Source organism: Bacillus sp. Hm123 (genome assembly GCF_051842975.2).
Taxonomy (GTDB): Bacteria; Bacillota; Bacilli; order Bacillales; family Domibacillaceae; genus Bacillus_CE.
On the sequence record NZ_CM200277.1, the window covers coordinates 2,382,913 to 2,498,255 of the forward strand.

Annotated in this window: 113 protein-coding genes, 1 tRNA gene, 2 other RNA genes and 3 other annotated features (1 of these 119 running past the window's edge); of the genes, 17 read left to right on the forward strand and 99 right to left on the reverse strand. The window is 41.0% G+C overall.

What is annotated here, in order from left to right; translation table 11 throughout:
* The first annotated feature begins 6 nt into the window (after positions 1-6).
* Positions 7-1,407 carry a YcdB/YcdC domain-containing protein gene (locus tag ACSVDJ_RS12470; RefSeq protein ID WP_439170016.1) on the forward strand — a complete coding sequence of 467 codons (1,401 nt, stop codon included), beginning with the start codon at positions 7-9 and terminating at the stop codon, positions 1,405-1,407.
* A gap of 44 nt (positions 1,408-1,451) precedes the next feature.
* On the opposite strand, the gene ACSVDJ_RS12475 is transcribed toward ACSVDJ_RS12470, so the two are convergent.
* From ACSVDJ_RS12475 to ACSVDJ_RS12580, 22 genes are all read right to left on the reverse strand, one after another.
* A complete protein-coding gene (locus tag ACSVDJ_RS12475) occupies positions 1,452-3,008 on the reverse strand; it encodes a YndJ family protein (protein WP_439170049.1) in 1,557 nt (518 codons plus the stop codon).
* Positions 3,009-3,085: 77 nt separating this feature from the next.
* On the reverse strand, positions 3,086-3,709 hold the full coding sequence (locus ACSVDJ_RS12480) for a DUF4166 domain-containing protein (protein ID WP_439170015.1): 624 nt from the start codon (positions 3,707-3,709) through the stop codon (positions 3,086-3,088).
* 1 nt (position 3,710) lies between these two features.
* Positions 3,711-4,625: a DoxX-like family protein gene (locus tag ACSVDJ_RS12485; protein WP_439170014.1), complete on the reverse strand. Its 915-nt coding sequence runs from the start codon at positions 4,623-4,625 to the stop codon at positions 3,711-3,713.
* A 113-nt stretch (positions 4,626-4,738) separates the two neighbouring features.
* Positions 4,739-5,689, reverse strand: coding sequence for an ABC transporter permease (locus ACSVDJ_RS12490; RefSeq protein WP_439170013.1), 951 nt, complete (start codon positions 5,687-5,689; stop codon positions 4,739-4,741).
* A complete protein-coding gene (locus ACSVDJ_RS12495) occupies positions 5,689-6,609 on the reverse strand; it encodes an ABC transporter ATP-binding protein (protein WP_439170048.1) in 921 nt (306 codons plus the stop codon). The genes ACSVDJ_RS12490 and ACSVDJ_RS12495 overlap by 1 nt, the downstream gene beginning before the upstream one ends.
* The gene (locus ACSVDJ_RS12500; protein ID WP_439170012.1) at positions 6,609-7,310 is read right to left on the reverse strand and encodes an ABC transporter ATP-binding protein; all 702 of its coding nucleotides are present in this window, start codon (positions 7,308-7,310) and stop codon (positions 6,609-6,611) included. Before ACSVDJ_RS12500 ends, ACSVDJ_RS12495 begins: the two co-directional genes overlap by 1 nt.
* A complete protein-coding gene (locus ACSVDJ_RS12505) occupies positions 7,303-7,683 on the reverse strand; it encodes a GntR family transcriptional regulator (protein WP_439170011.1) in 381 nt (126 codons plus the stop codon). The genes ACSVDJ_RS12500 and ACSVDJ_RS12505 overlap by 8 nt, the downstream gene beginning before the upstream one ends.
* 3 nt (positions 7,684-7,686) lie before the next feature.
* The gene (locus tag ACSVDJ_RS12510; protein ID WP_439170010.1) at positions 7,687-8,457 is read right to left on the reverse strand and encodes a hypothetical protein; all 771 of its coding nucleotides are present in this window, start codon (positions 8,455-8,457) and stop codon (positions 7,687-7,689) included.
* A 209-nt stretch (positions 8,458-8,666) separates the two neighbouring features.
* Complete coding sequence (locus ACSVDJ_RS12515; RefSeq protein WP_439170009.1) at positions 8,667-8,954, reverse strand: hypothetical protein; 288 nt, start codon at positions 8,952-8,954, stop codon at positions 8,667-8,669.
* Positions 8,954-9,253 (reverse strand): DUF2089 family protein, encoded by a 300-nt coding sequence (locus ACSVDJ_RS12520; RefSeq protein ID WP_439170008.1) that lies wholly within the window; start codon positions 9,251-9,253, stop codon positions 8,954-8,956. Before ACSVDJ_RS12520 ends, ACSVDJ_RS12515 begins: the two co-directional genes overlap by 1 nt.
* Positions 9,254-9,379: 126 nt before the next feature.
* A complete protein-coding gene (locus ACSVDJ_RS12525; protein ID WP_439170007.1) occupies positions 9,380-10,141 on the reverse strand; it encodes a tRNA threonylcarbamoyladenosine dehydratase in 762 nt (253 codons plus the stop codon).
* A 201-nt stretch (positions 10,142-10,342) separates the two neighbouring features.
* Positions 10,343-10,532, reverse strand: a non-coding RNA gene (gene ssrS, locus ACSVDJ_RS12530) — 6S RNA.
* A gap of 67 nt (positions 10,533-10,599) precedes the next feature.
* The gene (gene aspS / locus ACSVDJ_RS12535; protein WP_439170006.1) at positions 10,600-12,375 is read right to left on the reverse strand and encodes an aspartate--tRNA ligase; all 1,776 of its coding nucleotides are present in this window, start codon (positions 12,373-12,375) and stop codon (positions 10,600-10,602) included.
* A gap of 1 nt (position 12,376) precedes the next feature.
* Positions 12,377-13,654 carry a histidine--tRNA ligase gene (gene hisS, locus ACSVDJ_RS12540; protein WP_439170005.1) on the reverse strand — a complete coding sequence of 426 codons (1,278 nt, stop codon included), beginning with the start codon at positions 13,652-13,654 and terminating at the stop codon, positions 12,377-12,379.
* A gap of 76 nt (positions 13,655-13,730) precedes the next feature.
* Positions 13,731-13,955, reverse strand: a binding site (T-box leader).
* A gap of 68 nt (positions 13,956-14,023) precedes the next feature.
* Positions 14,024-14,464 (reverse strand): D-aminoacyl-tRNA deacylase, encoded by a 441-nt coding sequence (gene dtd, locus ACSVDJ_RS12545; protein ID WP_439170004.1) that lies wholly within the window; start codon positions 14,462-14,464, stop codon positions 14,024-14,026.
* A gap of 12 nt (positions 14,465-14,476) precedes the next feature.
* The gene (locus ACSVDJ_RS12550; protein ID WP_439170047.1) at positions 14,477-16,666 is read right to left on the reverse strand and encodes a RelA/SpoT family protein; all 2,190 of its coding nucleotides are present in this window, start codon (positions 16,664-16,666) and stop codon (positions 14,477-14,479) included.
* Between the two features lie 166 nt (positions 16,667-16,832).
* A complete protein-coding gene (locus ACSVDJ_RS12555) occupies positions 16,833-17,348 on the reverse strand; it encodes an adenine phosphoribosyltransferase (RefSeq protein WP_439170003.1) in 516 nt (171 codons plus the stop codon).
* The gene (gene recJ, locus ACSVDJ_RS12560) at positions 17,339-19,453 is read right to left on the reverse strand and encodes a single-stranded-DNA-specific exonuclease RecJ (RefSeq protein WP_439170002.1); all 2,115 of its coding nucleotides are present in this window, start codon (positions 19,451-19,453) and stop codon (positions 17,339-17,341) included. The genes ACSVDJ_RS12555 and recJ overlap by 10 nt, the downstream gene beginning before the upstream one ends.
* Positions 19,454-20,229: 776 nt before the next feature.
* Complete coding sequence (locus ACSVDJ_RS12565) at positions 20,230-20,520, reverse strand: hypothetical protein (RefSeq protein ID WP_439170001.1); 291 nt, start codon at positions 20,518-20,520, stop codon at positions 20,230-20,232.
* A gap of 97 nt (positions 20,521-20,617) precedes the next feature.
* Positions 20,618-20,917, reverse strand: a complete 300-nt coding sequence (locus ACSVDJ_RS12570) for a LapA family protein (RefSeq protein WP_439170000.1) — start codon at positions 20,915-20,917, stop codon at positions 20,618-20,620.
* Between the two features lie 309 nt (positions 20,918-21,226).
* Positions 21,227-23,488 carry a protein translocase subunit SecDF gene (secDF, locus tag ACSVDJ_RS12575; RefSeq protein ID WP_439169999.1) on the reverse strand — a complete coding sequence of 754 codons (2,262 nt, stop codon included), beginning with the start codon at positions 23,486-23,488 and terminating at the stop codon, positions 21,227-21,229.
* 142 nt (positions 23,489-23,630) lie between these two features.
* Entirely contained in the window at positions 23,631-23,942 is a 312-nt protein-coding gene (locus tag ACSVDJ_RS12580) for a post-transcriptional regulator (protein WP_439169998.1), read from the reverse strand.
* Between the two features lie 115 nt (positions 23,943-24,057).
* On the opposite strand from ACSVDJ_RS12580, the gene spoVB reads away from it, so the two are divergent.
* The gene (gene spoVB, locus ACSVDJ_RS12585; RefSeq protein ID WP_439169997.1) at positions 24,058-25,593 is read left to right on the forward strand and encodes a stage V sporulation protein B; all 1,536 of its coding nucleotides are present in this window, start codon (positions 24,058-24,060) and stop codon (positions 25,591-25,593) included.
* Positions 25,594-25,595: 2 nt separating this feature from the next.
* Here spoVB and ACSVDJ_RS12590 read toward each other — a convergent pair whose 3' ends face one another.
* The gene (locus ACSVDJ_RS12590; RefSeq protein ID WP_439170046.1) at positions 25,596-26,237 is read right to left on the reverse strand and encodes a DUF421 domain-containing protein; all 642 of its coding nucleotides are present in this window, start codon (positions 26,235-26,237) and stop codon (positions 25,596-25,598) included.
* An 86-nt stretch (positions 26,238-26,323) separates the two neighbouring features.
* Between ACSVDJ_RS12590 and ACSVDJ_RS12595 the strand changes: the two genes are divergently transcribed.
* A complete protein-coding gene (locus tag ACSVDJ_RS12595; protein WP_439169996.1) occupies positions 26,324-26,701 on the forward strand; it encodes a TIGR04086 family membrane protein in 378 nt (125 codons plus the stop codon).
* A 60-nt stretch (positions 26,702-26,761) separates the two neighbouring features.
* On the opposite strand, the gene yajC is transcribed toward ACSVDJ_RS12595, so the two are convergent.
* Genes yajC through ruvA form a run of 6 tightly spaced genes read right to left on the reverse strand, consistent with a single transcriptional unit; the run spans position 26,762 to position 31,104 of the window.
* Positions 26,762-27,025: a preprotein translocase subunit YajC gene (gene yajC, locus ACSVDJ_RS12600; RefSeq protein WP_439169995.1), complete on the reverse strand. Its 264-nt coding sequence runs from the start codon at positions 27,023-27,025 to the stop codon at positions 26,762-26,764.
* A 30-nt stretch (positions 27,026-27,055) separates the two neighbouring features.
* On the reverse strand, positions 27,056-28,195 hold the full coding sequence (gene tgt, locus ACSVDJ_RS12605; RefSeq protein ID WP_439169994.1) for a tRNA guanosine(34) transglycosylase Tgt: 1,140 nt from the start codon (positions 28,193-28,195) through the stop codon (positions 27,056-27,058).
* A 21-nt stretch (positions 28,196-28,216) separates the two neighbouring features.
* Positions 28,217-29,245 (reverse strand): tRNA preQ1(34) S-adenosylmethionine ribosyltransferase-isomerase QueA, encoded by a 1,029-nt coding sequence (queA, locus tag ACSVDJ_RS12610; RefSeq protein ID WP_439170045.1) that lies wholly within the window; start codon positions 29,243-29,245, stop codon positions 28,217-28,219.
* Positions 29,246-29,263: 18 nt separating this feature from the next.
* Positions 29,264-29,470, reverse strand: coding sequence for a DUF2905 domain-containing protein (locus ACSVDJ_RS12615; protein ID WP_439169993.1), 207 nt, complete (start codon positions 29,468-29,470; stop codon positions 29,264-29,266).
* Positions 29,467-30,468 (reverse strand): Holliday junction branch migration DNA helicase RuvB, encoded by a 1,002-nt coding sequence (ruvB, locus tag ACSVDJ_RS12620; protein ID WP_439169992.1) that lies wholly within the window; start codon positions 30,466-30,468, stop codon positions 29,467-29,469. The genes ACSVDJ_RS12615 and ruvB overlap by 4 nt, the downstream gene beginning before the upstream one ends.
* 24 nt (positions 30,469-30,492) lie before the next feature.
* A complete protein-coding gene (gene ruvA / locus ACSVDJ_RS12625) occupies positions 30,493-31,104 on the reverse strand; it encodes a Holliday junction branch migration protein RuvA (RefSeq protein WP_439169991.1) in 612 nt (203 codons plus the stop codon).
* Between the two features lie 151 nt (positions 31,105-31,255).
* Between ruvA and ssrS (ACSVDJ_RS12630) the strand changes: the two genes are divergently transcribed.
* A non-coding RNA gene (gene ssrS, locus ACSVDJ_RS12630) (6S RNA) lies at positions 31,256-31,442 on the forward strand.
* A gap of 91 nt (positions 31,443-31,533) precedes the next feature.
* On the opposite strand, the gene ACSVDJ_RS12635 is transcribed toward ssrS (ACSVDJ_RS12630), so the two are convergent.
* From ACSVDJ_RS12635 to nadB, 6 genes are all read right to left on the reverse strand, one after another.
* Positions 31,534-32,028, reverse strand: a complete 495-nt coding sequence (locus tag ACSVDJ_RS12635) for a YhcN/YlaJ family sporulation lipoprotein (protein ID WP_439169990.1) — start codon at positions 32,026-32,028, stop codon at positions 31,534-31,536.
* A 67-nt stretch (positions 32,029-32,095) separates the two neighbouring features.
* Entirely contained in the window at positions 32,096-33,040 is a 945-nt protein-coding gene (locus ACSVDJ_RS12640) for a phosphotransferase (protein ID WP_518618978.1), read from the reverse strand.
* Positions 33,030-34,325, reverse strand: a complete 1,296-nt coding sequence (gene safA, locus ACSVDJ_RS12645; RefSeq protein ID WP_439169988.1) for a SafA/ExsA family spore coat assembly protein — start codon at positions 34,323-34,325, stop codon at positions 33,030-33,032. Before safA ends, ACSVDJ_RS12640 begins: the two co-directional genes overlap by 11 nt.
* Positions 34,326-34,526: 201 nt before the next feature.
* Positions 34,527-35,630, reverse strand: coding sequence for a quinolinate synthase NadA (nadA, locus tag ACSVDJ_RS12650; RefSeq protein ID WP_439169987.1), 1,104 nt, complete (start codon positions 35,628-35,630; stop codon positions 34,527-34,529).
* A complete protein-coding gene (gene nadC / locus ACSVDJ_RS12655; RefSeq protein ID WP_439169986.1) occupies positions 35,608-36,486 on the reverse strand; it encodes a carboxylating nicotinate-nucleotide diphosphorylase in 879 nt (292 codons plus the stop codon). Before nadC ends, nadA begins: the two co-directional genes overlap by 23 nt.
* Positions 36,455-38,047, reverse strand: a complete 1,593-nt coding sequence (gene nadB / locus ACSVDJ_RS12660) for an L-aspartate oxidase (RefSeq protein ID WP_439169985.1) — start codon at positions 38,045-38,047, stop codon at positions 36,455-36,457. The genes nadC and nadB overlap by 32 nt, the downstream gene beginning before the upstream one ends.
* A 91-nt stretch (positions 38,048-38,138) precedes the next feature.
* Here nadB and ACSVDJ_RS12665 point away from each other — a divergent pair, with 91 nt between their 5' ends.
* Both ACSVDJ_RS12665 and ACSVDJ_RS12670 read left to right on the forward strand, forming a co-directional pair.
* Positions 38,139-39,275 (forward strand): IscS subfamily cysteine desulfurase, encoded by a 1,137-nt coding sequence (locus ACSVDJ_RS12665; RefSeq protein ID WP_439169984.1) that lies wholly within the window; start codon positions 38,139-38,141, stop codon positions 39,273-39,275.
* Positions 39,276-39,290: 15 nt separating this feature from the next.
* Positions 39,291-39,833 carry a transcription repressor NadR gene (locus ACSVDJ_RS12670; protein ID WP_439169983.1) on the forward strand — a complete coding sequence of 181 codons (543 nt, stop codon included), beginning with the start codon at positions 39,291-39,293 and terminating at the stop codon, positions 39,831-39,833.
* Between the two features lie 37 nt (positions 39,834-39,870).
* Here the strand turns inward: ACSVDJ_RS12670 and ACSVDJ_RS12675 are convergent, their stop codons facing one another.
* The 18 genes from ACSVDJ_RS12675 to ACSVDJ_RS12760 form a co-directional block, all read right to left on the reverse strand.
* Positions 39,871-40,500, reverse strand: coding sequence for an NAD(P)-dependent oxidoreductase (locus ACSVDJ_RS12675; RefSeq protein ID WP_439169982.1), 630 nt, complete (start codon positions 40,498-40,500; stop codon positions 39,871-39,873).
* Between the two features lie 39 nt (positions 40,501-40,539).
* The gene (gene pheA / locus ACSVDJ_RS12680; protein ID WP_439169981.1) at positions 40,540-41,391 is read right to left on the reverse strand and encodes a prephenate dehydratase; all 852 of its coding nucleotides are present in this window, start codon (positions 41,389-41,391) and stop codon (positions 40,540-40,542) included.
* A 56-nt stretch (positions 41,392-41,447) separates the two neighbouring features.
* The gene (gene thrR, locus ACSVDJ_RS12685; protein WP_439169980.1) at positions 41,448-41,903 is read right to left on the reverse strand and encodes a transcriptional regulator ThrR; all 456 of its coding nucleotides are present in this window, start codon (positions 41,901-41,903) and stop codon (positions 41,448-41,450) included.
* Positions 41,904-41,931: 28 nt separating this feature from the next.
* Complete coding sequence (obgE, locus tag ACSVDJ_RS12690; RefSeq protein ID WP_439169979.1) at positions 41,932-43,224, reverse strand: GTPase ObgE; 1,293 nt, start codon at positions 43,222-43,224, stop codon at positions 41,932-41,934.
* Between the two features lie 84 nt (positions 43,225-43,308).
* On the reverse strand, positions 43,309-43,860 hold the full coding sequence (locus tag ACSVDJ_RS12695) for a Spo0B C-terminal domain-containing protein (RefSeq protein ID WP_518618983.1): 552 nt from the start codon (positions 43,858-43,860) through the stop codon (positions 43,309-43,311).
* A 234-nt stretch (positions 43,861-44,094) separates the two neighbouring features.
* Positions 44,095-44,379, reverse strand: coding sequence for a 50S ribosomal protein L27 (rpmA, locus tag ACSVDJ_RS12700; RefSeq protein ID WP_094835851.1), 285 nt, complete (start codon positions 44,377-44,379; stop codon positions 44,095-44,097).
* 15 nt (positions 44,380-44,394) lie between these two features.
* Positions 44,395-44,727 carry a ribosomal-processing cysteine protease Prp gene (locus ACSVDJ_RS12705; protein WP_439169977.1) on the reverse strand — a complete coding sequence of 111 codons (333 nt, stop codon included), beginning with the start codon at positions 44,725-44,727 and terminating at the stop codon, positions 44,395-44,397.
* 11 nt (positions 44,728-44,738) lie between these two features.
* Entirely contained in the window at positions 44,739-45,047 is a 309-nt protein-coding gene (gene rplU, locus ACSVDJ_RS12710; protein WP_439169976.1) for a 50S ribosomal protein L21, read from the reverse strand.
* 14 nt (positions 45,048-45,061) lie between these two features.
* Positions 45,062-45,145: a sequence feature (ribosomal protein L21 leader region), on the reverse strand.
* 64 nt (positions 45,146-45,209) lie between these two features.
* Positions 45,210-46,655, reverse strand: a complete 1,446-nt coding sequence (locus tag ACSVDJ_RS12715; protein ID WP_439169975.1) for an Rne/Rng family ribonuclease — start codon at positions 46,653-46,655, stop codon at positions 45,210-45,212.
* A 56-nt stretch (positions 46,656-46,711) separates the two neighbouring features.
* Positions 46,712-47,569 carry a M50 family metallopeptidase gene (locus ACSVDJ_RS12720; RefSeq protein ID WP_439169974.1) on the reverse strand — a complete coding sequence of 286 codons (858 nt, stop codon included), beginning with the start codon at positions 47,567-47,569 and terminating at the stop codon, positions 46,712-46,714.
* Positions 47,562-48,212 carry a peptidoglycan DD-metalloendopeptidase family protein gene (locus ACSVDJ_RS12725; RefSeq protein WP_439169973.1) on the reverse strand — a complete coding sequence of 217 codons (651 nt, stop codon included), beginning with the start codon at positions 48,210-48,212 and terminating at the stop codon, positions 47,562-47,564. The genes ACSVDJ_RS12720 and ACSVDJ_RS12725 overlap by 8 nt, the downstream gene beginning before the upstream one ends.
* Positions 48,213-48,348: 136 nt before the next feature.
* Entirely contained in the window at positions 48,349-49,155 is an 807-nt protein-coding gene (gene minD / locus ACSVDJ_RS12730) for a septum site-determining protein MinD (protein ID WP_439169972.1), read from the reverse strand.
* Entirely contained in the window at positions 49,148-49,834 is a 687-nt protein-coding gene (gene minC / locus ACSVDJ_RS12735) for a septum site-determining protein MinC (protein ID WP_439170044.1), read from the reverse strand. Before minC ends, minD begins: the two co-directional genes overlap by 8 nt.
* 70 nt (positions 49,835-49,904) lie before the next feature.
* Positions 49,905-50,420, reverse strand: coding sequence for a rod shape-determining protein MreD (gene mreD, locus ACSVDJ_RS12740; protein ID WP_439169971.1), 516 nt, complete (start codon positions 50,418-50,420; stop codon positions 49,905-49,907).
* On the reverse strand, positions 50,417-51,310 hold the full coding sequence (mreC, locus tag ACSVDJ_RS12745) for a rod shape-determining protein MreC (protein WP_439169970.1): 894 nt from the start codon (positions 51,308-51,310) through the stop codon (positions 50,417-50,419). The genes mreD and mreC overlap by 4 nt, the downstream gene beginning before the upstream one ends.
* A gap of 72 nt (positions 51,311-51,382) precedes the next feature.
* A complete protein-coding gene (locus ACSVDJ_RS12750) occupies positions 51,383-52,399 on the reverse strand; it encodes a rod shape-determining protein (protein ID WP_439169969.1) in 1,017 nt (338 codons plus the stop codon).
* 134 nt (positions 52,400-52,533) lie between these two features.
* Positions 52,534-53,223 (reverse strand): RadC family protein, encoded by a 690-nt coding sequence (gene radC / locus ACSVDJ_RS12755; RefSeq protein ID WP_439169968.1) that lies wholly within the window; start codon positions 53,221-53,223, stop codon positions 52,534-52,536.
* Between the two features lie 18 nt (positions 53,224-53,241).
* Entirely contained in the window at positions 53,242-53,838 is a 597-nt protein-coding gene (locus tag ACSVDJ_RS12760) for a Maf family protein (RefSeq protein ID WP_439169967.1), read from the reverse strand.
* Between the two features lie 216 nt (positions 53,839-54,054).
* Between ACSVDJ_RS12760 and ACSVDJ_RS12765 the strand changes: the two genes are divergently transcribed.
* Genes ACSVDJ_RS12765 through ACSVDJ_RS12775 form a run of 3 tightly spaced genes read left to right on the forward strand, consistent with a single transcriptional unit; the run spans position 54,055 to position 57,077 of the window.
* Entirely contained in the window at positions 54,055-55,107 is a 1,053-nt protein-coding gene (locus ACSVDJ_RS12765; protein WP_439170043.1) for a FecCD family ABC transporter permease, read from the forward strand.
* Positions 55,101-56,114, forward strand: a complete 1,014-nt coding sequence (locus ACSVDJ_RS12770) for a FecCD family ABC transporter permease (protein WP_439169966.1) — start codon at positions 55,101-55,103, stop codon at positions 56,112-56,114. The genes ACSVDJ_RS12765 and ACSVDJ_RS12770 overlap by 7 nt, the downstream gene beginning before the upstream one ends.
* An 18-nt stretch (positions 56,115-56,132) precedes the next feature.
* Complete coding sequence (locus ACSVDJ_RS12775) at positions 56,133-57,077, forward strand: ABC transporter substrate-binding protein (protein ID WP_439169965.1); 945 nt, start codon at positions 56,133-56,135, stop codon at positions 57,075-57,077.
* Positions 57,078-57,123: 46 nt separating this feature from the next.
* Here ACSVDJ_RS12775 and ACSVDJ_RS12780 read toward each other — a convergent pair whose 3' ends face one another.
* The 4 genes from ACSVDJ_RS12780 to ACSVDJ_RS12795 all read right to left on the reverse strand — a co-directional run bounded on the left by ACSVDJ_RS12780 (position 57,124) and on the right by ACSVDJ_RS12795 (position 63,032).
* A complete protein-coding gene (locus ACSVDJ_RS12780; RefSeq protein WP_439169964.1) occupies positions 57,124-58,044 on the reverse strand; it encodes a hypothetical protein in 921 nt (306 codons plus the stop codon).
* Between the two features lie 125 nt (positions 58,045-58,169).
* Positions 58,170-58,931 (reverse strand): prepilin peptidase, encoded by a 762-nt coding sequence (locus ACSVDJ_RS12785; protein ID WP_518618992.1) that lies wholly within the window; start codon positions 58,929-58,931, stop codon positions 58,170-58,172.
* Between the two features lie 84 nt (positions 58,932-59,015).
* Complete coding sequence (locus tag ACSVDJ_RS12790) at positions 59,016-60,302, reverse strand: bifunctional folylpolyglutamate synthase/dihydrofolate synthase (RefSeq protein WP_439170041.1); 1,287 nt, start codon at positions 60,300-60,302, stop codon at positions 59,016-59,018.
* A gap of 72 nt (positions 60,303-60,374) precedes the next feature.
* Entirely contained in the window at positions 60,375-63,032 is a 2,658-nt protein-coding gene (locus tag ACSVDJ_RS12795; protein WP_439169963.1) for a valine--tRNA ligase, read from the reverse strand.
* 58 nt (positions 63,033-63,090) lie between these two features.
* Positions 63,091-63,319, reverse strand: a binding site (T-box leader).
* A 130-nt stretch (positions 63,320-63,449) separates the two neighbouring features.
* Here ACSVDJ_RS12795 and ACSVDJ_RS12800 point away from each other — a divergent pair.
* Positions 63,450-63,641: a YszA family small membrane protein gene (locus tag ACSVDJ_RS12800; RefSeq protein WP_439170040.1), complete on the forward strand. Its 192-nt coding sequence runs from the start codon at positions 63,450-63,452 to the stop codon at positions 63,639-63,641.
* A gap of 22 nt (positions 63,642-63,663) precedes the next feature.
* On the opposite strand, the gene ysxE is transcribed toward ACSVDJ_RS12800, so the two are convergent.
* The 8 genes from ysxE to hemA all read right to left on the reverse strand — a co-directional run bounded on the left by ysxE (position 63,664) and on the right by hemA (position 72,187).
* On the reverse strand, positions 63,664-64,698 hold the full coding sequence (gene ysxE, locus ACSVDJ_RS12805) for a spore coat protein YsxE (RefSeq protein WP_518618995.1): 1,035 nt from the start codon (positions 64,696-64,698) through the stop codon (positions 63,664-63,666).
* 19 nt (positions 64,699-64,717) lie between these two features.
* On the reverse strand, positions 64,718-65,809 hold the full coding sequence (gene spoVID, locus ACSVDJ_RS12810) for a stage VI sporulation protein D (protein WP_439169961.1): 1,092 nt from the start codon (positions 65,807-65,809) through the stop codon (positions 64,718-64,720).
* A 179-nt stretch (positions 65,810-65,988) separates the two neighbouring features.
* On the reverse strand, positions 65,989-67,278 hold the full coding sequence (hemL, locus tag ACSVDJ_RS12815; RefSeq protein ID WP_439169960.1) for a glutamate-1-semialdehyde 2,1-aminomutase: 1,290 nt from the start codon (positions 67,276-67,278) through the stop codon (positions 65,989-65,991).
* A gap of 16 nt (positions 67,279-67,294) precedes the next feature.
* On the reverse strand, positions 67,295-68,269 hold the full coding sequence (gene hemB, locus ACSVDJ_RS12820) for a porphobilinogen synthase (RefSeq protein ID WP_439169959.1): 975 nt from the start codon (positions 68,267-68,269) through the stop codon (positions 67,295-67,297).
* Positions 68,269-69,048: a uroporphyrinogen-III synthase gene (locus ACSVDJ_RS12825; protein ID WP_439169958.1), complete on the reverse strand. Its 780-nt coding sequence runs from the start codon at positions 69,046-69,048 to the stop codon at positions 68,269-68,271. Before ACSVDJ_RS12825 ends, hemB begins: the two co-directional genes overlap by 1 nt.
* A complete protein-coding gene (hemC, locus tag ACSVDJ_RS12830) occupies positions 69,049-69,978 on the reverse strand; it encodes a hydroxymethylbilane synthase (protein WP_439169957.1) in 930 nt (309 codons plus the stop codon).
* 15 nt (positions 69,979-69,993) lie between these two features.
* Positions 69,994-70,830, reverse strand: coding sequence for a cytochrome c biogenesis protein CcsA (ccsA, locus tag ACSVDJ_RS12835; RefSeq protein WP_439169956.1), 837 nt, complete (start codon positions 70,828-70,830; stop codon positions 69,994-69,996).
* A gap of 13 nt (positions 70,831-70,843) precedes the next feature.
* Complete coding sequence (gene hemA, locus ACSVDJ_RS12840) at positions 70,844-72,187, reverse strand: glutamyl-tRNA reductase (RefSeq protein ID WP_439169955.1); 1,344 nt, start codon at positions 72,185-72,187, stop codon at positions 70,844-70,846.
* A 203-nt stretch (positions 72,188-72,390) separates the two neighbouring features.
* Here hemA and ACSVDJ_RS12845 point away from each other — a divergent pair, with 203 nt between their 5' ends.
* Both ACSVDJ_RS12845 and ACSVDJ_RS12850 read left to right on the forward strand, forming a co-directional pair.
* Positions 72,391-72,876 carry a LiaI-LiaF-like domain-containing protein gene (locus ACSVDJ_RS12845; RefSeq protein WP_439169954.1) on the forward strand — a complete coding sequence of 162 codons (486 nt, stop codon included), beginning with the start codon at positions 72,391-72,393 and terminating at the stop codon, positions 72,874-72,876.
* 11 nt (positions 72,877-72,887) lie between these two features.
* Positions 72,888-73,376 carry a DUF2062 domain-containing protein gene (locus ACSVDJ_RS12850; protein ID WP_439169953.1) on the forward strand — a complete coding sequence of 163 codons (489 nt, stop codon included), beginning with the start codon at positions 72,888-72,890 and terminating at the stop codon, positions 73,374-73,376.
* A gap of 63 nt (positions 73,377-73,439) precedes the next feature.
* Here the strand turns inward: ACSVDJ_RS12850 and yihA are convergent, their stop codons facing one another.
* From yihA to ACSVDJ_RS12880, 6 genes are all read right to left on the reverse strand, one after another.
* On the reverse strand, positions 73,440-74,027 hold the full coding sequence (yihA, locus tag ACSVDJ_RS12855; RefSeq protein ID WP_439169952.1) for a ribosome biogenesis GTP-binding protein YihA/YsxC: 588 nt from the start codon (positions 74,025-74,027) through the stop codon (positions 73,440-73,442).
* Positions 74,017-76,347, reverse strand: a complete 2,331-nt coding sequence (gene lon / locus ACSVDJ_RS12860; RefSeq protein ID WP_439169951.1) for an endopeptidase La — start codon at positions 76,345-76,347, stop codon at positions 74,017-74,019. The genes yihA and lon overlap by 11 nt, the downstream gene beginning before the upstream one ends.
* 236 nt (positions 76,348-76,583) lie before the next feature.
* Positions 76,584-78,230, reverse strand: coding sequence for an ATP-dependent protease LonB (lonB, locus tag ACSVDJ_RS12865; RefSeq protein WP_439169950.1), 1,647 nt, complete (start codon positions 78,228-78,230; stop codon positions 76,584-76,586).
* A 306-nt stretch (positions 78,231-78,536) separates the two neighbouring features.
* Positions 78,537-79,802, reverse strand: coding sequence for an ATP-dependent protease ATP-binding subunit ClpX (gene clpX, locus ACSVDJ_RS12870; RefSeq protein ID WP_439169949.1), 1,266 nt, complete (start codon positions 79,800-79,802; stop codon positions 78,537-78,539).
* A gap of 240 nt (positions 79,803-80,042) precedes the next feature.
* The gene (tig, locus tag ACSVDJ_RS12875; protein WP_439169948.1) at positions 80,043-81,329 is read right to left on the reverse strand and encodes a trigger factor; all 1,287 of its coding nucleotides are present in this window, start codon (positions 81,327-81,329) and stop codon (positions 80,043-80,045) included.
* Between the two features lie 149 nt (positions 81,330-81,478).
* Positions 81,479-82,453 (reverse strand): tetratricopeptide repeat protein, encoded by a 975-nt coding sequence (locus ACSVDJ_RS12880; protein WP_439169947.1) that lies wholly within the window; start codon positions 82,451-82,453, stop codon positions 81,479-81,481.
* A 576-nt stretch (positions 82,454-83,029) separates the two neighbouring features.
* On the opposite strand from ACSVDJ_RS12880, the gene ACSVDJ_RS12885 reads away from it, so the two are divergent.
* Positions 83,030-83,266 (forward strand): hypothetical protein, encoded by a 237-nt coding sequence (locus ACSVDJ_RS12885; protein WP_518619005.1) that lies wholly within the window; start codon positions 83,030-83,032, stop codon positions 83,264-83,266.
* Positions 83,267-83,849: 583 nt separating this feature from the next.
* On the forward strand, positions 83,850-85,022 hold the full coding sequence (locus ACSVDJ_RS12890; protein ID WP_518620660.1) for a reverse transcriptase domain-containing protein: 1,173 nt from the start codon (positions 83,850-83,852) through the stop codon (positions 85,020-85,022).
* Between the two features lie 317 nt (positions 85,023-85,339).
* Here the strand turns inward: ACSVDJ_RS12890 and ACSVDJ_RS12895 are convergent, their stop codons facing one another.
* From ACSVDJ_RS12895 to ACSVDJ_RS12915, 5 genes are all read right to left on the reverse strand, one after another.
* The gene (locus tag ACSVDJ_RS12895; RefSeq protein WP_439169945.1) at positions 85,340-85,549 is read right to left on the reverse strand and encodes a hypothetical protein; all 210 of its coding nucleotides are present in this window, start codon (positions 85,547-85,549) and stop codon (positions 85,340-85,342) included.
* 450 nt (positions 85,550-85,999) lie between these two features.
* Positions 86,000-86,521 (reverse strand): NUMOD4 domain-containing protein, encoded by a 522-nt coding sequence (locus ACSVDJ_RS12900; RefSeq protein ID WP_518619007.1) that lies wholly within the window; start codon positions 86,519-86,521, stop codon positions 86,000-86,002.
* Positions 86,522-86,660: 139 nt separating this feature from the next.
* Complete coding sequence (locus ACSVDJ_RS12905; protein ID WP_439170038.1) at positions 86,661-89,363, reverse strand: class I SAM-dependent DNA methyltransferase; 2,703 nt, start codon at positions 89,361-89,363, stop codon at positions 86,661-86,663.
* A gap of 702 nt (positions 89,364-90,065) precedes the next feature.
* Positions 90,066-90,920 (reverse strand): replication initiator protein A, encoded by an 855-nt coding sequence (locus ACSVDJ_RS12910; protein WP_439169943.1) that lies wholly within the window; start codon positions 90,918-90,920, stop codon positions 90,066-90,068.
* Between the two features lie 50 nt (positions 90,921-90,970).
* Positions 90,971-91,135 carry a DUF5659 domain-containing protein gene (locus ACSVDJ_RS12915; protein WP_518619008.1) on the reverse strand — a complete coding sequence of 55 codons (165 nt, stop codon included), beginning with the start codon at positions 91,133-91,135 and terminating at the stop codon, positions 90,971-90,973.
* 346 nt (positions 91,136-91,481) lie between these two features.
* On the opposite strand from ACSVDJ_RS12915, the gene ACSVDJ_RS12920 reads away from it, so the two are divergent.
* Both ACSVDJ_RS12920 and ACSVDJ_RS12925 read left to right on the forward strand, forming a co-directional pair.
* Positions 91,482-91,685: a hypothetical protein gene (locus ACSVDJ_RS12920; RefSeq protein WP_439169942.1), complete on the forward strand. Its 204-nt coding sequence runs from the start codon at positions 91,482-91,484 to the stop codon at positions 91,683-91,685.
* 1 nt (position 91,686) lies between these two features.
* A complete protein-coding gene (locus tag ACSVDJ_RS12925) occupies positions 91,687-91,896 on the forward strand; it encodes a hypothetical protein (protein ID WP_439169941.1) in 210 nt (69 codons plus the stop codon).
* Positions 91,897-92,754: 858 nt separating this feature from the next.
* Here the strand turns inward: ACSVDJ_RS12925 and ACSVDJ_RS12930 are convergent.
* The 14 genes from ACSVDJ_RS12930 to ACSVDJ_RS12995 all read right to left on the reverse strand — a co-directional run bounded on the left by ACSVDJ_RS12930 (position 92,755) and on the right by ACSVDJ_RS12995 (position 103,521).
* Positions 92,755-93,357: a recombinase family protein gene (locus tag ACSVDJ_RS12930; RefSeq protein WP_439169939.1), complete on the reverse strand. Its 603-nt coding sequence runs from the start codon at positions 93,355-93,357 to the stop codon at positions 92,755-92,757.
* A gap of 200 nt (positions 93,358-93,557) precedes the next feature.
* Entirely contained in the window at positions 93,558-94,517 is a 960-nt protein-coding gene (locus tag ACSVDJ_RS12935) for a tyrosine-type recombinase/integrase (protein WP_439169938.1), read from the reverse strand.
* Positions 94,518-94,656: 139 nt separating this feature from the next.
* Positions 94,657-94,733 (reverse strand) — tRNA-Arg (locus tag ACSVDJ_RS12940).
* Between the two features lie 145 nt (positions 94,734-94,878).
* Positions 94,879-95,385: a metallophosphoesterase gene (locus ACSVDJ_RS12945; RefSeq protein WP_439169937.1), complete on the reverse strand. Its 507-nt coding sequence runs from the start codon at positions 95,383-95,385 to the stop codon at positions 94,879-94,881.
* A complete protein-coding gene (locus tag ACSVDJ_RS12950; protein ID WP_439169936.1) occupies positions 95,382-95,990 on the reverse strand; it encodes an XTP/dITP diphosphatase in 609 nt (202 codons plus the stop codon). The genes ACSVDJ_RS12945 and ACSVDJ_RS12950 overlap by 4 nt, the downstream gene beginning before the upstream one ends.
* 14 nt (positions 95,991-96,004) lie before the next feature.
* The gene (gene rph / locus ACSVDJ_RS12955; protein ID WP_439169935.1) at positions 96,005-96,745 is read right to left on the reverse strand and encodes a ribonuclease PH; all 741 of its coding nucleotides are present in this window, start codon (positions 96,743-96,745) and stop codon (positions 96,005-96,007) included.
* 108 nt (positions 96,746-96,853) lie between these two features.
* Positions 96,854-97,900, reverse strand: coding sequence for a GerMN domain-containing protein (locus ACSVDJ_RS12960; protein ID WP_439169934.1), 1,047 nt, complete (start codon positions 97,898-97,900; stop codon positions 96,854-96,856).
* 101 nt (positions 97,901-98,001) lie between these two features.
* On the reverse strand, positions 98,002-98,799 hold the full coding sequence (racE, locus tag ACSVDJ_RS12965) for a glutamate racemase (protein ID WP_439169933.1): 798 nt from the start codon (positions 98,797-98,799) through the stop codon (positions 98,002-98,004).
* 10 nt (positions 98,800-98,809) lie between these two features.
* Positions 98,810-99,259 (reverse strand): MarR family winged helix-turn-helix transcriptional regulator, encoded by a 450-nt coding sequence (locus ACSVDJ_RS12970; protein WP_439169932.1) that lies wholly within the window; start codon positions 99,257-99,259, stop codon positions 98,810-98,812.
* A 141-nt stretch (positions 99,260-99,400) separates the two neighbouring features.
* Positions 99,401-99,625, reverse strand: coding sequence for a helix-turn-helix domain-containing protein (locus ACSVDJ_RS12975; protein WP_094835889.1), 225 nt, complete (start codon positions 99,623-99,625; stop codon positions 99,401-99,403).
* Between the two features lie 119 nt (positions 99,626-99,744).
* Positions 99,745-100,200 carry an acyl-CoA thioesterase gene (locus ACSVDJ_RS12980; protein WP_439169931.1) on the reverse strand — a complete coding sequence of 152 codons (456 nt, stop codon included), beginning with the start codon at positions 100,198-100,200 and terminating at the stop codon, positions 99,745-99,747.
* Between the two features lie 118 nt (positions 100,201-100,318).
* The gene (gene sdhB / locus ACSVDJ_RS12985) at positions 100,319-101,086 is read right to left on the reverse strand and encodes a succinate dehydrogenase iron-sulfur subunit (RefSeq protein ID WP_439169930.1); all 768 of its coding nucleotides are present in this window, start codon (positions 101,084-101,086) and stop codon (positions 100,319-100,321) included.
* 2 nt (positions 101,087-101,088) lie between these two features.
* Positions 101,089-102,849 (reverse strand): succinate dehydrogenase flavoprotein subunit, encoded by a 1,761-nt coding sequence (gene sdhA, locus ACSVDJ_RS12990; RefSeq protein ID WP_439169929.1) that lies wholly within the window; start codon positions 102,847-102,849, stop codon positions 101,089-101,091.
* Positions 102,850-102,912: 63 nt separating this feature from the next.
* Positions 102,913-103,521 (reverse strand): succinate dehydrogenase cytochrome b558 subunit, encoded by a 609-nt coding sequence (locus ACSVDJ_RS12995; RefSeq protein WP_439169928.1) that lies wholly within the window; start codon positions 103,519-103,521, stop codon positions 102,913-102,915.
* A gap of 288 nt (positions 103,522-103,809) precedes the next feature.
* Here ACSVDJ_RS12995 and ACSVDJ_RS13000 point away from each other — a divergent pair, with 288 nt between their 5' ends.
* Positions 103,810-104,235, forward strand: coding sequence for a DUF2507 domain-containing protein (locus tag ACSVDJ_RS13000; protein WP_518619018.1), 426 nt, complete (start codon positions 103,810-103,812; stop codon positions 104,233-104,235).
* Positions 104,236-104,356: 121 nt separating this feature from the next.
* On the opposite strand, the gene uvrC is transcribed toward ACSVDJ_RS13000, so the two are convergent.
* The 9 genes from uvrC to ACSVDJ_RS13045 all read right to left on the reverse strand — a co-directional run.
* Complete coding sequence (gene uvrC / locus ACSVDJ_RS13005; RefSeq protein ID WP_439169926.1) at positions 104,357-106,129, reverse strand: excinuclease ABC subunit UvrC; 1,773 nt, start codon at positions 106,127-106,129, stop codon at positions 104,357-104,359.
* Between the two features lie 91 nt (positions 106,130-106,220).
* The gene (gene trxA / locus ACSVDJ_RS13010; RefSeq protein WP_439169925.1) at positions 106,221-106,535 is read right to left on the reverse strand and encodes a thioredoxin; all 315 of its coding nucleotides are present in this window, start codon (positions 106,533-106,535) and stop codon (positions 106,221-106,223) included.
* 158 nt (positions 106,536-106,693) lie between these two features.
* Complete coding sequence (locus tag ACSVDJ_RS13015) at positions 106,694-107,674, reverse strand: electron transfer flavoprotein subunit alpha/FixB family protein (protein ID WP_439169924.1); 981 nt, start codon at positions 107,672-107,674, stop codon at positions 106,694-106,696.
* 18 nt (positions 107,675-107,692) lie between these two features.
* Positions 107,693-108,466 carry an electron transfer flavoprotein subunit beta/FixA family protein gene (locus tag ACSVDJ_RS13020; RefSeq protein ID WP_439169923.1) on the reverse strand — a complete coding sequence of 258 codons (774 nt, stop codon included), beginning with the start codon at positions 108,464-108,466 and terminating at the stop codon, positions 107,693-107,695.
* 67 nt (positions 108,467-108,533) lie between these two features.
* Complete coding sequence (locus ACSVDJ_RS13025) at positions 108,534-109,307, reverse strand: enoyl-CoA hydratase (protein ID WP_439169922.1); 774 nt, start codon at positions 109,305-109,307, stop codon at positions 108,534-108,536.
* Between the two features lie 27 nt (positions 109,308-109,334).
* Positions 109,335-109,919, reverse strand: coding sequence for a fatty acid metabolism transcriptional regulator FadR (gene fadR, locus ACSVDJ_RS13030; RefSeq protein WP_439169921.1), 585 nt, complete (start codon positions 109,917-109,919; stop codon positions 109,335-109,337).
* 95 nt (positions 109,920-110,014) lie between these two features.
* On the reverse strand, positions 110,015-111,703 hold the full coding sequence (locus ACSVDJ_RS13035) for a long-chain-fatty-acid--CoA ligase (RefSeq protein ID WP_439169920.1): 1,689 nt from the start codon (positions 111,701-111,703) through the stop codon (positions 110,015-110,017).
* 177 nt (positions 111,704-111,880) lie between these two features.
* Entirely contained in the window at positions 111,881-114,937 is a 3,057-nt protein-coding gene (locus ACSVDJ_RS13040; protein WP_439169919.1) for an efflux RND transporter permease subunit, read from the reverse strand.
* 95 nt (positions 114,938-115,032) lie between these two features.
* Positions 115,033-115,343, reverse strand: partial view of a sensor histidine kinase gene (locus ACSVDJ_RS13045; RefSeq protein ID WP_439169918.1) — the 3' end only. Its footprint extends 1,048 nt past the window's final position; only the last 311 of its 1,359 coding nucleotides appear in the window; its start codon lies beyond the right edge, outside the window; the stop codon is at positions 115,033-115,035.

Sequence of the window (115,343 nt, forward strand, 5' to 3'; positions counted from 1 at the left end):
GACCAATTGAAAGAAAAAGCAAAAACAATCGGACGCGTCCCAACTAACTATGAGCTTGAAATTGAAGATTATCGCGAACATGAAACAGACAGTCGTTCTGTATTTTTATGGAAAGACCCAAGTGATGATGACAAGGGGATCTGGATTGAATTAGATAAAGATAGTCATTTGATTAAATTGGCAAAGAATGCTATCTCAGACAACAAAGAAAGCTCTTTATCAAACGAACAGTTAAAAGAAATCGCCTTGCATTTTGCCCTCGAACATTATCCAGAAGCTCTGAAGCTTTTTACCTTTAAAAAAATAGATGAATTAAAAAATGGAGACTTACGATTTACTTTTAACCAAGAAAAATTAGAGCTACCGCTTCCTAACACAGGCTTTTCTGTTCGTATCACAAAGGCTGGAGAAATCGTCGGCTTTCGTTACGATGGCGTGGCTAAAAAAATCGTTTCCCCTGAAAAAATCATCAATAAAGAGGAAGCAAAAAGTACATTAGTAAATGAATTAGAAATGGAAGCAATGATCACCGTTCTTAGCAAAGAAATATATGAAAATGGGGATGATTTGCCCCATCTCGTATTTGAACCGAACTTGCGATTCCATCAACTACTAGCTAATGGTACAACCCCACAATTTGAACAAGAGGAAGACACCCCTAAACAGCTTGTCCCATTGGCCAAGCCATCCAAAACATCAACGAAGGACATCGATACTTTTATCGGCTTAGATCGATCAGCTTTCAAATTGATTCGTGAGCAAGATATGGGAGATGTGATCGGTACGGTTTGGCGGATGGACAAAGATGAGCCAGAAAAGGTCTCTAGTCGTAGTTTTGATGATTTCTTTCAGCAACGAAATGACCACACCATTAAATTGCAGGTGGATAAAAATAGTAAACAGCTAAAAGGGATGTTTTCTTTCTTGGAACGAGAAGGAGATTTACAATTAAGTCTTGCTGAGTGTGAAGATATCGCTCTGCAATTTTTATATCATCTTTACCCAAAAGCAGATCAGTATTTTCGGATGAAGTCAGACCCCCAAGCGGACGAAACAAACGCTTGGTTTCATTTTGAGCTATACCACGGAGGCGTTCACGTAAGGTTTGGGTTCGTCAGCATCACCGTTAATCGAACGACGGGACACATTGATCATTATCTCGGGCCGGAAATTCATCCTGAATTGATCACCTCGCTTCCGCTCGAACCAACTGTTTCTGAGGAAAAGGCAAAACAATTGTTCACTCGCTTTTTTGATGTCGAGCTACAGTGGGAGAAAGAATACGTGGAAGACTCCGAAGATTATTATCAACTTGTTTACAAACCAGTGTATCCAAACTTGACAGGTGAATTCGCGTTTATTGAAGCGGTAAACGGTGAGATCATCGTAGGGAAAGATTTATATTGATGAAGAAAGCCTGCTAAACGAAGCAGGCTTTTTGTATAGGAGATTTAGGCCCTTTCTGAAACGATCACCTTCTCAATCTCATAATTGATCTCAAGAAATTTCACCCCAAAGATCCACATTTGATGATGAGCCATTAATTGATCGGCTGATTTTTCCTTAATGATAAATGTTTCGGCAAGCGGTAAGCGAATGACAGCCAGCGGAGTGTGTAAATAAATTCCTTCGTCTCCGTTTCCTGTTGTTCTGCCTTTGCTCGAAAGAATTAAATCTTTCCCATCATTTTCAAAGCGCAAAATGCCCGTCATATTAGAGAATGGCAGCGGCAAAGCGATATTCATATAGGCTTCCTCTTCATAGGTATGCTGTGAATAAAGAGCAACAAAAATCGTTTCTCCTTTATCATTATTGCGAACCCAAGCACGAACACGCTCTCTGCCGTCGTTATTTGATTGAACAGCTACAATATCACCTGTCATCATCTCCCAGCGCCCACCAGCTGATAGATGAATTTGCTGTACGTGCCGACTGACTTTTTCATATAAAAAGGCTAGAGGTTTAAACCATGAAGCCCATTGAATGAACGCCTTTAACTGATAATTTTCTGTCTGTTCGTAAAACTGAGAGATCGATGGCGCTAGCTTTTGTTTATCAAAATGCTTGGAGCAAAAATGCCCCATATCGTCGACAAGCCCATGATATGTACGTTCATCTATTAATTTTTTCCTTGTAAGAAACCGCTCACTAATGATCGAATCGCCGAAAATTCGGCTCATTGGCTTGCCATAATAAGCACGTCCATTAGATGGCCCTTCTATAAGCCAGCCCATTAATGCGGGCAAAACAACTCCAAACGCGTTGACTGCACCATGAATAAAGATCATTTGTTTAATAGTCAACCCTCCTGAAAAGCCCAGTCTGCCGTACGCATAAAGAAAGGAAAAGAAAATCGTTACAAGCAACACAGCTGAAGAAAACGTTATAAGCAACTTGGCCCATTTGTTGCGAAAATCAGCTTTAACAACAAAGAAACCATACATATACAGAGCGATGGCATACACGACAACAGCAATGAATTCAATCCAACGTGAAAACGTGATACCTACAGCAATCGTCATGGGCGAGACGATGATGAGCATCAAGATGAACGAATAGAGTGAATTTTTTCCACTGATCTTTCTCCCGAGCAACCCGCTAATAATCGGAATAATAAAGGCGGAATAATGAAAATGAACGGCGGTTAACAAAATCGTTTCTCTAGAAAAATGCATGATCGGTAGTTCAGCCACATAAGCAAAAAACCAAAAGCCACCAAGCCCCAAATAGATCCAGCCACTGTCGATGGCGACTTCTGTAACCGGCCGTACACCTCTCTCCAACAGCCGAAGAACCCCAAACAAGGAAGCACCAATCGTATAAGCAAACCAAATACATGCAAGTATCGTAAAATGCCCAATGATAGCAAAATAGGCTGAGAGAACAGCCGGAACATAAAAGATAGAAAGAAGTTTCGCAAGCCGCATCCTCTGGCCATCTCTTTTGTACTGATCCGTCAATTCCCAAGTGATTGGTACGAATATCAACATCGATAATAATAACAACATCTCTGCTGGATGAATCGACTCCCATTGACTAATGATGTATAGCGAAAAGAGAATGAACCCTATGGTCACTTTGCTTCTCACAGCTGCTCACACTCCACTTCATGAAAATAGCCTTTATAATAAAATAAAGTACCAACTAGAGGATTACTAACATGGACCTCCACATGAAAACAGCCCTTATCCTCTTGAAATGATTCAATAATTGAGGCATTCCCATACAAAAATGTAGGTAAAGGGATGTTCTTTCCAAATAACTTCAACCACTGTTTATTAGATGAAATATGTAAACACCCCTCTGTATCAACCTGAAAATCGAGAGTGGATACTAAAAATGACGGAATTCCGAAATCATCGATAATCTTCCTTTTCTTTGAATCCAAATACATGACCGCATCAAAATGCCGTTCCTTTTTATCAAATGTAAAATAGCGGTTCCACCTCACATGCTCACGACCATTTCCTGCTTTATATGCCGTATTTTTAATAAAAAACGGAATGTCCCTTCCTCTTTCTGAAAAAAAGAGACGCCGTTTCACTCCCCATTGAAACAGCGGACGAATAAAGCGACTCCCTCCGGAAATCTCCTCCATCTTTCCTTGTCCATAAAAGCTTTTTTCTGTCGTAATCGTATAGCGATGCTGTAACATCGGATGTAGCTTAGTAAATGAATCGCCTAAAATAGTTTGATAAATCGATGGCATCTCACTTCATCCCCTTTCTCTTTCTAACCGTTTTACTTGGTTGTGGCAAATCGCTACTGTTGACATACCCAATGATTGAAATAAGGACGAGTGCCACATTAAGTGAAAGCGGGTTAAACGGATGCACAAAACTCGCCGGATTAGCGATCCAAACTAATAAAGTCATAAGTCCGATTAACATCGCATGGAATAGAAATAATTTTCTCTTTTGAAAAGGAAGTAGCCATACAAGGCCGAATGCTATTTCGATTCCGCCAACCAATCGAATCGCCGCCCCAGCATCAATCGGTAACGAAGCAAGTGAAAGTAACATTTTCACTTCTTCTGGATGAACAGCGATAATTTTCGGCACAAGCCCTTGATATATCCAAATAAAGCTCAGCAAAAAACAAACGAACGAATAGGTTAAAGCTTTGTGAAGAAGTAATTTTGGGTGATAGCCTTTTTCAAGCCAAAGCTTCAATGCCTCAAAGCTCCAAGCTGTCGCCCAACCAAGTAGCGGCCGAAACAGCCAAGCATCAATCACTTTGCCAACTTTACCGAAGTTCGTCTCATAGTTATATTGTGTTTCGAATTGGATGGCGTTTCCTACCGGCGTGTATTTCCAATACCCTCTCCCTAAACGAATTAAAGAAAGTGGATGATCCGTCCAAAATTTTAATGACGATACTCTCTCTCCTGTTTTTTGCTGAACTTCCCCTACCGTTTCTCCTTTTCCAGCAATCTCAAGACCAAAACCAATCTTTGTTTTATATAAAAACTGCTGGGGCTCGCCCTCTTTTTTATCGAGATATGAGATTTCCGTAAATCGTACGTCCCACTCTTTATGCAACTCTGGCTGTTGCGTATACTTCCATAATTCTTCCATGGATGCATTGATTTTTGTCTGTACATAAATGGGGGGTTGCTTGTTCATTTCTACACCTCCTATTGGTAATTATCAGGAAGGTGTTCTTATTTGTAAAGCTTTACTTTCATACCAGTTTTAACAAACAAAAAAACACCTCCAATCACTGGAGGTGCCAAACATTAAGCGGCCACATCTCTTTTCGAGAAGATAAAGAAAGCTAGCAAGTGAAAAATAACGAAGTAAACAGCAAGGACTACAAGGGAGAATTGCAATGTCATACCTTCTACCATCACTTGACCTGTTTCATATCCTAGTAAATTCGTATTAGCGAATAATGAATATTTTGCCCAATCATATTTCATGGCAATCATCATCGTCACATTAGAACCCATGAATAATAAGAATAAAGAAATCCCAATCGCTAACGAGCTATTACGGAAGACCGCTGAAATCATAAAGGCCATTGTAGCAATCATAAAGATGTCAACTGAGCTTAATAAATAATATTTGAATAGATACAAGATTAAGCTTTGTTCAACAACCTTTCCACCTTCATAAGCTAGATGAACGGTTTCACCATCTGTTCCGAACAAGATCGCTCCAACTAAAGAAGAGAATAGGAATAAAATACTAATCATTAACAATCCAAATAAAATAACGGTAACATATTTAGAAAAAAGAATTTTCGAACGACTTAGCGGGCGAATTAACAGCAACTTAATCGTGCCCCAACTGTATTCACTAGCGACAATTCCTGCCGCAATAATAATCATAAATAAACCAGCAAAACTAAGGAAGGCCGTACTATTATCTACAAATGACCACATCGTTGTTTTCGTATCTAATGGAACATTTTCTGCTAAGCGGTATTCATTAATTTTGATTTCTTCTTGGATTCGTTCTTTTCCTTCTTTATACATATTCGGGTTATCTTTTAACTGTTTTTGTGAAGCGGCTATATCAGCTTGAACCACTTCTTCCCATGCTGGCTGTTTCCCCGTTTGCTTGCTTTCATCGTATTTTAAATAAGCCGCAAAAGCGCTGACCATTAAAATTAACAGTCCGATCATGACGTACGTTCCTGGTCGTTTAAACATTTTAATCCATTCGTTTTGTATTAACCGAAACATTACACTAATACCTCCTGTTTCTCTGTAATTTCTAAGAAGCGTTCTTCTAGTGATTTCGATACTGGTTTCACTTCGTAAATACGAATGCCTCGTTCAGCGAGCAACGTCACGATATCTGGAATTTGCTCTTTATCACTTTCCATCACAAGCTGACCTTCAACAATTTTCACTTGCCCATTCGGGAAGAATTGCTTCACGTATTTCACTGCATCCTCGACATGATTCACCTCAAAGGAATACATTTCTAATTCATCTTCCATCCAATTGTGGACCGATTGTACATCAATTAGCTTCCCTTTTTGAATAATGGCGATTCGATCACACATCATTTCCATTTCCGCTAATAGATGACTCGATACGATAACCGCCAAGCCTCGCTTTTCTGCTAGCTCTCGCACGTGCTGACGAATTTCTTTAATTCCCGCTGGATCTAGCCCATTCGTCGGTTCATCCAAAATTAATACTTTCGGATCATGAAGCAGAGATTGAGCAATCCCAAGACGTTGGCGCATCCCGAGCGAGTACGTCTTCACTTTGTCATGGATACGCTCACTTAACCCGACAAACTTGACCACTTCATCAATCTTTTCTTTTGTGATTCCTTTATGCATGCGAGCATATTGTTGCAAGTTTTCATATCCCGATAAAAACTTATACATTTCCGGGTTTTCAACGATCGCTCCAATATTCTCAACCGCCTTTTCAAACTCTGTTTGAATGCTATGGCCACAAATCGCGATATCGCCTTCTGATAGCTTCATTAATCCAACAATCATACGAATCGTTGTCGTTTTCCCGGCTCCATTCGGTCCAAGAAACCCAAACACTTCTCCTTTTTGAATAGTAAAACTTAGCGAATCGATAATTTTTTTCCCTTTAATCGTTTTTGAGACGTTTTTCAATTCCACTACTGCGGTCATCATTGACCCTCCTTCACAAAATTACTTTTCAACCATTGTAAAACAGAAATTCCCTGTTCTTCACGCAAGCTTTCCACATGGCAATGTGCCTTAATGCTTCCTTCTTTGATTACTAACGCTTCATCCAAAATCGGTTCAATCTCAGTGATTTCATGAGTCGTAATAATCACCGTTTGCTCACCGAAATCGATGAATGAAACAAGCCCTTTCACAATCGTGTCACGCACCATCGGGTCGAGACCGATAAACGGTTCATCCAGCAAGAGAACAGGTGCTTGACGGGAAAGGACAAGCAGAAGCTTCAGACGGCCTTGTTGCCCCTTCGACAGCTTCGCGATTTTCTGATCGAGATCTAGTTCTAAAAATGCTAGTAATTCTTGCGACTTTTCAATTGAAAAATCCGGATATTGCGAGGAAAAATAATCGATCATCTGCCTTACTTTCAAACCAGGATAAACCATTCCTTCACTGGCAAGAAAGGCGACATCTGAAGCAATGCTTCGATCCACTCGACGACCGTTAATTAACACTTCTCCTGTTGTTGGAAACACAAGTCCGGCACCCATTTTCATCATCGTAGACTTTCCACTACCGTTGGGTCCAAGAATGCCGTACACTTTTCCTTTTTCAAAAGTGAAAGTCATGTCATCTAGTGCTTTTCTTTTGCCATATTGCTTAGAGACATGATTAAATTCAATCATTTCCTTCCTCCTCTCCGTTTAAAAACTGATCAATCGCTTCCGTAATTTCACTATCTTTCACACCAATGTCACGCATGTTTTGAATGAATTGGTGAATCATTTCTTGTTGGATGTTCACTCTTAGCTTTCGTTTCATCTCTGCTTGTTCCGTCATAAACGTTCCCTGCCCTCTTTTCGTTTCTACGACTCCCATGCGTTCCAACTCCCCATACGTTCTTTGAATGGTATTTGGATTGACTCCCGACTGAATCGCCATTTCTCGAACAGAAGGAAGTTTTTCTCCCGATTGAATGTCTCCTCGAACAAACTGTTGAATAATTCGATCGGCAATTTGACTATAAATCGGCTTCGATGTTTTGAATTCTTCAACCATTGATTACACCTCAACTTTCCGATCAAGCAACCAGCAAGATACAACATATAAACCAGCAATGTATAACAGAGAAAAGATGATCGGCCACACTGGAATACCTTCTATAGGTGTAGTAACCGTAAGTCCCATCATCATTGGTCCTAGCCAATCTGCCACTGGAATGATCCAACTATTAAATAGCTTTTGAATGACAGCTTGGTCGGCTATCCAAGTGATGATTGCGTTCATTACGATATAAAGAACGATCAAGAGAAGCCAACGAACTTTCTTTAACGCTGGAAATACATTGAGAGCATGATAAATCGACCAAAAGAACAAGCCTAAAAAAGTGAAATGAAACGACACTAGTAAGATCACCACATTAACTAGAAAACCCTCTGCATAAGGAATTTCTTGACTAGGGCTGTTCACAAACTCTACTGGGAATTCAATAAAGAAGGCGATCAGCGCCAACACATCGACTAACACTAAAGAAGCTAACGTTACGACTAAAGCAATCAGCAATTTAGAAAACATCAATTTAGATGCCCGAGCTGTTCCATGCAGCCAATATTGCCCCTTCTCCTCTTGCCTCAATAGCACCATTAGCGCAACCGGAAAAAGCGCGATATGGGCCATATAAGTTAAAGAGAGAAAAACAAAAATGTAATCAAAAATACCTTGAGAAGCAAAGAAGCTCGCTCCTCCGATAAAAAGCACGACTTCTGCTATTAACCCGATAAGCAGCAGATCTTTCACTAATAAAAAATCCTTTTTTAACAACCCGCCAAGCATGATGATCCCTCCGTGTATCACTGTACTAGTTACATAGTACACTAAGACAAAACGACCCGTCAACCCTTTTTTTCCAAAAGGACCATCAAAATGGAATGGCTGTGTCTATGTATGAAACGAAAAGCCCGTTTTGCTTCATCTGTTTTACAAAAACGGGCTCTTCATTTCTAACCATGTTAACTTTGTGATTCATTTCCTTTAAGCAAACATTACAGATTTTGAGCTTCGATTTTCTCCATTTCCTTTTTCCTCTTCCTTGCAATATATTCACGTCCTGTTAGCCAATACCCTAGTAAGAATACGACTCCTAATACCCCTGTTAATAGTAACGCCTTATCACTAACATCTATAAATAAGTTAGTCATTTTCCCATATATTAAAAACGCTATATACAATATTGGTAAAACCACTCCCCAATAGGCTTGCTCTCTTCTTGAAAGATAATGTTGGGCTGTAAAAATGACAACTGCTGCTATAAATGGAGTTAGATCACTCATTAAATGTCCTCTCTCTCTTTTTTATATTTATCAATAATGATTTTGGCAACTTCTAAACTTATCCGTTCATCGATGACTAAATTCTTTATAAGATTCACAAATTCAACATCGCCTTCTTTACTATGAAGTTCAATCTTTTTGATTAAACCGTCTAACTTTGCTCGAACCGTTGGATAAGATACATCATAATCTTTAGCCATCTCCTTTAAAGAACCAGAGTTCAAAACGAATTTTCTAATAAACTCTACGTTTTCTTTATCTAACGCCAACAGCCAAGATGGAATCTCATTTCTTTCCATAACATCCCTCCTTATTAATAATATTAAATTAAACTTTAATATTATTCAAGTTTTTTTAAATATTTTTTAAAATGATGTCTTTTTAAATTAAAAGAAGCCACCCTGCAACATGCAGGATGACTCTGATTAATCGTTCACACGAGTGATTTGGATATCTTTCAATTGCTCACGTACAACATAGCTTGCCATAATCAAGCCGCAAGTGGACGGCACAAAAGCATTAGAGGCAGGCGGCATTTTCGCTTTACGAATATCCGCATCTTCTTTCCCAACGACTTTACGTACATCTTCCCGAATGACAATCGGACTTTCATCGGAGAAGACAACCGGGATGCCTTTTCTAATCCCTTCTTTACGCAAGCGCGTACGAACGACTTTCGCAATTGGATCGGTATGTGTTTTAGAAATATCGGTAATTTGGAAGCGGGTCGGGTCGAGCTTGTTCGCCGCTCCCATACTTGAAATGATCGGAATGTTTCGGCTTAAACACTCTTTCATTAAATGAATTTTATACGAAATCGTGTCCGAGGCATCAACGACAAAGTCTAAGTCATAGCTAAAAAATTGCTCATATGTTTCTTCTGTATAAAACATTTTCAAGGCAATCACTTCACACTCTGGATTAATATCAGCAATTCGCTCTTTCATAACATCTACTTTCGACTCACCGACTGTTGATAACAAAGCAGGTAACTGACGGTTCACGTTCGTAATATCTATCGTATCTTTATCAACAAGTACAAGACGCCCGACACCGGAACGAGCCAGTGCTTCGGCCGAAAATGAACCGACACCGCCAATACCGAGGATCGCTACCGTTGTATTTTTTAATCGATCAAGCCCTTCTTTTCCAAAGGCTAGCTCATTACGAGAAAATTGATGTAACATTATAGACCACTCCATGTCTTTATATTCTCTTATTTCAGATAGGATTAATCATACTTGAAATTGATCGCTCATTCAATATCTTTCCCCTATTTCCCCATGAAAAAGCGGAGGACTTTTTACTGAAGCATACAGAAAAGGGACTGTCACAGAAGGTCAGTTTTCACTGACTTTCTGGACAGTCCCTGGTATTTAAGAAGAAGGGTAAGTCCCAATCGTGCCGTCCTATGGATCTATATGTTTTGAACCCGCTCTTCGCAGGTGGGTGTCCTGTAGTAAGTGTTATACGTCCTCAAGCCATGGAGGCGTGTATGCTGCTTACAAACCCGGACTCCCTAAACATATATTGTTCGGTCAAAACAGATAGTAAATGAAACGAACACATCAGGACTTACCGTTATTGAAGTAATGATAACATATCGATTTCTTCATTTCAACTAATTAACTATCTGAACATTCGATTATTTTTTCGCTGTTAATCGAACGGCTAAGTGTAATTCTTCTAGTTGGTTGCCGCTTACTTCGCTTGGTGCGTCCATTAGGACATCACTTGCGCTCGCTGTTTTCGGGAATGCGATCGTGTCACGAAGGTTTGTGCGGTCAGTTAATAGCATTACTAGTCGATCTAATCCAAGCGCAATTCCACCGTGTGGAGGTGTACCATATTCAAATGCTTCAAGTAAGAAGCCGAATTGCTCTTTCGCTTCCTCTTCTGTAAAACCAAGAAGCTTGAACATCTTTTCTTGAATGTCGCGCTCAAAAATACGGATCGATCCGCCACCTAGCTCATAGCCGTTTAAGACGATATCGTACGCTTGTGCTTTCACCGCACCCGGGTTTTCATCCATGATCGCTAAATCTTCGCGAGCTGGCATCGTAAATGGATGGTGAGCTGCATAATAACGGCCGTCTTCTTCATTGAACTCAAGCAATGGCCAATCTGTTACCCATAGGAAGTTAAACTGATTTTCATCGATTAAGCCGCGCTCTTTTCCAAGCTTCAAGCGAAGTGCGCCTAAAGCGTCCGCTACGACTGATTTTTTATCCGCTACAAACATAAGTAAGTCGCCAGCTGTCGCTTCTGCTGCCGCTGAAATTTGCGCTTGCTCTTCCTCAGTGAAGAATTTAATGATTGGGCCTTTTAAGCCATCTTCCTCTACCTTCATCCAAGCAAGACCTTTTGCTCCGTAAATCGCCGCAAATTCTGTTAAATGATCGATATCTTTACGAGAGTAGTCGATGCCGCCGCCTTTTACGTTGATCATTTTCACTTGACCACCGCTTGATGCTGTGCTTGCGAACACTTTAAAGCCTGAACCTTTGACGATCTCGGATACATCAATTAGCTCCATTCCAAAGCGAGTATCTGGCTTGTCTGAACCGAAACGGCTCATCGCTTCATCATAAGACATTCTCGGGAAGGCTTCTGTAATTTCTACAGCTTTCACGCGTTTCATAATACGCTTTAACATCTCTTCTGTCATCGCCATAATATCTTCTTGGCTCATAAAGCTTGCTTCGATGTCAATTTGCGTAAATTCCGGTTGACGATCCGCACGTAAATCTTCATCACGGAAGCAGCGAGCGATTTGATAATAACGGTCAAATCCAGATACCATTAATAATTGCTTGAAAATTTGTGGAGACTGTGGCAACGCATAAAACTCGCCTTCGTGCACACGGCTCGGTACTAAATAATCACGCGCGCCTTCTGGTGTACTTTTTGTTAAAATTGGCGTTTCCACATCAAGGAAGCCGTTCTCATCTAAATAATCACGCATCGTTTTTGTAATGTCACTACGCATTTTGAATGTTTCATACATCACCGGGCGACGAAGATCCATGTAACGATACTTTAAACGAATATCTTCTGACACTTCCATATCATCCTCAATCATAAATGGAGGTGTTTTTGCTTCGCTTAAAATTGTGACTTGTTCTACTTCAATTTCAATTTTTCCAGTCGCAATATTTTCATTTACTGTACTTTCATCACGCGCAATGACTGTTCCTTGAATATCAAGTACGTATTCATTACGAATCTTTTCAGCTAACGCCAAAGCTTCTGCCGACGTTTTTTGGTCAAATACGATTTGCACAATACCTGTGCGGTCGCGAAAATCGATGAAAATAACGCCACCTAAATCTCTTCGACGTTGTACCCACCCTTTTAACGTCACCTTTTCTCCAATTTGTTTCTCTGTTATTTCTCCACAATAATACGATCTTCCAAACATGTTATTTTGCCTCCATCATCGTTTTTAATACGTCTACTACTTGATCCAGCGCGACTTCTTGCTGTTCACCAGTTTGCATATCTTTTACGTTTATTTTATTAGCTTGTAGCTCATCTTCTCCAAGAATCGCTACAAAGCGAGCGTTTAAGCGATCCGCCGCTTTAAATTGGGCTTTCATTTTGCGGTCTTGATAATCTCTTTCCGCGCTAATACCTGCCTGGCGTAAATCATACAATAGCTTCACCGTGCAATCTTTCGCTTCCTCTCCAAGAGAAACGAGATAACAGTCCAAGCTATTTTCAACCGGCCAAGCAATGCCTTCTGCTTCAATCGCAGCAATCAATCGTTCGATGCTAAAAGCAAAGCCGATACCAGGTACATCTGGGCCTCCTAATTGACTTACCAATCCGTTGTAGCGGCCACCCCCACATAAAGTAGTAATGGCACCGAATCCCTCTGCATCGCTCATAATTTCAAATGCCGTATGATTATAATAATCTAGGCCGCGAACGAGCGTAGCATCAACAACGAAAGGAATTTGCAAGTCTGTTAAGTATTTTTGCACCTTTTCAAAATACGCACGGGAATGATCATTTAAGTAATCAAGAATCGAAGGAGCTGTCGCCATTAACTCATGCTCGCGATCTTTTTTACAATCAAGAATTCGCAACGGATTTTTTTCTAAACGGCTTTGACAGTCATCACAAAACTCTCCAATTCTCGGCTCGAAATGCTGAACTAGTGCTTCTCTATGTGCTGTCCGGCTTTCTGGGTCCCCTAAGGAATTGACGACTAGCTTTATTTGCTTTAATCCTGCCTCTTTGTAAATATCCATCACAAGCGCTAATACTTCCGCATCGATCGCTGGGTCTTCACTGCCAATCGCCTCAATCCCGAATTGAACAAACTGGCGATAGCGGCCAGACTGCGGACGCTCGTAACGGAACATCGGCCCATTGTAAAATAGCTTGATCGGTTGATTCGGATCGCCAAACATTTTATTTTCGACGAATGAACGGACAACCGCTGCCGTGCCTTCTGGGCGAAGCGTTAAGCTTCGATCACCACGATCCTTAAACGTGTACATTTCTTTTTGAACGATATCCGTCGTATCTCCTACACCCCGTTGAAATAATTCTGTGTGTTCAAAAATCGGTGTTCGAATTTCTTTATATTGATATTTGCGGCATACTTCTTTGGCAATTTGCTCAACATATTGCCATTTTTCTACCGTTCCCGGTAAAATATCCTGCGTGCCGCGCGGAATGTTTACACTCACAATCATTTCCTCCTTTGATTCAATCTTGTAATAAACAGGCGTTTTTTGCCAAAATAAAAAACTCTCATCCCTAAAGAAAAGGGACGAGAGTTTATTTCCCGTGGTACCACCCTAGTTAAAGCTAATCATCTAGCTTTCACTTTTCCAGTTAACGCCTGCTACACGTTTTCCTCTACTATTGTATTCAAGGAAAAACCTAAGGAGTGTTCGTTCATTAAGTCGCAACGGAAATGCTTTCAGCCAAGGCATTTCTTCTCTACAGAAGCGGTTCTTAACTACTTTTCTCCCTCAACGGTTGATTCATTTACTTTTCGTATTGCTCCTATTATAAAAAACTTTATATAGGCATTCAAGCTTCTTTTTCAACATTTACTTACTTTCTACAATTAACGTCACAGGTCCATCATTGACAAGGGACACGTCCATCATTGCCCCGAATGTGCCTGTCTCGACATGGATACCTTTTTCTCGCAATTTCTCATTAAACAGATCGTACATCTGCTTCGCTTGCTCTCCTTTTGCTGCCGCCATAAAGTTCGGTCGTCGTCCTTTGCGGCAATCGCCATAAAGAGTAAACTGAGAAACGGATAAAATCGAACCACCCACATCCAGCAAGGAATGATTCATTTTCCCTGCCTCATCTTCAAAAATTCGCAAATGAACAATTTTATCTGCTAAATAATTGACGTCTTCTTCACTGTCTTCATGCGTTACACCGACGAGCAACACGAGTCCGCTCTCGATTTGGCCCACGATTTCACCTTCGACTGTGACTGAAGCTTGCTTGCTTCGCTGCAAAACCACTTTCATTATCCAACACCCTTAATGTAAAATTCTGCGCACGGAATAAATATCCGGGATTTGTTTAATTCGCTCGACCACTTTATGAAGATGGCTAATATTATGAATATAAATCGTCATGTCGATCTTCGCCACTTTATTGCGATCTGACCTGCCAGAGACAGCGGAAATATTCGTTTTCGCTTCACTCACAGCCTGCAATACTTCATTCAACAAACCTTGACGATCATATCCAGAAATCTCAATATCGACCATATATTCTTTCTGTTGATCAATTCCGCCCTCCCATTCGACCGGAATGAGGCGATTAGCCGACTCTTCATCCATGACATTTAAGCAATCTGAACGGTGAACCGATACTCCACGCCCTTTTGTAATATAACCCACGATATCGTCACCAGGTACTGGATTACAGCAGCGCGATAGACGAATCAACAAATTGTCAATTCCTTTCACCGTCACACCCGAACTTTTCTTACTAGATGTTGTTTGCGGCTTCAATTCTTTCATCGATTCCTGAACTGCCGCTTCTTGATCACGCATTTTTCGTAGCTTATCTGTTAAACGGTTGACTACTTGAAGTGCCGTAATCCCGTTATACCCGACCGCAGCATACATGTCTTCTTCGTTCGAAAAATTGAACTTCTCTGCCACTCGCTTCACATTTTCTGGAGTGATCACTTCTTTGACGTCAAAGTCCATATTTTTAATTTCACGTTCGACTTGCTCACGGCCTTTTTCCACGTTTTCTTCGCGATTTTGCTTTTTGAAAAACTGTTTAATTTTATTTTTCGCCTGTGAAGTTTGAGCCATTTTCAGCCAATCTTTACTCGGGCCGTAAGAATGCTTCGACGTTAAAATTTCGATAATGTCGCCCGTTTTCAATTGATAATCGAGCGTCACCATTTTTCCGTTCACTTTTGCCCCAATCGTTTTATTGCCGATCTCTGAATGAATGCGATAAGCGAAGTCAAGCGGGACAGAACCTGCTGGTAGTTCGATCACATCTCCTTTAGGTGTGAATACAAACACCATGTCAGAAAACAAATCTAGCTTCAACGATTCCATAAATTCTTCAGCATCCGCTGAATCATTTTGATATTCTAAAATCTCGCGGAACCACGTCATTTTTTTATCAAAAGAAGCCTTCTCGTTAATCGTGCGTCCTTCTTTATACGCCCAGTGAGCAGCCACCCCATATTCAGCAATTTGATGCATGTCCGTCGTACGAATTTGCACTTCTAACGGATCACCTTTAGGCCCGATCACCGTCGTATGAAGCGACTGATACATATTCGTCTTCGGCATTGCGATATAATCTTTAAAGCGCCCCGGCATCGGCTTCCAGCACGTGTGGATAATGCCAAGCACCGCATAACAATCTTTAATACTACTAACAATGATTCGCACCGCTAACAAATCATAAATTTCGTTAAATTGCTTATATTGAAGCGCCATCTTTCTGTAAATGCTATAAATATGCTTCGGTCGACCAGATAAATCAGCTTTAATCTCTAAATCATCTAAACGATCTCTCACTTCATTGATGACTTCCTCTAAATACAACTCACGTTCCGCTCGTTTTCGTTTCATTAAATTGACAATCCGATAATACTGTTGCGGATTTAAATAACGAAGAGCGGTATCCTCAAGCTCCCACTTAATTTTGGAAATCCCTAAACGATGAGCTAACGGAGCAAAGATCTCTAACGTCTCGTTGGAAATTCGCCGTTGCTTTTCTTGAGGCAAATGCTTTAACGTTCGCATATTATGCAAACGGTCGGCTAATTTAATTAAAATTACGCGAATATCCTGCGCCATCGCCACAAACATTTTCCGATGATTCTCTGCCTGCTGCTCTTCCTTTGATTTATATTTAATTTTCCCGAGCTTGGTCACGCCGTCTACTAGCATCGCCACTTCTGCCCCAAACTCTTTCTCCATATCCTCAAGTGTCACTTCTGTATCTTCCACTACATCGTGCAAAAAGCCAGCGGCCACTGTAGCCGGGTCCATTTCTAAATCAGCTAGAATCCCTGCTACTTGAATCGGGTGAATGATATACGGTTCACCTGATTTGCGATACTGTTCTTTATGTGCTTCTTGCGCATACTCATAAGCTCTTCGCACAAACTCTACATGTTCTGGGTTTAAATACGCACTCGTTCGTTCAATCACTTGTTCGGCGGTTAGCACCCGATCATTCGCCATATATTTACTCACCTTTGCCATGTTTAAAATATTTTTCTTTTCAAAAAGAATCTAATTGTTCCTATTATCGAAAAAAAAAGAAGAGATGTAAAGCCATCTTACACATTTTCTAAAAAACATTAAATCTATATATAAAAAATGGACACATAAAGTGCCCATTTTCTTATTACTCATATGGAAGCAACGTTAATACATCGTAGCCGTCTAATTTGCTACGTCCATTTAAGTATTCAAGCTCAATTAAGAAAGCGATTCCCGCAACTACTCCGCCAAGCTGTTCTACTAGTTGAATTGTTGCTTCAATCGTTCCACCTGTCGCTAGTAAATCATCGGTAATTAACACACGTTGTCCCGGCTTCACCGCATCTTTATGAATCGTGAGTACATCTTTCCCGTACTCTAAGCCATATTCGACTTTCACGGTTTCACGAGGCAGCTTTCCATCTTTTCGAACTGGCGCAAAGCCAATGCCTAAAGAGTAAGCAACCGGACAGCCGACAATAAAGCCGCGCGCCTCAGGACCCACCACTAAATCAATTTGTTTTTCTTTCGCATACTCCACAATTTGATCCGTTGCATAACGAAATGCCTCACCACTCTCCATTAATGGGGTGATGTCTTTAAATTTAATTCCCGGCTTCGGCCAATCTGGAACAATTTTGATGAATTGTCTTAAATCCATGTCTCAATTTCCTCCTTATCATCGACAGACAAACGCTCTTCCAGCCAATCTTTTAGCTCTTGATAGGAAGAGTACAACAATTGATTCTCTAATTCCACTTGCATTTTTTTATGTTGATACGATGGCGATTCCGTTAAGTTCCGCTTCGCAGCCGTCTCGTGCAATGCCATCATTCCATTATTTATTGTAACAAATTCTAGCTCAGAAAACACTTGCGACATGAAATCAATCGTTTCTCTCGACCAGCCCTTATGTTTAGCTAGGTCATTTCCATAGCGATGTAAATCAAATGTTTGTCGCTTCATTAAAAAAGCGTAAAACCATTTAAAATGATCCCTCGTCGGCATCGTACTAAAGAAGTGGTTGTCCTTTTGATGAAAATGAACGTACATCCGCTCCGGTCGACCATTTGTCAGCAAAGCTTCTATAAGTTGACTAGAAGGTGGCATATCAATCAATACGATATTTTTTTGATGAGCCTCAACTTGTTTCGCTGCTTCTACGTCAGCGACTTCAATGATTTCCGTTTGCCAGCGGTCGAGCTTTAACTCCGCGATCGTTTCTTTGTTAAACACAATCAATACCCGATCTTGCGGCACTTGCCCCAACCATTTTTCGAATTGACGATGCCCACGCACATCAAATAATTGCCACGTATCGACTCGAAGGTCTTGCAAAAAAAGCTGTGGCTTACGAATATTGTTCCATTCGTTAACTGCCAACTCGCCAATGACAGAAATCTTTGATAGGGGCGCAATATGATCAGCATAATGCCCCATACCAAAACCAATGCTGTCAAGAGACGCTTGTTGATCGTCTAATTGAAGCTTTAAATGCGTTTTATCTGAGCCGATTTTACGCATAGAAGACAGCCCTATTTCTTCAATTAATACTTTAGGCTTCGGATTTGACACTCCATATGGCGCAAGCGCTTCAAGCTGTTCAACAACATCTAAATTAACTTCTGGCAGTGGCACAGCCACATCAATTTCAGTGACTGGAACGAAATCCTCTTCTGTTAGCTGTTCCTCCGCTAACTGACAAAGTCTCGAACGCAACTCATCCACATCGGACAGTTGCAGCGTCATCCCAGCTGCCATCGGATGTCCGCCAAAATGCGGCAACAGCTCGCGGCATGTCGATAAATTTTTAAATAAATCATAGCCAGCAATGCTTCGTGCTGACCCTTTAGCTGTATTAGCTTCTCGATCGAAGCTAAGTACAATCGTTGGTCGATAAAATTTTTCAACGAGCTTAGAAGCGACAATCCCGATAACACCTGGGTTCCAATTTTCTTTCCCAATGACGAGTACAGGATATTGCTCAATCGGATAATTTTCTTCTACCATCGCTAACGCTTCCGCTGTAATCTCGTTCACAATCGCTTGGCGTTCTTTGTTCATCGCATCAATTTCTTTCGCTAACTGTTCTGCCGTCCCTTTATCTGGCGTCAACAGTAATTCAACGGCCGGATCAGCATCAGCTAGCCTGCCTACTGCATTAATACGCGGAGCAATCATGAAGCCAATTGTTTCTTCGGTGATCGCTTCTTTTTTTGTTGCTGTCAGCTTACATAGCGCTTCAATCCCTGGTCGAGTTGTTTGTTGCAACTTCTTCAAACCGGCTTTTGCAATCGCACGATTCTCGCCAGTTAACGGAACAAGATCGGCAATCGTTCCAATCACTACTAGCTCAAGCAAGTGCTCTGGAACCTCTCCGTATAAAGCATGTGCAACTTTAAAAGCCACTCCTACTCCTGCTAAATAACCAAAAGGATAGTCTCCTTCTGGATGCTTCGGATGAATAATTGCCAACGCTTCCGGCAATTCTGGCCCTGGCTCATGGTGGTCGGTAATAATTAAATCAAGCCCTAGCTCCTTCGCTAATCTTGCTTCTTTAGTTGCAGCAATACCAGTATCCACGGTAATAATTAAACGGAAGCCGCTATCAGAAGCCCAACGAAAAGCCTCTTCATTCGGACCATACCCTTCCGTAAAGCGATTCGGAATGTAAAACTCCACATTCGCTCCTAAATCTTGCAAAACGGTCATCATGACAGATGTACTACTTACGCCGTATAGTGATAGGTAGGCCTTTGATATCATCTCTGGCTTTTCCCCCACTTCACACCGTGCGTGAGATTTTCACCTCACACGGCGTTCCATCGAAAAACATTCAAAACTTTTGTAATCTACATAACTTAACAGAATTCACTTCTGTGTCTGTTATGCATTTATAAGTCTTTGAAAGTTCCGACTAGAGCCTATCCCTCCACCGTTTATTATCACGGCTTCAAAGGTACCGTAGCTCCACTCTCACGGAAAGTTAATCAGTTTTAATAGGTTACCCCTTTATATACCAAACTGCTTCATAGGTAGGTTAATACCTCCACATCTTCCGCTTTCCACGTTCCGATTTCTCTATCCTTCCATGTATCCTTAGGTTCCTCCTATAGTCCTCTATGCTTGAACTTGCCTGTAACAAGCTATGGGCTTTCATAACGCCAGATTCTTACTTACCCACACATACGATGGCACTGCCACCTGTTACATTTCTGCAACATCTACGTCTAGACCCGTACATTCAGAGATTCGTCAGTGCTTATGCAGCACATTCTAACCATAGATACTTTATGGACTCCCGGCATATAGGATACACCATCCACCTCTGGACAGCTTTCGTGCAAGTTACTTCCTAGGTATTCACTTACTTACGGTATCTCTCTGCCGACTTCACCGAGCTTCATACCCTTCAATTTAACCTTTGAAAAGGCATGTCGGAGTATCAGAGTAGGCGTTTCAAGGCGTTACCCTATCATTCCACCTATCAAGAAATCAGTTCTCCCAGGTAACTAAATTAACCTGGTGCCTAAGCTTTTCACTTAGAAACGTGTCGCACCCGCGTCATAATCACCATAAATAAGAATCGGCTCTTCATTGCTGATCGCTGTTCGAATTCTTTCAACAGCTTCAGCCATTCCTTTTAATAAAAAGGGATCGTGAAAATCATTGCCTTTATCAAATAAAAAATGCCGGGCAGTCTCTTCATCAGTGATGCCACGGTTAATAAGTAACGAAGCCAATAATGGGCTTATCGCTAATTTTTCACATAATTGCTCTCGCATTTCCTCGTCCGTTTGTCGAACAATCCAACGGGTTTTTGGTTTTAACATATCGTCACCCCTCAACCTTCTTATTATACAAGAGGGAAAATCGGGTTTCAATGCGCAGAATTTGTTTCCTTCCTCTCATCCAGACGAAAAAAAGACCTTATTTCAGGTCTTTTTGATCCATTTTTTCACTTGTCGTGCTAGCTATTCTTTCTTTCAACTGTTCAACTTCATGGATTAATACTTTATTTTGTCTTTTTAGACCCATTGTTCGGAATACGCTTAATGAAGCAGAAATAACCCCACCCATCAAGACAGAAAAAAGAATGACGAGCACAAGTGGCCATTCCGCTTGCCCAAACAAATAATTAACCGTCACTGGGGCTACATTAATGACAGCAAAAATAGAAATAATAAGTGCGAAAACTACGCCTAACAATAAATTAAATTGCCCTTTCATACATCCCCCACCTTTCTGAAAAAGTAAAGACACATTGTATTTCAAATTATACTATACCCATATAATAAGGGGTACAATCTCATGTGTTAAGAGTTTATTTATCCATACATATAAAAAAACACGGTCAAAGATAAAAAAATCTTTGACCGTGTTTTTTATGTTTCAACTGAAGTCGGCTCCGCTTTTCTTTGTCCAGCTACAGCGGACAGGCTCTCGGTCATAAGCTGTCTCGCCTGTGTGGCAAAGAACGCCACTTCAGCGATCCATCTTATGACTGCCGAGCCTAAACGTCCGCTTCCGCTTTTCTTTTTACACTTGCGGTTCGTCGCTCCATTGTTTTTTCTCTTTGTATGTGACAAGTGTGCCTTTTTTCTTTAGTTCTTTTTTCTTCCATACGAGCCATAGTTGAGCTGCGATGAAGAGGGAAGAGTATGTTCCAGAAATAAGGCCGACTAGTAACGCAATCGAGAAGTTCAAGATCGAACTGCTTCCGAGAACGAGTAGGGCAATAACTGCGATGACAACAGTTAACACCGTGTTGATTGAACGCGTTAATGTTTGACGCAAGCTTTGGTTGACGATGTCTTCGAGCTCTTGTTCTGTTTTGATTTTACGCTTTTTCGCTAAGTTTTCACGCATTCGGTCAAATGTTACGATCGTATCGTTAATCGAGTAACCAATAATCGTTAACACGGCAGCAATAAACGTAATATCGACTTCTAAACGCGTTAAACTGAAAAAGGCGATAATGAAAAATGCATCATGCAGTAACGCGACAATCGCCGCTAACGCCATGTAGATTTCAAAGCGCAAAGTAACGTATAACACGATTCCTACAGACGCAATTGCTAAAGCTTTCATCGCATTTTTCGCTAATTCCTTCCCAACGACGGGGGAAACAGTACTAATATTTGGCTCAGCACCATATAGCTTGGCAAAGTGATCTTTCACTTTTGCAATTTCTTGTTGTGTCAGTGGTTCTTTAAAACGTGTCACTCCTAAGTCTTTCTTGTCTCCTGAAATGACGATATCGTCAGTCGTTAAACCAACTTTTTCTAACTCTGCTTTCACTGATGCTTCTGTGAGTGGTTTATTGGCCATCACTTCCATGCGTGTTCCGCTTGAGAAATCAATTCCAAGATTTAATCGGAATACACTAAGAACGATCATTCCCGCTACGATCGCTACCATTGAAGCAATAAAGAATTTACGATGATGCTTCACGAAATCAAAGCGATCAAATTTCGTTGGTAAGTCTAGCGTGTCATAGCTTTCACTAATGTCTTTAATCTCTTTTTTGCTGACACCGAACCAGCCTGGTTTATTGTTCAACATTCCACTTTGAACGAACAAGCCTAACAGTAGACGTGAGCCCCAAATCGCTGTTAAGAAGCTGACAATGATACTAATAATGAGCATTGTCGCAAAGCCTTTCACCGAGCTTGTTCCGAAATAGAATAGAACGGCACCGGCTAAAACGGTTGTCACATTCGCATCAAGAATCGTTAAGAAAGAGTTTTTGTTTCCTTCTTTAAACGCCGCCTTAATCGAACGACCTACTTTCATTTCCTCTTTAATTCGTTCATACGTAATGATGTTGGCATCGACAGCCATACCAACCCCAAGGATGAGGGCTGCAATACCAGGGAGCGTTAATACCCCATTCATCCAGTCGAAAATTAATAAAATTAAATAAATATAAACAGACAACGTCACCGTAGCAACTAAGCCTGGCAAACGGTAATAGAACAGCATAAATAGGAAAATAATCGCAATACCTACAATACCAGCTAGAACCGTCTGATCTAGGGCTTTTTCCCCAAATGAAGCGCCAACTGAAGTGGAATAAATCTCATTTAACTTAACAGGTAAAGCACCGGCCTTTAAGATCGACGCCAAGTTTTTCGCTTCTTCTAAAGTGAAATCCCCTGTAATACTAACTTCATTCGTATCAAATACTTCTCCAACAGTAGCTGCAGAAATAAACTTCGGATTTTTCTTTTGAATTTCCTTCACATAGGAATCTTTTCCTTCTTCAAAATCCAACCAAATGACCATCTGATTCATCGGTGCTAAGCTTAACACATGCTCTGTCACTTCTTTAAATTTCTTCTTATCCTTCAGCTTGACAGCGATGCTTGGTTTTCCTTTTTGATCAAATGATTGCTTCGTGCCACTAGCCACAATATCTTTTCCGTCCATCAAGAGCTTGTCATTAACATCACGGAAAGTCAGATTGGCTTGAGTGGACAATAACTCGCGCGCTTCATTTTGATCTTCTACACCCGCAAGCTGCACCCGAATACGATTGCCTTCTTCTACTTGAATATTCGGCTCACTAACACCTAGCACGTTAATCCGCTTATCTAGCGCATCGACGGTGTCTGTGACCATTTCTTTTGTGATCTTCTCACCTTTCATCGGCTCGACTTGATAAAGAACCTCAAACCCTCCTTGAAGGTCTAGCCCGAGCTTAATATCCTTCACGATGTCCTTCGCCGTAAGCCCAATCGTACTAGCTAATAACAGTACGATAAGAAAAAAGGCTACGATCCGGCTGCGTTTTACCATTATGTAGTTCCTCCTTAATCATATAAAACTCAAAAAATATGGAATATACCCGACAATATTTAAAAAATTCTGGTAAAAGGATACCAGAATTCCTCAACAAAACTATTATGAAACAGAAAATAACTCGTGTCAATTTTATGCATCACGGCTTTTTCGGACGGAATAATTCTTGCAGTTCCTCTCGATTAACTTCCTCTAGCCAATGGGGTGATCGATACGCCTCCACCGTGGCAAAATTCATATAATCGATCGCTTTCGTTGACACAATATCAGCGACTAGCTTATAAATATGTACTTCTTGTTCTGGCTTTCTCCACTTTTTTTGTATTAAGTACTGCCATAAAGACGGAATATCAATCGTCCCATAATTTAATAGACGAAACTCCTCTACTTTACTTTTCAACACCGGCAACAGTTGCTGATAATAAACTTCGTAAGGGTGTTTATCTGCCAAACGTCTCATCCCCTTTAACTAGAAGAACTGATGAACTTGTCATGCTTGCCCACCATGTAGGCATATATATCATATTGTAAAGCAATTCATCCTTTTTGAGAAGGCAGGGAGAAAGATGTCGAAGTTTTTAAAAGGAACCATGATTTTAATGGTCTCAATATTTATTACGAAAATTTTAGGATTTATTAATCGAATTGTTGTTGCCCGATTGATCGGAGAAGAAGGTGTAGGCTTGTACATGATGGTGTTTCCCACCTTCATCTTAGTAGTCACCATCACACAATTCGGTCTCCCTGTGGCCATTTCTAGAAGTGTCGCCGCCGCTTTAGCTAAAGGAGATCATGGCAAAGTCAAAAAAATTCTTGCTGTCTCGCTAGCGATCACACTCTCATTGTCTCTCATTTTCACACCACTTTTATTATTGATGGCGCCAACTTTATCAAAAGTGTTATTTACGGACCCGCGAACATATTATCCATTAGTAGCGATTACGCCGACTATCCCTATTATTGCCATCTCCTCTGTTCTCAGAGGCTATTTCCAAGGAAAACAAAATATGAAGCCTGCTGCTTATTCACAAATCATCGAACAGATTGCGCGCATTTTATTAATTGTCGTCTTAACGAAGAAATTTCTACCGTTAGGCATTGAATATGCAGCCGCAGGAGCGATGACAGCGGCCGCTATCGGTGAACTAGCTTCCCTCGTTTATTTGCTGACGATGTTTAAGATCAAAAAGAACTTTCGCTTACGGAAGCGTTTTTTTACCGCCGTTCATTCTGGAAAAGAAACAGCAAAAGAGCTATTAGAAGTAGCCATACCGACAACAGGTGGTCGCATGATTGGTTCACTTTCCTGGTTTTTTGAACCGATCGTCGTGACGCATAGCTTAGCGATTGCGGGAGTCGCCGCGATGACCGCGACAAAAGAATATGGAGTGTTAACGGGGTACGCCTTGCCTGTTATGTTTTTGCCATCATTTGTGACACTCGCTTTGTCTACCTCCCTCGTTCCAGCAATTAGCGAAGCTTATACGAAAAAACAACATCGCCTGCTCGAACATCGCATTCAAGAGGCACTTCGGTTTTGCTTAGTTTCCGGTGGCCTCGCCGTCTTGCTGTTATATTTATACGCCGAACCACTGATGCAATTTATGTATCATTCTACCAACGGCACCCGATTTATTCAGCTATTAGCGCCCTTCTTTTTATTTTATTATTATCAAGGTCCGCTGCAAGCGGTGCTACAAGCATTAAATTTAGCCAATACAGCGATGATTAACAGCTTAATTGGCGCCGTTGTAAAGCTTGCTGTCATTTATATCTTTGCTTCTCAGCCGCAATTTGGAATATATGGAGCCGCACTCGGTATGGCCGTCGGTATTTTACTAGTCACCCTGCTACATTTAGCGAGTGTCTTTAAACAAATATCGCTCTCACTTGATTTGCGGCAATTAGGCAAATTCCTAGTGGTCTTGATTACTATTTTCTTTTTGAGCGACTGGATGAATCATTTTCTAGCAGAAAAAGCTCACGGACTTTTTTATCTACTTGCAGGAGGAACGTTCACAGCCACTATCTATATGCTATTTGCCCTTCTATTAGGGCTGATTACGAAACAAGACATGGAAAAATTACGCTTTAAGAAATAAGCTCAATCTTTTTCGTCTATATAAAAGCGACCGTCGTGAAAGCTACAAAATGAGATGCTCGTTACTTCGTGATAACCTCTCTTATGTAACGCTTTCAATAGCCATTGTTCTGTTTGCTCGATTATTTGTAAATGCTCATGCTGAATCTCACCATCGAGTATGAGCGGTAAAGTAAATGTCCCGCTTTCTCGTTTATTTTCTTTTTGCAAAATCGATAAGCTGCCGGACGGCTCTAAAATGGCATATTCCACTTGGTCAATATGACGAATATCCTTCTCTCGCATTTGCAAAAGAAGGTCATGAAAATTGTAGCGATGCCTTCTCATCGCTTGCTCATTAATTTTCCCTTTATTAATAATGATTTCTGGTGTGCCATCGATCATCTCTCGAAATTTTTTACTTTTCAAAGAGGCGTAAGCAAAAAGAATTTGGACCACGACTAAAATAAAAATCGGCAAAAGTGCGTACATGAGCGGTTCCTTTGGTTCTGCAATCGCAATAACCGCCATTTCACCAATCATTAAAAAAACGACTAAATCGAGTATGCTAAGCTCGCCAATTTCCCTGCGCCCCATTAATCGAAACACAAATAAAATAACGATATACAGAAATATCGCTCGGAAACCAATTGTTAAGTAAATCATATACATCCCCTTCATGTTCAATCGTGTATACATACTAGTATGGTCACTAATTGAAAAAACATGAAGACTAAAAGGAGGTAAATAAAATGAAGTCATTTAGTTACGGTGTGATGTATGGAACAGCTGTCATCTTTATCATTGCCATCCTGTGCAGTTTCGTCTTCGCTTCTATTTTACGCTGGAGTTCGTTAACGGAGCCTTCCATACAATTGAGCCTTACCATCATCTCTTTTATCGCCTTGTTTATCGGAGGATTTATCTCTGGAAAATTAGCTGGAAGAAAGGGCTGGATGACTGGTGGGCTAACGGGGCTGTTATACAGTCTCATTATGTTTTCTTATCAATCCCTTGGCTATCAAGCTCCATTCCAGTGGGAGCAACTGATCTATCATCTCTGCTTTATCATTACTGCCATGATGGGCGGGGTTCTAGGAGTCAACTTATCCTCCAAACATAGAAGCTGATACATCGTCTTGAAGAGCAAATGAAAAGCGTCCTTCCTATTTGGAGGACGCTTTTTCAACTTATACAGTTGTTGATTGCTCTACTACTTCACGAATCGCATTACGATCGTATGTAAGACGGCTACCATCTCCACATTTAATCACGATAGTTCCTTCATCAATCGCATCGATGAAGCCGTGAAGACCACCGATTGTTACGATCTTGTCGCCTTTTTGCAAGTTGCTTTGCATCTGCACTACAGCTTTTTGACGCTTTTGCTGCGGACGGATAAGCAAAAAGTAAAACAAAACGAACATCAATAAAATCATGATAATTTGTTGCATAATCTCACCCCTTTCTAAGCACAATTGAAATTAGAAGTTTTTCGCATCTGGACGATTGAAGCCATACGCTTCAAAAAATTCATCGCGGAAATCACCTAAACGGTCTTCCCTAATCGCTTGTCTCACTTGATCCATTAATTTTATCAGAAAATAGAGGTTATGGTAAGTTGTAAGTCTAATACCGAATGTTTCATTTGTACGAATCAAATGACGGATGTACGCACGAGAGTAATTGCGGCAAGTATAGCAATCACAATTTTCATCGAGCGGACCGAAATCGCGAGCATATTTCGCGTTTTTCACGACTAAGCGACCTTCACTTGTCATTAACGTTCCATTTCTAGCAATTCGAGTTGGCAAGACGCAGTCAAACATATCGACTCCGCGAATCGCTCCATCAATTAAAGAATCTGGAGAGCCTACCCCCATCAAATAACGAGGCTTATTCGCTGGTAAAAATGGCGTCGTGAAATCAAGCACTCGATTCATTACATCTTTCGGCTCCCCTACCGATAATCCACCAATCGCATAGCCTGGGAAGTCCATCGACACTAAGTCATCAGCACTTTGACGACGTAAATCTTCATACTCTCCACCTTGAACAATTCCAAACAATCCTTGATCTTGTGGACGAGCATGTGCCTTTAAGCAACGCTCCGCCCAACGTGACGTTCTCTCAACTGATCGTTTCATATAATCGTATTCAGCCGGATAAGGCGGACACTCATCAAATGCCATCATAATATCAGAGCCGAGCGCATTTTGAATCTCCATCGCTTTTTCAGGAGATAAAAACAGCTTGTCTCCGTTTAAATGATTGCGGAAATGAACGCCTTCTTCTTCTATTTTACGAAACTCGCTTAAAGAAAAGACCTGAAAACCACCGGAATCCGTTAAAATTGGACGATCCCAGTTCATAAATTTATGAAGGCCACCCGCTTCTTGCACAATGTCATGACCTGGACGAAGCCATAGGTGATAGGTGTTACTTAAAATAATATTCGCACCCATTTCCTTTAAGTCCTCTGGTGACATCGTCTTTACCGTCGCCAATGTACCAACCGGCATAAAAATAGGCGTCTCAAAACTGCCGTGTGGTGTATGGACACGGCCAAGACGGGCACCTGTTTGTTTACAAGTTTTAATTAATTCATATTTAATAGCTGACAAATGATATTCGCCCCTTCCTTATTACTTAATTAACATCGCATCGCCAAAGCTGAAAAAGCGATATTCTTTTGCTACAGCCTCTTCATACGCCTTCATTACATGCTCTTTACCCGCAAGTGCACTTACAAGCATAATGAGCGTCGACATCGGCAAATGAAAATTCGTGATCATACCATCAATCGCTTGAAACTGAAAGCCTGGATAAATGAAAATATCCGTCCAGCCGCTCGCCGCTTCAATCTTCCCACCGTGATCACGAGCGACCGTTTCTAGTGTTCGAGTCGATGTCGTACCTACACTAATGATGCGGCCACCTCTCGCCTTTGCATCCTCAATTAAACGAGCCGTTTCTTCTGACACTTGATAAAACTCAGAATGCATTTCATGGTCTGCAATCGTATCTACCGAAACCGGGCGAAACGTACCGAGTCCGACATGAAGCGTAATAAAGGTAATATACACACCTTTCGCACGAATGTCATCTAATAGCTCTTCGGTAAAATGAAGCCCTGCTGTTGGAGCCGCTGCTGAACCCCGCTCTTTCGCAAACACCGTTTGATAGCGCTCTTGCTCATCTAACTGTTCTTTAATATAAGGCGGAAGTGGCATTTCACCGAGCTCTTCTAGCACCTCATAAAAAATACCCTCATACGAAAATTCAAGAATACGGCCACCATGATCTTTTTCCGCTACACAAGTGGCTGTCAATCGACCATCACCGAAGGAAATCACACTACCTTCTTTAATCCGCTTCGCTGGCTTCACGAGCGTTTCCCAACGATCTCCCTCTTCTTGTTTCAAAAGCAATACTTCGATTTTGGCACCGGTTTCTGCTTTCACGCCATACAAACGTGCCGGTAACACACGTGTATCATTAAGAACGAGGCAGTCCCCTGGCTCCAGAAAATCAGTAATTTGCTTAAATACTTGATGCTGAATATCTCCCGTTTCTTTATCCAATACCATTAATCGACTTTCGGCCCGCTCTTTTAACGGCGTCTGGGCAATTAACTCTTCCGGCAGATAAAAATCAAAATCTTCTACTTTCACGTTCTTCATCCCTATCTATCATTTCCATTTTCCAATCAGATAAAAGACCAATGATAAGACGACACTAACAAGGATCGACGTCATGATTGGAAAATAAAAAGTCGTATTTCCTTTTTTAATGAAAATATCACCCGGCAGGCGACCAATCTTCACAAATTGCATCACTAACCCAATGACGAAAATGACCACACCAAGCACCATCAACGTTTTTCCGATGCCGCTCATTCGTTCGGCACCTCCATTTGGAAGTGATGATACACGAGTTCACTCACGATTCGGCCTCTTGGGGTACGCTGCAAAAAGCCGATCTGTAATAAATACGGCTCATACACATCTTCAATCGTCACCGCTTCTTCTCCGATGCTTGCGGCAATCGTTTCAATTCCAACAGGCCCACCACGAAAACGTTCAATAATGGCCTTTAATAATTTATGATCAATATGGTCTAACCCTCTAGGATCGACTTGCAGCAATTCTAACGCTTCTTGAGCTATCTCAAACGTGATCGTTCCGTTTCCACGCACTTGAGCATAATCGCGTACACGTTTCAACAAACGGTTGGCAATCCTTGGTGTCCCTCGTGAACGACGAGCAATTTCGGCTGCGCCTTGAGCATCCATCTTCGTCTCAAAAATATCCGCCGTTCGCAACACGACTTGTTGTAGCTGCTGTTCATTATAATACTCTAACCGACTTAACACACCAAAGCGATCTCGTAACGGAGCTGACAAAGATCCGGCGCGTGTCGTCGCTCCAATTAACGTAAATGGCGGCAAGTCTAAGCGAACAGAGCGTGCACTTGGCCCTTTACCAATGACAATATCTAAACAAAAATCCTCCATTGCCGGGTAAAGTACTTCCTCAATCGCCCGCGGCAAACGATGAATCTCATCGATAAACAGCACATCACCTGGTTCAAGAGCAGTTAACACAGCCGCCAAGTCTCCAGGCCGCTCAATGGCTGGCCCTGCCGTCGTTCGCAGCTGTACGCCCATTTCATTGGCAATCACAGCCGCCAATGTTGTTTTTCCAAGTCCGGGTGGTCCGTATAATAACACATGATCTAACGTTTCTTCTCTCTGACGGGCGGCTTCAATGAAAATTTCCAGATTGTTCTTCACTTGATCCTGGCCGATATATTGCTTTAACGTTTGAGGTCGCAATGACTGCTCTTCATACATTTCAGCCGTTTCCGCCGTTCCAGAGACGATCCGGTCTTCCATTCTTTCACCCCTCCCTCATTCAGTTTAACCATTCAATAATAACTGCAATCCTTTACGAATATATTGATCGGTCGTCATTTCTTCCGCTTTCAATTTGGCGCTAATCTTTTTAATTTCTCGCTCAGAATAACCGAGTGCTTCAAGCGCCAACATCGCTTCATCCAGCTCAGCAGAAACCGAAGCTTTGCGTGCATCCTCTTCTGCTTGAAATAAATTTGGAAAATATTCTGGTACGACATCTGCTAATTTCCCTTTTAGATCAAGAATCATTTGCCTTGCGGTTTTCTTGCCGACACCAGGAAACTTCACTAAGAACGATTCATCTTCCTCTTCAATCGCGTGAATCACTTGTTGAGGCTCACCGCTCGCTAACACAGCGAGTGCTCCCTTTGGTCCAATTCCTGACACGCAAATGAGCTTTTCAAACATTCTCTTCTCTTCTAACGAAGTAAAGCCGTACAGTGCTAGTACATCTTCACGCACATGTTGATACACATAGATCGTCATCGCTTGCTTTTCAAATTTCGAAAATGCAAACGGATTGGGCGTTAATATTTTATAACCAATGCCGCCGTTCTCTACGACAACATACTCTGGTCCAATGAACTCCACGCTTCCTTTAATATATTCGTACAAATCGGTTCTCTCCTTCTATACAGTACACTTCATTGTATCATACCATGATTGAGCTGTGGATAAAATCAAAAAGAAACGTTTGTTCTTTATTTAAATGATGTTTGGATAACATTGGAGTTGCATTTCCTCTTCATTTTATGTAATATAATCATATCAGCTGCGTTGTGCGTAATCTTAATAAAGTTTTAACCTTTAAGCTGAAATAGGGAGTTTTATATTGAGACAGGAATATCATGCCCCATTTTGAATGAGGACGATAGGAGTGTTTCTGCAAACACCCACTTTATGGAGTGGTGGTTTTAAAACTCTATTAACTGTACGGCAACCGCGGCCTTTCCATTACATACTAAGCCAGTTTCCTTTTTCGGAAGCTGGCTTTTATTTATGCAAAGCAAACAAGCAGGAGCTAAAGAAACTCCCGCCTGTTGATTACCGACTATATCTTTCATGCGGCAAATCAATCGGCCCGCCATCACGTAAATCATTATCTAAATTGCGCAATTTCTGATACGATGCCCGATCCGTAGAGACGCGCACTTGATAGCCATCTGTATAAGGAGCTACCGCTTTTTCCACGTCTTTTTTAATTTTTGCTTCCGCTCTTCTTTCTTCCTTTAAATGAACAGCCACCTCAATCTTCTTCCCATTAATGAATGCTCTTGCATCAGTCACACCGCGAACCTTCGCTGCCTCTTTGGACAGCTTCTCTGCGAACTCACCAGGATAGTTCTCGTAGTAAGAGCTTTTCACTTTATATGGCTTTACCCCTCTATTTCCATGATAATTAATATCTGTACTCCGCTGATGCTCTCCCCCATAGCTTTCACCGGAATAAAAGTCTTGCTTTTCCTCACCAGCATTATTACAAGCAGCTAACCCAATCACTAAAAATGTCAGCGCTAAAGCTGTGACCATATCCTTCATACTTCCACCCCTGCAACTAAATTTCGGGCATTGATCACCCTTCTTAGTTTGAGGGGATTGCAGTAAGTTATGCTAGCTCATTTTTCCATTTCAAAAAAAAAGCCTCTCTTTTCTCAAAATTAGTCACCGTCAACTCGTAAGCATGCGGATAATTACCATTGATGGAACGGATCAAACGGCGACATTCACGAAAAACATCTGTAGGAAATAATAAATGCAAATAAAATTCTTCCTCACCCTTAAATTCTGTTAACACTTCATCTTCCATGATTTGATCAAGATCCCAATCGACCATTGGCAATACGCGATGGACAAACTGTAAATAATCATACATAGCAGGCGCTCTAGCCGCCAAATCGAAATCAATTAAAAATAACGGTCCATTGTTTGCTTGTAAAAAGTTATGAGCAACAACGTCACCGTGGATGATAACAGAATCTCTTTTCCGCTCACTTCTTTTCACCAACTGATGGAGAGACCATTCTCCCATCTCTATATAACGGATTAAACAGGACTTCGGAAAACAATGTTGTAATTGAGGAAGCGAGCCTTTAAAAAAATCCAATCGTTGTTGCCAGCGTGTCAACTGATCCAATGAAAACACCCGATCCAGCTTATCCACAAATTCCGCTGTTTGTACATGAAAAGAGCGCAATAGTCGCAAAGCCTTCGCTCTTTCCTCCTTCGTTTGAAATGTATATACGCGGCTAGCTGATGGAATAAATGGCATAAGAGCGAAGATGTTTCTTTCCACAATAAAGGGGGAGGATGGATGAAAAGGGATGATAGAATAAAACTTAGCTGCTAATAATTTTTCTGTGATCTCCCATTGTTTCCGAAATTGTTTCTCAGTAGTATATTGCTTTAGAAACCAGTAATTTTTGTCGGTACACACTCGCCATTTCCCGTTTTTTACCGGATGAATCGCTTCAATCCTTTCTTGTAAAGCTGTAGACAATTGAAAAAGGAGACGAGATAAAGGCACGTCTCCAAAAGTTATGTTACTGTTCATCTTCTTCATCAAATCTTGGCATGCCGTACGGTTGAGGCTGTCCATAGCCCCATCCCATCGGTGAATACATCGGCTGAGTAGGATATTGGCCAGACATATAAGGAGAGGTCATCATTTGTTGTGGGTAAGCTCCGGCTGGTTGTTGCCCGTATCCTCCCATGTCATATCCCATACCAGCAGGGTGCATACTGTGCGGAGCACCAAACCCTGTTCCTGGCATGAACGGAGTAACAGGAACGCATCCGGCTCCAGGCATTCCAGTTGGAAAGGTTTGCGCTGGGAAAGTTTGTGCTGGAAATGCTTGTGTAGGATACCCTTGCATCGGATACGCTTGTGGCTGCATAGCAGGCGCTTCTGTTGTCTGAACGCCTTGCACTTGGTCTCCCATCGCGTTTGGCATCATCATATTTGGCATAGCATTCGGCATGACATTTGGCATCATCATATTCGGCATCATGTTTGGCATCATGGCGGACTCATCAGAGGATTCCTCCATCATCGCCATATTGACATTTGGTTGAGTCGGCATCATCATCGGCATCGTCATTGGTTGCACTGGCATCATTGGCACATTCCACTGCGGCATCGTCGTTCCATCGCACCCACAGCTTTGAGTTGGCATGTGATACATAGGCATATATGGATTCATCGGTTGAAAACATCCTCCTTGTAATTGTGGTACCACCATTTCAGGCATGATTGGTGGTGTCATCGGTGCTTCTGTGCTTTCTACCTCTTCTTTTTCACTCAGCCCTGGGAAAATATTCTCCGGCTTTTTCGGCACTTGCGGAGCTGGTGGCTTCGCAGGTTGAACGGCCGCTGGTGCTTTCGGTACCGGTTGCTTCGCAGGTTGAACAGCTGGAGCCTCTTGCTTTATCGGCTGTTTTATAGGCGGAGCAACTGGTGGGGCGTGCTGCGTCTTTTGAATTTGAAAAATTTGATTAATTTCGACCTCCGGAATGATTGGTGGCATAGGAGGAGGCATAATGTTTGGCTTTTGAACGACCACCTTCTCCTTTTCCTTCACAGGAGGGGGTGGTGGCTTTACTTCGGCTACTGGTGCGATCGGTTGCTCCACTTTTTTTTCTTTCTGTACCGTTCCACTTTTCGGCATTTCTTTATTGGGCATGCCTGCCGATGTCGGGACTTTAATTTTCATTCCCGGCATAATTAAATCGGGGTTGGAGAGCTGGGCGTTCATTTTCTTCAACTCTTCAAAATTAACTCCGTATTTTTTAGCAATCGTCCAGAGTGTATCCCCTTTCTGCACAATATGGATTTTCATTTTCTCCCTCCTTAGGCATTCGTCGATATAGTGTATGTGGGCGATGCGAATTTGCGAACGAACTTACACAAAAATTTTATGCGTGAAGGAGAGAGAATATGAATGGTAACACTGGAGAGGGTTTCTGAAATTTTCTTGGACTTTTTGACCTTTCGTCATAAAAAAATCCCTCGCTAGCAAATAAGCGAAGGATCTTCCGTTTTATTGCCCAAGCATCCGATTTAACGCCAGCAACGCATCATTCGTTGTTTGTTCGTTCACTTCAATGACGTTGCTTTTGCCACCTTTAATAACGGTGTCTAATGACCAAAGCAAATGCGGCAAGTCGATGCGGTTCATCGTGAGACATGGGCACATATTTGGGTTGAGCGAAATGATTTTTTTATCGGGATGGTTCTGAATTAAACGATTCACAAGGTTCATTTCTGTACCAATCGCCCAAGCACTGCCGGGAGCGGATTGTTCAATCGTATCAATGATGTATTTCGTCGAACCGTTAACATCAGACAAGCCCACCACTTCTCGGCGACATTCTGGATGAACGATGATTTTCATATTTGGATTTTGTTTGCGAACCTCTGCAATATTTTTCACTGTGAAGTTTTCGTGGACGGAACAATGCCCTTTCCATAAAATAACCTTCACTCGACTAATGTCTCCGTCGTATTCGAGCTGATTGCTTATTGGATTCCACACGGCCATCTCATCTAAATCGATCCCTAAATCAAAAGCTGTGTTTCGACCTAAGTGTTGATCAGGCAGGAATAATATTCTTTCCTTTTGTGTGAACGCCCACTCCACTATTTTATGAGCATTCGATGAAGTGACCGTCGCTCCTCCATTGCGACCGACGAACGCTTTAATTGCGGCCGTCGAATTGACATACGTAAGAGGAAGCATCGTATCACCAAACAATGCTTGTAACTTCCCCCAAGCGATTTCGGTTTGATGAATATTCGCCATATCAGCCATCGAACAGCCGGCGCGCATATCTGGTAAAATGACCGTTTGTTCTTTTGTCGTTAACATATCAGCTGTTTCCGCCATAAAATGCACACCGCAAAACACGATATATTTAGCCTTTTTATTGCTAGCAGAAATTTGTGCTAGCTGCAGTGAATCACCGACGGCATCGGCAAATTGAATGACTTCATCCTTTTGATAATGATGACCAGGAATAAAAAGTGCGTCCCCTAGTTCTTTTTTTATCTCTCTTACACGCTCTTCCATTTGCGCTTTCGTCATTTGGCGGTAGCGATCCGCTAATGAAAAGGATGGTTGCTTAAGCATTTCTTGAATAGGCATCGTGACTCTCCTCCTTCTTCACATATGGTTGCACTTTTGCGCTAATATCAAGCGCTTTGACAGAATGAGTTAACGCACCGAGGGAAATATAGTCCACTCCGCTTTCGGCATATTCACGAATATTTCCTAAATGAATGCCTCCTGATGCTTCCGTTGTGATATGAGGAGGAACAAGCGTGAGCCATTCTTTAATCTCTTCCGGTGTTCGATTGTCAAACATAATGATATCTGCTTGGGCTTCAATCGCTTCTTCTAGCTGCGCTTTCGTTTCAATTTCCACTTCGACTTTAACCGTATGACCAACAAAGGCTTTTGCTTTCGCCACCGCTTGTTTAATTCCGCCAGCAAAAGCAATATGATTATCCTTGAGCATAATCGCATCATATAAGCCACGGCGATGATTCACACCGCCACCTGTTTGCACCGCGTATTTTTCAAGCATCCGTAAACCCGGTGTTGTTTTCCGAGTATCACACACTTCCGCTTTCGTTCCCTTTGTTCGAGTGACAACCTCATGTGTAAACGTAGCAATCCCAGACATACGTTGAATAAGATTTAACACAACTCGCTCCCCTTGAAGCAACCCGCGCATCGTCCCTTTCACTTCAGCGATCACCGCTCCAGCTGTTATCCAGTCGCCATCCTTTACCTTCATCTCAACCGAACTACCGGGATCAATTAAAGCAAATCCAACGTGGATGACTTCTTCACCACAAAACACACCACTTTGTTTAGCCAACAGATAAAATTGTCCCTGTTCCTTCGAGGAGAATACCGCTTCCCCACTCAAATCTCCGTCTCCGATGTCCTCCATAAAAAACTCTTTAAGCATGGACTCTAGTTTGATCCGATTCACAAAATCCTCTCCTTATCCATGTATGCTGTATCGTTTGTATAATTCGTTGTCCCATCCAGCTCTCTTCTTCAGCGGTAAAATCAGAGCGAATATGCGCCCCACGACTTTCTTCTCGCAATAAAGCCGGATAGCTAATTAAATAGCTATTCATAAATAAAAACAGCTTCTCTATTTCTTCACAGGAAAGGTCATCCATCCCTTGATTCATCCAATTCTGAATGCCACATTTTTGTAAATAGTGCAGATGCGTTTGCAGTTGTTCTCCTGAACGAATCATTCCAACTGCCTTCATCATTCGTTGCTGCAGTTCACTTTTAGATAACGGTGCGGTTTTTTCCGAATGGATTTGTTCCTCGTAACGAAAAATAGATCCTGCGTTTGAAACGTAAGGCTGTTTATTCAAATAGTTAGCTAGCCTGCGACCAAACACAATCCCCTCTAGCAAGGAATTACTCGCTAGCCGATTCGCTCCATGAACGCCACTACTGGCTGTTTCCCCGATGGCATACAATCCCGGAACCGTCGTCCGCCCAAACGTATCGACACAAATGCCTCCCATTAAAAAATGACTGCCAGGTGCGACTGGAAGCAAGCCATCGGCGACCGAAATCCCATGCTGTTTACAAAGGTCTGTAATCGTTGGAAAGCGCGTCTCGAAATTAGGAATCGAGCGAATATCGATATACACACCCTTCCCACTAGCTCGCGCTTTATAAATTTCATAAGCGGTAATATGTCTTGGAGCTAAATCCTTTAATGGATGCACATGTTCCATCAATCGATTTCCATTGTCATCCATGAGAACACCACCAGCACCTCTCACCGCTTCCGATACAAGCCCTTTAGTTTCTCCGTTTACATACAGTACCGTCGGGTGGAACTGTATAAATTCCATATCGGCAACCTCTGCGCCGGCACGAAAGGCCATCGCAACCCCGTCTCCAGTCAACGTTGTTTGATTCGTCGTAAACGGATAAATCGCTCCCACACCACCGGAAGCTAACACGACGTGGCGAGCACGATATATTTGAATAGAACCGTCTTTTCTTTTCGTTTTCACGCCGACACAAGTGGAACGGTCAGCTGACAATAATAACTCATACGCCATTTCTTGTTCAATAATATTGACATGATCCGCTAGCTGCTCCAGTAAAAATTCAATCGTATGCCGCCCTGTCGCATCACCACCCGCGTGAACAATTCGATTCGTTCGATGCGCTCCTTCTAACCCTAATGAAACTTGACCAAATTTATCTCGATCCACCGGCAAGCCTTCCGCTATTAGTTGTTGAACAGCGGTTGCTCCTTCTTCAACTAAACGCTCCACTTCACGATAAGAATGATGAAAACACCCGGCTATAATCGTATCTTCAGCATGGAGCCTCGGACGATCATTATGATCGACAACTGCAGCAATTCCTCCTTGCGCCCAATACGAGTTACTTTGTCGAAGCACTGATTTTGTGATAACACTCACATGCAACGACGAATGTAACAAACGAGCCAATTGCAAAGCAGCAATTCCACCACCAATGATCAATACATCGATTGGATTCTTCATATTTTCTCCTCCTGTTTAAACAGGTGTCTTGACACATATATTTACACACTTTTAAACTAAAGACAAGACTTTTTTATACAGGAGGATGATTATGCCGTATTTTGACTATGCAGCCACAACACCGATGTGCGAAGAAGCGCTCGATGTTTATATAGAAGCGAGTCGTCAGTTCTTTGGAAATAGTTCTAGTCTACATGACGATGGAGGGCGAGCTCGTTTCTTACTTGACAGTTGTCGTGAACGACTCGCTACGTTAATTGGAGGACAGCAGGAAGGAATTTATTTCACTTCTGGAGGGACGGAAAGTAATTTACTAGCGATTATTTCTTTAGCGAAACAAAGAAAGAACGAAGGGACACATATTATTACTACAATGGCGGAGCATTCCTCTGTTTATGCTGCGATGAGCTATTTAGAAAAGGAAGGCTTTCAAATCACTCGACTTCCGCTTAATTCACAAGGTGTATTGGAAATCCATACACTTAAAGCCGCCATTCGACCAGAGACCATTCTCGTTTGTTTACAATCGATCAATTCTGAGATTGGAACGATTCAACCGATCCTCGAGGTAGGTAAAATATTAAAAGAAAAAGGGGTTTTGTTGCATTGCGATTGTGTACAAGCCTTTGGAAAAATCGATGTACAACCGTTCCTCCCTTATGTTACTAGCTTATCGATCGCCTCTCATAAAATATACGGCCCTAAAGGAGTCGGTGCCGTCTACCTTTCTCCTACTATCCCTTGGCAGCCGCTTTTTCCGGGGACCCCTCATGAAAAAGGATTTCGTGGAGGAACGGTTGATGTGCCAGCCATCGCCGCCTTTATCGCGGCGGCTGAAAAGGTTTGCCAATCATACTCGCTTGATCAAGATTGGCGTTTGCGAGAACGACTAAAGGACCTCTTAACTCACTCCCGATATGAATGGATCGAAGCGAATCAAGAACAGCAGATTCCGTCAATCATCGGCATGAAATTAGCAAGAACCGAAGGACAACTGATCATGCTGCAATTAAATGAACACGGATTTTCGATTTCCACAGGAAGTGCTTGCCAGACATCGATTGAAGGTGGAACGAAAGCAGTGCAAGCGATGGGACTTTCCGAAGAGGAGACGAAACAGTTTTTTCGCATTTCTTTTGGTGAACAAACAACGTTAGCAGAAATCGACGCTTTAGCGAAGCGACTACTTGAGATCAATTATGCTACAATGAACAGTATAGAGATTTAGCATGGAGGGATTCCAATGGCTCCAGGGAAAAAGATTTTAGGAGAAGAACGACGATCACTAATTTTAACATGGCTTCAAGAGAGCAAAGAACCTTTAACCGGGAGCGAATTAGCCAACCGTACGAATGTTAGTCGGCAAGTGATCGTCAATGATATTACGCTATTAAAAGCGCGAAACGAACCGATTATAGCGACAAGCCAAGGATATGTTTATTTGGCTCAACAATCACCGGAGAAATGGTACGAGCGTTCCATTGCGTGTTTTCATTCCCCGGAACAAGCGGAAGATGAATTAAATCTGCTTGTCGATTTCGGTCTTCTTGTAAAGGATGTCAAAATCGAACATCCAATTTACGGTGACTTAACTGCTTCGATTATGGTATCCAACCGCAAAGAAGTGGCACAATTTATTCAAAAAGCCGCCGAAACGAATGCCGCTTATCTTTCTCAGCTGACGGATGGCGTGCATTTACATACGATTGCCGCCAAAGATGAGCGGACATTAGACGAAGCGGAAGCAGCGTTAGAAAAGGCTGGTTTTTTGCTAGTGGAGAATTAAGAAAAACATCCAGATGAGCGCTCATCTGGATGTTTTCTTAATTAGCTATAAAAGGCGTTTTATGAATATACTCCTTCTCTTTTATTTGCCGAATAATAAAAGAGGCAATGTCGGTATTATTTATTTTCACTCCAGGCATATCCGTTAAGCTTTCTTTTATGCCATAGCTAGTCGTTCCTTCGATGACAAAGGGCAAACGGATAAGAGTCCAATCTAGTATACTATTTTGTAAGGCTTCAAATTCTCTTTCCTTATCTTGCATCATTTTTGGAAAAAGTATTTGAAACATTCTTGCCCCCATTTTATTGCTTATACTTTTTTCGTCCCCTTGTACATCAAGAGACCCACCCGTTACTCCAATATATCTACTGATCCCCAAATCGCTCATCGTATCAAGAATCGATTTTGTCACCATACTGTAAATAGGAAACTCCTTTACAGGTTGTCCAAGAGTATTTATGACAACCTCACAACCTTCCAGCAAACTTTGAATCGTATGTGGATTTCGCGCGTCTCCTTTTACAAACTCAATGCGTTTATCAACCGTATGCAATTTATTCAAGTTCCTAGCCAGTAGCCGAACTTCATGGCCATTTTCTATTGCCTGTTTAGCAACAAATCGACCAACCTTCCCATTCCCACCAATAATCGCTACTTTGTGAGTCATTTCTTTCCCTCCTCCATTAAACATTTCTCTAAAGATGATTCATTCAATCGAATAGGCATGATAGCTTCCAAGCACTTGAACCGAACAACCAAGTGCTTCCATTTCGGCAAAAGCACCAGGAAGAAGCACTTCGTCTAGTTTTTGTCCAATATCAATAATGAAAAAATAATTCCCTAATCCCGTTTTTAACGGACGCGATTCAATTTTACTTAAACTAATATCTCTCCAAGAAAAAGCAGATAACACTTGATGTAAAGCTCCCGCACGATCAGACGGTAATGTCACAACGACCGTCGTTTTATCTAGCGGATTCGTTAATGGCAAGCTCAACTCCTGCTCTTCTTTTGCCAATACAATAAATCTTGTATGGTTATAGCTATAATCATGAATATTTTCTTGGGCGATCGCCAAGTCATATTGCTTCGCCGATAAAGAGTTGGCGATCGCGGCGTAGCGATGCTCACGATGTTCACTTATGTATTGAGCAGCGGCCGCCGTGGACGTCGTTTGCTCAAGAGAGGTTTCATGAAAATATGTATGTAAAAATTTATGACACTGGGCGATGGCATGCGGGTGTGACATAACCTTCTCCGCCTGTTGCCATTCAGCCGCGTGGTCCTTATGTACAAGCAAGTGCTGCTGAATCGGTGCTGTCATTTCCCCAATGATTTTTAAATTTGCTTCATGAAATAAATAATCGATCGTTAAATTAACTGTTCCTTCTAAAGCATTTTCAAGTGGCACGACCGCCAAATCGACTCCCCCTTCAATGACAGCATCCATACACGCTGGAATCGTTAAATATGGAATGCGTTCTTCTTGCGGAAACCCTTGGCGAACGGCTAAATCGGTGAACGTCGCTGCTGGACCTAAGTAAGCTATTTTCTTCAATTGACTCTCTCCCTCGTAAGAATATTACAAAAATTCTCTTTAGTAAAAGTCGGCTCTTACGCACCAGAGCCGAGAACTTCTACCGTATCTACAAATTCTAAACTTTTCAATTCAATAAGCATTTCTTCCAAATCAATCGTCATATCGGTTACATTTAACGACAAAGTCACATTCGCTCTCCCTTGAATCGGAATCGTTTGATGAATCGTTAAAATATTGCCATGATACTTCGCAACTAGCCGAAGCAATTCAGACAACGTCCCCGCACGATCTTCAAGATGAAAAAACAAGGTAATGATACGCTCTTTCACAATCTTATGGAAAGGAAAGACCGTATCGCGATATTTATAAAAAGCACTCCGACTTAAGTCGACTTTTTTGACAGCATCCCATACAGAATCGACTTTTCGTCGTTCAATAAGTTCTTTTGCGTCGAGAGTTTTTTTCATCGCTTCTGGCAAAACATCCTCTCGCACAAGATAAAACTTTTGGTTGAAATCCTTCTTTGCCAATATGCTTCCCCCACTTTACAGCGGCCGATTACTCGACAAATTCAAATTCATATTCTAATAATCGAACGATATCGCCATCTTCTGCTCCACGCTCACGTAATGCCTCATCGACACCCATAGAACGCAACTGGCGTGCAAAGCGGCGAACGGAATCTTCGCGTGAGAAATCAGTCATCTTAAATAATTTCTCCACTTTCGCTCCACTCACTACGAAGCAGCCGTCCGGGTCTCTCGTAATTTCAAATTCTGCCGCTTGATTTTCATGCTTGTACATGACGCGGTGAATGCCTTGTTCTTCTTCTTCAAAGTGTTCAAGTGGAAATTCTGGCGTTTGCTCAATCTTATCAGCAATCGCAAACAGCAATTCTTTCAATCCTGCTCGCGTCACCGCTGAAATTGGGATAATCGCTACATCACTACCAACTTTTTCTTTAAACACTCGAAGATTTTCTTCTGAATCTGGCATGTCCATTTTATTAGCGACCACAATTTGCGGACGCTCCGTTAAACGTAAATTATATTCTTGTAATTCTTTATTAATGGTCACATAATCTTCATACGGATCGCGACCTTCTAATCCAGACATATCAACGACATGAACAATGACACGTGTTCTTTCAATATGGCGTAAAAATTGGTGACCAAGTCCAACGCCTTCATGTGCTCCTTCAATCAGTCCTGGAAGATCAGCCAATACAAAGCTGCGACTATCATCTGTTTCTACCACGCCAAGGTTAGGAACGATCGTCGTGAAATGGTAAGCGGCAATTTTCGGACGAGCAGCCGATACAACCGACAATAAAGTCGATTTTCCGACACTCGGAAAGCCGACAAGTCCCGCATCTGCTAATAATTTCAGCTCTAACACTACATAACGCTCTGTTCCTGGCTCCCCGTTCTCTGAAAGCTCAGGTGCTGGGTTCGCTGGTGTGGCAAAACGAGAGTTTCCGCGACCACCGCGACCACCTTTGGCAATCACCGCTCGTTGCCCATGCTCCGTTAAATCCGCAATCACTTCTTTCGTATCTTCATCTGTAACGACTGTCCCGGGTGGCACTTTGACGATCATGTCAGCTGAATTTCTTCCGTGCTGATTTTTACTCATGCCGTGCTCTCCACGATCCGCTTTAAAATGTCGTTGGTAACGGAAGTCCATAAGCGTTCGTAAGCCTTCATCTACTTCAAAGACAACGTTCGCTCCTTTACCACCATCTCCACCAGCTGGGCCACCTTTAGGCACATATTTCTCTCGGCGAAACGCGACCATTCCATTTCCGCCGTCTCCGCCTTTTACATAAATTTTCACCTGATCTACAAACATAAAATCCTCCTGTTATCATTAAAGCATCTTGAGATAAAAATGAGCGAGTCAAACATTCTGGGCATCACAATCTGAATGAAGCAACTAAAGTACCACTTCAAATAAAAATTCCTGACTAGAATGCTCGTGAATCTTCCATTGTTGAACATACGATGCCTCTAATTGGCTTTGGATATCCTCCAACAACAACTGCTCATTTTGTATTATTCCACTGAATTCAAAAAAGAAACGAAGCCCCTTATCAGCTTTATCGATAGAAAGGCTGAGAAGATTATCTCCATATCGCTTAATATGTCGCTCAATTAAATGAAAAAGCGAATCGATCCATTCGCTAAGCCATTCATCCTGTATATTTACAGAGGTTTCATGATCTAGCACTTCGTATTCTAATTGAAAGGAGTGTTCTTCCCAGTTAAAAGTTAATAACTTCTCAGCAAAAGTCGGCAAGCGCAAATTGCATAAATGCGCTTCCTGTCTCGCCTGCAAAATCGCCGTTTCAATGACGCGTTCTGCATCCTCTAATTTACCGAGAGCCATAAAACCTTTTATGAGTTGAATTTGGTTCATCCAATCATGCCTTGCATGACGCATCGCCTGGATGATTGTCCAATTTTCATTTTTCATTATTAATCGCACAGGTCCTCCGTGAAGTCATCGAAGGGAAGGATAAGCTTAACACTTCCTGCACTTCCTCCTTTCCCGAACAAACATCTGCCGCTATTCATTAATCGTAATTAATTTTAGCTTTATGCTAGTATAACAGAAATCACTTCAAAATGGAGAGTGCATTCTCTTCTACCATCACATCATTTAAGAAAAAAATAAAGCTCTAACCGATGGGTTAGAGCTTTATTGCTATAGCCTTTACTCTTATTGAGCAGCTGGATATACGCTTACTTTCTTCTTGTCACGGCCTAGGCGTTCGAAACGAACGATTCCGTCAACTTTCGCGAATAAAGTATCGTCTCCACCACGACCAACGTTTTCACCTGGATAAATCTTTGTACCGCGTTGACGGTAAAGGATTGAACCACCAGTAACGAATTGACCGTCTGCACGTTTAGCGCCAAGGCGTTTCGAGATTGAATCACGACCGTTCTTCGTAGAACCTACACCTTTTTTAGATGCGAAAAACTGAAGATCTAATCTTAACATGAGTTTCACCTCCTGCTAGTGAAAGATGATTTTTAAATGTTTGCTATAATCACGTTCGATTGTTTGCAAGGAAACAACCATGCCTTCAAAAAGCAACTGAACTTTCTCCTGTTCGCTTTCCGAAAGATTTTCCGGTACGACACAACGGAGAAAACCGCCTTCTTCTCCTTGATCGATTTGGAGATCCGCCTCTGTCAAAGAAAGAATAGCGTTCAGCCCTCCGAAGGTTACAGCTGTTGCCGCTGCACAAACTAAATCTTTTCCGTATTCAGCAAATTCAGCATGACCTTCCATGAGGAAAGATGAGATCTTTCCGGAAGGATGCTTCGTTATGTTCACTTTAATCATAAGACATCGCCTTACGCGTTGATTTTTTCAATAACAACTTTAGTGTATGGTTGACGATGACCTTGTTTTCTACGGTATTTTTTCTTAGCTTTGAATTTGAAAACAGTAATCTTCTTTTGACGACCTTGTTTTTCAACTTTTGCTGTAACAGTAGCTCCCTCAACAAGTGGGCTTCCTACCTTTACAGTGTCGCCGCCAACGAATAATACTTGATCAAATGTAACAGAATCACCTTCTGCTACATCTACTTTTTCAATGTAGATCGCTTGACCTTCTTCTACCTTTAGTTGTTTACCGCCAGTTTCAATAATTGCGTACATTCTCTGCACCTCCTTAATAAACTCAGACTCGCCATTTTCAGGTGGAATGCTAAAGTTAGCAAACGCTTATAACCTGGAATGCGCGGTTGTAGCACGGGTGCTACAAACAATAACATTAGAATCTTATCATTTTACTAGCATAGTGTCAACGTTTTTTCGTGATTAATTCGTTGAAAGTTCAGCCACTGTCCCCGTTCGGATAATTTCACCTAAAGGCATCGAATGATCGACTAGGCGATAAATAATTTTCTTATGAAGGAGCTCTTCCAACTGATGATGAAACTGATGCTGCTCCCCAACAAAGACTTCCTTCACGTCTGGTGTGATTTTCACAGCAATCGCTTCTTGTTCATCCCTAGCATACTCCAGCAACTTTCTCTCTAATTCAAAAGCGATCGTTTCCGCACTTTTTACCCGACCCGTCCCGTGACAAGTAGGACAAGGAGCAGTAACGGTTTCTAAAATCGACGGCTTCGTTTTTTTCCTCGTCATTTGCATTAAACCGAGAGAAGTAAACTCACGAATCGAGACGGATTTCGGATCTTTTTTCACTTCTTGCTTTAACAGCTTTTCAATCGTTACGCGATCTCGATCGTGAAACATATCGATAAAATCAATGATGATGATGCCGCTAATATCGCGTAATCGCAGCTGGCGAGTTACTTCGATAGCCGCCTCTTTATTCGTCAGTAATACGGTTTGCGATTGATTGCTTTTGCCAGTAAACTTTCCGGTATTCACATCGATCACCGTCATCGCTTCCGTTCGCTCAATAACAAGAAAGCCTCCGCTTGGCAGCCATACGACTCGCTTCAACGCTTTTTCTAGCTGACTATCGATGCCGTTAGCTGAAAATAGATCTTCATCCATCGAGTGATAATGCGCTCGCCACTCGTTTTCATGATAGCGAGGACCTTTCTTTAAAGCCGACAGAAAATCAGCACTATCACAAATGATTTCTCCTGTTTGTAGCGATTGCATGCGGGCAAATAATTCTTCGATCAAGAGCGGCTTCTCTCGTAATAACACCGGAGCTTTTTTCATGGCCGCTGCTTTGACGAGCTGTTCATGGTCCTCTCTTAACCGTTCCCCTTCAGATGCGAGCTCTTCTTCTGTCGCATCAAAAGCAGCGGTGCGTAAAATGAGCCCCTCTTCCCCTCGCTTCCAGCTTTTGGCCCAGTCTGCTACTCGCTGGCGCTTATTCGGCTGATCCACCTTTTTCGAAAGAGCCGTATAGCCACCCTCAGGTAAATAAACAAGCTTTTCACCAGGCCACTCAATCACCGCTGACAGACGCGGTCCTTTCGTCTCCGTGCCATCCTTGATCACTTGCACGATGATTTTTTGCCCTTGATGAACGAGTTGTCCGATCGGCCGATTTTGATGATCTGGTAGTTGATCACGGTGCAAATAACCATTTTGCTCAAGACCAATGTTGACAAAGCAAGCATTCATTCCTTTCTCCACTTTAGAAATAATGCCATAATATAAAAAACCGACATGAGATTGTTCTGCCGGCTGAAACAGATGAAATTGTTCGGCTCGGCCATGTTTCACGACCGCTAATCTTTTTTCTCTTCCCTTCACACTAACCAATAAAGTATTCATACAAAACCCGCTTTCTGCTCTCTTTCCTTCCACTTTACTCAGCAATGATCCATTCGTCAATGAAGAGGGAGCAATTCCTTTAAACGAGCCCCCGTTCTCTTTTCAGAAAAATAAGCGTATAGCACTTCATTTTCATCCAATCGCCCAATCTCTTTTCCTTGTTCGGTCACATAGACGATATGCTTCGTGTTACGCCTAAATTGTTCTAAAGTAGAGGAGATTCTTGTATCTGCCGATAGCTGCAATGGCTTTAAATTCACTGCGACATCTTTTTTTCCATAGTGTCTTTCTAACAAGAAGCGAATGAACGTATAATGCTTGTCCTTCCATTCCCGCCATAGAGCGACCGTCAAATAAGCGATAATTAACCAAGCTTGAAAATGAAACGGTAAAAACAGCAAAATCAGCAATTGAAGAAGTGCTAAACAGATAGCAGAAAAGATCATAGCAAGGCGAACCGTTAACAGAAAAGGGTGTCGCAAAGAAACAAAAAGCATCAACAACTTTCCACCATCAAGCGGATATATAGGAAGCAAATTAAATAATAAAATCGCCAAATTAAATTGCCAAAAATGTTGATACAGATTGTCTGACATCCAACCTGCTGTAAAGAACAACCAAGCGGCAACAAATAACCAAAGATGCTGGAGCGGGCCAGCCAATATAACGAACAACTCTTCCTTAGCTGGTCGATTTCCATGCTCATCTACTTCGGCTACGCCGCCAAAAGGAAGAAATATAATTCGCTTAATCCGCCACCGAAACGACCAAGCCATCGAAGCATGTCCCAATTCATGTATGACAATAATTAAAAAAATGAGCAACAAATCGATAAAGTAGCCGGTCAGCACCGAAAAAGCAATCATGACCCACATGAGCGGATGGATGTATACCTTTTGAAGTAGCTTATTCAAAGGAGATCACCGAACCCGGATCAACGAATATACCATCTTTCTTAATAGCAAGGTAAAACGTTTGTTCATTTGGTGACAATTGCGCTAGCTCACTTCCTGCCGCCACTTTTTCATAAGGCTGAACAGAAGGCTCGGTAACATGTCCATACCATGATTCACTATTGTCCGCATGTTGAACAATCACCGTTTGACCAAATTCCTCCTTTTGTCCAACAAAGAGGACCGTTCCATCTTTAATCGCCTTTACCCCTTCATTCAGTCCAGCTTCAACCATAAGTCCCTTCCCGTTCGTCTGAAAGTCTTCAATCACTTTTCCAGAGACAGGTACAGCATACTCCGCTTGTTCATTAACTACTTTCTCCTTTTCTGTCCAGCCATCAACAGTGAAAGGAAGCGGTTCTCCCAATGTTTTCTCATACCACTCAGCCGCTTTTGAGAATTGAAATTCCTTTTCCATGACCTCTTTCATCCAAGCCTGTCCTTCAAGAAACGGGGACGATGATTGTTTAAACATAATAGCTACAGCGAGGACCAATATAAGGGAAGCTAAAGCTTTAAACAGAAAACGGTCCCACCGAAAAAGCGGGTGACCATCTGGCTGTTCTTGTTCAATCGATAATAAATCTTTCTCCTCTTCCTTCAACTAGCTCACTCCTTTATTAACAGTCATTAATAAAGGATATGAAAGGAGCCAAAAAAAAAGAAGCCTCTCATGTAAGAAGCTCATGTTAATCATGAAATAGCTACATATATATGAGAAAGCCTCTTTTATTCATTTCTTAAGAGCGCACACTAAAGAAACTTTTAACACGAGTGAAAAATCCTACTTTCCTCTCGTCAAGCGGTTGAAGCGGCACCGATTCACCAAGAATTCTTCTAGCGATATTACGATAAGCAATGGAAGCTCGATTATTCGGGTTATGCGCGATCGGTTCACCATTATGTGATGACTTAATGATATCCTCGTCATCTACGACGATTCCAATTAATTCAATTGATAAATGCGTCGCCACTTCATCGACATCAAGCATATCTCCTTGTTGCATCATATGACTGCGAATTCGATTAATAACCAACTTCGGCGGCTCCATTCCTTCTTCCTTTTCGAGCAAGCCAATCACCCGGTCCGCATCACGAACAGAGGACTTTTCTGGCGTCGTGATCACAATCGCTTTATCCGCTCCAGCGATCGCATTTTTATAACCTTGCTCAATACCTGCTGGACAGTCAATCAATACGTAATCAAAATCCTGCTTTAATTCCTCAATTAATTTCTTCATCTGTTCAGGCGTCACAGCTGATTTATCGGATGTTTGAGCGGCCGGTAATAAAAATAATAAATCATTAAAACGCTTATCTTTCACTAACGCTTGATGAATTTTGCAACGTCCCTCAACAACATCGACTAAATCATAAATAATACGATTTTCAAGCCCCATCACAACATCCAGATTGCGAAGGCCAATATCTGTATCTACTAAACAAACCTTCTTTTCTTGCAGAGCAAGTGCCGTACCTAAATTAGCTGAAGTAGTCGTTTTGCCTACTCCACCTTTACCAGATGTAACAACTATAGCCTCACCCACTATGGTTTCCCCCTTTTAACGTAGAAATCTCCGGTCTCAGATGCTGTAACACCTGTAAGCGGTCAACAACGATTTGATTAGATTCATCTATGTAGGCGCATTCCGTTTCGAAGTTTTCATCTTCTTCATAGCGGTCAGGTGCACGATTTAGATAACGGCTAATTCTAAGCTGTGTAGGCATCATTTGACCAGCAACAATGACAGCATAGTCATCACCGTAACACCCAGCGTGAGCCACTCCTTTTAAAGCCCCCATGATAAATATATTTCGGCCAGCTCTCACTGTTCCGCCCGGATTTACATCGCCGATTAACAGGAGATCGCCAGCAACTTCTAATACTTGCCCAGAACGAACTCTGCCTGTATATGAAACAATTTCACTTTCTTCCTTCCAGCGAATCGCCTCTTCAACAGTCATCACATTAGATTTTACTTCGCCAACGACAAGATGTTTTTGCTCTAAAATCAGATTCGTCACTTCATCTATTTCTTCTGCTGTTAAATAGCGGTTCCCTAGTTGGACAGTGACTGTAATGATGGCTCCTTGATCTTGAGCGTTCACTGTGACCATTTTCTCTTTCAATTCAGCTAATAAGTCAACATAGGCACATTTGTCATTCAAATGTAACGTCAAGCCGTCTTTCGTTCCCTTTATGACAACATTTTGTTTCGTCTTCATAGCATGCATTTCACCTCTGTTGTCCAAATAATTCGACAAGTCCTCTTGTTTTTCCTGTTTCAGTCGACCATTAATCGAAATGGATTCGACGAAGTTTTTCAAAGGCATTCTTCAGTGGAACAGCAGCAAACAGATAAACAATTAAATTTAAAAGCAAAGTCGGCCACACTCGAATAGAGAAAAATTGTGACATTTGCATCTCCGTTCGGCTCACAAACATATTTAATTGAAACATAATTAATTCTAACAGAAATATATCAAAAACAATGATAAAAGCGACAATGAATAAATGATTCTGCAAAACTTTTACCATTTTTGATGTGATATAAACAAGGAATGGCAAAAAGAACATATAAGCGCCTAAAATACCCGTATAAAAGATATCAAAAAGAAAACCGAAAAGGAAGCCGTATTTGATTGCTATATTTCGGTCAAAGTAAATCGACATCAACAATAACCCGATGACAAACAGACGCGGTACTAAAATATAGCCACCGTCAAAAGATTGGGCAGGAATCCAAGAGATCAACACGCTATCGCTGTAAAAAAGAATCGCCATTAACAGAGGAAGGAGAACACGCTTCACAGATCTCCCCCCTCAACAACTACTTGCTGGCGCTCTTGTTTTGCTGGCAACACCGTTGTCATCCCTCGCTTAGCTACCATCACATGTTCTAAATCATTCAACTTAGCAGCCGGTTTAATTAAGGCTGTCTGTGTTAAACCGAACTGGTCTGGCACTAATTTTTTCACTTCACCGATAATTAACCCTTTAGGGAACACGCCGCCTTTTCCTGACGTTGTGACGGCCATTCCTTTCTTCACTTTAGAATCATAAGGGATTTTTGTCATTAACAGCAAACCTTTTTCTTTATCGTACCCTTCAATCACACCGTAAATATTTTTTTCTCCTTGAATGACGGCCGATACTCGGTTTCTTGGGTCGTGAGCACTAAGCAGTTGGACAGTAGAAGTAAACTTGGACGTATTTTTGACTTTCCCAACGAGCCCCTCTACAGTCATCACAGCCATATTAGGTTCAATCCCGCTAGCCGATCCTTGATCAATCGTCATCACATCGAACCAACGCTCTGGGTTCTGTGCAATGACCGTTGCTTGCACAGGCTCATAATCTGCTAAACTTTGTTTTTTATCAATAATTGCTCGAAGTTCTTTATTATCTTTCTCTAACCGCGCAACATCACTTTCAAGCTGAGCTAACTGATCTAAATGTGTTTTTAGTTTTTCATTTTCTTTGTACGTGTTTCGTAAATTCCCCACATCATTAAAAAATCCTGCAATACTATTAGCAGGTTTAGAAACAACGGTTTGCCCTAAACCGACAATATCTTTTACAAATTGTTCAGGCCAAGAAATATTCGCGCGATCGCGAAGAGAAAAACCAATCAATGCGACAAGAACGATAATACTGCCGAGAAGGATAATCAAGCGTTTGTTTGTAAAAAACTGTGGCATCTATTCCACCTCTATTTTTGGCATTAAGTTAGAATCCGGCAGCAGAAAATCGCTGCCGGAATAAATCATTCATTATTTGCTTTTATTTTTAAATAAATGGATATGATCTAGCGCTAAACCTGTACCGACAGCTACACAGTCAAGTGGGTCCTCAGCGATCAGTACTGGCATATTTGTTTCTTGACTGATAACTTTATCTAAATTGCGCAATAAGGCGCCTCCACCAGTCAATACAATTCCGCGATCCATAATATCCGCCGCAAGCTCCGGTGGTGTTTTTTCTAACGTGCTTTTCACTGTATCAACAATCGCATACACTGTATCCTTCAAAGCATCCGCAATCTCTTGTCCAGTGATTTCAATCGTTTTCGGAAGACCTGTCAATAAATCACGCCCGCGAATTTCCATGTTTGGAATTTCTTCGAAGTCACCTGCAGAACCGATCTCCATTTTAACCGCTTCAGACGTGCGATCCCCAATTAATAAATTATACTGTTTACGAATATAGGCAACGATCGCATCATCCATTTCATCTCCGGCAATGCGCAATGATTCACTCGTCACGATACCACCTAATGAAATAATGGCCACTTCTGTCGTTCCCCCACCAATATCAACGACCATACTACCTGTAGGTTCCCAAACAGGTAAGTTCGCCCCAATAGCTGCCGCAAAAGGCTCTTCAATTGTATAGGCATCACGCGCGCCTGCTTGGCGAGCTGCATCAATAACCGCGCGCTCCTCGACAGCTGTAATACCAGACGGAACACAGATCATCACATATGGCTTGCTAGCGAACATGCCTTTTCCGCCGTTCGTTGCTTGTCTAATATAATATTTAATCATCGTAGCTGTCGTTTCATAATCAGCGATGACCCCGTCCTTCATCGGGCGTGTAGCGACCACATTCCCAGGGGTACGACCGATCATTTTCTTCGCATCATTACCGACAGCAACTATTTGTTTTGTATCTGTTTGAAGCGCTACTACTGAAGGTTCGCGCACAACTACACCTTTTCCTTTGGCATAGACAAGCGTATTCGCCGTTCCAAGGTCTATTCCAAGATCTCTATTTCCAATTCCAAACATACAGGTATCTCCCTTTCTTGATCTGTTACTATTTTATAGTGATAGATTGAACATTATTATTTTTGATCTCAACAAAAACATCTAGCAAAAATCATAACTTATATTATAACGTAATCAAAAAAAAAATCCTAGCATTATACATAGCCTTTTTCCTTCAAACTGACGTATTTTTTATCCCCAATGATTAAATGGTCTAATACTTCCACTCCTAGCAATTTTCCACATTCGACTAATCGCTTCGTCACTTCTACATCTTCTCTACTTGGGGCAGGGTCGCCAGAAGGATGATTATGGATGCAGATTACAGAGGCAGCGGAGCGACGAAAGGCTTCTTTAAACACCTCGCGCGGATGTACGATCGAGGCGTTAAGACTTCCAATGAATAATGTTTGTTTATGAAGAACTTGATTTTTTGTGTTGAGGTAAAGGCACACGAAATGCTCCTGTGATAAAAAGCGCAGTTCTTCCATCACATAATTGGCCCCATCTTCGGGAGAACGAATGACATACCGGTCTTCAAATTTCAAGTGACTAATGCGACGGCCGAGTTCGAGGGCGGACATAATTTGGACGGCCTTCGCTTCGCCAATCCCTTTAATCGAGGTAATTTCTTCGAGTGAGGCATCCTTTAACATGCGCAACCCTTCAAAGGTTTGAAGCACTCGATTAGACAATTGGAGCACGGATTCATGTTTCGTGCCTGTCCGTAAAATAATCGCAAGCAACTCATGGTTCGATAGGCTTTTCGGACCATTGGTAATCATTCGTTCTCTCGGGCGATCTTCTAAAGGTACATCTTTGATCATCAACATCTCGTTCGACATTCATTTTCTCTCCTTTAATCACGTTTGAGAAGGAGAGGAGAAGGTCGCCCCTGGCAGGCCAAACCGTTGAAGTTGTCTATACAAAGAAGCCACCGGCAACCCGACAACAGAGAAATAGTCACCATCAATTTTCTTGACAAGCACAGCGCCTATTCCTTGAATGCCGTATGCGCCCGCCTTATCAAACGGTTCACCACTGTCAAGATAGGCTTCTACTTCCTCATCTGACAGCTCCCAAAACGTGACGTTTGTTTTTTCATAAAAGACGTGTTCCTTCTTTCCTTGTACAATCGTAACCCCAGTATAAACGGAGTGCTCTCGACCGGAAAGCTTGCTCAACATCCGTTTCGCTTCACTTCGGTCTTTCGGCTTACCTAATATTTCTTCATCAAGCACAACAATTGTATCCGCGCCGATAACAACAGCTTGTTCATGATGCTTCGCCACAGCGTGAGCTTTACGGGAGGCTAATTGCCTAACGGTTTCTTCCGAGGACATTGGGTGGGAGATCGTTTCATCTACCTCACTGACAATGACAGTAAAGGGTAGACCGATTCGTTGGAGAAGTTCCTTTCTACGGGGAGAACTAGAAGCTAAAATAAGATTCGACAACATCCATCACCTAACTTTCAAGAATTAAGGGAAATACCATTTTTATTTTATCAAAATCCTCATCCTTTCACAAACTTTTCCATTCTAAAAAATATTCAAAAATAATATTTGTTATTGACTAGCGATAAACATTTATATTATAGTGAACAAGGCTTTTTGATGATAATGATTTTCATTATCTACAAAAACTTTATCTCGAAGAAAGGATTACTCGACATCATGAGCGAAAACACATACGCCCCTTCTAAAAAGAAACTGATTTCGATCACTAACGGCCGTCTATCATTAGCGATTGTTTGTTTAGTGGCCAGCGTTGCACTGATTGTATTTTTAATGGCTTGTTCTATTTCTTTTGGAGCCGCTGATATACAGTTGTCAACAGTCTGGGGGTTATTATTATCAGGATTTGACCAGTCGTTGGAATCCTCTGTTATTTATGACTTTCGCTTACCACGAGCGATTGGAGCCGTAGCAATCGGCATGTTTTTGGCGGTATCTGGAGCGATCATGCAAGCGATGACTCGCAACCCTCTGGCCTCGCCCTCTCTAATGGGTGTGTCAGACGGAGCCATTTTCGCGATTGCGATATCTTATGCTTTTTTTCCAGGAATATCTTTTTCATGGAAGGTTGTCTTTTCGTTCATTGGCGCTGCTCTCGGGGCATCGGTTCTTTATGGCATCGGTTCTTTATCTAAAGGAGGATTAACACCAGTCAAACTTGCGTTGGCTGGCGCCGCAGTCAGTGGGTTTTTAGGAGCGATCTCTTCCGGCATTGCCCTTTACTTTGAATTACATCAAGAAGTAGCAATGTGGAGCGCTGGTGGTGTAGCTTCTGTTCAATGGGGAAGCCTTAAATTACTCATTCCACTCGGACTCCTTGCATTAGTAATTGCTATCATGCTTAGCCGCTATTTCACGATTTTGAATTTCGGCGAAGAAATGGCTACAGGCTTAGGACAAAATGTTTTATTAATTAAAGCATTAGGAACGATCCTTGTCGTGATTATGACAGGTGCAGCAGTATCAATGGCTGGTTCTGTCGGATTCGTCGGACTCGTGATTCCTCATATTGCTCGCATGATCGTTGGAACTGATTATCGACTAATCATTCCTGTGTCGGCTGTTTTAGGTGGGGTATTATTATCAGCAGCTGATTTATTAGCGCGGACGATTAATCCACCGTATGAAACGCCATTAGGTGCGATTACGGCTCTCATCGGTGTTCCTTTCTTTCTTTATTTAGCTAGGAAAGAAGGAGGAAAGTCATGGTAGTTAATCAAATGAGAAAACAACTGTTAATCTTAACAATCATGATGGTAGTCACCCTTGTGCTGATTATTCTCAACCTATCTATAGGTACTTTGACGATTCATCCGATTCATTCGATGCAAACGTTAATGGGATTCGGAAGTGAGGAGCAACATATTCTCATTTTTGATTTCCGCTTACCGCGAGCAATCGTCGCTATCGCTGTTGGTATGGCCCTTAGTACATCGGGTGCTATTTTGCAAGCTCTAGCTAGAAATCCTCTAGCAGACCCTGGAATTATTGGTATCAACGCTGGAGCAGGCCTAGGGGTTGTACTATTCGTCTACTTTTTCTTTGGACAAATGGATGTCACTTCATACATCTCTGTTTTTGTCCTTCCATTGTTCGCACTTATCGGTGCATTAGCAGCAGCCATTATTATTTATTTACTAGCTTGGAAGGATGGAGTGACAGCTACTCGTTTAATATTAGTAGGAATTGCCGTAGCAGCCGGATTCAGTGCCATCAATATCGTCTTTTCGATGAAAATGACAGCGAATGATTTTCGTTTTGCGACCGTGTGGTTAAGCGGTAGCTTATGGGGAACTGATTGGAAATTTGTACTTGCGGCTCTTCCATGGCTGATCATCCTCTTACCTCTCGCTTACACTAAAAGCAACCTATTAAATGTTTTAAACCTTGGAGATAAGATGGCAACAGGCTTAGGGGTTGCAGTAGAAAAAGAACGAAGAAAACTGCTGTTTATTTCAGTTGCTTTAGCCGGAGTATCCGTAGCGGTAGCCGGAGGAATTGGATTTATCGGATTACTCGCTCCTCACATCGCTAGAAGGATTGTTGGAGCTAAACATCAGATCATGCTACCTGTCTCTGCCTTGATTGGAGCGATATTGCTATTAACAGCTGATTGCTTAGCAAGAAGTTTGATGCCAAGCTCTGAGATCCCAGTAGGTCTTGTCCTTTCACTTATTGGAGCACCATATTTTATTTACTTACTTATTAAAACACCATAGAAAAAGGAGATTTTACTAATGAAAAAGCACTTATTAATGAGTTTCTTATTCTTGCTTTCATTTGTTCTATTAGCCGCATGTGGCAATGACAATGATTCAGCAAAAACAAAGAAAGAAGAAAAACCAGCTGAACGAGTAGTTAAAACAGTGAAAGGCGACGTCAAGGTTCCAGTAGAACCGAAACGCATTGCCGATATTAGTGGATCAACAGAAGAATTACTTATTTTCGGATATACGCCTATTATTACAGCTAATACAAGTGAACAAAAAATTATGCCATTTTTACAAGATCAATTAAAAGATACAAAGCCAGTTGGCTCCTTCTGGGGAGATGAAATCAATACTGATACGATCCTTACAGCAAAGCCTGATTTAATCATTATCAATAACCGTCAAGAGAAGCTTTATGATCAATTAAGCAAAATTGCTCCAACAGTTATGCTTGAAACAGACTTAAGTGACTGGAGACCTAAATTCGAAGAAATCGCCCGCATTATGGATAAAGAAGAAGAAGCAAATAAATGGTTAAAAGAATTCGATGAAAAAGCGAAAGCCACTCATGATGAAATCCTCGCTAAAACAGGAGATGATAAATTCATGGTAATGGCCGCTTATCCAAATGCTTTCCGTGTATATGGAAACTACGGCTACGGAAGCTTCTTATTTGAAGACTTAAAGTTACCTGCTATCGAAGGAACACCGACAGAGGAACCATTGCTTCAATTACAAAAAGAAGCATTAATCGATTATAACCCTGACTATTTATTTGTATTTACTACAGGTGATGGCGATCAACGTCTAAAAGAATTCCAAGAAAGCGCGATTTGGAAAAATATGAACGCAGTAAAAAATAACAAAGTGTTCATGATTGCACCTGAAGACTTAAATAAAGGATACACTCCACTAGGAAAAGAATTATTATTAGAAGAAGTGAAACAACAGATTTTAGAAGCGACAAAATAATAAAAAAGCTAGCGCCTTCTCCATTCGAGTAGGCGCTAGCCTTTTTTTAATATTCAGCCAAAAAAGCCAAAAGCTTCTCCTGCGCCGCTCGGGCGGCCTGCGGCTGATCACTTTTAGCTTGATTAACAGCATCTACTAATAACCGCTGTAGTGAGGCGACTTCCTCTTTTTGCGTTCCTTTTTCAGTTTGTAGCTCTTTTTCAACCTCATTCAGCTTCGCCTGATCAATCGGAAGACCGATAAGTGCTTTGGCGCTTTCCTCCGCTACAACCGAAAAAGCCTCCACAAAGCTTTCTTCTCCTGTTGTTTTGATCGAGGAGGAAATAGTTGTTGTTTTTGCGTACACATCGGCCGCTTGCACTCGATAAATTTCTCCTAATTGTTTCGCTGTAGCTAGTTGAGAGGAGACCCCTAGTACGACAAGAAACTGCTCATCCTTCTGAACAATCTCTGCTGCAACCCCTTCTTCCTTCATCCGGTTTATCCCCTTTTCAGCAGCAGCCTTCGTAGAAAAAACGCCACCTTGCACGATCGACGTCTCGATCGGCGGAAGAAGACTAGCAGTCGTTGGTTTTGTGGGAGAAGTAGATTTTTGCTTTTGTTTTGGCTCTGTTAGCATCGCTTGTGGCGGAGCTTCTTCTTTTTGTGTCACAATTTTGACCATCGCATAACCGAATAATAAGCCAATCAATATGGCACTAATGATAATAAATAAAAGCTTACCTATCACTCTTCTGCGAGCTTGTTGTGGATGAAGAGAAGCCTTTAAACTAATCGTTTCTTCCTTCTTCTCCACTTCATCCGGAAAGACCCACTCGAACTCTTCTTCTTTCTTATTCTCAGCGGCGGCCGCACTTTCTCGCCCGCCTTTTTGCCAGTCCTGCACAAGAAGCTCCTTCTTTTGTTGTTTGCCTTCCTTTTTACTAGAGATCGTCAAAGACAACTGCTGCTTTTTTGGTTTGTCCACTCGGGATCACCCCTCGCCTCTTTAAGTTGCTTCCATGCTATCATAGCGGAATAAAAAAAGAACAAGACTTTTGTCGTCCTGTTCGGGAAAATTTTCGGCAAAAACAGTGGTGTTTCTGCCGAAATTTAAATGAGTAACGATTGATACCAATCCAAAATTCGATCTTCTACAAAAAGAACAACTAGTACTGAGACTGCTATGAAAGGACCAAATGGAAAGGGCTGTTGGCGCTTGATAACCCCAAGCCATAAACCGATCAATCCACCGATCGCCCCTAAACAAGTAGATAAAATAAAGGTTAACAATACCCCTTCTGTCCCAAAAACAAACCCTATAACAGCGAACAGCTTAATATCTCCTCCACCCATCCCACCTTTAGTAATGACCGCTATTAGAAATAGGAGGCTAAAGCCTACCGCAGCACCAATAAATGAGTCCCACCATGGCTCCAAAGGAAGTAAGTAACGCTCAATTAAAAATAGGCCCATGAAAAAAAATAGAACTTTATCAGGAATAACCATATAAAGCAAATCAGAAACCGTAATAATGATAAGAAGTGAAATTAAAGTAATTGAAAGGAGCCATTCCACACCGATACCAAACTGGGTATAGGCATAGGTAAATAAACTGGCCGTAATTAGTTCCACCAATATATATAGCGGTGAAATACGAGTTTGGCAATTCATACATCGTCCTTTTTGTTTCACGTACGATAAAACGGGGATTAATTCAATAGCTGTCAATCGATGATGACAATGAGAGCAAGCACTTCTCGAATATATCAAAGATTTGTTAATAGGTACTCTGCAACCAACAACATGAAAAAAAGAGCCAAAAACCAAACCATACAGAAAAACGATAGAACTAATCAATGATCGAATCCTCAACTTTTCAAATAGTTGTCTATACCCTTCATCTTAACAGCTATTTGTAAATCCCAAATTAAGATCTAGTAAAATTTGTTAAAAGTTTCAAAATAACTTTTTCACCTCAGAAATAAAATAAAGCGAACCCGTTACGACGAAAATACGCCCCTTTTGTCTACTATGTTGAAATTCCTTGAGACATTCCTCCCAATCCGCTCTCCAGACCGTCTGCTCATTTAACAATGGCTCGAATTGTTCATAGCTAGCCGCTCTCGGAAAATCAAACGTAGTAAAAATAACCGTGTCGGCAGCTTCTGCAAGCAAGGCGAGCATTTGATCCAGTTTTTTATCTTTTAATCCAGCGAACAGTGCTGTGACTTCGCAATCTGGATAACGTACCTTTAATGAGTCGGCCAATGCTTTCATGCCTTCTGGATTATGAGCGCCATCAAGCAAGATAACTGGTTGCTGACACACTTGCTCCAATCGACCTGGCCAATAAGCCGCTTTAAGTCCTTCTCGAATATGTGATTCTTCGATGAAAAAGGAATGAAAGGTGTTCAAATAAAGCATCGCCATCACAGCAAGCGCCGCATTGTCGGTTTGGTGCAATCCATTTAAACTAGTGTGCAGAGACTCCATATTCGCCCATTCGGACTGGAAATGAAAGGCTTCCCCCATCGAAAGTGACTGCTGCCACTCGCCTTGAAACTGCTCTCCTAGCTGATAAACAGTCGATTTCTGCTCGCTTGCTCGCTTAGCAATCACTTCTCGCGCTGCCGCTTGCTTCACACCACTAATGATCGGAACATCACATTTAATGATCCCCGCTTTTTCAAAAGCAATCTCTTCTAGCGTATTACCTAAAAACTGCATATGATCCATGCCGATCGTTGTAATGATCGCAAGAAGTGGATCGATAACATTCGTTGAGTCTAACCGTCCACCTAAGCCTACTTCAAACAGCACGATGTCGACAGGATGAACATCAGCAAAATAATAGAAAGCCATTGCCGTAATCACTTCAAATTCACTCGGTCCACCAAGCTCAGTCTGCTCAAGCTCCTCGGCTAGCGGCTTGATCACATTGACGAGCTGAGTCAGTTCGTCATCGGTAATCGGAATTCCATTAATGCTAATCCGCTCATTGAATTGTTCAATGTAAGGAGAGGTGAACGTACCAATTTCATAGCCAGCTGCTTGTAAAATCGAACGCATATAAGTAACCGTCGATCCCTTGCCATTCGTTCCACCAATATGTATCGTTTTCAGTCGCCGTTCTGGATGATTCATTCTTTCCATTAACCATTCCATTCGTAACAGCCCTGGCTTAATACCGATTTGCAGACGACTGTGAATCCAATTTAATGCTTCTTGATGAGTATGTATCATTTGAATGTCCTCCATCTATATGAAAAGACGAATCTGTACACGAGATACAGATTCGTCCTAGAGCCATCGCTCTTATTGCTTTAATTCATTCATGCGCGCTTCTACTGCCGCACGCTTTTCTAAATAGTCTTGTTCTTTCGCACGTTCTTCATCGACTACTTTTTGTGGTGCTTTGCTGACGAAGCGTTCGTTGCCTAATTTCTTCTGAACTCGTTCGACTTCGCTATTCCATTTATCCCACTCTTTTTGTAGACGAGCAATTTCTTCATCGATATTAATTAACCCTTCAAGTGGTAAAATTAATTCCGCACCCGTAACAACAGCTGTCATCGCTTTATCAGGAGCAACCGCATCGACGGACATCGTCAATTCTTCTGGGTTACAGAAGCGTTCTACATAGGCACGGTTATATTCAAGTACAGAAAGAATAGCTTCATCCTTCGCTTTGATCGTTAGCTTAATTTGCTTGCTCATCGGCGTATTCACTTCGGCACGGATGTTACGAACAGCGCGAATAATATCTACTAATAGCTTCATATCGTTCGCCGCTTTTTCATCCGATAATTCTGGACGCACTTCCGGCCACTTCGCTGTGACGATCGTTTCACCATCATGCGGAAGGTTTTGCCAAATTTCTTCTGTAATAAACGGCATAAATGGATGTAAAAGACGCATCGTATTGTCGAGCACATAAGCAAGAATTGAACGAGTCGTTTTCTTCGCCGCTTCGTCTTCTCCGTACAATGGCAGCTTCGCCATTTCGATATACCAATCACAGAAGTCATCCCAAATGAAGTTGTATAGCACGCGACCGACTTCACCGAACTCATAACGATCAGCGAGCTTCGTCACCGTTTCAATCGTTTCATTTAGTCTCGTTAAAATCCATTTATCGGCAACGGACATTTCACCGCTTAAATCAATTTCTTCATATGTTAATCCGTCCATATTCATTAAAGCGAAACGAGACGCATTCCAAATTTTATTAGCGAAGTTCCAAATCGATTCTACTTTTTCCACCGAGAAACGAAGGTCTTGACCTGGAGAACTTCCTGTTGATAAGAAGTAACGCAAGGAATCCGCTCCGTACTTATCAATCACTTCCATCGGATCGACACCGTTCCCTAACGACTTACTCATTTTACGACCTTCTGCATCGCGAACAAGTCCATGGATTAATACATCTTTAAATGGACGCTCACCGGTAAACTCTAATCCTTGGAAGATCATACGAGATACCCAGAAGAAAATGATGTCATAGCCAGTGACTAAGGCACCTGTTGGATAATAACGTTTAAAGTCCGCTGCCTCTTCATCCGGCCAGCCCATTGTCGAAAATGGCCATAAAGCCGAGCTGAACCACGTATCCAGTACATCGGTATCTTGCTCCCAGTTTCCGATATCTGCTGGCGCTTCGTGGCCAACAAACACTTCGCCTGTTTCTTTATGATACCAAGCAGGAATACGGTGACCCCACCAAAGCTGACGAGAAATACACCAATCACGAATGTTTTCCATCCAATGTAAGTATGTTTTTTCAAATCGATCAGGAACGAAGTGAACTTTCTCTTCCTTCGCTTGTAGAGCAATCGCTTCATCCGCTAACGGCTGCATTTTAACAAACCATTGTGTAGATAAATATGGTTCAACAACCGCCCCGCTTCGCTCTGAATGACCAACAGAATGCATATGCTCTTCAATGTTGAACAGCACCCCTTGCTCTTGTAAATCCTTCACGATTTGTTTACGGCACTCGAAACGATCCATTCCGTTATATTTGCCAGCCAAATCATTCATCGTTCCGTCTTCATTCATAACAAGCACGCGCTCTAGGTCATGACGGTTACCGATTTCAAAGTCGTTCGGGTCATGAGCTGGCGTAATTTTCACCGCACCTGAACCGAATTCCATATCCACATAATCATCACCGACGATTGGAATTTCACGGCCAACGATTGGTAAAATAACTGTCTTACCGATTAAATGTTTATAACGCTCATCTTCTGGGTGGACAGCGACCGCTGTATCCCCAAGCATCGTTTCTGGACGAGTGGTTGCGATTTCAATATGTCCACTGCCATCAGCAAGCGGATATTTCATATGATAGAATGCGCCTTGAACGTCTTTATAAATAACCTCAATATCAGAAAGAGCTGTTTTCGTCGCTGGGTCCCAGTTAATAATGTACTCCCCGCGGTAAATTAATCCTTTATTATATAAAGTAACGAACACTTCACGAACGGCTTTTGACAGACCTTCATCTAATGTGAAACGCTCACGGCTATAATCAAGACCAAGACCAAGCTTTGACCATTGCTCACGAATAAAACCGGCATAATCCTCTTTCCATTTCCACGCTTCTTCTAAAAATTTCTCACGACCAAGATCGTAGCGAGACTTTCCTTCTTCACGTAGCTTTTGCTCCACTTTCGCTTGCGTCGCAATTCCCGCATGGTCCATACCTGGTAGCCATAGTACATCATAGCCTTGCATCCGCTTCATCCGCGTTAAAATATCTTGTAACGTCGTATCCCAAGCATGTCCAAGATGTAGCTTTCCTGTAACGTTTGGTGGTGGAATGACAATCGTATAAGGCTCCTTCGTTTGATCGTCCTTCGTTTGATCGTCCTTCGCTTCAAATACTTTGCTATTCACCCACCAGTCATAGCGACCTTGCTCAATCGCCTGTGGATCATACTTTGTTGGCATTGTTAATTCATTGTTTTCCATTCGTTGCTCCTCCTTTATTTACAGCCTGCTTTTTTGCCCACAAAAAAACCCCTATCGCCAAAAGGACGAAGGAGTTGTTCGCGGTGCCACCTTTTTTCACGAATGGCTGTTGCAGGCACATTCGGCTCTCAATCCAATAACGGCTGGTAACCGACTTCTGCTACTAACGTTCACAGAAGCAGCTCGCGGGTGACGTTCTGATGCGCCTATCGGAAAACCTTTCAGCCATGAGTTTTCTCTCTGCTCGACTTGCTGTTCATCGTACTCTTCCCGGTCTTTGCTTTTTATTATTACTCATATCTTATCGAAAAACAGGTAATTTCGTCAATCATTATTGCCATCATTTTTCATGTTTACTCACTAAGATTCACTTTCCTTCATATATATAATAATAAAGAGGAAAAGCAGGTGACAATGATGAGAAGAAGATACAATCCGTACACCCTTCCACCTTGGCTACGGAAATGCCGCGCAATCTGTTCGCAATTAGCCGTCCCCTTTTGTCTATTCCAAGGAATCCGAACGCTATTTTTCCCGACTACCTTTGATGTTATTCTACTGGCCGTGTTAATTTTACTTGCCGTTGCTCTTTATTTGGAATGGATTTAGGGACTGTCTCTATTCAATAGAGTTACAGTCCCTCGTTAGTTTCGGAGTTCGATTGGATGAGAAAGTATTCAATATTTTTTAGCTGCCAATGTTGCCGTTGCAGTTTTTTCGTAAATTGATGTTCGCTATATCTTCTCGAACGAGTAAAGTAAGCAGAGATCGTTTCATAGATTGCTCCTGGATAGGCTAGATAACTATGAAACAATAACTTCTCTTCTTTTTTTAAAGGGATATGCCCGATGTAAGAAGTAAACTGTTCAATTTCAGCATCGGCTTTTTTCGGAAAAGTGGTGAGAGAATGGGTAAAGTACGGAACGAGATCATGAATCGGCGTTGCTGGTCGGGATTGCTCTAAATTAATAAAATAGCCCATCCCTTGACGATCTAAAATAAAATGATCCAACGCTAAATTTCCGTGCACTTGAACCGTTCTCACCTTTTTATGCTCCTTCGTCTCCTCCATCCATTCTTTCAGCTTTTCCTTTGCGTACCCATATGCCATCGTAATGTCATGATAATATAAGGCATACTGCAGACTAAATGGTGACATGTACGTCTCTTTTTCAGCTAAAGTGATATATTGCTCCAATTGTTCTTCTTGCCGTTCCCACGTCTGTTTCACCTGTTCATAATGTTTGAGCCTTTCTTGTGAGTCTATGTCTACTTCTTTAGAAGATAATAAATGAAGCCTAGCCGCTTCTCTCAGCATTTGCTTCTCTTTTAAAATCGTGTCGCGATCATTGCTTCCTTCGACCCAAGGCATTAAATAATAAATATGATGACCTTCAAGAATGCCGTATCGACCATCTCGTGCTGGATAGACAGGCACAAAATGATGATAACCCGATTGATACAATCGTTGCATACTGTGAAGAAAATACATCCCGCGCGTAGCCGGTATTCTTTTTAACGCAAAGTTGCCTTGATCGGTATACAGCTTTTGGATACGACCGAATGATTCCATATATTTCGGCTGTACATCATATTGTTTCCATACGTCTGAAAAGGGCTGTTCCACATGCTTCACCCGCTTTGTCAAAAAGTAAGGCTGTCCCACGACGAGACAGCCAGACGATTTATTTACTGACCTTCTCTTGGCTCGGAATGTAGAGCACTTGGCCTTCGGTGATTGATTGATGAGTCTCTAATTTATTTTCTTTGACGATATCCGCTACGAGCACTTCATAACGTTCAGCTAGCTTTTGTAATGTATCATCCTTTTGTACAAGGCACACTTTCCAAGTGACTGGTTCATCCTCTTCTTTTCTCGCAAAAAAATCCGCTAACGACATCGTTTCCGTTTGCTTGAAACTAAATGATTTTTTCTTTTTCGGCTCAGGAGTTGGTGCTTCCTCTTGACTCTCTAGCATCTCGTTACTCTCTATTTCTCCGTCTACAGCCGGTTGATCATTTTCTTCCTCTTGCTCAACCATTTCGCTATTCTCAACTTGTTGAACCTCTTTCATTTCTTCTCTTTTTTGGATCGTTGGAATGACTGCGTTTTCTATTTCTTGATCGATCTCATTCGGTTTTCTTTTAACCTCTACAGAAAAATCAGCTTCTTCCTGTTCATCAGTCATCGGCTCTAAATCGAGCGTAACCATGGAAAACTCTAGTTCATCCCCCTCTTGTTGCTCTTCTTCAACGTCCTCTAATGCTACTGGAACGTCTAGCTCTTCGGTTGGGACTTGCTCACGCTCTTCTTCTAATACTTCTGGCTCTTGCGGTCGATGCGTTTGCTGTTCCCCATAAATACCCGAGATCGATAAGTCCACCGTTAGCTTTAAGTCCCCTTTTTGCGGGAGATCATAATCAAAGGAGTCAATATAAATTTCCACTTCCTCTAACTGCTCAATCCGATTTTTCGGAATGGTAATGTCAATCGGAAACGGATGAAAAAACTCGCATTCATGCTCATTTCGCTCTAACACTTGCTGGACATATTTAATCGACTGACTGCTTTCACTGTCCGTCTCCGTAGCTATAGCTGGCTGATATTCTCCAGAAAGCTCTAAACAACCATGCAAGCGGACAAATTGATCTTGCTCTTCCATTTGTATTTGCGGGTCAAGCGAAATCGAGTATAGTTCTTCTACTTCCTGCCCGCGATCAAATCGAATCGTTTCTTCTAAGGAAAATCGTAAATACGACTGATCTTGAGAAGTCACGCTTATTCCTCCCTCCACTTTCAGCAAATGATTAATAAGGCTCTCTTCATTCGAATGTATGCTTTTTAAAAGAGGAATATGCTTTTTCTCGCTGGCTGACCTATCTCACGACAAAAAAGACTGCCTCCGAGTAAACATAGTCACTATGCTCGAAGACAGCCATAAAAAATAGCTATTTCTTATTTTTTCAGTTTACTAAATGCTTTTTCTGCAGCGGCAATCGTTTTCTCAATATCTTCATCAGAATGAGCCGTTGATAAGAATAATCCTTCAAATTGAGACGGCGGAAGGAAGACTCCTTCATTAGCCATTTCTTTATAATACTCGGCAAACAGCTCTAGATCAGACGCTTTTGCCGTTTCGTAGTTAATAACATCTTCATTCGTGAAGAAAATGCCAATCATTGAGCCCGCACGATTAATCGTATAAGGAATGCCGTGCTTCTCTGCTGCTTCTGACAAGCCTTTTTCTAAAAGATCCGCTTTACGAATAAACTCATCATACGTTTCCGGTGTTAATTGACGAAGCGTTTCTAAGCCCGCTGTCATCGCCATCGGATTTCCTGAAAGAGTGCCCGCTTGATAGATCGGACCGCTAGGAGCAATTTTCTCCATAATATCTGCGCGACCACCGAATGCACCAACCGGTAGCCCTCCGCCGATCACTTTTCCTAAGCACGTTAAATCCGGCGTCACATTGAAAAGACCTTGACCACAGTTATAGCCTACACGGAAACCTGTCATCACTTCATCAAAAATAAGCAAAGCGCCGTATTGCTCTGTAATTTCACGAAGCCCTTCAAGGAAACCAGGCTGTGGAGGAACGACACCCATATTACCAGCAACCGGTTCGACAATGATACAAGCGATATCGTCACCGTACTGTTCAAAAGCGACTTTCACTCCTTCGATATCATTATAAGCAACGGTCACTGTATTTTGAGCAACCCCTTCAGGAACACCTGGGCTATCTGGTAAACCTAATGTAGCCACGCCTGAACCTGCTTTAATTAACAATGAGTCACCATGACCGTGATAGCAGCCTTCAAATTTTAAAATTTTATTGCGGCCAGTGAATCCACGAGCGAGGCGAAGCGCACTCATCGTCGCTTCCGTTCCAGAAGAAACCATACGAATAACTTCAATCGATGGCACACGCTCAATCACAAGCTTCGCTAATTCATTTTCAATCACTGTCGATGCCCCGAAGCTTGTTCCTGTTTCAGCCGTCTTCTTTAATCCTTCAACTACTTGGTCGTTTGAATGCCCTAAAATCAACGGACCCCAAGAGAGAACATAATCAATGTATTCGTTGCCGTCGATATCATAAATTTTCGATCCTTTTCCACGCTCCATAAAAATCGGGTCCATATTGACTGATTTGAACGCACGGACTGGACTGTTCACTCCACCTGGCATTAGTTTCACTGCTTCTTGATATGCTTGCTTTGATTTTTCATAAGAACGCATTGATCGTTTCCCCCTTTTATTCACTCAGCCAACGGGCTACATCTTTTGCAAAATACGTAATAATTAAATCCGAACCTGCTCGTTTCATGCTAGTCAACTTCTCCATAACGACCGCTTTCTCATCAATCCAACCGTTTAACGCCGCTGCCTTGACCATTGAATATTCTCCGCTAACATTGTAAGCCACAACTGGTGCATTAAATTCATTGCGTACGTCACGAATAATATCCAGGTAAGAGAGCGCAGGCTTCACGATTAAGAAGTCCGCTCCTTCTTCCATATCCGATTGAGCTTCACGCAATGCTTCCCGACGATTCGCCGGGTCCATCTGATACGTTTTGCGGTCACCAAACTGCGGCGTAGAGTCTGCCGCATCACGGAACGGTCCGTAAAAGCTTGACGAATATTTCACCGCATAAGACATGATCGGCACATCGGTATAGCCTGCCTCATCAAGCCCTTGACGAATAGCCACCACGAAGCCATCCATCATATTAGACGGAGCAATAATATCCGCGCCTGCTTCCGCTTGGCTCACAGCTGTTTTCGCTAATAATTCTAAAGATGGATCATTTAATACTTTGCCGCCTTCAATGACACCGCAATGCCCATGATCGGTATATTCACAAAGGCATGTATCCGCAATCACAATGATGTCAGGGTATTGTTCTTTAATCGCACGAGTCGCCTGCTGTACAATTCCGTGATTATGATAAGCACCTGTTCCCGTCGCATCTTTTTCATGAGGAACACCGAATAAAATAACCGACTTAATGCCAAGTGCAACAATTTCATCCATTTCTTCATTTAAACGATCTAATGATAGCTGAAACACCCCTGGCATCGAGGATACTTCATGTTTCACATTTTCACCCTCAACAATAAATAGTGGGTAAATTAAGTCTTCTTTTTGTAAAATGGTTTCACGCACAAGAGCACGCATATTGGCTGATTGTCGTAAACGACGATGACGCGTAAATTGTAATCCCATTATTCCTCTTCCTTCCTGAAGTATTGAATCATTTCTGTGATCAATGCTTCAATCGTATATTGTTGTGGACAAATAGAGACGGAAAGACCAAAACTCTTGACTGCTGCCTCGGTCACCGGGCCGATACAGGCAATGACCGCTGAGGGTGGGAGATTGGCTTCCTCGATCCCAGCGATAAAATGGTGAACAGCCGATGGACTCGTAAACGTAATCACATCTAATTGCTCGTTTTGTAAAAGCTGAACGAGACGCCTCTTTTCCTCTTTAGGAAAGAAAGTTTCATAGACGATCCACTCATCTACTTGTACATCTTGTTTTCGAAGCGCCTCAGCAATCGTCGTCCGCGCGAGATTCCCTTTAGGAATAAGAACGTTCTGCGCTTGAAAAAGTCCGAGTTCAATCTCTTTTGCCAACTGATCCGCCGAAAACTTTTCTGGTATATAGTCAGCAGTAAAGCCATACTCTTGCAAGACCGCCGCTGTTTTCGTCCCAATCGCCGCAAATCGAGCGGAAATCCTCGTCCGATCAACGCCCATTTCTTCCAACCGCTGAAAGAAGAAATCGACGCCGTTTTTACTCGTTAAAATAATCCAATCATATGTATATAGCTTGTTCACAACGACCGACTCATTAGCAGCTTGAACGGCCCGAAAAGCAATCAAGGGAACAGCATAGGCTATTCCCCCGGCTGCTTTTATTTTATCAATAAATGGGGCCGCTTGTCCTCTTGGACGTGTCACTAAAATACGCTTATTATGAAGCGGCTGAGTCGCTGTCATTTAAACATCCAGCTCCGCTTTCACGTCCTCAATCAGCTTCTTCGCACCGCGCTCACTTAAAAGAGCGGCTGCTTGCTCTCCCACTGCTTGAGGGTCTTTCCCCTTAACGATTTCTTTAAAAATCGTCTTTCCATCTGGAGACGCAACTAAAACTGTTAATTGTGTGTCATCGCCTTCGATCGTCGCAAATCCAGCAATCGGCACTTGGCAGCCACCCTCCATTTGATGAAGGAACGCTCTTTCTGCCGTTACCGTTTGCTTCGTCTCCGGTGAAGTAAATGCCGCTAGTAACTCTAGCACTTCCTTATCATCTTCACGACATTCAATCGCTAACGCTCCTTGCCCAACAGCCGGAAGGCAAAGCTCGGCATCAAGGAATTCGGTTACAACATCCGTTGACCAACCCATGCGCGCAAGGCCAGCCGCCGCTAAAATAATCGCATCATACTCTTCCGTTTCTAATTTCGCTAAGCGCGTATCGATATTGCCGCGAATCCATTTGATTTCCAAATCCGGACGCGCGGCTAAAATTTGTGCACTTCGTCGAAGGCTACTCGTACCAACAATCGCTCCAGCCGGTAGATTGGCTAGTTTGACATGCCCTTTAGAAATAAAGGCATCGCGATGGTCCTCACGTACAGGAATACAACCAATCGTCAATCCTTCAGGCAACACAGCGGGCATATCTTTCATGCTATGTACAGCAATATCAATTTCCTTCTCGAACATCGCTTGTTCAATTTCTTTAACAAATAAGCCTTTCCCGCCTACTTTCGAAAGAGTCACATCTAAAATGCGGTCGCCTTTCGTCACGATTTCCTTCACTTCAAAATCGTAATCAGGGTTGATTTTTTTCAACTGAGCAATGACCCAGTTTGTTTGCGTTAATGCTAACTTGCTTCTTCGGGAACCAACAATAATCTTTCTCATTCCGTCCTCCTACCTTTATGCATACCAAAAGTGAAACGATGAAAGTCGACTCACTAGGAAAAAATTAATTAATACGATGAAAAAAGCTGCACAGTTTATTTGTGCCAATGTCTTCTCATACACTCCTCGGCGGACCTTTAAATATAGGAATATACTATAGATCGTTAACATCACTAACGAAGCGATGATTTTCGCATCAAACCAACTCACTTCAGGAAGCTTCATAAATTTCCATGTCAACCCTAAAAGAAGGCTTAACAACAGCATCGGCACACCAATCGCATTGAAAATATAGGCAAGCTTCGCGAGCTTCTGCAAATCGCCGATTCGCCAAAGCCGTTGACTCCATTTTTTCATTTTTAATAGTCTATGCTGCAACAAATAGAGCAAAGAAAAAATAAACGATAAGGAAAATGCCCCATAGGATAGGATTGCCATCGTAATATGAATCAATAACAGCTCTGACATTAATTTTTCCGCCATCGCTTCAGATCCCATTTGCACCGGAGCAAATGTATGAATCGCCATAATGACAAACCCAATAACATTCGTAAAAAATACCATAAAGTCCATCCGCAACAACCGGTTCATCACCAGTGACATTGTGATTAATACCCACGCATAAAAATAAAGCCCTTCAAAAAGGGTAAGCACAGGGAATCGACCGGTTTGCTTCATGTAAAGAAATAAAAAGATTGTTTGAAGTACCCAAACAATCGCTAACATCGAGAAGGCGATTCGATTCGCCTTCTTGTTTTGATTTAAAAAGTCAATGAAATAAAACATGATGCTTGCTGCATATAAAATGACCATCAGTTCATGAATTCTTGTCATTTCTTGTTCAAATAACATCGTGCAACCTCGCTTACACTTGGAATAAAGGCTTTGCTTGTGTTACTTGAACGCGTTGTTCCACGACTTTTGCCTGCTTTTGTTCTTCTACTTCTTGTTCGATATTGAAAATTTGCATAAACAGCTCTAATTTCTCAGCTGAACGCTTATCTCCTGCCAGTTCCTTTGCTTGCGAGATCGGATCTTTTAACATTTGATTAATAATACTTTTCGTATGCTTGCTCAATACTTTACGTTCACGATCCGTTAAGTCCGGCATTTTTCGTTCAATGCTTTCCATCGTTTCCGCTTGAATAGAGAGCGCTTTCTGACGAAGAGCAGAAATGACCGGAACGACGCCGAGCATATTGATCCAATCGTTAAACGTAATGATTTCACTTTCAATCATCAGTTCAATTCTCGCCGCTGCTTTTTGGCGCTCCGCAAGATTGGCTTGCACAATTCCTTCAAGATCATCAATATCATATAAGAAAACACTTTGAAGTTCAGAAATTGCAGGGTCAAGATCGCGCGGAACAGCAATATCCACCATAAATAATGGTTTGCCTTTACGCATCTTTTCCACAACAGCCATTCTTTCTTTCGTAATTACATAATCTTTAGACCCAGTTGAGCTAATTAAAATGTCGGCTTCGACTAACGCACATTGTAACTCCTGCAACGTTTTCGCATCACCATCGAAACGCTCAGCTAGTACAGCTGCTTTTTCAAATGTCCGATTGATGACCGTTACTTTCGTCGCTCCGCTACCGTGTAAGTTTTGGATTGCCAACTCGCCCATCTTGCCTGCTCCCACAACGAGTACATGCTTTCCTTTCAAATTGCCGAAAATCTTTTTCGCTAACTCGACAGCTGCATAGCTGACAGATACAGCGTTCGCACCAATGTCTGTCTCAGCATGTGCCTTTTTCGCTAGCGTAATGGCTTGTTTAAATAAATGATTAAATACCGTTCCTGTAGACGTTATTTCTTGCCCGCGTAAAAAGCTTGAACGCACTTGCCCAAGAATTTGCGTTTCTCCAAGCACCATTGAATTTAAGCCACTCGCCACTTTAAACAAATGCTCAACTGCGGCCTCTTGCTCATAAATAAATAGAAAAGGTGTAAATTCTTCCTTTTCAAGCTTGAACCACTTCGATAAGAAGTCTTTAATATAGTAGCGCCCTGTATGAAGTTGATCTACGACCGCATAAATCTCTGTTCGGTTACATGTAGACAAGATGACATTTTCTAAAATACTCTTTTGCTGTTGAAGTGCTGACATCGCTCGTTCTAAGTCAGAATCATTAAATGATAACCGTTCTCTGATCTCCACTGGGGCTGTTTTGTAGTTCAGTCCCACCACAACAATATGCACGTTTCATGACACCCCCGAAAAAATCTATTGTCCCTATTATACCACGATGAAAAATTTCCTTATTCACAAATTGTGAACATATGCTAACATTAAACATAATGGCTAGAAAAAAATAGATATAACCTGTTATAATCCCTGTACATAGAGTAACAAAATGAGACGTAAGATTCAAGATTGCGACAGAGAAAGCGGGGAAATCGCCAATGAAGCAACAACGATTATTTCCAGGCGTTATTTTAATCGGATTTGGATTGTACTTTTTCTTACAACAAGCAAAGTTTGATCACATTCAACCATTCTTGAGCTGGCCCACATTACTTATCGTCATCGGCCTCGCTTTTTTAGCTGAAGCTTACAGTGGAAATGAAGCGAGTGGTATTTTACCCGGAGTAATTTTGACAGGATTCGGCATTCACTTTCATGTTGTCAATCATTTTCAGTTTTGGTCCAACGACACGGGTGTTTTTATCTTAATTATTTCGCTTGGCTTTTTAATGCAGTATCAAAAGACGAGAAAAGGATTATTTCAAGGTTTGCTTTTTCTTGTTTTAGCAATTATCACGCTCTTCTACGATAAAGTAATTGCATGGTTAGGCATCCTTGAAAACCGCGCTTTTTCCCTTTGGCAGTTTTGGCCGATCATTCTAATCATTATCGGCGGCTATTTATTATTTATTAAAAAGAAATAGGGGGCTTAAATATGGTCCGTGTCATACAAAGGAGACTAAAGTATTTACTCCTCAAATTTTTTAGATTAAAGGGCAGTGCTCATAGCATTTCCATCGGCTTTACTTTAGGGGCCTCCATTAATTTTATTCCGTCCTTTGGCATTGGTGTCTTGATCTCTGTCGCCATCGCCAAACTATGTAGAGGAAACCCCATCGCTGGGTTTTTAGGCGGCATTTCATTGATGTGGGTCTTTCCTGTGTTGTTTTATTTGAATGTATTAACAGGCCGATTCATTTTTCCTAATAATTTAGGAGAGGCTATCAATAAAGCAGTTCTTGATCAATCCATTCTTACCAGCCTGTCACTCGGTCGAACATTCATCATTGGTATGCTCATTAATATCATCCTTTTTATTTGTTTATTGTATCCGCCAATCTATCTTATTTGCAAAAGATACCAAAAAAGAATTCGTCAATACATATATGTAAAATGGGTGAAAAGACCGGTGCTTCAAAGCTAGTTTGTTAGAATAGTAGGTATGCAAAAAAGCAGCGAATCCTTTGAACGGATTCGCTGCTTTTTGTTAGTTCTTCATTCGTCGTTGCAATACTTTCCACGCTTCATCCTTGCCTTGTCCTGTTTCGGATGAGAAGACGACAATGTCATCCTCCGGCTCAAACTCCAGCTTTTCCTTCACAATTTTCAAATGTTTTTGCCATTTCCCTTTTGGAATTTTATCCGCCTTTGTTGCGATTACAACAGCTGGAATGTCGTAATGCTTAAGGAAATTATACATCATCACATCGTCTTCCGTCGGCGGATGTCGCAAATCGATAATTAACACGCAAGCTTTCAATTGTTCCCGCGTCGTTAAATATGTTTCAATCATTTTCCCCCATGCTTCACGTTCCTTTTTCGAAACTTTGGCAAAGCCATAGCCCGGAACGTCCACGAAGTATAGAGCCTCTTCAATTTTATAAAAGTTAAGCGTTTGTGTTTTTCCTGGTTTAGAGGAAATACGAGCCATACTTTTGCGATTGATCATTTTATTAATAAAAGAGGATTTCCCTACATTTGAACGTCCCGCTAAAGCAAATTCCGGCAAAGTACTTTCTGGATATTGCTCCGGCTTGACTGCACTAATGACCATTTCTACTTGATTAACTTTCATTGTTTTCACCTACTAATGCTACTTTTAGAACATCCTCCATCGTCGCAGCAAGAACAAATGTTAATTCCTTGCGCACGCTTTCTGGAATGTCTTCAATGTCTTTTTCATTTTCTTGTGGGAGAATAATCGTTTTCACCCCCGCACGGTGAGCCCCTAGCGACTTCTCTTTCACGCCTCCAATTGGCAACACGCGTCCTCGTAACGTAATTTCTCCTGTCATTCCTACTTCCTTGCGAATCGCACGACCTGTTAAAGCAGATACGAGAGCTGTTGCCATCGTGATTCCCGCAGATGGTCCGTCTTTCGGAACCGCTCCTTCTGGTACATGGATATGAACATCATTTTTTTCATGGAAATCCGCTTCAATATTGAACTCAGTCGTTTTTGAACGGACGTAGCTAAAGGCGGCTTGGGCGGATTCTTTCATTACATCCCCAAGCTTACCAGTTAAAATTAATTTTCCTTTTCCCGGAGAAAGAGAGACTTCGATTTGCAACGTATCGCCACCGACTGCTGTATAAGCCAACCCATTGGCTACACCGACTTGATCGACCGTTTCCGCTTGACCGTAACGGAACGTTCTTTTCCCTAAAAAGTCTTCTAAATTTTTGCTTGTAATAATAATCCGCTTACGCTCATTAGACACAATCTTCTTCGCCGCTTTCCGACAGACTGACGCTAGTTGACGCTTAAGACTACGCACACCCGCTTCTCTTGTGTAATAGCGGATCATATCTTGCACCGCTTCTTCCTTTACTTGCAGCTGACTTTTCGTTAAACCATGCTCTTCGACTTGCTTTGGCAATAAATGCTTCGTCGCAATATGTGTTTTCTCGACCTCTGTATAGCCAGCAATCGTAATAATCTCCATTCGATCACGGAGCGGGCCTGGAATCGTCGCTAAATCATTCGCGGTTGCCACGAACATGACGTTAGAAAGATCGTACGTTTCCTCAATATAGTGATCGCTGAAATTATGATTTTGCTCTGGATCAAGAACCTCTAGTAAGGCAGCGGATGGGTCGCCTCTAAAGTCACTGGACATTTTATCAATTTCATCGAGCAAAAAGACAGGATTATTCGTTCCTGCTTTTTTCATCCCTTGAATGATCCGTCCCGGCATCGCCCCAACATACGTGCGGCGATGACCACGAATTTCCGATTCATCACGTACTCCGCCAAGCGAAATGCGCACAAAGTTTCTTCCGAGCGACTCGGCAATTGAACGAGCTAAAGACGTTTTCCCCACTCCTGGAGGTCCAGCTAAGCAAAGAATCGGGCCTTTTAACGATTTCGTTAGCTGTTGAACCGCTAAATATTCCAGCACCCGCTCCTTTACTTTCTCTAAACCATAATGGTCGCGGTTTAAAATCATTTCCGCGTGAGCTACATCGAGATCATCGTCCGTCGCTTTCGACCACGGCAATGCAAGGAGCCAATCTAAATAGTTGCGAATGACAACACTTTCTGCGGCACTCGCAGGGATTTTTTCGTAGCGATTTAATTCCTTTAACGCCGTTTTTTCAACGTTTTCTGGCATCCCTGCTTCTTCAATGCGCTTCAGCAGCTCTTCAACTTCTCCTGTTTTTCCTTCTTTATCGCCTAATTCCTGTTGGATCGCTTTCATTTGTTCACGCAAAAAGTACTCCTTTTGCGTGCGCTCCATCGACGTTTTTACACGTTGTCCAATCTTCTTCTCTAAATTAAGCACTTGCTTTTCATTATTTAATAATTGAATAATACGGTTCAAACGCGCTTTCACATCAAATGTTTCGAGAATTTCTTGCTTCTCCTTCAGCTTGATCGGCAAGTGAGAAGCCACGATATCTGCAAGTCGACCTGGCTCTTCAATATCTGCTACAGTCGAATATGTTTCAGCTGATACTTTTTTAGAAAGCTTTATGTATTGTTCAAAATATTGTAGAAGCGTTCGCATGAGCGCCTGAAGCTCTGCATTGATGAGCTGTTCGTCCACATGCGTCTGAACGGTCGCCAAAAAATACTCTTCTTTATCTTCCACCGTTTCAATCGTCGCCCGTTCTAGCCCTTCGACTAAGACACGAATCGTGCCATTTGGTAGTTTAAGCATCTGCTTTACTTTTGTCAATGTCCCTGTTTCAAACAAATCCTCCTGAATAGGGTCATCTATATTCGTATCTTTTTGTGTAGCTAAAAAGATCAAATGGTCGTCCATCATCGCTTGTTCCAATGCTTGAATGGAACGCTCGCGGCCTACGTCAAGATGCAACACCATAGTTGGATAAACTAATAAGCCTCTTAACGGCAGGAGGGGAACAGTATGTACTGGTTGATTACTCATAAACATTACCTCCATCAATTACAACATTCAACAAAATCATAACCTACTGATCTTCATGTTGCTCTTTCCCTACAAAATGCATGCTTTTATTAATTTTATCGTATTTAAAAGGGAGTGTCTATTCTTTGGAGAGGATCGATCATATGAAAAGGCTGCCCGCTAAAAGCAGCTAACGTCTCCACTGTCTGTTCAACTCTTGATGGAGATGTTTAACGTTTAGCAAGTAGCCTTTTTGTTTACAGCGCCTCTGAATGTGGATTTCCTTGTATTTCCGCTCGTTTATCAAAAAAGTGGACAAAAGTATCTTTCAAATGAGTCACAGGAACAACGTTGACTCCCTCCACATTTTTCAAATCAAGAAGATCATTTTCATGAGGGATTAATACTTTTTTCGCTCCTGCTTCTTTAGCCGCCAACACTTTCTGTCTCACACCACCGACCGGCTTGATTTTTCCTGATAAACTGATTTCTCCAGTAATCGCCACCGTATGATCTACAGGATGACGATAAATGGCCGAGTACATCGCAACAGTCATTGCCGCTCCAGCCGATGGGCCATCAATCGGCATACCACCTGGAAAATTAATGTTAATATCAAACTGATCAACTGGTACACCGAGGGATTTCAATACCGTCCATGCATTTTCAGCAGAGCTTTTCGCCATGCTTTTGCGACGCATCGATTTGGCTGGTTGATTAAAGGTTTCTTCCTCTACAATACCGGAAACCGTCACCGAACCTTGAGTTGTCGTCGGAATAACAACCGCTTCAATTTCAAGTAAAGCGCCGCTAGTCGGCCCTGTCACCGCTAATCCATTGACGACACCGATCGTTGCTTTCTCAGGTATCGAAGGTCTCCATTTCGGTGACAGTCGACTGGAATAGACGACCCACTCGACCTCTTCATCTAAAATTTCCTTTCTATCATCCATGATCGCAAGCCCAGCCGCCATTTGAATCAAATTAACCGCTTCCCGGCCGTTGCGTGTGTATTTTGCCGTTAACGCTAATCCTGTTTCAGTGATCGTCATTTGAGCTTTTTCTGCCGCTTTTTTGGCGACTTCAATGATATCTTTATTGCTCAGTTCATTGAAGAAGATTTCTTGGCAGCGTGATCGAATCGCTGCCGGAATTTCTTCTGGCCTTTTCGTCGTCGCGCCGATTAAGCGGAAGTCAGCCGGCATTCCCTTTTGAAAAATATCATGAATATGTTTTGGAATCGTGTCATTTTCTTCACTATAATAGATGCTTTCTAGCCAAACTTTCCGATCTTCTAGCACCTTTAATAGCTTGTTCATTTGAATCGTATGCAATTCGCCAATCTCATCTAAAAAAAGAATGCCTCCATGTGCATTGCTTACTGCACCCTTTTTCGGCTGAGGGATTCCCGCTTGTCCGAGAGCGCCTGCCCCTTGATAAATCGGATCGTGCACAGAACCAATTAACGGGTCAGCAATCCCTCTTTCATCGAAACGAGCCGTTGTCGCATCCAACTCAACAAAGACAGAATGGTCGCTAAAAGGAGATTGTGAACTTTTCTTTGCCTCCTCTAACACTAAGCGAGCAGCCGCTGTTTTCCCAACACCAGGTGGCCCATATACGATGACATGCTGAGGATGAGGACCGCAAATAGCCGCTCTTAACGCCTTAATCCCGTCCTCTTGACCGATGACATCCGCAAAACTTGTCGGCCTAATCTTCTCCGCTAACGGCTTCGTTAACGAGATTGACCTCATCTTCTCTAACGCTTCCATTTCTTTCTTTGACTCTCGATCAATCGTTATTTTGTTCGCATGTTGTTTTTTAAGCAGCGTGAAAAAATAAAAACTAATGATCACCCCAAACACCAATTGTCCCACAATCGCAACTGTCGTCCAATCCATTTGACACCCTCCTGCACTGAAAAATTATTCGAATCTAATTTTTCAGTATCTCCAGTTCAGGTGCAGATCATCCGCTTTTCCGCTAAAAGAACGTGAAAAAAGGACAGTTCTCTACAGCTTGAACTGTCCTTTTTCGTTATGTCTAGCTGCGCCAACTAGCCGCTCGAGGTCAAAAGCCAATCCGTCCAAAAGGTTAAAGAACAACCTTTCAGCCGGCTCGTCTTTTGCTTGTCGCGGCTGATCAAGTTGGCTCCGCTTTTCTTGTCTAGCTACAGGCGCTAGCGACTAGTGGACTTCCACTTTTCGTTACGCAGGTGTTTTTGTGTTTTGGTCGATGTTTTGACCGTCTTCACCTAGTAGTTTCGGCGCGGCGCCGTCCGTTACGGTTTCTTTTGTGATGACGCATGTTTTTACGTCTTCACGGGATGGAAGGTCATACATGACATCTAGCATAATGCTTTCGATGATGGAACGTAGTCCACGAGCACCTGTTTTGCGCTCGATCGCTTTTTTCGAAATTTCAACAAGAGCTTCTTCTTCGAATACTAACTCTACATCATCAATTTCAAGCATTTTTTGATATTGCTTCACAAGTGCATTTTTCGGCTTTGTTAAAATTTCAACTAACGCATCTTCATCTAATTGCTCTAAGCTCGCTGTCACTGGAAGACGACCAATAAATTCTGGGATTAAGCCAAATTTCAATAAATCTTCTGGCACTAACTTAGCAAGATATGATTGATCGCTTACTTCTTCTTGCTTCGTTTCCGCACCGAAGCCAATTACTTTTTGACCTAAACGGCGTTTAATAATCGTTTCGACACCATCAAAAGCTCCACCACAAATAAACAAAATGTTCGTTGTGTCAATTTGAATGAATTCTTGATGCGGATGCTTTCGGCCACCTTGTGGCGGAACGCTAGCAACCGTTCCTTCTAGAATTTTCAATAAAGCTTGCTGCACACCTTCACCAGAAACGTCGCGTGTAATCGAAGGGTTCTCCGATTTGCGTGCTACTTTATCGATTTCATCAATGTAAATAATGCCTTTTTCCGCTTTCTCTACATCATAATCAGCCGCTTGAATCAGTTTAAGAAGAATGTTTTCAACATCTTCCCCTACATACCCAGCTTCTGTTAAAGAAGTCGCATCAGCAATGGCAAAAGGTACGTTTAAAATGCGTGCCAACGTTTGAGCAAGAAGCGTTTTTCCGCTTCCTGTTGGCCCGATTAAACAAATATTACTTTTTGAAAGTTCCACGTCATCTACTTTACTGTTAGAGTTAATTCGTTTGTAATGGTTATAAACTGCGACAGCTAGCGATTTTTTCGCTCGTTCTTGTCCAATCACATACTCATCGAGAATATCGCGAATTTCCGTCGGTTTTGGAACATCTTTAAATTCTACTTCTTCCTCTGTTCCAAGCTCCTCTTCTACGATCTCCGAACAAAGTTCAAGACATTCATCGCATATATACACACCGGGACCAGCTACAAGCTTACGAACTTGGTCCTGTGTTTTTCCACAGAAAGAACATTTATATTGACCTTTTTCATCGTTAAACTTGAACAAAATATGTCACCCCTTATAAATGATAATAATATTAAGTAAACAACTATATTCCATTGTTCACTTATGTGCTTAAAAAGTTATGTATTGCATTGTACCACATTTATATACCGGTCTAAAATAAAAAGGCTTTCTGTATATATAATGGGCTATTGGTGGAACTATTACTAAAAGATAAAGTTTTTATGTAATGGGTAGAAAACAAGGCACGAGAAATTCGCGCCTTGTCTTCCCATATTTCTATTATGCACTAGTTTTGCTGTTTTCTACAAGGAATTCGACTGCTTTGCGGATTTTCAAATCGCCTTTCATGCCTTCCGTGCTACCTAATGCTTGTTTGATGTCTTCTACTGGCAAGTTAAATTGCTCAGACATTTTTGTTAACTCTTGCTCTAAATCTTCTTCTGTCGCTTCAAGATTTTCTGCAACTGCAATTGCTTCAAGAGTTAAGCTTGTGCGAACGCGAGTTTCAGCGTTTTCTTTCATTTGGTTGCGAAGGTCTGTTTCACTTTGACCTGAGAATTGGTAGTAAAGGTCAAGGTTCATACCTTGCATAGAAAGGTTTTGTGTGAATTCTTGAAGCATGCGATCGATTTCGCTTTCAACCATTACTTCAGGAACGTCTACTTCTACATTTGCTACTGCTTTTTCAACAAGTGTGTCGCGAAGAGTTTGGTCTGCTTCGTTTTTCTTTTGCTCTTCTAGACGTTGTTGGATTTTTTCTTTTAATTCAGCAAGCGTTTCCGCTGCTTCATCTGTTTCTTTCGCGAACTCATCGTTAAGCTCAGGAAGCTCTTGAGCTTTGATTTCGTGAAGGTTCACTTTGAATACAGCTGGTTGACCTGCAAGCTCAGGCGCATGGTATTCTTCTGGGAATGATACTTCCACGTCTTTTTCTTCGCCAGCTGCCATGCCGATCAATTGATCTTCAAAGCCTGGGATGAACGTGCCAGAACCGATAACTAGTGAATAGTTCTCCGCTTTTCCACCTTCAAATGCTTCACCGTTTACAAAGCCTTCAAAGTCAAGAATAACTGTATCGTCTGCTTCAACTTTACCGTCTTCTTTAACAACAAGCTCTGCGTGACGTTTTTGTAAAGAAGTTAATTCGTTTTGAACGTCTTCTTCTGTCACTTCTGTGCTCATTTTCTCCACTTCAAGACCTTTATATTCACCAAGCTTTACTTCAGGCTTTACTGTAACAGTCGCTTTGAAGATTAGCTCTTTGCCTTTTTCCATTTGCTCGATATCGATTTCTGGACGATCTACTGGATCGATACCAGCTTCTTCAACTGCTTTTCCGTATGCTTCTGGAAGAATGAAATCAAGAGCATCTTGGTATAAAGATTCTACACCGAAGCGCTTTTCAAACATTCCACGAGGCATTTTACCTTTACGGAATCCAGGTACGTTAACATCTTTTACTACTTTTTTAAATGCAGCGTCAAGACCATTGTTGACTGCTTCTGCATCTACTTCTACTGTAAGAACGCCTTGGTTCCCTTCTAACTTTTCCCATTTTGCAGACATAAAAAGTTCCCTCCAAAAATCTATAAATTGATAATAAAATTGAACATTTTATTTTGTTCGAACGCCCTATGTATGTCAATCATTAAACAAAAAGGACACTTTACGACCTTTACATTATAACACACGATTATTCTCTTTCAAGAAAAAGGCTACATAATAGGCGAAGAAATTTCATCTAGTTCCTTAATCAAGGCTAGGCTACGACTGATTTCTTTTGGGAGCTTTTCCTCATTCAACCATCCGTCTTCATAATAAGATTGAACGAGAAGCAAAGAAGCTTCCGCCCAGCTCTCAGAAGAAACACCTTCAGGATCAAACGGATACAATAAGAAAAAATGGCGTTTCACACATTCTCTCGCTTGCTCTAACAGCACAGGGTTTGTCTGTCCAAGCTGTTCTTCTAACCGACGAATCACCTCTTGAAAATAGTCACTTTCAAACGCATCCTTTAACACCGCTGGCACAACTTGCTTGTGAAAATAAAATTTCCGCACCTCCGTCGGCTGCTCAACGCCGTGTTCCTTCAACACATTTAAAATGAGCGTTTGCACAAATGGATGTGTTTGTGGATCTTTTAACAACCGTTCTAACTCTTTTTTATAAGGGCGAATATTTTGATTCACTAACTCCATCAATATGATGGTCCTCTCTCTTAAACTCTCGCTCCCAGCAAACAGCGACTTCTCTTCTACAGGTGGAGATTCTTTCATCTTTTTGCTCAATAGTAACAGCTGCTCGAAATTCTCCCTTTTTTCTTCTGGGAGCTGCTTTTCTTCTATTAAAGCAGATAAAGTAGCATAGATCTCCTCATATTGCTTCTGCTGCATCAAGATGAGAATATACACATCTAATACATCAACGTATTCTCCAACCCCTTCATTCAGCATATCCTTACATAATGAAAGTGCTTGATCATATTGACCACTTTCATATAAGGCAAGCAACAGCGCCATTTTCACATCATCTTCTTCATTTAAAGGGTATTGAAGTGCTTCTTGCAGATGGAGTACCGCTTGGTCGTAATCTTTCTTCTCAAGCGCCTCTCTCCCTTTACGAACCAACTCCTCAGAGGTCCCTGGAAAAATAAATACATTTCCTTTTTTTGTCCATTTTTTCTTCTTCATTTTGTGATCACCCGATCATTTATAAGTTCAAACAAACTACCTAAATAGCCGCTTTCTTTCGATTTTACTTATGTAAGTGTAGCATGATATTTTTCAAAAAAAAAGCAAACAAAAGAAAAGCATACCGCTATCGTTGACTGCATGGTTTCTTATTAAAAGCGTGAGTTTCATTCACCTTTATGATCGTGATGATGTCGATGTTTATTAATCCATCTTTGTTGTACTTGAAGGAGCTTGACCGTTAAGTGAATAGTCATTTTCAAGGAAATCAAATTCGCTAATATCCGCATCTAGATACACTGGGTAATTTCGACATTCAGAAAGCGTTTCTGCTTTGACAAATTCACACTAGATCTCCTTGTCTCTATGCTTTTTATGATCATCACATTTGCTTATGATCATAGTTATCATAGTATTTCTTACTCATCTTCTCATCCTCCGATATATTTTATGTTCCAACGGACTGACTAGCGACGGCCGTTCTCACATATCATAGATCTTATTCGGGAGGGACAACTTCCTCCTTTTTCATCCACTGCTATATGCTATTGGAGCTTGATGAAATGGAATAGACAAATGTTACAAAGGAAGGGTCCTTTTTGTGGTTGGGGTAAAATAGAAAGAGCACTCAACGATGTGAGTGCTCTAAAATGTTCGGCTATTTTTGATTCTTTGATTTATGGTGGTGTTGGTGTGGGGGAAGCTGAGAAATCTTTTGGTAAAGATAAAGGGTTCATGACTATTGCTTTTTCATTAGGCAATGAGAATAAGCCATTTTTAAAGAAACGATCTTCACTACAAACTCTTCAATAGGTAAAAGATTCAAAATAGTAATAAGCACCCCTTTTCAAGCCAGTTATATTACATTTACAATTGAGTTATTCTTTGGTAAAATGAAAATATGTCATTAGGTGACAAACGGAAGCTATATGTTTCGAATTCTATGTTCGAATATGGAGAACAACGCTACTTCATGCTGAGTTCCAAGTGAAGACTTACTTTTAATTATAGTTTTCGTGGAAAGCCTTACTTACTGGTAAGGCTTTTTGTATATAGGGAGGCGACTAGCTTTGCTACTTGAAGAAATTGAATTCCATATCAATCAATTAGCTGTCAGAAAAGTTAATGAGTTTCAAAAATACCACAACAACTTAGAGCTAATCCATAATAGAGAAAAAAGAAAAATAAAAAATCCACCTCAGAAAGAGGTTAAGTTCCCGGAAGAATGGTCTGTCGATAAAAAATATAATCCTTTCTACGTTCTAAAACACAAAAAACAAATAGCAAAATCTATATTTAATAAATTAATAAATGGCACATATGAACCATTTAAGCCTTACCTAAAGATAATCCCCAAAAAAATAGTATCAAAACTAGACCAGTATACATATTTCAGATACCAGATGAAGCGGTATCAAATTACTTTTATAGTCGATTACTTAGCAAGAATAAACACAGATTTAGTTCCTTCTCGTATGCCTATCGGAATGATAGAAATGTTCACTATGCCATCCAAGATATTGCACTTGATATTAAAGCCACACCTAGGTTATTCGTTGCTGAATTTGACTTCAGAGATTTTTTCGGGTCAATTGACCATGATTACTTATTAAATCAACTTAATCAAAATGGCTTTTTAGTAAGTGACTTTGAGAAAGAAATTGTAAGGGTATCCCTTAGTCATTTTCCGAAAGGAATACCCCAAGGTACATCTATTTCTCTTTTTCTTGCAAACCTTGCTTGTTGGAATTTAGATAAAAAGTTAGAATTAGAAGGACTTAGGTTTGCCCGATATGCTGACGATACAGTTATTTGGTCTGAAAATTATTCAAAAATTTGTAAATCTTTCGATGTTATGCAAGATTTCTCTAGAGAAACTGGGGTTGAAATCAACTTTGATAAATCACACGGCATTAGCCTTTTATCAAAAAAAGGTATGCCTTCTGAATTTCATTCTGAAAAAGATTCAATCGAATTTTTAGGTTATAAACTGTCTGGGGATAACATCAGTATTAAACCTGAATCTGTTAAGAAAATAAAAAAACACATTAGTTACCTTCTGTATAAAAATCTTATTCAGCCACTGAATAAAATACCTTTACAATCAGTACAAATTCCTAGTAATGATACTGATACTGATTTTGTAACTGTAATTATGCAAATCAGAAGGTATCTATACGGGAATTTAAGTGAACATATGTTAAAAAATTATTTAAATGGCTCTTATAAGAGATTAAACTTTAAAGGTCTGATGAATTTTTATCCCTTAGTAGATGATGAGGAACAGATGAAGGAACTTGATAGATGGTTACTATCAACTATTTTGAATAGTATAAGAAAACGTGATAGCTTACTTAAGAAGCACGGGCATTTCCGTTCTAATCAATTTCCATTTAATTTAAATGAGAGCAATTTACTTAATGAATGCAAAAACAAAAAAATAAAGCGTAAAAAAGGATTAATAGAAATACCAAGCTTTTTAAGAATTTATAGAGCAATAAAGGAAGAGGTTAAAGTTAAAGGTATCGAAAGAACTATGCACCCCAAATCAAACGAATATAGTTATTGATTTTACAAAGTCACCTTCACGGTGGCTTTGTCATTTTTCTACGTTCATCCTGTATAACTACTATATCTAAATACAACCTTGCTTTATTAAAATTGACAGTAACGACTTATTAGTCGCTCTATTGCGGAATAACTAAAGAGCATATTGTAAACCCCTGTTATTTTCTGTATAATTCTTATGTCTTCCTTTCATTATACTACCTTCTAAATTTAACACATTGTTCCTAAAGTCTATATGCCGTTCCTCAAGCTGAACCAATGTATTAAACATCTCTAAGACGGCTACAGTGTCCTTTAGCTGCATGAAGTTACCTAAGTCTAATAAAACACAACAAAATATTCCATCTCCCACTCTGTAACCCCTTCTTTCACCTTGTGGTCAACCTTAATGTTAATTGTCTTCCGAAACCCCATTTCTAACCAACAATAAACAGTATCGGCTGAAATATCCGCAACATACTCCGCTTTTGTTACACTTTGAAAATGCTGTACCCTATAGTCACTATATGGTACAGCTTCTATAACCACTTACCCTCATTTGCCTTGTAACAATATTTAAAATGTCTATAATTAGTATTGAATTTGACCATACACAATAGAGCGTTAGAACGATTTTTAGGCAGTTCAGCTAATAATCACTTTACATCTTCACCATTTCAAGCAAACCCTTTTTTTAGTTAAAACAAAAAACCTCTCGTATCATTCAGTTCTGAGGTCAACAACAGCTGTAATTTCTTACATGACTGTTATACTGACCGTTTCACTAAACGATACAAGAGGTTGATGTTAAGCGTACAAATCCGCTTTTCAATTACGTCCCAGGAGAGATTCGAACTCCCGACCGACTTGAAATGCTCATTTTTGTAATTATGTCAGCACACCATGAATACCAATGTTTTTCAATCTCAAGGTATTCTAACTTTGAACGAACTCAGTTAGAAAATCAACTTCTTACATATTATAACGAAGGTGGTTGTTCTAATCAACAAATTCCCATTTGTATCCACCAGCAGTGTTTGCTTGTCCTGTGCAAGCACGCCTTATGGATGTATCACTAATATTGCTTTCCCTAGACGCTTGTGCTATTGACGGATATGTTATTATAATTTTGTCGTTTAACACCTTTGCTACTCTTCTGAATTTTCTTGACGGTCCTACCCTTAAACCAGTTTCATAAGCGTGTCGATTGTTTCCTGCATGGTCAGTCCATTCAAGATTCGTTGCTACGTTGTCCAATTTGTTTCCATTTAAATGATTAACGATATTACAACCAATCGGTTTAGGCACGAAAGCAAACGCAACTAAACGATGCACTCTTACAAGTTGATATTTCCCCTTATCATTTAATAAATTTAAAAAATAATATGGTTTCTTTTCGGTTGCTTTGCGTGGTTTCAATACTTCACCATGTTTTCCTAATTTGTAACTCCGTACCCTACCCAGATTGCTTACTTCATATTCAGGGAATTTTTTAATTGGTTTCCATATTTCCTTTTCCATAATCATCTCACCTCAATATTGTTGTATTGAAGAAAATCAAAATGGAAAGGAAAAGCGGAATTTTAATTGCGAATTTTTTTCTTAAATAGAATGCAAATAAAAAACTTCCAATGCAATAAGCAAAGGAAGTCATTTAAAATCATACATTCTTTATATGTTTTTCGTATAAATCAAACAAAAACTCTACTCGTACTTCATCAGTACGGATTTGTTTTTTGAATTGATATGCTTTATCAACTTCTGCATTTAATTTATCATGTGCCTTTCTTAAATCTACTGGCATTGTTAATGGGTCGTATAAGTCAGCGAGTGAGGTATTATACATTGTATATTTTTTCCTCACCTCTAGGATATTGTTTGCTTGTTTTTCAATATTTTTCGCTTGTTGTTCCGTTGGTTCAGGGAAAATAAAGTTATTATAAATCAATGAATTTGAATAACGATAATCACCTTTCAAGCGACCACCAACTATTTTCATCCACGCCATGTGCATATCAGAATTTAAGATACCAAATAAATATGGAGTGGCATTCGGAACTTGGAAAAGTTGATTGCTACTAATATACTCCTTTGTGTAATATGCGATTGGTATTATTTCACGATTTTCTGAGGAAACAACAGGAATACCTAAGAAATCCTCGTTTACAACTCTATCCTCGCCAAATAAGGTCGGTGTATCTGCTAATTTTACATACCTTTTCTTTCCCTTACGATATTCGGCAACTTCTCGAACAACATTCATTACCGAAGGCATCTTTCTTAATTCGGCTGGAGGACATTCCTTCAAGTACAAACAATATCTTACTTTGTTATTTATTAATTCATAACCGCCTACATAAGGTCTGAAATATTTTTCAGAAAGTGGCTCCTTTGTAATAAATTCTTTCATCTCTTCTTCGCTAAGTAAAAATATTTTTCCATCGGCTGGTATTGAACCATAAATCATTTTTTCTTTTGCCGAAAGAGGTTCATTACGTTTTGAGATAAATGTTTGAGAAGCGTCAAGTAAATATTGATTGATATTATCTGCTTTCGTAGCAACAGGGTCTCCAGAAACAGCAGGATATGTATTAATTACTGCATTTGCTGGTTTTTCTTGCGCAAAGCCAACAATAATACAAAATACTGCCGCTCTACCTTTTGCTTCATTTGTCCATTTAAAAGTTTGGTGGGCGAAATGAATATGTTGACCCCTATTATTGAAAATGTATCTCCATAAAATTGTTGCTTGTGTACCTTGTACTATTGAATTTGTTGAAACAAAAGCAACTTTAATTTTTGTTCCTCCGATATAATCAGATGCTTTTAGAAACCAGCCAGATACAAAATCTAAATCGTTAATACCTTGAAATCCTTCTTTCACTTGTTGAAGGTCTTTTTTCTGATTATCAGACATATACCTTGCTCCGACAAAAGGTGGATTGCCAAGTATATAATTAAGTTCATGCTTAGAAACAACAGACTCCCAATTTACTCTTAGGGCATTATCATTTATAATATTCGGCTTTGATGTTAATGGTATCCTTACGAAATATTGACCAAATTCAAAACTTGCTTGCATATTCATTTGATGGTCGATTAACCACAGTGCTACTTGTGCAATCTGTGCTGGGAACTCATCAAGTTCAATACCATAGAACTGCTCTACATTCACTTTAATTAAAAATTCCAAATGCAAGGACATTTGCCCTTTTGTTAATTCCCTCAATACATCCATCTCTAAAAGTCGTAATTCACGATAAGCGATAATCAAGAAGTTACCACAGCCACACGCTGGGTCCATAAATTTTAGACTTGCTATTTTCTCATGAAATATTTCTAATTTCTTTTTGTTACCTTTTGCGGAATTGAACTCTGCCCTTAGTTCGTCCAAAAATAATGGTTGTATAACCTTCATGATATTTTGTTCACTTGTGTAATGTGCCCCTAGCTCCCTTCGCTCCTCGGGTTTCATTACGCCTTGAAACATTGAACCAAAAATAGCGGGTGAAATCTTACCCCAATCAAGCAAGCAACATTCAAGGAATAAATCACGCATCTCCGTACTAAAAGCAGCTGGAGACAATCTTTCTTCAAAAAGCTTTCCATTAACATATGGAAATTGATTTAACGAGTCGCTTAATGTTTTTAGTCGTTTTTCTTTAGGTTTGTTTAAAGTATCGAATATTGCATCCAAATGGTATGCTAAATCACTGCCATCTTCTTTAGTGTTCTGTTCTATGTAATCACGAAAGATATTTTTTTCAAATATCCCTGTATCATCGGCAAATAGACAGAATAACAATCTGACAAGATAAACTTCTAAATCATGCCCCGAATATCCGACTTCTTTTAATTCATCATGCAACTTGGCCATCTTTTCAGCCGCTTTAATATTAACAGGGTCTTGTTCTTTATATTCTTGTTTTTGATACCCTGCTATAAAACCGAAAAGTTCAATATTTTGATGAAACTGTTCTATTGTGAAAGTCCTTTTATCATCTGTTTCTAAATCGTAAAGAGCGAATTTCTCAAAATCTGATACCAATATGTATTTCGGAAGTTCTGCTTCTTTTAATCCAGGAAAATAATCCTTAGCTTGTTTATACGCTCTTTCCAAGTCTTTTCCTCGTGATTTGTGTTCAATTAACAATACACCTTTCCACAGAAGGTCAATATATCCGTCTTTTCCATCAAGCTTTTTTACTCTTTCTTCAAATGTAGCTACCCGCTTTCTTGATATACCAAACACGTTAAAAAAATCGTTCCAAAAAGACTTTGCTTCTGCATTTTCGTTAGTTTCGTCTTTCCATTCATTAATGAAACTAATTGACCTGCTTCGTATTTCTTTCCAATCTAACATTGCCAATTTTATTGCCCCCATTTTGCATTATGTATATAAATTTCCCATTGGTTAAATTTTACTACAAAAATGAAAAATGTGCTTCATTACTTACAGACGGACTACAAGTCTATTACACAGACTACAATCATGTAGCAAACACAAGTAAAATTCATATTTTAGTTGATAACCATCTTCATCTATTATCTTGCAGAAACGTGGCATTTTCGTTCATTTTCCATAGGTTTTCCATCATTTTTTGATACTTTTTAATGAATTTTTAACACGTTTCTTTGTGAATTTCACATGGTGGTAGCGTCATTTTGCTTTGGTGTATATGACTTTTGATAATGCTTCGGAAAATCAAAGGGAATAGATGGGGAAAGAAATCCATTGGTGGTGCGTGTTTGCTCGGTCTTCTACGTTAATAACTGTACAAATTTTCGATAATTTTTTTCATGTGATTCTTAATCACTAAACATACGTTAATTTCACAAGGTCGCCAAAACTAAATTTAGGGAATCAATTTTTTCACTTCTCCTTCACTCTGGTCCTTTCCTCTCTATTACGTTTTTTAAAAGACCTAGGGGGCTATCAGTGACATATCCTATCCTCATTTGCTTGTGTCACTGTTTCAACAAAATCCCAGTGATTAGGATTTATTTAATTAATCATTAAGTATCGTAGTTCGTCAAGCAGTGATGTATAGTGAGTATGCCAATGTTAATTGACATACTTTACTACTTTTTTCACGTTAAGGAATAATCTTAATTCACGAGCGGTTGATTGCATTTCATCAAACGCTAACTGCATATTGAGTAAATCATCTTCAGTTGCTTCTGTTATTAATCCGCCTACACCAAAGTATTTTTCCACAATAGCGGTCAATTCTGCTCTACGACCTTGTTTATGATATTTGATACCCAATGTCTGAATTTTTTTCATAAGCGTTTCATAATCGTCTTTTGGAATTTCAACAGCATCATCAATATCAGGAAAATCTTGGCGATTTCGCACTTCATGTTCTGCATAATCTATTGGCAAATCATTTTCCCGCTCATTTTCAAGTTGTTCATTTTCCAATTGTTGTTTATTGGAGCGGTTTGAATTTTTTCTATTAGCAAACTGTTGAACTTCCTTAAGCATATTCCATGTTGCTTTATCAGTATGCAAAAGTTGTTCATCTGCTCCTTCATAAATTGGTGCCATTACATAATATTCGTGTTCTGTTTTGTTGCCTTTCTTTTTAAAGGACAACAATCCTACAAGGAATAATGTTTTTCGTTTATTGATTGTTCGGTCAATCGTTGATACATCTACCCCTATTGCTGTTGCAAGAAAACTGTATGATGTTTTTACATATACTCGACCTTTTTCATCATATTGGCCTTTATGTGCTGCCTTCATTGACAAGTCCCAGAGTTCTTGATAAAGCAATTTTTCTGTGGGATTCAATGCTTTACGGTATCTATCGCCTTTTACGATTACTTTCGGAGTTGCATAATACAATCCTGTTTGCTTCTCCTTGTTTTTGAGCATATCAATATATGCCTGTGTGATATAATTTTTTGTTTTCATATTTTTTCTCCTTTGGAATGTTTATGTGGAATGGAGATTGCTTCAATCAATTAAAATGATAAACACGTATTTAAATCTTTGGTTAACTGCTCCGTTTTTTCAAAAATAAAAATAGTTGTTTTGTTATTGCGGTGCGGTTCACATTTGATAAGTTCGTGTCCATTTCTGATTAAATACATTGCAATATCCTTATTGAAAATTCTTTTCATTGACATTTCATTTCACCTCATTAGTTATTATATTGATTGATTTTAAATTAGCAGGTTGTGATTAATATTTTTATAAATATATTTCAATAATCTCCCATCAGGGAGAACAGATGCGGAAATGAGCGGAGCGAACTTTCCATAATGTTTTTATTTAACGTTCTTATTTGTGCCTCAAAATGAGGACACAACTCGCCTCAAAATGAGGACAGATGAAATAATCTATACGCAAAATGAGGATAGATTTATGACGTATAATTATTTGCATAATGAGGACAGTTGTAGATTGAGAGCAAATGTTTGGTGATACATAATAGTGTAGTATTGCAAATATTTAGTAAATGGAGATGATAACATGACACAATTTCATGAGACACATTACGGAAGAAAATATTATGAATCACAACTGCCACAATTACTGAACACACTGAATGCGATTGCTCACGAGTTAAAACGGAGTAATGACATAACTGAAGGAAAACATTTAAAACGGATTGCTGACGAAATAGCGGAGTATGAACCTAATCTCGCTTTGATACTTGATGAATTGGTGAAATAGCATGGAAGAGAAACAAAGAATGCAACTCGTATATAAAAAGCAATTAATGATTGACCTTGTAAAGTTAGGGCACGACCTTGAATACTCCGCTCGGAACAGGAACAATTCAAAGTATCAGGTTTATTTTTTCAAACATAATGAACAAATAGAACGTGATATTGCCATGTTAAACGGTCAAGAATACATCGGTGAGTCTCTTGAAGAATATTAGAACATACGCTACAACCATTTGCTTGGTCTCTGGTGTGTTTATAATATACGGATTGATGTTCTATTCAGTATTGGTGCAAACGTTCCCCTACGATGAAACTGAACATGAACGTTATGAAATTGTCAAAGAACGAGCAGAAATCAGAAAAGAAGCAATCGAGGCCATGCAAAAGGAATTCATGTGCCATGACCCACGATTTGATGATTCCCATTGTGAATAATGTTAGTGACACGCTATATACATTGTATATAGCGGCTTTTATTTGCTCAAAGGTCTGCCACGTACAATATACGTTTCACCTGAGGTAAACAATGTTTACACCTCTTGAAATTGAATATTAATATTCAAAATAATTTGAAATGACTGAAAAATTGCCTGAACGATTCGTTCACCTGATAGAAGCATTGTTTCGAATGACTTCATTCATCCCTCCGTTTCGTTTTGTTTTCCTTTGATGAAATCATTGTAGTGAGGATTTTAAAATTGTAAACCAAACGGAGTAAATTTTTTATTTAAAATAACCGCACTAGATGTGTCAGCATTCGTTCAATTCAATTTCCTTATTATCTCTATTAGAATCAACAGCAAACGTCATACTGAACGATTAGGAACGGATTTCACCGTAGAAAGTCCATTCGGTACCTCTGGTGCCAACAGATGTCACCTTGGTCCTTCCTTCTTGCACCTATATTTAAATGAGGGGGGTGGGGATATGATTGCCAAAAGTAAATTAAGGGAATCGAATTTTTTTACACCAACTTAGGACTGGTCCTTTCCTCTACTCAGCATTTTTTCTAATCGGTAGGGGCTATTTACCAATAAAAAAAAGAGCCGTTAATCACGCCCCTTTTTGAATGCTTACTTTGCTTCGTATTCCTTAACTTTGTTATAAAAGGTTCCTTTTTTCATTCCGACTTCATCCATAAACTCAACAGCGGTTATTTTCCCTGCTTTCCATTCCTTATATAATTTATCCCATGCTTCGGGCAGTTGAACTGCTGGTCGTCCTAAATGTTTGCCTTTTGCTTTTGCTACTGCGATTCCTTCAGATTGTCGTTGTTTAATATTGTTCCGCTCCTGTTCCGCCATAGACGTATATACTTCAATGATAATATTGTTAATCATATCAATGACCCATTCCTGTCCTTCTGGCACATTTTGCATGGTTGTTGGCAAGTCAATGATTTTCACCCTGATACCTTCCTTTTTGAAATACTCAAGATAATGTTTAATCAATTCCTTATTACGTCCTAAGCGGTCTATTGATTTAATGTAAAGTGTATCTCCGTTTCTCATTGCTTTTAGCATATTTTGAAAACCTTCACGCTCCATATCTTTTCCACTTGCCTTATCACTGTATATATATTTTTCATCGGTCACATATTGTTTTAACGCTTCATATTGTCGGTCTAGATTTTGTTCCTTTGTTGATACACGAACATATCCAAAATTGATTCCCATGATTATCACCTTTTTCTGATTGATACGAATAATATAAGACCAGCGTTTAAAAAGGTCAAAGAGTTTTTGGACGTTCATAAAGATTGATTGTCATTAATAAATGGACGTTTCTAAACGGAATTTAATTCCGTTCATTAAGGTGTACCTTCTTGAACATAAAAAAAGGAACTTCCGCTTTCGGAAATCCCTTGTGTATCAACTTATAGGAAATCTCTTAAATTTTCCGCCACTTCATCTGGTTCCAAGTCAAGATATTGTGTAGTAACCGCCAAGTTGGAATGTCCCAACGCTTTACTGATTAATGCAATATTTGCTCCTTTATCGTATAAACTCTTTGCATATGCCCTACGGATTGCGTGAGCGTTAATATTCGGTAAATCATATCGTTTGGCATATTTGCTCAATTGCTTCGAGATTGCATTATTCGTGCTTTTGGTGTTAATCGTTGTTCCTCGTTGAGTGATGAATATAAAATCATTATCCTGTTTGTAATAGGAGCGGATTTTTTCATTTTGTTCAATGAGGACTTTATACAATTCAATCAATTGTTCATCTAGTGGCAACTTAAGTGTATTGTGATTTTTCATTATGGAGCCATCAAGGTTTAATGATTTGTCATTGAAGTTGATATGACTTTCTCGAATTTGCCCTAATGTGTTAATACGGACTCCTGTTTTATACAGCGTTAATATCGCTACCGCATCTCGTAGACCGATAAATGTGGAAGTGTCCAACAAGGATAACAATACGTTTAAATCGTTTTGCTTTGCACCAGTTTTGATTTTTTTATCGACCTTTATTTGTATTGTCAACCAAAATTTAGTCGGCAGCCAACCGTTGTTATAACATTTGCTCAATACCGCTTTCAGACATTTTAACCGAATACTTTTGGTTGAAGCGGAGACGTTCATACTGTCCAACCATTTGTAAATTGTATCAACCGTTATTTCCTCGAGATACTTAATGCCAGTTGCTTCAAGAAAATGATTGAATATCACATTGTAATCCTTTAGTGTTCGCTCTCGATAACCGTTTAATGTCATTTGTCGGTGAATGGTGGATAATGCCTTTTCAGCATTCATTCCTTTTGCAATTTGTTCTTTCGGTTTCAATAACTCCGCTTTTATTGAAACATCAAAGATTCCTTTTTTCTTAGTCAAAATAAAAACCCCCAAAGAATATATTTGGAAGTTGATTTATGTAACGATTTTTCGGGGATATTTCATAAAGGTTCGATACCTTATAGTTATCCCTAACTGCGTTAAACCGTTGTGGTTATTGAGTTTTTCAAAGTTTAAATGGCGTCCCAGGAGAGATTCGAACTCCCGACCGACGCCTTAGAAGGGCGTTGCTCTATCCAGCTGAGCTACTGGGACACGTTTTGTTTGTCTGTTTATCTTGAAGACATTTATTATAATACCAAGATATATATTATATGTCAACACTATTTCAAAGAAAAAATTCTTTTTCTTTTTTTTATCAAATTTCCGCCAGCAGATGTTGTCTGCTGGCGGAGTGTATTCATTGAAATACTTGTCGCAGCGAGGGCAGTTCTTGATGCGTTTCGTCATAAAAACAGATGGTTGTCGTGTCGTGATCGACTTCAAGGATGGCATATGTTTTTTCTTTACGTCCACGTGGGAAGGAGATGCTACCTGGATTGACGAATATCGTGCCATCGATGCGCTCCGCTCCAACGAGATGCGAGTGACCGAAAAACACAAAGTCAGCTGCATATTCCTTCGCTTTATACATCAAGTTCATTAAAGACATTTTAATATTATAACGATGGCCGTGTGTGATGAAAATTCGTTTTCCTTCTACACCTTCAATAATATCATATGGAAATTGATTTTCGGTATCACAATTGCCACGCACGATAAAATATCCTTCCACCTCTGGATCATTCGCTGACAGCTCAGAATCGCCGCAATGGATCATCGCATCGACTTGATGCTCATATCTTTCTTTTAACTGTTGTAGCACTTCACTCCAGCCGTGGCTATCACTGACGATTAATACTTTCATTTCACTGCACCTTCAAGCAAAGTAGGTAGCTGTTCTTTTAGTTTGTTCAACGCATTGCCACGATGGCTAATGCTGTGTTTCGTTTCAGGCGCAAGTTCTGCCATCGTCGCTTCAAACGGCTCCACATAAAAGATCGGATCGTAGCCGAAGCCATTCGTTCCTTGTTTTTCTTCCGTAATTCTACCTTCACATGTGCCGACGACTGTTGCGGTTTCCTTCCCAGGCATCGCAATCGCTAACGCGCAATAAAAGCGAGCCGTCCGTTTGTCACTAGCAACACCGTGAAGCTCCTCCAGCACTTTTTGAATGTTCGCCTCATCGCTTTTCTCTTCCCCTGCGTATCTAGCTGAATAGACACCAGGGCGACCGTCTAGCGCATCGATCATTAAGCCAGAATCATCAGCAATAACGAGGCGGCCTGTTAACTGACAGATCTCCTCTGCCTTTAAGATCGCATTTTCCTCAAACGTTTCCCCTGTTTCTTCTACATCGGCATACTCCGGGTAATCGAGCAACGTCTCCACCTTCATTCCGAAAGCAGCAAACATTTCCGCGAACTCCTTCGCTTTTCCTTTGTTTTTTGTGGCGATAATGACTGTGTCCATCTTGCGTCTCCTTTTTACTTACTGATTTTGTCGGCAATCTCACCAAGAACAGACGCTTGAATGTTAAATAGCTCCTTCAAACCGATCTGAGCAGACTCTAGCAAGCTTTGCAAATCCTTCATTGAAAACGTCGCTTCTTCTCCGGTTCCTTGAAGTTCAACAAATTCACCAGCTCCTGTCATCACGACATTCATATCAACTTCCGCTTGGCTATCTTCAATATAATTCAAGTCTAACACGACTCCGTGATCTTTGACGACCCCAACACTTGTTGCTGCTAAAAAGCTCGTCACTGGGAAAGTTGGCAATTCTTTTTCTCGCTGTAAACGATCTAAAGCAATCGCCATCGCCACGAAGGCTCCTGTAATCGATGCCGTGCGCGTGCCACCATCTGCTTGAATCACATCACAATCGACCCAAACGGTACGTTCACCAATCGCTTCTAAGTCCACCACCGCTCGCAACGCGCGGCCAATTAAACGTTGAATTTCCATCGTGCGTCCAGATACTTTTCCTTTAGATGATTCACGAATATTACGTTGCTCTGTTGCTCTTGGTAACATCGAATACTCAGCAGAAATCCATCCCTTTCCGCTTCCTCGCATAAATGGTGGTACTCTCTCTTCTATACTCGCTGTACAAATGACTCGTGTGTCTCCTACTGTAATCAGTACAGAGCCTTCCGGATGCTTTAGAAAATCTTTCTCTATATGTACTTTACGCAATTCATTATAATTTCTACCGTCAACTCTCATGTGGCTCCTCCTTTAATTGAACAAGCATCCTCGCTTGTCTGATTCCGCGCAAGCAAGGATGCTGCTCCTTCATTCGCTACTACTATATAATAGCGTAAATTTCGTTGTTCACAAGCCAATCGGGTTAATAAATTCTGGTCTTGTCACTGAACTGCTAAGAGGCTCCCCTTTTTCAGTAATAATCTCCGAGCTTCCTGCCACTTGGATCGCTAAGCTTTCAATCGTACCGTCTTCTGTTAACGACAAGGCCAACAGCTTTAATATGTGATCAGACACCATTTTATTTTCCATGCTACCAAGGATAGCTTCATTAAAGTTCAATGTCACCCGCCCATCCTTCACAATCGGACGTTCAAGTAGCTCGGCCTGTGGGATAAATTCTGTGACCAATCCTGAATCAGCTTTTGGTCCCTTCGTCAGCTCTTTTACGACGGCTGTAATTTGATCCTCTTCACTATTCGCAATCCGTCTAGTGACAGGGACATAATAATAGTTGTCTCCCTGTTGTGCCATAAAATATACCGTCACTGGTCTTGTATTGGCTACATCGACCACGTTGGACGTATCAAAGTTAATTCCCGCTTTTCGAGTCATTCCTTTCGCATGTAACGGTATGTTCGCCACCGGCATTTCCTTCAGTTCATGTCCGTTAATCCTCATTTTCACTCGATTAATCGAATCAAATTGAGTCAATGTCCATGTCACCGCTTGTACAATCCGAGCTTCATCTTCTTTCGCATACTCTTTAAATTCAGGTGAGAAATCAACGGTCGCTACTCCCTTTTGAACATCCACACTTTGCACTTGAGTGCCTGCCGGTAATACAGGACGAAAATCATTCGGCAGCATATTAGTAATTGGTCCTTCCACTACGAGATGTTCTAGCGCCTGCTTGGCCAAACTTTTTGTATTGGAAAGGGGCAGCGTCTGTGAAACGACGTAACCGTTTTTATCAATTAAATAAAGCTCCGTCATCACCATATTTTTATCTTGCTTCGTCAGCGACTGTTCCTCACCTGTCAAATTATCGGTATACGTTACTGATTGCGGTGGATCTATCTTTTCCTTCTTCTCCCCAGATAGCAAGCCGCATCCAGCAGCATAAACCGCAGCAATCAAGATAGCGACTACAGCTGTCATTTTCTTATTGAGCATAATGACCCCTCCTAAAGCTGTTTGTACTAAATATACGAGCCATTCATCAAGTTAGAACCGGTCAAATAAAATCTTCTATTCTAGCAAAAAAAACGATCCACTCAGCGGCCTAAGCGGATCGTTTCAATTTGTAGTTGTTTATTTTGTAGCCAATCTGAAGCAATTCGATCAAACAGCTCTTTAGAACCCGTCGTGAAAAAACGATGAGGAGAAGCCTTCACCTTCGATTGGATTTGCTGGTAGTCAAGAATTGCACTCACTTCACGAGCCGTCTCTTCTCCCGAACTAATAATTTGCACTTGATCACCAAGTGTGTTGGCAATGACTGTTTCTAGTAATGGATAATGTGTACACCCTAATATGACCGTATCAACGGACGTATGCTTTAACGGTTTTAATGTTTCAGCTACCACTTTTTTCGCCATTGCACTTTTATGCTCACCACTTTCCACGAGCGGAACAAATTTAGGACAAGCGATAGAAGTGACTTCCACATGATCGTTAATGGCCATTAATGCGTGTTCATATGCACCGCTTTTGACCGTTCCGATCGTTCCTAGCACCGCGATCTGATCATTTTTCGTATGTTTAATCGCGGACCTTGCCCCAGGGCGTATAACACCAACGACCGGAATATCAAGCGCTTCTTGTATTTCCTCTAACACGACCGCTGTCGCTGTATTACAGGCAATGACGAGCATTTTAATGTTTTTTTCAAGCAAAAAGCGGGTCATTTCCCACGTGAAAGCTTTCACTTCCTCAGCCGGCCGTGGACCGTACGGACAGCGAGCGGTGTCTCCAGTATAATAAATCGTTTCATTCGGGAGCTGGCGCATCATTTCTTTCGCTACAGTCAATCCACCGACTCCCGAATCCATGACTCCAATTGGTCTATTCAACACATTCGCCTCATTCTTCTTTCATTTCTTGATGCATTTTTTGTAAGTTTCGTTTAAGCGATTCCACTTCTTCCATCGTGAAATCCATTAATAGTTGCTTCACATATAGCTGGCGCTTCGCAATCACTTCATTAATAATTCGCAACCCTTCACTCAATAAATGAATGCGAACAATTCGTCGATCATGCACATCTCTTACCCGCTCAACTAGCTTTGTTTTTTCCATGCGATCAATCAAATCAGTCGTCGTGCTACAAGCTAAGTACATTTTCGTTGATAGCTCACCGATCGTCATATCCCCTTCCTCAAACAGCCATTGTAATGCAATAAACTGTGGGGGCGTAATATGATAATCATTCAAAATTTCGCGGCCTTTTTGCTTAATGATCACATTTATATATCGCAATTCCTTTTCAATTTCCGCAACAAATTCAGACGAACAGTCTAGCTCTTCTGCCATTCCTTTTGCACTCCTCAATCTCTTTTGCTTTTCATGTATATTCCTATATTTTCTCTTTTTTTTTGAAAAAATGCAAGGGTTGCTCGGCTTTCCTTGTAAACGCAAAAAAGATGGCGTGAACGTTCAACGCCATCTTTCTTCTTAAAGCTTCAGCTCACCCATACGCAACAATTCAATAATTGCCTGTGAACGACCTTTCACACCGAGCTTTTGAATGGAATTAGAGATATGGTTTCTAACAGTTTTTTCGCTAATAAATAATTCTTCTGCGATTTCCTTCGTTGTTTTATCCTGAACTAGTAACGTAAACACTTCTTTTTCTCTTTTCGTTAAAAGTGGTTTTCGAACAAAGCGGTGCTCCCTCACTTGACATTTACCCTCCTCGCCTCCGCCAGCTTCTCAACACAGATAGTACGGCCGTTACGGTATCATATGTTAAAAGGTGAGGATTTGACATTTAAGAGTAAAAATATTTTAACATGAGCTTACTTTGAAATTTGCGCAAGCTTTTCTTTCATATCTTCTGTTAATGAGCATGGCTTGTGCGTGTCTTTAGAAATTTGAACGACTCTTCCTCTTCCAACAAAGCAGATGTTTCCGTTTTGATTGACCCCTTTATAATGGAGATCAACAGATGATTGACCGATCGTCGCCGCTTTCACGAAAATCTTCAGCTTTTCCCCAAAGAATACTTGCTGAATGAAATCACATTGTAAGTCTGCAACAACGATCATCGTGCTGCTATCTTCCTTCACCCAATCCTCCATTAATCCAGTTTCTTTAAAAAATTCAATGCGCGCCTCTTCAAAATAAACGAATGGTACCGTGTTATTTAAATGACCAAACATATCTGTTTCCGAAAAGCGAACGCTTACAGGATGAAAAAAGCGAAAACCATGTTCCCACTGACTCCAATCTTCAATATATACAATCTTTTTCATTCCCCATTTCCCCCTTTGTTTGTATACAAAAAAGCTGCCCCCTACGAAACAGCATCTAATATCTAGATCATGTACATTCGTAGGAGGCAAGCTTTTGAAACACCATTCTTATTACATATTAATCTACTTGATGATCGCTTCCTAAGAAATTACGGAATGCTTGAACTGTTGCGTCGCGGTTCAACGCAGCGATCGATGTTGTCAAAGGAATTCCCTTTGGACAAGATTGCACACAGTTTTGAGAGTTCCCGCAGTTTGCAAGGCCACCATCTCCCATAATTGTTTGCAAACGTTCGTCTTTATTCATTGCACCTGTTGGATGCGCATTAAATAGGCGAACTTGCGATAACGGTTGAGGACCGATAAAGTTTGATTTGCTGTTTACGTTCGGACAAGCTTCTAAGCAAACACCGCAAGTCATACATTTAGATAATTCGTAAGCCCATTGACGTTTTCTTTCCGGCATACGCGGACCAGCTCCGAGATCGTACGTTCCATCGATCGGAATCCATGCTTTTACCTTTTTCAAAGAATCAAACATGCGGCTACGGTCAACTTGTAAGTCACGAACAACAGGGAACGTACTCATTGGAGTCAAGCGAATTGGCTGCTCTAATTGATCCACTAGTGCTGTACATGATTGTCTCGGTTTGCCGTTAATAACCATGGAACATGCGCCACATACTTCTTCAAGACAGTTCATATCCCAAGCAATCGGCGTTGATTGTTCACCTTTTGCATTGACTGGATTTCGACGAATTTCCATTAGCGCTGAAATAACGTTCATATTCGGACGGTATGGAATCTCAAACTCTTCGTCATACGGAGCAGAATCCATCGTGTCTTGACGAGTAATGATAAAGCGAACGGACTTATTCTCACTCATCTTTATTTCCCCTCCTTATTCTTAGTGTAGTCGCGCTTACGAGGAGGGATTAATGAAATATCCACCTCTTCGTAATGGAATGCAGGCGCTTCATTCTCACCTTTAAATGTTGCCATTGTTGTTTTCAAGAAGTCTTCATCGTTACGATCCGGGAAATCAGGCTTGTAATGTGCTCCGCGGCTTTCGTCACGATTTAAGGCACCAATTGTGATGACACGAGCAAGGTGAAGCATATTTTTCAACTGACGAGTGAAAGTAGCTCCTTGGTTGCTCCACTTAGCTGTATCACCAATGTTGATATTTTTCCAGCGTTCCATTAATTCAACAATTTTATCATCTGTTTGCTTCAGCTTGTCGTTGTAACGAACAACTGTTACGTTTGCCGTCATCCACTCACCAAGCTCTTTATGAAGGATATACGCGTTTTCTTTCCCATCAAGAGACATAATTTCTTTCCATTTCGCTTCTTCTTGCTTCGTATAGCGATCGAACACAGAAGAAGAAATCGCATCCGATGTTTTTTCAAGACCATTAATGTATTTCACAGCATTCGGTCCAGCTACCATACCGCCGTAAATAGCTGAAAGTAGAGAGTTGGCACCTAAGCGGTTCCCACCATGCTGTGAATAATCACATTCACCAGCCGCAAATAAACCAGGAATATTAGTTTGTTGCTCATAATCTACCCATAATCCACCCATAGAGTAGTGAACCGCTGGGAAGATTTTCATTGGTACTTTACGTGGATCGTCACCCATGAATTTCTCATAGATTTCAATGATTCCACCAAGTTTAATGTCTAGTTCATGTGGATCTTTATGAGATAGATCCAAATACACCATGTTTTCACCGTTAATACCTAGCTTTTGATTCACGCACACATCAAATATTTCACGTGTCGCAATATCACGCGGTACAAGGTTTCCGTAAGCCGGATATTTTTCTTCAAGGAAGTACCATGGCTTACCGTCTTTGTACGTCCAAACACGTCCACCTTCTCCACGAGCAGATTCACTCATTAGACGAAGCTTATCATCCCCAGGAATCGCTGTCGGATGAATTTGGATAAACTCTCCGTTCGCATAGTTAACACCTTGTTGGTAAACGATAGAAGCGGCAGAACCTGTGTTAATGACAGAGTTTGTTGACTTTCCGAAAATGATACCAGGGCCACCTGTCGCCATAATAACGGCATCACCAGGGAACGTTTGAATGCTCATATCCGTTAAGTTCTGTCCAACGATTCCACGACAAATTCCTTCATCGTCAACGACTGCACCAAGGAATTCCCAACCTTCATATTTCGTAACAAGCCCCGCTACTTCATGACGACGAACTTGCTCATCCAACGCATATAGAAGCTGTTGACCAGTTGTCGCACCCGCAAACGCTGTACGGTGATGCTGTGTACCTCCGAAACGACGGAAATCAAGAAGTCCTTCTGGTGTACGGTTAAACATAACCCCCATACGATCCAATAAGTGAATAATTCCTGGAGCTGCTTCTGTCATTGCTTTTACCGGTGGTTGGTTAGCAAGAAAGTCTCCTCCATAAATCGTATCATCAAAGTGAACGTAAGGTGAATCTCCTTCACCTTTCGTATTAACAGCACCGTTAATACCGCCTTGCGCACAAACAGAATGAGAACGCTTTACTGGAACTAATGAAAATAGATCGACTTGCGTTCCTTCCTCTGCTGCTTTAATTGTAGCCATTAAACCAGCTAATCCGCCGCCGACTACGATAACTTTTCCTTTACCCATTGAGACTCACTCCTTTTTCTGCAAATTCCGAACTAAATATTTTTGAATAGATCCTATTATAAATTAAACGAAAGCTAAAATGGCACGAATACCTACAACAGAAAGCGCAACAAATACGCCCATTGTAACGTAAGTCGTAATTTGCTGAGCACGTGGAGAAATTGCGATTCCCCAGCTTACACAAAATGACCATAAACCATTAGCAAAATGGAAGATAGTAGATAAAACTCCAACTATGTAGAAACCAAGCATAAATGGATTAGCCAAAATGCTTTCCATCATTTGATAATCCACATCAGCACCTAATGCCGCTTGAACTCTCGTCTGCCATACGTGCCATGCAATAAACACAAGTGTTACTACGCCCGATAAGCGTTGTAGGAAGAACATTTGATTTCGGAAGAATGTATATCTACCTACATTGTTCTTTGCTGTAAAGGCAATGTACAATCCATAAATAGCATGGAATAATAACGGTAGAAAAATAATGAATACTTCCAAGAAATAGCGAAACGGTAATTGCTCCATGAAGTGAGCGGCATTGTTAAACGCTTCTTCACCCTTCGTTGCAAAATGGTTGATTACTAAGTGTTGTACCAAAAACAGTCCCACAGGAATGACACCCAGTAATGAATGCAACCTGCGATAAAAAAACTCTCGATTGTCAGCCACGATTTACCCCCCTTAATTTTGAAGCATCTGGCAAAATATTTCTACACATAGCTTCATATTGTAACAATTATGTGACACCACCATTTTACTCCCATCGTCACAGAGCGTCAAGAATGCGTATACATCTTTTTATATTCTGAAAAAACTACAAGCTATCAAACACGGATTTTTCCCTCTTTTTTTACTATTGTAGTATTATGTCGAAATAACAATTGTAAAGATGAGCGTTTCACCTTTTTTCTATCGACCAAGTTGTATATAATGAATAGCAGAAAGTGGGGATTAAAATTGACCAATCAAACTGATAAACAAGAAACGGATACACTTTCCGTCCCTGTCTTCGGTTACGAAATTATTAGAGACGTTTTGCTCACAGATGTATTAGGGAAAGAAACAGCCGACATCCTTTACTGGGCCGGAAAATCGATTGCTCGCAAGTTTCCTTGTGCTACCTTTGATGATCTTGCCTCTTTTTTCATCGAAGCCGGCTGGGGTGAACTGACACTATTAAAAGAATCTAAAAACGCGAAAGTATTCGTTTTGAGCGGTCCCTTTATCGATCGACGGTTTTCTGTTCAAACCGAACCGTCCTTCACATTAGAAAGTGGATTTTTAGCTGAACAACTGAGCGTTCAAGAACAAACGATCGCCGAATCCATATGCGAAGTTCAAAAGCGTGCTCAAAAAGTTCAAGTGACCGTGAAATGGGGATAAATAAAGAGTGTTACATCTGACTGTTATACATATTTCTTCGTTTTTCACGCTATAAGAAATGTAGCGGGGCTTTGTTCCCCGCTGACATTTCTACTCCGTAAGCGATACTAAGCTATTCACTTCATTGTTTAAGCTTTTTAATTATTCCTTCCGCTGTCCGTTCTGGAATGCCCATCGCTATAATCTCCTCTTTTGTCGCTTCTTTCAATTTCTTCACAGAGCCAAAAGCTTTCAGTAGCATTTTTTTCCTTTTCGGTCCAACACCGTCAATGTCATCTAAAATCGATTGAAAGGCACTCTTTCCACGCAGCTCGCGGTGAAATGTAATCGCAAAACGATGCACTTCATCTTGAATCCGCTGCAATAAATAAAACTCCTGGCTATTATGTTGAAGCGGAACGACTTCAAGTGGGTCACCATACAACAATTGAGAAGTACGATGCTTATCATCTTTCGCAAGCCCAGCGACTGGAACATCTAGGTTCAGTTCATGTACTAAAATCTCCCTTGCTGCTTCAATCTGGCCTTTCCCTCCATCAATCACCACTAAATCCGGTAAAGGAAGCCCTTCTTTTAACACCCTAGTATAGCGACGACGAATCACTTCACGCATTGATCCATAATCATCGGGTCCCTCCACCGTTTTAATTTTGAATTTACGATATTCCTTCTTCATCGGTTTTCCATCGATAAAGACGATCATCGCAGAAACTGGATTCGTTCCTTGAATGTTGGAATTATCAAAGGCTTCGATGCGAAGAGGAGGATGAATATTCATCGCTTCACCGAGGCGTTCCACTGCTTTAATCGTTCGCTCCTCGTCCCGTTCAATTAAAGCAAATTTTTCTTGCAACGCAACGGCTGCATTTTTCTCCGCTAACTTAACAAGTTCTTTTTTTTGTCCTTTTTGCGGCTTCATCATCTTCACTTCAATCAATTGTTCCGCTAAAGTCGCATCGACTTTTTCCGGCAACAATATTTCTTTCGGCTTAAAATGATTCGGCTGATCATAAAATTGGTTCAAATACGTTAAAAACTCTTCTTCCGGCTCGTCATAAAATGGAAATAAAGAGACATCGCGCTCAATTAATTTTCCTTGACGGACAAAAAAGACTTGTACGCACATCCAACCTTTATCCACCGCATAACCGAACACATCGCGATCCATTAAATCGGTCGTATTGATCTTTTGTTTTTCCATTAATGCATCGATATGGGAAATTTGATCTCGATATTCCTTTGCTCGCTCAAACTCCAGCTTTTCCGCTGCTTCGTGCATCTTTGCTGTTAATTGCTCTTTCACTTGCTGATGCCCGCCCTGTAAAAATCGACTTATTTCCTGGGTAATATGTCGATAATCTTCCTCCGTCACCTCTTTCACACAAGGAGCTAAACATTGCCCCATATGATAATAAAGGCACACTCGATCGGGCAAGTTCGTGCATTTTCTTAAAGGATACAACCGGTCTAATAATTTTTTCGTCTCATTAGCTGCTTGTGCATGCGGATAAGGGCCGAAATATTTCCCTTTATCTTTCTGGACTTTTCGCGTGATGATTAACCGCGGATGACGTTCAGCCGTTAGTTTAATAAATGGATAGCTTTTGTCATCCTTCAGCATAATATTGTATTTTGGATCATGCTTTTTAATTAAATTGAGCTCCAAAATTAACGCTTCCAAATTAGAAGAAGTTATAATGTATTCAAAATCTTCTATTTCATTGACGAGACGCTGTGTTTTGCCATCATGAGAGCCGGTAAAATAAGAGCGCACACGATTTTTCAACACCTTTGCCTTCCCGACATAAATGACCATTCCATGTCGGTCTTTCATTAAATAACAGCCCGGCTGATCCGGAAGCAATGCTAATTTATGTTTAATCATGTCATTCATTCTTTCCACCTCCTTCGTAAACTAAAAATATTAAGAGTTTTAAGCAAAAAAAACGCCTCTTGTCTATGACAGAAGGCGTTTATGTACTTTATTAAGCATGTTTAGTAATTAATTCAGCTAGTGCTTCTTTCGGTTGGAAACCAATCACTTTATCCACTGGCTGACCATCTTTGAAAAGAATAAGCGTTGGGATGCTCATTACACCGAATTTTCCAGCTGTTTCTTGGTTGTCATCTACATCGACTTTAACCACTTTTGCTTTGCCGTTTAATTCAGCATCTAGCTCTTCAAGTACGGGAGCAATCATTTTACAAGGTCCGCACCAAGGCGCCCAGAAATCCACGAGTACAAGACCGCTTTCTGTTTCAGTTGAGAATGATTGATCAGTTGCATTTACAATTGCCATTAAAATGACCTCCTAAAATAACGATATACTACGGATAGTATATCACCGATTATCACATGATGCGAATTTTTTGTTTCAAAACTACTTTGCCCAGCGAAATTGATTATATACGAAAAAAAACTGCTAGCCTATATTAGACTAGCAGCCTTTTGATCACATTAAGACATAGCGACTTTTAGTTTTTTAAATTCTTCTGTTAACATCGGTACGACGTCGAATAAGTCACCAACGATGCCATAGTCCGCTACGCTAAAGATGCTTGCTTCTGGATCTTTATTGATCGCTACAATCACCTTTGAGTTAGACATTCCGGCTAAATGCTGGATCGCTCCAGAGATGCCACAAGCGATGTACAAATCAGGCGTAACGACTTTACCTGTTTGACCAATTTGTAAGGAATAATCGCAGTAATCTGCATCACATGCACCACGAGAAGCACCAACTGCTCCACCAAGTACGTCAGCGAGTTCTTTTAATGGCTCAAAGCCCTCTTCGCTTTTCACGCCGCGCCCGCCAGCAATGATTACTTTCGCTTCTGATAAATCGACCCCTTCGCTTGCTTTACGAACGACTTCTTGAATGATCGTACGAAGATCTTTAATATCAGCTGAAACCGATGATACATCGCCTGAACGAGACTCATCTTTTTCAAGTGGTGTAATATTGTTTGGACGAACCGTTGCAAGTACGATTCCTTCGCTCACCGCTTTCTTTTCAAATGCTTTTCCGGAATAAATTGGGCGAGTAAAGACAACTTCTCCACCTTCTTCTTCTACAGCTGTCGCGTCAGAAATCAAGCCTGCTTCTAGCTTCGCCGCAATTTTCGGTGATAAATCTTTTCCTAGTGCCGTATGACCAAAGACGATTCCCTCTGGACTTTCTTGATCGACAACAGCTAGCAACGCTTGTGAAAAGCCGTCAGATGTGTATTGAGCTAGCTTTTCATCCTCTACCGTTGCGACTCGGTCTGCACCGTAATGAATCATTTGCTCAGCGTATGAACTTACAGACTCCCCAAGCAATACCCCAACAACTTCTCCGCCTTCTGCTACTTTCTTTCCAGCTGCAATCGCTTCAAAAGATACATTTCTTAACGCTCCGTCACGAACTTCACCTAATACTAATACTTTTTTTCCCATGTTTGTCCCTCCTGTCAGTTAAATTACTTTCGCTTCTTTATGCAATGCGTTCACAAGTTCCGCTACTTGATCGCTTAAATCGCCTTCTAATACACGACCAGCTTCTTTTGTCGGTGGTAAGAAAATATCGATTGTTTTTGTTTTTGCTTCAACATCGTCTTCCTCTAGATCTAAATCATCCAGTTCTAATTCTTCTAAAGGTTTTTTCTTCGCTTTCATAATCCCTGGTAAAGATGGGTAGCGTGGTTCGTTTAACCCTTGTTGTGCTGTCACTAATAATGGCAGCGTTGTTTCGATTTTTTCGGAATCCCCTTCGACATCGCGAACGATATTGACTGTTTCACCGTCAATTTCAATGTTTGTAATCGTTGTTACGTAAGGAATGTCTAGTAGTTCCGCTACACGAGGACCCACTTGACCGCTACCGCCGTCGATCGCTACGTTACCAGCGATGATTAAGTCTGCTTCCTTATCTTGTAAATACTCAGCCAAAATTTTCGCTGTCGTAAATTGGTCGCCATCTTCCACATCGTCCTCGATATTAATAAGAACTGCTTTATCAGCCCCCATCGCAAGCGCTGTGCGAAGCTGCTTTTCACTTTCTTCTGATCCGACAGAAACGACCGTTACTTCGCCGCCTTTATCGTCGCGGATTTGAATCGCTTCTTCAACGGCATACTCATCGTATGGGTTGATGATAAATTCCGCTCCGTCTTCTTGAATCGCACCGTTAGCCACGGAAATTTTTTCTTCTGTATCAAATGTTCTCTTTAACAATACGTAGATGTTCATATTTTCCCCTCCTGCATTCTTAACTTTCTATCGTTTTAAAAGATTGCGAAAATTTTTCGCAAAAAAATTATTTACCTGTAAATTCAGGCTGGCGTTTTTCGATAAATGCTTGAATCCCTTCTTTCGCATCTTCGGAAACGAACACCACCCCAAAGGAATCAGCTTCCTTTTGCACGCCTTGATAATATTCAGCGTGTTTGGAATAGTTTAGTAGCTCAATAGCCGCTTTCATACTAACCGGGCTTTTTTGAGCCATTTTCGCAGCCATTTCTCTTGCTTTTGGCAATAGATCTTCCTCGTCATAAGCGTGGTTGGCAAGACCCCATTGAACCGCTTCTTTTCCTGAAATCGGTTCACTTGTCAACAACATTTCTGCCGCTTTCGCCATGCCTACATATCGTGGTAGACGTTGTGATCCAGCAAATCCTGGTACAAGCCCTAGAGTGAGCTCAGGTAGCCCAAGCTTCGCCTTTTCCGTTACTAATCGGATATGGCAGCTCATCGCTAGCTCTAAGCCACCGCCAAGTGCCGCCCCATGAATCGCTGCAATCACTGGCTTGGAAAAGGTTTCAATTCTTTCGAATACACGTTGGCCTCTTGCCGCGAGCCGTGAGAATTCTTCTCCGGTCTCGATCGAAGTAAATTCCTTAATATCGGCTCCAGCTGAGAAAAATCTACCTTCTCCCTTCATAAGAAGAACACGAATTTCTTGATCATTCTCCAACTCATCCAACACATGATCGATTTCTTCAATCAATGCGCCAGACAAAGCGTTGGCTGGTGGACGTTGAATCGTAATCTCAGCGACCCGACCTTCTTTGTGCAAAGATATGTACTCCATTCTCTCACCATCCCTTTGTTCAATTCGTTAACGGGCAGAAAATCCATTCAATAACATGTCTCCGACTTCCCTTGCAAGTGCTTTGAGATCATATTTTTGATCGTTCACCACCCAAGTGGTAACGGTTTCATCCATCGTGCCGAAAATCATTTGCCGAGCGAGTAGAATATTTAGTGATTCCCTAAACTCACCCGTTTGTACGCCTTCCTTTAAAATGTCATCCATGACCAACAAATAGTCTTTAATGATAGCATTAATTTGCAGACGTAACTCCTTGATCGACTGTCGAACTTCAAGCTGAGTGACAACGGCTAAATGAGGATCTTCCGACAATATTTTAAAATGGTTTTCTACCAACACTAATAATTTCTCCGCCGCTGTCGATTTTCCTGCTACAGCTTCTTTAATTTTTACGACAAAATCCCCCATTTTTTCACGGAACAGAGAAATTAATATATCATCTTTATTTTTAAAGTATAAATAAATGGTTCCATCCGCTACGCCTGCCTGCTTCGCAATTTTAGACACTTGCGCTTGATGATAGCCGTTTTCGGCGATGACAACGACCGCTGCATCAATGATTTGATGGTATTTTGGTTTGTTTTTTTTCACAAGCTACCCTCCCAACCAACAACTGAATGACTATTCATTCATAATTCTATATTATCTTTTCTTTCTGATATAGTCAAGAGGGTCGCTTGTTTACATTAACTTGTTTTTTCTAATTTCTTTTTTTCTTCGTCTATTAGCGCACGACGCAAAATTTTTCCGACAGCTGTTTTCGGCAGTTCTTTTCGAAACTCGTAAATTTTTGGCACTTTATAAGGAGCGAGGTGATCGCGGGCAAAGGCGTTCATCTCTTCTTCTGTGACTTCGTATCCTTCTTTTAGCACAATATACGCTTTAACTGTTTCGCCGCGATACGGATCGGGTATACCCGCAACGACGGTTTCTTGAATCGCTTCATGCTCATATAACACTTCTTCTACTTCACGCGGATAAATATTATATCCACCGGCAATAATCATATCCTTCTTGCGATCGACGATATAAAAATAGCCTTTCTCATCCATATAGCCGATATCTCCTGTTAAAAACCAGCCATCTTTAAACGCCATTTCCGTCTCTTCCGGGCGATTCCAATACCCTTTCATAATTTGCGGACCCTTCACAACAATTTCACCGACTTCACGAGGAGGTAAAAATTCTCCCGTTTGCATCGAAAGGATGGCAGCCTCTGTATCCGGCCATGGAACGCCGATACTTCCTTTGATCCGTTCACCGTCCCAAAGGAAATTGGCATGAACGACAGGAGACGTTTCTGATAATCCATATCCTTCAACTAGTTTACCACCTGTAATTTTTTCAAATTTCTGCTGCACTTTAGCTGGTAACGGAGCGGAGCCGCTTAAACAGCCATGGATGGAGGAAAGATCATATTTCGGCAAATCCGGATCATTTAATAGGGCAATATAAATCGTTGGCGCCCCCGGAAAAAGAGTTGGCTTTTGCTTATCGATCGTTTTCAGCGTCATTTTCGGATCAAATTTCGGCAACAGCACCATTTTATAACCTTGCATAATCGATAAGATCATCACCGTTGTCATACCATATACGTGAAAGAAAGGGAGCACCCCAAGGATGACTTCTTCGCCATGCTTGCATTTGTACAACCAAGCGTCGCACATCGCTGTATTGGAAATTAAGTTTTTGTGGGTGAGCATGACACCTTTTGGAAATCCCGTTGTGCCGCCTGTATACTGAAGCAAAGCGAGATCTTCTGCAAAATCGAGTGAAACTTCTATTTCTTCTGCTTTTTCATGAGCCATGATTTTTTTAAATTCATGGTTGGTTCCCCATTCTTCGATATGAACGACGAGACCCGTTTGTTTCTTCTGAATATAAGGATAGATGATGTTTTTTGGAAAAGGCAAGTAATCTTTGACAGCGGTTACAATTAAATGTTCAAGATCGGTATTTGCCCATACGCTGCGGACGCGTGGGTAGAGAATATCAAGGGTGATGATTATTTTCGAGCCGGAGTCCTTCATTTGGTATTCAATTTCTCTCTCTGTATACAATGGATTCGTTTGAACAACAATTCCCCCGGCATATAATACACCGAAATAGCTAATTACAGCTTGTGGACCATTAGGCAACATAATCGCTACGCGGTCTCCTTTTTCTACACCTAGCTTTTGTAAATAGCGAGCTAGCTTTAATGCAGACTCATACACTTCTGTAAAGGTCAACTCTTTCCCTAAAAAATGAATCGCTATTTTATTAGGATAATTTTTCGCGGCCTTTGTTAAGTACTGCTGAACAGGTTGCTCCTTATACGTCAAAGTTGCCGGTATTTCCTTTGGATATTGCGAAAGCCACCTTTTGTCCGTCATCTCCATCCCTCCTTGTTAATTTAGAATATTAAAAATATTCTATTTAATTATAATGTATTTTGATCATCGATGCCAATTATTCTTTTTTTACATTTTATCCTAAAAATCAAAAAAGCTCGACTTTTTCCGTCTCACTCCATGAGTCAGATCAGCCGAGCTTTTATTCATTTCTTGTTATTAAGCGGTTTTCCTTCCTCTGCGCATGATATTTTTTCGATCACGCTTAACTGCTTTATAGATGGAAGGAATAACAATCAAGGTTAATAGAGTGGATGTCGTTAGTCCACCAATGACGGTAATCGCTAATCCTTTTGAAATCAGTGCCGCGGATACGGATTCTGTGTCGCTCGATAAAGCAAGTGGGATAAGCGCACAAATCGTAGCAACAGCGGTCATCACAATCGGACGAAGACGGACTTTTCCTGCTTCTACTAACGCTTCTGTCACATTCATGCCGTTCTTGCGATTCGTTTCGACACGATCGAGTAAAACGACTGCATTCGTTACTACGACACCAATTAACATGAGTAAACCGATCATGGAACTTAATGACAACGGCTGACCTGTTAATAACAATAAGCCGAATGCACCAATTGGTACAAAGAGAATCGATGTTAAAATCACAATCGGTGTGACGATCCCTTGGAACGTCGCACATAATACGATAAACACTAAGCCGATGGCCATCAGCATCGCTGTGATCATTTTGGAAAACTCTTGATTGATCTCCTCATTCGCTCCGCCCGTTTTTAATGTTACCCCATCTTCAAAAGAGAGCTCTTTCATTTCTTTTTCAACCTTTTGGGTAACTTCTAAAACATTTTGGCCTTTGACAGTCGCTGTTATTTTAGCAAGTGCTTGACCGTCTTCGTGTTTAATCTCTACTGGTGTTTTCACTTCTTTCAGTTCGGCGATATCTTTTAACGCTTTTTCACCATCCATCGTTAACACTTTTAAGTTTAACAAGTCTTCTTTAGTAGCTACTTTTTTGTCGTATTCTAGGGTGAGATGGTACATTTCATCCTTTAATTCATAGTCCATTAATTGAACCGGAACTAACCGCTCTTGAATAGCCGCCATCAGCTGAGTCCCATCAACGTTAGCTTTACGCCCTTCATCGTTAATTTCCACTTCCCACTTTGCACGGGCGCCAGTCATTTCATTTTGAATGTTCTTTAACTGATCATTTTCTTTTAAGCGATCTTCTACTAGTTTAGACGCTTTCTCTAATGCGACAAAATTATCGCCATATAATTCTACGTTCACTACGTTACCTGCTGGTCCAGACCCCATCGTAGCTGAATAGTCTTCCACCGTTATTTCGGCAGTTGTCACTTTGTTTTCTATGTCTTTTTTAAATGGCTTAAGCAAAGCATCAGCCTTATACCCCTCTTTTAACTTCACAATAAAAATAGCTTGATTTTCAGTGCTTTGCATCGACATCGGATCAATCGATTGCCCCACTTGGACGCTACTGTAATCGACTTCTTTGCGACTTTCTAAATAGCTCTCTACTTTTTCAGAAGCAGCGTTCGTATCATCGATTTCTGATGAGGCTGGAAGCTGCATACCGATTTTCAAAGATGTTCCACTTTCAGATGGCATTAAAGAAAAGCCCATCATTGGTACAAGTGCAAAGGAACCGACTAATAGTAACAGTGAAGCGATGATCACGAGCCATTTTCGTCTCAAAGCACCACGCAATGTTTTTTCATAGAAACGAATCGTTTTGCCTTCTTCTTCTTTCTTTGGCTTCACTTTTAAAAATAGGCTTGAAAGCATCGGAATTAACATGATCGCAACAAAGAATGAAGCGAGAATAGAGAACACAACCGCTAAAGAAAACGGACGGAATTGTTCACCTGTAAAGCCTGAAACGAACACGATCGGTAAAAAGACGATACAAGTGACAAGCGTAGATGAAGTGATCGCCTTCATCACTTCTTGTGTAGCTTTGCGAGCGATTTCTTTTTTCGGAAGTTGCCCCCCTTGCTCTTTCAACCAGCGGTCGATATTTTCAATGACCACGATACTATCGTCGACGATACGCCCGATCGCTACCGCTAAACCACCTAAGGTCATGACATTTAAACTATAGCCCATTTTTTCAAAAATAAAGATCGTCACAAAGATCGAAACAGGCAAGGAAATGATAGAAATAATCGTCGCTCGGAAGCTTCTTAAAAATAGGGCAATGACGATGACTGTAAATAACGCACCGAATAATCCTTCTTTAACGAGTTTAGAAATCGATGTCTCGATTTCGTTTCCGAAATTCATAATTGAAAATACTTCGTAGTTTTCTTGTTTTTCATATTGGTTAAGCAGTTGATCAACAGCCTTCGTTATTTCGACGGTATTCCCACCCTTTTCTTTCGTTACATTGACGACAAAAGCCTTGTCACCATTATAACGAGATAGATCTCCGCCTTCTTTCTTCATCTCAATTTCAGCGATTTCTCCAAGCTCCACAGGTGCTGCTGGTGCCCCAAGTGTAGCAGGAGGAGTGATTTTCGTCTTCTTCAGCTCTTCCACCGTATCAATTTGTCGGTTCAAGCTTATAGGAATCGTGTTGCCGTCACTCTCGATCGCTCCTATTGAGACATCTTTATTTCTCGTTTCTAACGCTTCTCTTACCGCTTGCAACGTTAAGCCATTATCTTGTGCTTTCTTCTCATCCACTTGAATGAACCATTGATTTTCCGATTCACCGCTCACATCAATACTGGCGATCCCTTCCTTCTTTTTCATTTCAGGAATCAATGTATCATTGAGAAACATTTGTAAATCATCTGGCTGATCGGATGTTAAAGCAAATTGCATAATCGTATTCATCATGCTGTCCGTCGTTAAAATATTATGCTCGGTATACTCTGGAAACGATAATCCGCTAATAATCGATTCTAGCTTAGCCGATGACTTATCCAAATCGGTACCATATGGATATTCGATTTGGAAGGTAATCATTTGACTGGACGTGGTACTGATCACGCTTTTTACATCGGTATTGGCGTTCAATTGTTCTTCAAACGGCTTCGTGATCCGCTCTTCATTTACTTCCGCTGATGTACCATTTGGGGTCGTCACTTGGACAAATAAAGCTGGATAAGTCACATCCGGCATAATTTCTTTCGAGATCGTACTTGAGGAAAATATTCCTCCCCCGAGAATTAATAAACCTAGTAAAAAAACAGCAATTCCATTTTTCAGACTCCATTTTGTCAACTTAATCATTTGACAAGGGCCTCCTCTTCATTTATTGAGCTCACTGTAAAGATAACAGACGAATATGAACTCAATATGAACAATTATTGGAATTATGTAAAATTTTATCTTTTTTGTTTAAGAGGTAAGCTAACGACGAAGCAACTGCCTTTGCCGACTTCACTATATACATGAACTTCCCCTCGATGCATCGCCACAATCCGCTGCACGATGGATAAGCCGATGCCATTGCTCGCCTTTTCTGTCCTAGACGTATCCGCTCGATAAAATCGCTCAAAAATATGCCGCTGATCTTCATCGGCTATTCCAGGTCCTGTGTCCTCTATCCCTACTTGCACCCGCTCTCCTTTTCGCCGTAACCAAATTCGAATCGTTCCGCCTTGGTGATTATATTTAATACTATTTTGCAATAAAT

What these genes read in the sequence shown, in the direction of transcription:
- ACSVDJ_RS12910 (WP_439169943.1), bottom strand. Translation starts at nt 90,920, where the DNA reads ATGAAAACAAAAAATTATATCACACAGGCATATATTGATATGCTCAAA.
- ruvB (WP_439169992.1), bottom strand. Translation starts at nt 30,468, where the DNA reads ATGGAAGACCGGATCGTCTCTGGAACGGCGGAAACGGCTGAAATGTAT.
- ACSVDJ_RS12505 (WP_439170011.1), bottom strand. Translation starts at nt 7,683, where the DNA reads ATGGTTGAAGAATTCAAAACATCGAAGCCGATTTATAGTCAAATTGCC.
- recJ (WP_439170002.1), bottom strand. Translation starts at nt 19,453, where the DNA reads ATGATATCAAAGGCCTACCTATCACTATACGGCGTAAGTAGTACATCT.
- ACSVDJ_RS12980 (WP_439169931.1), bottom strand. Translation starts at nt 100,200, where the DNA reads ATGAAAAAGATTGTATATATTGAAGATTGGAGTCAGTGGGAACATGGT.
- ACSVDJ_RS12510 (WP_439170010.1), bottom strand. Translation starts at nt 8,457, where the DNA reads ATGCTTGGCGGGTTGTTAAAAAAGGATTTTTTATTAGTGAAAGATCTG.
- sdhB (WP_439169930.1), bottom strand. Translation starts at nt 101,086, where the DNA reads ATGAGTGAGAATAAGTCCGTTCGCTTTATCATTACTCGTCAAGACACG.
- ACSVDJ_RS12925 (WP_439169941.1), top strand. Translation starts at nt 91,687, where the DNA reads ATGGAAGAGAAACAAAGAATGCAACTCGTATATAAAAAGCAATTAATG.
- yajC (WP_439169995.1), bottom strand. Translation starts at nt 27,025, where the DNA reads ATGCAACAAATTATCATGATTTTATTGATGTTCGTTTTGTTTTACTTT.
- ACSVDJ_RS12635 (WP_439169990.1), bottom strand. Translation starts at nt 32,028, where the DNA reads ATGAAGGATATGGTCACAGCTTTAGCGCTGACATTTTTAGTGATTGGG.
- rplU (WP_439169976.1), bottom strand. Translation starts at nt 45,047, where the DNA reads ATGTACGCAATTATTGAAACTGGCGGTAAACAACTAAAGGTAGAAGAA.
- ACSVDJ_RS12795 (WP_439169963.1), bottom strand. Translation starts at nt 63,032, where the DNA reads ATGGAAAACAATGAATTAACAATGCCAACAAAGTATGATCCACAGGCG.
- uvrC (WP_439169926.1), bottom strand. Translation starts at nt 106,129, where the DNA reads ATGAATGACATGATTAAACATAAATTAGCATTGCTTCCGGATCAGCCG.
- sdhA (WP_439169929.1), bottom strand. Translation starts at nt 102,849, where the DNA reads ATGGGTAAAGGAAAAGTTATCGTAGTCGGCGGCGGATTAGCTGGTTTA.
- ACSVDJ_RS12570 (WP_439170000.1), bottom strand. Translation starts at nt 20,917, where the DNA reads ATGAAAGGGCAATTTAATTTATTGTTAGGCGTAGTTTTCGCACTTATT.
- ACSVDJ_RS12775 (WP_439169965.1), top strand. Translation starts at nt 56,133, where the DNA reads ATGAAAAAGCACTTATTAATGAGTTTCTTATTCTTGCTTTCATTTGTT.
- tig (WP_439169948.1), bottom strand. Translation starts at nt 81,329, where the DNA reads ATGTCTGCAAAATGGGAAAAGTTAGAAGGGAACCAAGGCGTTCTTACA.
- ACSVDJ_RS12950 (WP_439169936.1), bottom strand. Translation starts at nt 95,990, where the DNA reads ATGGACACAGTCATTATCGCCACAAAAAACAAAGGAAAAGCGAAGGAG.
- hemL (WP_439169960.1), bottom strand. Translation starts at nt 67,278, where the DNA reads ATGCGTTCTTATGAAAAATCAAAGCAAGCATATCAAGAAGCAGTGAAA.
- spoVB (WP_439169997.1), top strand. Translation starts at nt 24,058, where the DNA reads ATGTCGAAGTTTTTAAAAGGAACCATGATTTTAATGGTCTCAATATTT.
- nadB (WP_439169985.1), bottom strand. Translation starts at nt 38,047, where the DNA reads ATGAAGAATCCAATCGATGTATTGATCATTGGTGGTGGAATTGCTGCT.
- ACSVDJ_RS12480 (WP_439170015.1), bottom strand. Translation starts at nt 3,709, where the DNA reads ATGCCATCGATTTATCAAACTATTTTAGGCGATTCATTTACTAAGCTA.
- ACSVDJ_RS12850 (WP_439169953.1), top strand. Translation starts at nt 72,888, where the DNA reads ATGGTCCGTGTCATACAAAGGAGACTAAAGTATTTACTCCTCAAATTT.
- dtd (WP_439170004.1), bottom strand. Translation starts at nt 14,464, where the DNA reads ATGAAAGTGGTTTTGCAGCGAAGCAAGCAAGCTTCAGTCACAGTCGAA.
- ACSVDJ_RS12765 (WP_439170043.1), top strand. Translation starts at nt 54,055, where the DNA reads ATGAGCGAAAACACATACGCCCCTTCTAAAAAGAAACTGATTTCGATC.
- ACSVDJ_RS12590 (WP_439170046.1), bottom strand. Translation starts at nt 26,237, where the DNA reads ATGATTTACTTAACAATTGGTTTCCGAGCGATATTTCTGTATATCGTT.
- ACSVDJ_RS12930 (WP_439169939.1), bottom strand. Translation starts at nt 93,357, where the DNA reads ATGGGAATCAATTTTGGATATGTTCGTGTATCAACAAAGGAACAAAAT.
- ACSVDJ_RS12670 (WP_439169983.1), top strand. Translation starts at nt 39,291, where the DNA reads ATGGCTCCAGGGAAAAAGATTTTAGGAGAAGAACGACGATCACTAATT.
- ACSVDJ_RS12525 (WP_439170007.1), bottom strand. Translation starts at nt 10,141, where the DNA reads ATGTTACATCAATTTTCTCGTAATGAGCTAGCCTTTGGAAAAGAAGGG.
- ACSVDJ_RS12705 (WP_439169977.1), bottom strand. Translation starts at nt 44,727, where the DNA reads ATGATTAAAGTGAACATAACGAAGCATCCTTCCGGAAAGATCTCATCT.
- safA (WP_439169988.1), bottom strand. Translation starts at nt 34,325, where the DNA reads ATGAAAATCCATATTGTGCAGAAAGGGGATACACTCTGGACGATTGCT.
- ACSVDJ_RS12825 (WP_439169958.1), bottom strand. Translation starts at nt 69,048, where the DNA reads ATGACAGCGACTCAGCCGCTTCATAATAAGCGTATTTTAGTGACACGT.
- ACSVDJ_RS12500 (WP_439170012.1), bottom strand. Translation starts at nt 7,310, where the DNA reads ATGATTGAATTTAATCATGTCTCTAAGCAATATGGCAAAAGAAAAGCA.
- trxA (WP_439169925.1), bottom strand. Translation starts at nt 106,535, where the DNA reads ATGGCAATTGTAAATGCAACTGATCAATCATTCTCAACTGAAACAGAA.
- minC (WP_439170044.1), bottom strand. Translation starts at nt 49,834, where the DNA reads ATGAAGACGAAACAAAATGTTGTCATAAAGGGAACGAAAGACGGCTTG.
- ACSVDJ_RS12905 (WP_439170038.1), bottom strand. Translation starts at nt 89,363, where the DNA reads ATGTTAGATTGGAAAGAAATACGAAGCAGGTCAATTAGTTTCATTAAT.
- yihA (WP_439169952.1), bottom strand. Translation starts at nt 74,027, where the DNA reads ATGAAAGTTAATCAAGTAGAAATGGTCATTAGTGCAGTCAAGCCGGAG.
- ACSVDJ_RS12945 (WP_439169937.1), bottom strand. Translation starts at nt 95,385, where the DNA reads ATGAAAGTATTAATCGTCAGTGATAGCCACGGCTGGAGTGAAGTGCTA.
- aspS (WP_439170006.1), bottom strand. Translation starts at nt 12,375, where the DNA reads ATGTTTGGAAGATCGTATTATTGTGGAGAAATAACAGAGAAACAAATT.
- hemB (WP_439169959.1), bottom strand. Translation starts at nt 68,269, where the DNA reads ATGGGATTACAATTTACGCGTCATCGTCGTTTACGACAATCAGCCAAT.
- ACSVDJ_RS12750 (WP_439169969.1), bottom strand. Translation starts at nt 52,399, where the DNA reads ATGTTTGGAATTGGAAATAGAGATCTTGGAATAGACCTTGGAACGGCG.
- ACSVDJ_RS12615 (WP_439169993.1), bottom strand. Translation starts at nt 29,470, where the DNA reads ATGAGCGGCATCGGAAAAACGTTGATGGTGCTTGGTGTGGTCATTTTC.
- nadA (WP_439169987.1), bottom strand. Translation starts at nt 35,630, where the DNA reads ATGCCTATTCAAGAAATGCTTAAGCAACCATCCTTTTCATTAGCGGAT.
- ACSVDJ_RS12800 (WP_439170040.1), top strand. Translation starts at nt 63,450, where the DNA reads ATGAGAAGAAGATACAATCCGTACACCCTTCCACCTTGGCTACGGAAA.
- ACSVDJ_RS12515 (WP_439170009.1), bottom strand. Translation starts at nt 8,954, where the DNA reads ATGAGTGATCTAACTCCATTTATAGCAGCAGTTGTCATTTTTACAGCC.
- ACSVDJ_RS12565 (WP_439170001.1), bottom strand. Translation starts at nt 20,520, where the DNA reads ATGTTAAAACCAAAAACCCGTTGGATTGTTCGACAAACGGACGAGGAA.
- ACSVDJ_RS12495 (WP_439170048.1), bottom strand. Translation starts at nt 6,609, where the DNA reads ATGACCGCAGTAGTGGAATTGAAAAACGTCTCAAAAACGATTAAAGGG.
- lonB (WP_439169950.1), bottom strand. Translation starts at nt 78,230, where the DNA reads ATGGATTGGACGACAGTTGCGATTGTGGGACAATTGGTGTTTGGGGTG.
- ACSVDJ_RS13025 (WP_439169922.1), bottom strand. Translation starts at nt 109,307, where the DNA reads ATGGAGTACATATCTTTGCACAAAGAAGGTCGGGTCGCTGAGATTACG.
- ACSVDJ_RS12490 (WP_439170013.1), bottom strand. Translation starts at nt 5,689, where the DNA reads ATGTTTCGGTTAATACAAAACGAATGGATTAAAATGTTTAAACGACCA.
- ACSVDJ_RS12915 (WP_518619008.1), bottom strand. Translation starts at nt 91,135, where the DNA reads ATGTCAATGAAAAGAATTTTCAATAAGGATATTGCAATGTATTTAATC.
- ACSVDJ_RS12665 (WP_439169984.1), top strand. Translation starts at nt 38,139, where the DNA reads ATGCCGTATTTTGACTATGCAGCCACAACACCGATGTGCGAAGAAGCG.
- ACSVDJ_RS12555 (WP_439170003.1), bottom strand. Translation starts at nt 17,348, where the DNA reads ATGGATTTAAGACAATTCATCAAAATTGTTCCAGATTGGCCGAAGCCG.
- ACSVDJ_RS12770 (WP_439169966.1), top strand. Translation starts at nt 55,101, where the DNA reads ATGGTAGTTAATCAAATGAGAAAACAACTGTTAATCTTAACAATCATG.
- ACSVDJ_RS12790 (WP_439170041.1), bottom strand. Translation starts at nt 60,302, where the DNA reads ATGATACATACTCATCAAGAAGCATTAAATTGGATTCACAGTCGTCTG.
- radC (WP_439169968.1), bottom strand. Translation starts at nt 53,223, where the DNA reads ATGTCGAACGAGATGTTGATGATCAAAGATGTACCTTTAGAAGATCGC.
- lon (WP_439169951.1), bottom strand. Translation starts at nt 76,347, where the DNA reads ATGAGTAATCAACCAGTACATACTGTTCCCCTCCTGCCGTTAAGAGGC.
- ACSVDJ_RS12485 (WP_439170014.1), bottom strand. Translation starts at nt 4,625, where the DNA reads ATGAACAAGCAACCCCCCATTTATGTACAGACAAAAATCAATGCATCC.
- hemC (WP_439169957.1), bottom strand. Translation starts at nt 69,978, where the DNA reads ATGAGAAAGATTATTGTTGGTTCCCGAAGAAGCAAGTTAGCATTAACG.
- ACSVDJ_RS12475 (WP_439170049.1), bottom strand. Translation starts at nt 3,008, where the DNA reads ATGTTGTTATTATTATCGATGTTGATATTCGTACCAATCACTTGGGAA.
- ACSVDJ_RS12845 (WP_439169954.1), top strand. Translation starts at nt 72,391, where the DNA reads ATGAAGCAACAACGATTATTTCCAGGCGTTATTTTAATCGGATTTGGA.
- ACSVDJ_RS12550 (WP_439170047.1), bottom strand. Translation starts at nt 16,666, where the DNA reads ATGGCGAATGATCGGGTGCTAACCGCCGAACAAGTGATTGAACGAACG.
- ACSVDJ_RS12960 (WP_439169934.1), bottom strand. Translation starts at nt 97,900, where the DNA reads ATGCTCAATAAGAAAATGACAGCTGTAGTCGCTATCTTGATTGCTGCG.
- ACSVDJ_RS12640 (WP_518618978.1), bottom strand. Translation starts at nt 33,040, where the DNA reads ATGAACAGTAACATAACTTTTGGAGACGTGCCTTTATCTCGTCTCCTT.
- ccsA (WP_439169956.1), bottom strand. Translation starts at nt 70,830, where the DNA reads ATGTTATTTGAACAAGAAATGACAAGAATTCATGAACTGATGGTCATT.
- ACSVDJ_RS12715 (WP_439169975.1), bottom strand. Translation starts at nt 46,655, where the DNA reads ATGAATACTTTATTGGTTAGTGTGAAGGGAAGAGAAAAAAGATTAGCG.
- mreC (WP_439169970.1), bottom strand. Translation starts at nt 51,310, where the DNA reads ATGCCACAGTTTTTTACAAACAAACGCTTGATTATCCTTCTCGGCAGT.
- rph (WP_439169935.1), bottom strand. Translation starts at nt 96,745, where the DNA reads ATGAGAGTTGACGGTAGAAATTATAATGAATTGCGTAAAGTACATATA.
- ACSVDJ_RS12920 (WP_439169942.1), top strand. Translation starts at nt 91,482, where the DNA reads ATGACACAATTTCATGAGACACATTACGGAAGAAAATATTATGAATCA.
- ACSVDJ_RS13015 (WP_439169924.1), bottom strand. Translation starts at nt 107,674, where the DNA reads ATGGGAAAAAAAGTATTAGTATTAGGTGAAGTTCGTGACGGAGCGTTA.
- secDF (WP_439169999.1), bottom strand. Translation starts at nt 23,488, where the DNA reads ATGGTAAAACGCAGCCGGATCGTAGCCTTTTTTCTTATCGTACTGTTA.
- rpmA (WP_094835851.1), bottom strand. Translation starts at nt 44,379, where the DNA reads ATGTTAAGATTAGATCTTCAGTTTTTCGCATCTAAAAAAGGTGTAGGT.
- ACSVDJ_RS12675 (WP_439169982.1), bottom strand. Translation starts at nt 40,500, where the DNA reads ATGACTCACAAAGTAGCGATTATTGGTGGGAATGGGAAGGTTGGTCGA.
- ACSVDJ_RS12520 (WP_439170008.1), bottom strand. Translation starts at nt 9,253, where the DNA reads ATGGAAAGAAATGAGATTCCATCTTGGCTGTTGGCGTTAGATAAAGAA.
- ACSVDJ_RS13040 (WP_439169919.1), bottom strand. Translation starts at nt 114,937, where the DNA reads ATGATTAAGTTGACAAAATGGAGTCTGAAAAATGGAATTGCTGTTTTT.
- ACSVDJ_RS12880 (WP_439169947.1), bottom strand. Translation starts at nt 82,453, where the DNA reads ATGAAGAAGAAAAAATGGACAAAAAAAGGAAATGTATTTATTTTTCCA.
- ACSVDJ_RS12595 (WP_439169996.1), top strand. Translation starts at nt 26,324, where the DNA reads ATGAAGTCATTTAGTTACGGTGTGATGTATGGAACAGCTGTCATCTTT.
- ACSVDJ_RS13035 (WP_439169920.1), bottom strand. Translation starts at nt 111,703, where the DNA reads ATGACGGACAAAAGGTGGCTTTCGCAATATCCAAAGGAAATACCGGCA.
- obgE (WP_439169979.1), bottom strand. Translation starts at nt 43,224, where the DNA reads ATGTTTGTAGATCAGGTGAAAATTTATGTAAAAGGCGGAGACGGCGGA.
- ACSVDJ_RS12970 (WP_439169932.1), bottom strand. Translation starts at nt 99,259, where the DNA reads ATGGCAGAAGAGCTAGACTGTTCGTCTGAATTTGTTGCGGAAATTGAA.
- ACSVDJ_RS12760 (WP_439169967.1), bottom strand. Translation starts at nt 53,838, where the DNA reads ATGTTGTCGAATCTTATTTTAGCTTCTAGTTCTCCCCGTAGAAAGGAA.
- ACSVDJ_RS12885 (WP_518619005.1), top strand. Translation starts at nt 83,030, where the DNA reads ATGTTACAAAGGAAGGGTCCTTTTTGTGGTTGGGGTAAAATAGAAAGA.
- ACSVDJ_RS12900 (WP_518619007.1), bottom strand. Translation starts at nt 86,521, where the DNA reads ATGGAAAAGGAAATATGGAAACCAATTAAAAAATTCCCTGAATATGAA.
- ACSVDJ_RS13020 (WP_439169923.1), bottom strand. Translation starts at nt 108,466, where the DNA reads ATGAACATCTACGTATTGTTAAAGAGAACATTTGATACAGAAGAAAAA.